Source organism: Xenorhabdus sp. PB62.4 (assembly GCF_014467285.1).
In the GTDB taxonomy this organism is placed as follows: Bacteria; Pseudomonadota; Gammaproteobacteria; order Enterobacterales; family Enterobacteriaceae; genus Xenorhabdus.
In genome coordinates, this window is the sequence record NZ_NKHR01000003.1 from 1 (window position 1) to 115,343 (window position 115,343).

Genomic DNA, 115,343 nt, shown 5'->3' on the forward strand with positions numbered 1-115,343 from the left:
GGGCAGCGTTCAGCAGGTACCCGCCGCCCCAGAGGGGGAGTGGTCAGGCAGTGGCGGATTTACTGACCTGACACTGCAATTTACCACCTGTGCCGTGCGGTTGGCGAAGGGGCATTTGTTACCGCCGGGTGTGGCACCCGAAATGCAGGCAGCACAGAGTGTCTTATGGCAGGCCGTGGTGTTCTGGGCGGCGTTGTTTTACCACCTGCCGTTGTTGCGGCAGCTTGAGGGGGAACTGGAAGACGGGCATGTCTGGCAGCCGGGCATCGGTATCCCCGACAAACCGTTTCGTTTCCGTTTTCGCACACCGGAGAACATACCGTCGGTTCCACAAGAAGTGTTGCTGGCTGCCTGTCTGTTACCGGAAAAAGCCATGGTGTGGCTGGTTTCCGTGCCAGAAGTCTGGCACTGTCTGATGCAGCACCTCAATGGTCGTCCATCCACTGTCCCGCTGATTGATGCGTTGCTTCAGGAAGCCGCCGGACTGGTTCATTCACCCCGGGTGAAACAGGCGGTTTCGCCAACGGCAGCTGAAACGGCCCTGGCTACCGAAGCCGGCGCAAGGCCGGAAACAAAACCGGCTGCTTCCGTCAATAAAATGAAAAGTCCCTCTCAATCTGCGGCGGACGATACCCGGACGTTATTGTCATTATTTCAATCAAATGATGAAGTTTCATTGCTCATTAATGCAAATGAGAACGATAACGATTTGAAAACAGGCAAACGCACAGGCAGGCAGCCAGAAAACGTTGCTCCCGCCGGGGATAAGTCGTCATGATATTAATAATGAAATAATTTCAATTTGTAATTGATTGTTAACGGGATGATTAACGGCTTGCTATAGCGAAAAGCCACTGGGTTGTGTTGTTGATAACAGGAAAAAATGATGCACGGAACAGAAGAAATAATGGGTTGGGAAGCGTTATTAGACGAATACTTTTTTTCACATATCCTGAGACCGGACACCGAGTGGAGTTACCGTAAAGTGACGAAGGGATTTACCCGGTTTATGGGGGAAGCGGTCTCACCGGTGCAGGTCACCCACCGGGATGTGCTGCGGTGGCGGCGTCATCTTCTGCTGGAGAAAAAACAGTCGAGCCACACCTGGAACAATAAGGTGGCTCACATGCGGGCCATCTTTAATTTCGGCATGGAGCAAAAACTGCTGCCGCACACCGAGAACCCGTTTAATGATGCGGCAGTGAAAAAAGAAAAGAAAAAGAAGAAAATCCTGAGTGACTCGCAGATAAACCGCATCAATCTGGTGATGGGGAAATTTGCTGAGGAAGAAAGAACCGGGGCGGCTCCACGGGGAGGGCGTTGTGCCTTGTATCCGGCCGGGTATTGGATGACGGTACTGGCGACATTACGTTTTACGGGGATACGCCAGAACCAGTTGCTGCATCTGCGGCTGCGGGATATCAATCTGGAAAGCAATTATATTGAACTGGGTCTTGAAGGCAGTAAAAACCACTGCGAATGGGAGGTGCCGATTGTCCAGCCACTCAAACCCCGGCTGGCACAATTAATTGAACGAGTAACAGCGGCCGGTGCCGAAGCCGACGATCCGATTTTTGACCTCAGCCGGCTGAATGTGCCGCATCAAAGCCGGCTTTCCCGTTACAAATACGATATCGACAGGGAAAAACAGCAACTTCGTTCTTTCTTCCGAAGGCTGTCCAGAGAATGTGGCTTTGCCGTCTCCCCCCACCGGTTTCGCCATACAGTGGCAACAACGCTGATGAAAGCGCCGGATCGAAATTTGCCGTTGGTGAAAAGATTACTGGGGCATCGTAATGTCGCGACCACGATGGAGTACATTGATCTCGATATGGAAGTGACAGGGAAAACACTGGAGCGGGAACTGGGGCTGTATACCGATCGTTCTGATGAGCCTTCCGGTGAGAAGCAATAAAACGGATTAAAAAGAACAGGGCGGGTTTCAGTCAGGATTGAGGAGGATGGCATTGATTGAACTGCCCTGCATCAACAATGGAGGGTATAAAAAGATAATTGATACCGATCCGGCATCCCGTGAAGTTTATACCTGACTTGACATCAGAATCAATTACTGAAATCATTACCTTAAACGAGAAAAGGGCAACTGATAAAACAGCCACCCTGTCATCTTGTCTTAAATGTTCTTCTCAACTAAACAGTACAAATTGAACTGATTAGGCTTTAACATTTAATTAACGATTGATTCTTTTTCGCGCTTTTGTCAGGAAATTTAACAACCTAGGACAAACCCGCATGGAAACTTGGTGCCCGGAGGCGGAATCGAAAAGCATTATAACTTGTTGAATAATCAAAGTCTATAACCTTGCCTTCCTTTTATGCCCCTTTTAATGCCCCTGAATTTTTTTGCTTACCTTTTCTTTTCTATCTGACTGATTTTGCTTATTTATACCATTAATTGTGTGTTTTTCAATCATCTTAAAGCAAAAAAGCCGTGAGGGTTAAAAATGGTCAAATTGGGCAGCCATTTTACGCTCAGGGCTTGATATAAAAAATATTCATTTTTACGACATCGATCACAAATTACAGCGGGTTATTCCTGTGGTTTACTGCGAACCTTACGTTCAATCAGTTGACCACTAATATCAAAATAACGACTCGGCCAGATTTCTGAAGGGTGGATACCGAGATAATTCGCGATAATCCATTCGCCTTTAGGCCACTGTCTGCTGAGTGCGTTTGCTAATGTTGATGAACTGAGTCCCGCTTCACGAGAAACTGCTGCTAAGGTTGTCCCACGTTTACGTAATGCTGCAATGATATCGGCCTGATGCCAGTCATTTTGAACATTGTTGTTATTCATTCCTGCTACCCCTTCCATTAATTAATATTGATGGTGGTGATTCAAAGCAGGGTTAGCAGACCGGAGTACCCACCGGCGAGGCCGAAGCCTCCCCTGCCTGAACCACCATTGAAAGGGTGATAGCAAGCGCACTGGCAGAAATATTCTACCAGTGTTTGGGTACACAAGGCTGCTAAACCTTGACCACTAGATTTTGCTAATGGCGGGAATACTTTAACTGATTGTTTTATCTGACTCAATAACCGAATCACTAAGTTTAACGGCTATAAACCCGCTCAACATAACGCCCACGACCATCACCATGCCCCAAATCCATTGAAACCAGTGCCCTTGCCTCCTGACGACTAAAACCATTTTGTTGGTAATAATTCAGTGCATCCTGTGCCCATGCATAGCGCAAACTATGGGGAGAATGGCAGCCTGTTAAACCAATCTTTGTGGTATGTGTCCGCCAGTAGTTCATGGCCTGCTTGAGATCGGATTTATCAATCAATCTGCCGCCACGTTGTTCTGCAATAGCAATGGCCTGTTCGACAGCCTCTTTTACCGCTGCGATATCCAGTACGCGGGTTTGCCTTGGCCGGCTTCCTTTTGTACCAAAAACAACATGCAGTTTCGGCTCTGGTTGTTCTAACTGTTTGCGCCAGCTTTTCAATGAAGCACTGCATTGCACCGCTTCCTGAGAACGTAACCCCAACAATCGGGCAAGTGTCAGTGTGACGGCAAATCCGGCATCACGTTCACGTGCCTTCTGATAAACAACCTGAAATGTAGTATCAGGGATCGCTTGTTTCGTTCCGGCTCGGCTGGTTCCGCTTAATCCCAATGCCTGATTGCTCAAACGCGGCGAGGTTTCCAATTTTTCCCGGCCTGCCATACGGAAGATATTACGCAACGCGGACATTTCATTTTGTACTGTTCGTTTGGCAATCCCCTGAGATAAACGAGTATCAACGTACTGCTCTACATGTTTGGCTTTCAAATTCTTAAGGCTTTTCACCTGAATATTCAGGCTCAATAACAACGCGCCCAAGCGTCCAGCAATCCGAATGCGATCATGGCAGGTCTTATGGCTGCCGCCGCCTTGTCGGGCAAAAAATTTTAATTCCTTAATCAATCGACTCATTAGCTTCTCCCGCGACCTATACCTGACACCATGCAATCTCTGGCGCGCGACCATTCTGGCAAAACAGAAAAACCTGCTTTGCCCTTGATCGATATCTGTGCGCCAGAGTGAACGCAGGTTGAGGTATTGCGGGGTATCGGTTGAGTACGCGGTACTGCCGCCTGTATAAACAGGTCATCCCCACCGGCAAAAAAGCCAGCCTCGATATCGTCAAGTTCTCCTTTTGATGCTTTTTCAATCTAAAAATGCAGTGTCAGATTCACTGCGTGGTGAAGCAGGCGTGAGCCTGTCAGGGTTGTGGTACTCTTTGGCTGCGGCGTCACTTTCAGCGCTAACCCGCAAAAAGTGACGCCTTTAAGTTCCGTAAACGGTCAGCAAAAGTTGTACGAGCGTTGAAATGCCAGCAAGAATCGCAAGACACAGCAAAGCTAAGTGTTAAACGGTAGTTATGAGTTAATTATTTGGATACAGAAAAGTTGTCTGCTGAATATTTCAAACAGAGATTGTAAAAGTGTGAATGTGATGTGGTGTAAAGAGCATGATTCAACGTTTAATGCTCTTAGATGACGATATAAAAACACCTTTTGGGCGTATTTTTAGTTTAAGAAACCTTCATTACCAGACAAGGGGTTTATGTCTGACAATATCTGCTTCCAAAGGGGGGCAGATGTACCGCAATGCTTGCTCTCCCTTGCAGGCTACGGGAGTTTTCATTCGCCACCCGAAGGCGATCCTGACAGGCGAGGGATCATTTTTGTAGAGAAAGATATTAACGGTCAGACAGGCGAGAGTCAAACCATTAAGGATTCCTGCCAGACTTATTTTTGCCTGAATTACCGTGCATATTCCGATAATCCCCCTATATTCTGCCAACACCCGCCAAAAACTGGATTTAATTCGTTAATTAATTTGATTGATTAATGTGTAGAATAAATGTGCTTTGCTGTTCAACCACGCATTTTATCTCGCTGAGATTCAGCATGATACCGAAGCCTAATTGATAAAACACAAGTTAAATTCAATGAAAAACAACAAAGAATCGCTTTATCTAAAAGAGCGCGCTTACCTGCGAGAGCTGGCTGAGCACATCGCGAAAGAGTCACCGCATCTGGCTGAATTTCTGGTTTCCTCTCATGACCCTGATATTGCCCGTGTTTTCGAAGCTTTTGCGTTTTTGATTGCCAATCTGCGGGACAAGCTGGAGGATAATTTGCCCGAAATTGTTCACGGCATTCTCTCCCGTATCTGGCCGTTAGCCCTGTCTCCTATTCCACCGACGACAATAGTACAATTTACACCCACGGATAATGAACATCAGGGCACTGCCGAGATCCCGATCAGTACATCGGTGTCTGCCAGCCTTAACGGGCAGTTGATCAACTTTAAAACCTGCCGTCCTTTGCATAGTGAACCGCTGATTGTACAGGCGCGCGCAGTCAGGAAAACGGGCACTCACAGTGAAATCATCCTGACACTATGCCAAACCGGTTCGGCGTCTTCTTTCTGGCAAAGTGGGGCCTTATCTTTTTTCCTTGGCACCGATACGGAGCGCGCCGCCCAGCTCAGCCTGTGGCTGGATCAACATATCTGTGATATCAGCCTGAACACACAGGGTGAGCGGCGAACAATGAAAAGTTTTCCTGATGGCTGGCATGGCTTGCTTGATGAACCGTTGCTGCCCAGCGCCAAAAGTCCCTATTCCGGCTTGCAACCTCTGGTGGAATATTATGCGTTGCCGGCGCTTTATAACTTTGTCACGCTGGATATCAGCAGCAGTTGCGCAAAAGTCCCGCTGAATGACGATGGCACGTTTGAGCTGATTTTGCGTTTCGGGGGGGAATTGCCACTGGAGGATGTCGAGGGGGCATTTTTGTTGGGTTGTGTGCCGGCGATCCATCTGGAAAACCAGACCAGCCCGCCTGTCCGGTTGGAAGCCGGTAATCACTGCTATCCGCTGCCATTGGGCGGTTCGGTGTGCTTGTACCGGTTGCAGGAGGTTCAGGTGGTAGTGCAGCCCGAAGACAGTGAGCAGCGTGGCACGCCTTATCACTGGCTGCCGATTGAGCAGTTTGTTCCCGCCGGGCGTTTTTTCGATGACGATGCGCAGCCCGACACGTTTTACTACCAGCTTCAGACTGAGCAGGATTTTCTGGGCAGGATCCAACATCGGCTGTGTTTTTTTGATTTGACTGGCAATCCGGCAAACAATCTGCCGGAGATTGCTGTCTCGTGCTCTTTCATCGGCTACCATGAGCAGGCATTGACGCTGGAACAAGGCGCAATTACTGTGACGCCGGAAAGTGCACCGTCCCATCTTGATGTGCAGAATATTATTCCGGTGGTGACCGATTATCCACCATTGTTACAGGAAAATAACAGTTGGCCGCTGCTCTCCTGCCTCTCCAGTCCGCCGATGATGTTATTTGCCACCGACAGCCTGAAACAGTTTCTCCGCCTGTTTGACCCGCATAGCGAGACCAACCGTCCGCTGAGCCGCCAGTTCCGCCAACACATTGACGGCATTGTACAGGTGGAAGAGAGTCTGACTGACCGGATGCGGCGGGGGCGCCCCATTCGCGGGCATTTACTCTCACTGACGCTGAACCCTGATTGTTATCGTAATCAGGGAGAAATGTATCGCTTCTGCCGGTTAATTAATCAGGCGCTGGCTTGTTTTATCACCCAATCTTCGTTTGTCATGCTGGAGATTTTCACCCCGGACAGTCACAAAGCGCTATGGCAATTCTGGCACGTCGATGGATTACGCCCGGCCATGTAAGACATGCATGTCATAACCGATAAGGAATAAAAATGAAAAGTGGATTACGTTTTACCTGCCGTATCGCGGGTGTGCCGGAAGACACCTTTGCTGTGGGGGAATTTTCCCTGCAAGAGGGATTATCAGAACTTTTTACCCTCAATCTGACACTGGTCAGAACGGGCAACCCGAATCCGTTTAAACCACAGGCGGAAATTGATTTGACCTCATTGCTGATGCAGGAAGCGGTACTGCAAATCTTTCACGGGGCAACCGAGCAACGCAAAATCACTGGCATCATCTCCCATGCGGACTGGGTGAACACCGATGGTCATAAGACAATCTATTCTGTGACCGTGCGGCCTGCCTGCTGGCGGCTGACGCTCAATCAGGACAGCCGAATTTATCATCAGCAAAATGTGCCGGCCATTTTAAACAGCCTGCTGAAAAAACATCGGGTGAAAGCCGATTCGAAGCTCTACGATGTGCATCAGGAGCGGGAATATGTGACCCAGAAACGGGAATCCGATTATGCATTTTTCAGCCGGTTAGCCGCGGAAGAAGGTATCAGTTTCTGGTTTGAGGATGAAACGCTGTTTTTCAGTGACCGCCATCTGGGCATGACCGCTGGCTTGCCGCTGCAATACCAGCCCCAGCCGGAAACCGCGCACGGGGTAGATACGATTTATCAGGTACGGTTAGGCGTCGGCATGAGTCCGCAACGCAGCCTGCACAAAGATTTCAACCCGGAAAACCCGCGCTATCATCTCTCCCATATGCACAGCAGCGAAGGCTTTCGCGACTTCGGCAGCCAGACCCCCTATACCGTGTTTGAAAGTTACGGACGCTTCCAGAAAGATGCCGCCGCCATTCCGTTTTTAAAATACCGGCAGGAAGCGCTGGATAACCAGAAACAGACTGGCAGCGGTAGCAGTAACTGCATCAAACTGATGCCAGGTAAAATCTTCGAGATAAAAAATCACCCGCATAAGCCGCTGAATGTGCGCTGGCAGGTAGTCGGTATCAGCCATCACGGGCGTTGCCCACAGGCATTGGGAAATGATGCCGGTGAAGGCACCACACTTTCCAACCAGTTCAGTTTTATTTCCGGTCTGGATGATTACCGCCCGCCTTTCCACTACAAACCGCTGGCAGATGGCGATGAAACCGCTATCGTGGTCGGTCCGGAAGGCGAAGAAATCTTCGTCAATAAAGACGGGGCGATTAAAGTCCATTTCCACTGGAACCGCTATGACCAACCCGATGATGGTGCTTCGTGCTGGGTACGCGTGGCTCAGGGCTGGAACGGTAACGGCTTTGGTTTTATGGCGATACCGCGTATCGGGCAGGAGGTGATTATCTCTTACCTGAACGGCGATATCGACCGCCCCATCGTCACCGGCTGTGTTTACAACGGCCTGAACCGTCCGCCGCTGGATTTGCCGGCGCAGAAAACCCGCACTACCTTTAAAACCAAAACCCACAAAGGCAAAGGCTTTAACGAATTGCGTTTCGAGGATGCGAAAGACAGCGAAGAAATCTATTTCCACGGTCAGAAAGACCTGACCGCGCATATCGAAAATGATGCCTACTGGCATATCAAGCATGACCAGAAGAGCCGCATCGATAACAACCGTTACCACGATATCCGCGCTGATGACCATCATCAGGTCGCCGGTTCGCGCAAAATCACCACCGAAGGCGATGTTTCGCACCGGATTGCCGGCAGCCAGCATACCCAGACCGGGGATGCGACTGTCATTGACAGCGGGCAGGAAATCCACCTGAAAAGTGGCGGCAAAGTCGTGCTGGAAGCCGCCGCAGAAATCACCCTGAAAGTGGGCGGCAGTTTTCTGAAAGTCACACCGGGTGGCATTTTGTCTTCAATGATTAATGTCGGGCAGGGTTCAGGCGGTAACGGTCGCGGGATTTCACTGCAATTACCGGAAGGTGTGGAGCCATTGCCAATGGTGGAATTTCCGGTCAAAAAATATTGTGCATTGCAGGCTCAGGAGAATGCTGCCTGGGTGATTAAATCCCCGCAGGGAGGTCAGTCATGACTGATGCCACCCAAAAAACAAGCTGGGCAACCTGGCTGGGCGGATCTGACAAACCGCCAGTTTACCTGATGATCAACCCGCTTTCGGTGCCTAATCCTGTCAACACGCTCTATGTGAACAACTGGGTTGAACAGGCTTTTCCCCTGTATAGCGGTACATCGCTTGCTCACTTGATGGAGCAGGGACCGTGGCTTATCCAGCCGAAAGGGAACTGTCTGTCCACCCTTGCTCGTCTGCTCGACCGCCGCGCATTCAGCGACGGCAGTTGGGGCTGGGCATACCGTAGCGAGGCCGGCTGGCAGGCACAATTGGACCACTGGCAACGTCACCAGCTCGTGACCCTGCGGGATGAACAGGTTGTCTTCCGGCTCATGGATACGCGTATTCTGCGGGTATTGATGCCCGCGATGCAGCCGACAGACTGGACATCTCTGCTTAACCCGGTCACTGAGCTGATGGTGGATATGCCTGAACCGACGGTTTTTCTTCGACCGGTACAATGCCCGTTCAGCCAGATTGAACGCCCTTTTGTACTGGAGCCGCACCTGATTGCAGCGTGGGAGCAATCAGATTTTGCACTGGAAGGACTCGCAAAAACGCTGATGTATGAACTGTGGGAAGCACAGGGCGAACTGGCACTGAAACGGGATACGCCCGAAGGTACTTTGATCCGTGACCTTGAAAAATGGCTGCGTCAGCACCGCCAACAGGGTTCACGTTTACAGGCGCTGACCCTCCATGACTTTCTGGCAGGAAGCGAGATTGATGCACAACGTACTTAATCAATAAAGGATTAATCGAATGAGTGACACAGGAAGATTAGATTGTGTTCCCTGCAATACATTCAAACACTGGCTGGAATTTCAGTTATTGGATAATCAGGGCAAGCCATTAATCGGTATTCCCTATCACCTGAAAAGCCGGGATGGGGTGATCAAGGCCAATGGCGTGACGAATGGTCAGGGAATACTGCGGGAAGAAAATTTATCACCACTTCCTATGACTCTGCATGTGGATGCGCAGAAATTGGCAAACCAATTGGTTGAAAAACCCGCTGTTGCAGCGGTGAAAAATGAACAAGCATCGGGTTCCTCCTCCGCGATTATGCCGGGCGAACTCAGTGATGGACTGCCGAAGATCGAAGGCTGGACAGAAGAAGCCCTGCAAACAAAATATTACACTGACCGCGAATATCCGGGCATCACGGTGATACCCGAACATAACCGTCGGCATGTGATAGTCGTCGAACGTATTGTGAAGCCAGTATTTGCAAAATCCTGCCTGCAACCTTTGGGTTGCACCGATGCGGGCACAGAAACCGAGCCCGCAGCCAATTTTGGTCAATTGCAGGTTTACCTGCCAGCACCCGCAACGGCTTCTGCGGCGCAGAATAAAAACACGCCGCCATGGTATATGGTGCCGATAGGATGGCTGCTTGATCAAGTGGTGCCACCGGCACAAGCCCATCCGCTGGTGTTTCAGGCAATGGAAACGCAGATGGCATTGGGTGCGGCAGTGGGTACGGCGAGTAATAACGATGGATCATGGGAAACCGAAAGTGCTCCGCCACTGATTTCTGAGAAAGAAAAGCTGTTCATGGCCGCCATTGTCTCTTCCACACCGACGGACCGGGCACAGTTAGCCTGGGGGGCTCTGAAACGGGCATTTGGCGCTGACAGTGACACGGCTCAACACCAGCTCGAAAGACTGAAACAACTGGCTGATCAAAAAGGCCGTGCAGAGACCCGTGTTCGCTATCGTTTTGTGGAGGATGAGAAGACCGGAAAAGTGAAGGTGGTTGGTTACCATACCCGCGAAGGAAGTGGTATGGATACGGTTAAAGTGCGTCATGTGAAGCAAACCGCACCGGGAACATACGAATTTCGGGAGGATGGCGCGGATTCGCCTATACTGGTCTGGTACACTAACGCGTCGTCAATGTATAAAACATTATCACCGCAGGAATTACCTCAATATTTTAACCAGCGTGGTACGCCAATCAATGTCAACACTGTACCGCTTGACGATCCGAGCATGACCGGTCAAACACCCGGCCTGGAAATCCCAGAGCAGCCAACGTGGCGGGACGGGATTATGGCCAACCCGCAGCAAGATCCGAATGAAATGGCGGGGAACAAAACAGAAACGCCAATATCGGATGGAACAGACCGCGGGCCAACGAAGACGACCACACCGGTACAGGAGCGTGATTTTCGGGATTATATTCTGGTTTTCCCGATTGAGGGTGTGCCGGCGGTTTATGTTTATTTGAGCGCGTCACTTAAAGGTAAAGATGCTATTGAAGCTGCTAAAAAATTAGGTTATGACCAACGAATTCCAGCACAGAAAGCACCTTTTAACTCTCATGGACAAACTGTGTTTTACAACAAAAAAACAAAAACTTATATCACACCAGATGTAGATGGACACAACATTACTAATGGTTGGAAAATGATGGATAAAAAAGGTAAAAGAATGGGTACTTATGATAGTGAACTAAATAGGATTAAGGATTAAATTATGTTTGATATTATAACAAAAAATTCTGTTATTGAATTTTTCGAAGAGCCAGCTTTACCATCGTCAATCATTATTGATGATTTTAAAGAGGAATTCCATCTACCAATAACCTATTGGAATATACATGATTATAAAAAAAGTTGGTTGAAATCTCTTAAAGAAGGCCTATATAAAAAAGATCATGCTGCATTAGCTGTCTCTATGTATGAACCTAGTAGTGTCAATTTTATTTTTATATGGATAATTTATTTCAAAGAACAAGAGATTTTTATACAAAATCAAACTTTATTTATAGATGATTGCCCCGGTTTTTCTCCTGATAGAATAAATGATTTCATAGAGCCTCGCTATACAGAAACTGAGGATGGGAACAAAATATCTGAATGGAGAACAGATCTAAATAGTATATTGAATTTTTACAAAAAATTAGAAAGAGAACTTGGACTCATATGATAAGTGCAATTTCTGAAAATGCGGTCAGTTAATGTAATAAGCATTTTATTCGCACAATCATTTTGATCGTTCAGATTGACACTGACGCGCTGCGCTTGTCTTCTCCGTGCTACCGGGCTAATACATTAACCCGGCAGCACGGAGAGCTAGAAAAATACCTGCCAGAAAAAATATTTCCTCACCTGCGCCTCATTTTTCTCCTCACTTTTTATTTTCCTTACTGCAAAAACAGGTGAGGAATTAAGATTTTTTTATCCTTAAAAATCAACGTGTTTTGTGCTCCTCACTTTTTCCATATATATGCGAAAAAAGTGAGGAAACGGTGAGCAGTAAAATTCCTTTCCTCACCGTTCCTCACTTTCTGACTCACTTTTTAATCTTTATTGTTCTGGTTAATAATCGTGAGTTCCTGCCCGTGGCGGGTAATCATCCCGTCCTGCTCTAACTTGGTTAACCAGCGGCTGAAATTCTTCACATTTACACCCATCGCTTTTAAATCATCACGGACAAGGGCAATGCTGCAATGCTCTTTTAAGGCGGTACGAGACCGGATGCACTGCCACAATACTGTATGATTATCGGTCTTATTGGAAACATGATCGATTTCTTCCTCCTCAACCGGATCACGCGGACTGTCAACCAGAACCAGTGAGGTAATATCCTCACCGTCTTTATCGGTAAAGAGTTCAACCACACGCATGTCATAGGCTTTGGTTTCCGGTTCTTCGGCATCTTTCATTTTGGTGCAGGTGATAACCAGCGCCCCGCCTTTTTTCCCTTCCCGGTTGATTTTGTATTCAACATCCAGCGCCGCACGAAAGGCACTGGAACCTCTTGCGCCTTTGCTTTCATCCTTGCCGGAATGGTGAACCACGAGAATGCTTGCCCCTGTTTTAGCTTTCAGCTCGTCACAACCCCGGACAAACGCGCCCATATCTTTTGAATCATTTTCATCAGCGCCGCCAAAACAGCGGGCTAAGGTGTCCAGAATAATCAGGCGTACCGGTTCGCCTGTTTCAGATTCAACCTGCTGGGCAGCGACCACCAGTTCATGCACTTCGGCAGGCGAGGCCGGAAAGACAGGCGTATTGATCAGATACATATTTTTAACCGTCTGACCATTAACGATTTCCCATGCTTTGATGCGCCGGGGCACACCAATCCCGCCTTCGCCGACAACGTACAACACAGAACCCTGAGCAACCTTTTTTCCTGCCCATGCTTTACCCGTGGCAATGTGACAACCCCATGCACCCGCCAGAAAACTTTTATATGACCCGCTAGCTCCGTAAATGCTGCATAAGGAATGTGCTGGGATGATGCCTTTAACAACATAGTCCAACTGAGCGTCAAATCCTTCTGAGCCAACGGATAGGGGTAATTTTGTCTTACGCTTTGGATAAAGCGTTTCTACATTGTGATAATTGTGGTTTTCTGTTGCGTGACTGTTCATTGATTTCCCCACTTGATACAAACATTTACTGAATGCCTGCTTTGCTGCCACAATGCCATATTGCTGGCGATAATCATCCCAATCGGCTTTATGCTTTGTAGGCGGTAACGTGACCCAACCATTCACCGCAAGGGCGGCTTTTTCTGCTGAGATCTTGCCGACATTCACTTTGGGTTTCCCGTGCTTATCCAGCTCGTTGGGGCGGTGCCAGTCATTATCTGCGGCAATAATGATTTTGGTGTCCGGCCAGCGTTCCCGGATGGCTTTGGCAACAGAAGATAAATTGCCCTCATCCAGCGCCGCCAGAACAGTACCTTTATAGAGCTGGTTAACCGTGAGTGCCGTGGCGTAACCTTCGGTAATAATTACTGTATCAGGGTACTCTTCCAGCGCTGACACGGGAATAAACGCCCCTTTTTTCTGGCTGCCGGGGAAGAATTTTTTCTCGCCATTGGGTTTAATGATCTGCGCACCGGTGACTTTTTTATCCAGTGCTGTCAGTGTCAGCACTGTCGAATTATCAAACAGTAGCCGCTGATCAAGGTGTGGCAGACTCTTTGCAGTCAGATAGGGCGATTGCCCGGCGACAGTTTGCGCCATCAGTGCCGCCACTCTTTCGGCAATCGGTGGTGTTGGATAATGGGTTTCTTTGGCTGGCTTGGGATCTGGTAAAGGTAGCGCCAGTACATTAGCGACAACTTTTGCCGCCTCAGTAACAGAGATCCCTTTGGTTCTTGCCACTAAATCCAGTCCATCACCATAGTTCGGGGTATCACACTGGCGACAGTGCCAGTTGCCGTGATGGTGATCATCAATAAAGTGAAAACGGTCGGTGCCACCGCAGACAGGGCAGGCGCCATGTTTACCCTTTGCAGGGATATCAATACCACAAGCGGGTAGCAGATTTTGCCAGGAATACATAGCCGAAGTTTTCACGGTCTGGATAAGATCAAGCGGTTTTTGGCTGCCTGATGTTTTTTGGACTGTAAATTTAGGGCGAGTTTGGGTATGCTGTGTATCAGCCATAATTTTTACCTTGCTTAATGGTTGTTGGTGAAACGCCCTGTCAGTGTTTGCGGCACTTCGGGGCGTTGTGTTTTTATGTTACGTGTCTTATGTCATATTCTTTTCTGTGTTATGCCGCCCGTGATTCTGCGATACGCTGGGCGATCCAGTCATCAATCTCAGCTTCAATAAAAGCAACGGAACGCGGGCCAATCTTGACCTGCTGCGGGAATGCACCGTCACTAATCAGTTTGTAGATCCACGCTTTGCTGTAACCCGTTCTGCGCTGTACTTCTGGCAAACGAATCAGGCTTGTTTTCAATGCTGCCACTGTCATGTCACTTCTCCTGTTACCCAGTCCCTGAAATATCATCGTGGACGTTGTTTGATGACAGGCGGATTATTTAAAAAGCAAGACTTAATGAACAGCGTTAATTGTTTTTCTCCCGATGAAAATTAACGGGTTGCAAATTGTACTAACGGTTTTTCCTGTCACGCAGCGGTTTGGCGAAGTCATAGGGTGTGATTGACTTTTCCCGGTTCGCATCCAGATAATCCGCCCACCACTGCACCATCAGCCGCCGTTCGTCCAGATGTTTAGAGGTGTGAATATACGCCGCCCGGACGTTGTTTCGTTCGATATGACTGAGCTGGCGCTCGATGGCATCATCGCTCCACAGGCCGGATTCTCCCATTGCACCACGCGCCATCGTGCGGAATCCATGCCCGCAGACATCGGTTTGAGTGTCGTAGCCCATCGCCCGTAATGCCTTGTTAACCGTGTTTTCACTCATGACTTTCGCGGAATTATGATCGCAGGGGAACATCACGTCGCAATTGCCGCTCAGTTCGCGTAGCGCGTTGATAAGCCGGACAGCCTGACGGCTCAGCGGTACGATGTGATCCGTTTTCATTTTCATGCCGCGTTCAGAGAAGCGAACGCCTTTGATGGGTTTTCGTGTGGCGGGAATTTTCCATACCGCGTTTTCAAGGTCGATTTCCTGCCAGCGGGCGAATCTCAACTCACTGGAACGGACAAACGTCAGCAGCGCCAGCCTTACCGCGATCTTGGTCAGTAAGCGCCCGCGGTAAGCAGACAATCGGTTCAGGAAATCCGGTAAACATTCATGGGGCAGGGCGGGATGGTGACGGGATTTGGTGGTGGTGAGTGCGCCAGCCATATCATTGGCCGGGTTGGTTTCCAGAATATCATTCTGGACGGCATAGCGCATGATGGCGGTGATACGCTGGCGTAGCCGCTGGGCGATATCGTGTTTGCCCTGTTCATCAATGGCCTTGACGGGGGCTAAAAGCTGGCTGGTGCGCAATGTGGTAATATCGCGTGCGCCGATATGCGGGAAAATAGACTGCTCAAGGCTGCGCAGCACTTTTTGACGGTGGCTGTCGCTCCAGCGTTTGTTACTGGCGTGCCATGCACGGGCGACCTGTTCAAAGGTGTTAACTTTGGCGGGTGTTGGTGTGCCTTTTTTCTCTGCTTTGGGGTCGATGCCCTGTGCCATCAGCTTTTTGGCTTCATCGCGCTTAGCACGGGCATCGGCTAATGATACGGCGGGATAGACACCAAATGCCAGACGGTCTTCTTTCTTATCGGTCGGACGGTAATACTTCATGCGCCAGTATTTTGAGCCGCGTGACGAGACTTCTAAATAAAGACCACCACCATCGGCAAGTTTGTAGGTTTTTTCTTTGGGCTTTGCAGTGTCGATTTGCCGGGCGTTGAGTTTCATTATTAAGGGCATCCTTGTAATCGAACGGTAAGTGCCCCGAATTATGCCCTTCGCTGCCTCTTGATTGCAACAGACGAAACTAGACCTAAAAATAAGAAAGGGTGTTGATTTTGCTGGGTTTGAGAGAAATTGTTTGACTGGGCTGGACTTCACTGGAAGTTGAAGTGGTGCCCGGAGGCGGAATCGAACCACCGACACGGGGATTTTCAATCCCCTGCTCTACCGACTGAGCTATCCGGGCTAACGGGGCGCATTAAACCGTATTCAGATAAATCCGTCAAACACTTTCTGCATAATTTTATCTGCATGCTTTTAATTTGCGCAAAAAGCTATAAATCCAAACAAGATGGAGAAACAATCACCTCTCCATCTTTCATTACTTCTTTTCTATCAACTAATTTGCCATCAACTACCTGCGATAACTTTTTTGTGCATTGTTCACTTTTATCAAATAATGGCGTGATTCAGCGGATGGATGTTTATTGGTCAGAGTTTCATAAACATCGCCAGGTGCCATTGAGTTGATGATTTGAGCCGCTTTCTTTCTATCACTGGAAAATACGCGTAATACACTACCTGCACCACCATTATAGGCCGTGATAACAGCATACCGACGTGAGGTTGCATTCTGAATTTCGCCTAAGTAGGCATTCTGCAATATTGATAGATAGGCTGTGCCGGCATCAATGTTGTTCTCTGGATCGAAAAGGTAACTGCGGCTAGGATGGCCTGATTTTCCTTGCATCCTGAAGACATCCTTTCCGGCTGTATGTTGCATTACCTGCATAAGTCCCAAGGCATCAGAACGGCTGACGGCATAAGGGTTAAAGCTGGATTCAGTCTGCATGATGGCAAGGATCAGGGATTCATCGACGCCGTATTTAATAGAGGCTTTGCGAACGAGAGGGAGATATTTATGGGCGCGTTTGTCCAGATGGTTAGGAACCAACTGCATAGTGACCGACCAAATGACATGCAATCCTGATTGGCGTTTTTGTAATTTATTTTCAATCAGGTAATTGGCAAAATGACGTGCACGCCACTCCCAGCGAATGGGTTCGCCGCTGTTATCCAAAACTTGTCCATAAAGGAATGGCTCTTTGCTGATCTGAATATCATTAGCGTCAGAATAAAGATCGATGGATCCAGGATCATCCCCCATCAGCAAAGTAGTGACAATCGCTTTGCGTAAATGTTCTGTGGGTTCAATCGGGGATATCGTTTCAATCGTGATGCTTCCCGACTCAAAGTTAATATGGCTGCGGGTTTGGTATTGATCCGTGTATTTCACGTAGTCTTTCGGGCCTGCGATTAAAACTTCCTGTAGTCCCCAGATATTTTCAATGTCATGGGCAAATTGCCCCATTAAAATATCGAAACCATTCGTATCTTTTACATACTCTTCATTGTATTCAAGGTCTTTTTTGCTAGAGCAGGAAATTAAAAGTGGGGCGAGAAGGATCAGAGCCAGCAGTTTTTTCATTTTACAGTGCCGTTGGATATTGGGATGCCATCAGTATTTAGAGCCATACAAAATGGCTCTTATTATGCCAATATTATTGTTCTGGTGGTGTATAACCATCGATTTGAATGTCATGGCCTTCGAACAGGAATTTCACCATCTCTTGTTCAAGCAATTTGCGATCTTCTGGGTTCATGGTATTTAATTTTTTTTCATTAATGAGCATGGTTTGTTTGCTCATCCATTGTTGCCATGCTTCTTTAGAAATCTCATTGAAAATACGCTTGCCTAGCTCCCCCGGATAGAGCTGAAAATCTTGGCCTTCGGCTTCTCGTTGTAAAAAAGTACAAAAAATAGTTCTGCTCATAATTAATCCTCACTAATCCTTAAAATAAAATGGGCAAATTAACCCAATTGTTGCAAAAGGTACTCAACGGGAGCTGCCAATCCAATTATTGCTGGCTGGCGTAAGTTATACCAAAGTCCTTTGTTTTCATCCATGCAGGAATTAAAAGATAGAATATCGATTTTAATAGGAACGATATCTAAATGAAAATGACTGAATGTATGGCGAAATGCGGTTAGTTGTTCAAGTTTGCTGTGAGATATACCAGAATCTTTCAGCCATTGTTCCAGTGATGATTGATCTGCAAATTGTGGAAAGGCAAACAGGCCACCCCAAATACCAGAAAGCGGGCGCTGTTCCAGCCAAACTGTATCGCCATGCTGCATTAATAAAAAGTAAGCCGTTTTTTCAGGGATGCTCTGTTTCGGTTTTTTCCCCGGGTAATCTGCCCAATTATGATTGGCGTAAGCGATACAGCCTGTATTGAGCGGGCAAATTTCACATTTTGGCTTGCTGCGGGTGCAGACCATTGCCCCCAAATCCATCATAGCTTGGTTGAAATATTCAACACCTTGTTCAGGGGTGACACGCGTACTGATATCCCACAATTGGTTTTCAACCTCTTTTTTCCCCGGCCAGCCATCAACGGCGTAGCAACGAGCTAAAACACGTTTCACATTACCATCAAGAATAGGAAAGTGTTTGCCTTGGGACAGGGAGAGAATAGCACCCGCAGTTGAACGCCCTACGCCGGGCAACGCTACAACATCATCGAAAGTTGTCGGGAATTTACCGTTGTGTAACGCTACGATTTGTTGCGCTGCTTTATGCAAATTACGGGCGCGTGCGTAATACCCTAAGCCTGTCCACAAATGGAGCACTTCATCCAGCGGCGCAGCAGCTAAAGAAGCAACGTCAGGAAAGCGGGAAATAAATTTTTGGAAATAGGGAATAACTGTCGCGACCTGAGTTTGTTGCAGCATCACCTCTGAAAGCCAGACGTGATAGGATGTTTTCTCCAACTGCCATGGCAGAGTCTTGCGACCATAACGGTGATACCATTCAAGCACCACTTGTGAAAATTGCTCAGCTTCCATCATTAGAATAATTGTCTTTATATCGGATAATTGTTTTGTGAACAGGATTGCAACATAGTGTAACCTCGGTGTAAACCCGAACTTTGTTTCGAAGCACTCCGCAAATTGGCATTAAAGTTGTGCTTATGGATACTGAACTTGATAAACTCAGCCATCTTTGCATAATTGCGCTCTCTTTGGGCAATCCTGCGGTACATAAAGTCCCGGACGCCTGAGCAAATGTCTTTAAAACTGACAGAAAGTACCATGATAAATAACGTAATTTCACCGGAATATAATGAAAATGGCAGGGCTTTGCGCCGTGTCCGCAGTTTTGTACGTCGGCAGGGACGGTTAACGAGTCGTCAGCAGCAAGCACTTGATAATGTGTGGCCGAAAATGGGAGTGGATTATCAGGCAGAAGTGTCCAATATGGCAGAGCTTTTTGGCCGTGATGCTCCCGTTGTATTGGAAATAGGTTTCGGTATGGGGGCATCACTGGTTACGATGGCAAGCCAAAATCCAGAGAAAAACTTTTTCGGGATTGAAGTTCATGCGCCGGGAGTGGGAGCATGTCTGGCTTCAGCAGAAGATGAAAACCTCAATAATATGCGTGTCATGTGCCATGATGCCATTGAAGTGCTGAATAATATGATCCCAGATCAGAGTCTGGCGATGGTTCAGCTTTTCTTCCCTGATCCGTGGCATAAGGCACGTCATAATAAGCGTCGGATTGTACAGCCTGAATTTGCTCAACTAATTAAAAGTAAACTGAAAATCGGCGGTGTCTTCCACATGGCAACCGACTGGCAGCCTTATGCTGAACATATGCTTGAGGTAATGAGCGAAGCAGAAGGGTATCGTAACTTATCGGAAAACGGTGATTATGTGCCTCGCCCTGATTCGCGCCCGGTCACAAAGTTTGAGATGCGCGGTCAGCGGTTAGGGCATGGCGTATGGGATCTAATGTTTGAGAGGGTAAAATAATGGCTAAAAACCGTAGTCGTCGTCTGCGTAAAAAAATGCGTATTGATGAGTTTCAGGAATTAGGTTTTTCAGTAAAGTGGAATTTCCCGGCTAATACCTCTGTTGAGGTTGTTGACAGCACGGTTGATGCTTTGATTGAAGAACTGATCGAGCCAAATGGCCTTGCTCTGGATGCCAGTGGTTATTTGCAGTGGGAAGGGATTGTCTGCATGCAAAAAATTGGCAAATGTACTGAGGAACACCGCCAATTGGTTGAGAAGTGGTTGAAAGATCGCGGTATGGAAGAAGTTATCACATCAGAACTTTTTGATGTCTGGTGGGATTGATTCGCTGTTGCATAAAAAATAGCGTCTTACGCAAAAATAGCGCTGTATGCAGGGGCTCCTTGGGGGCCCTTGTTTGTCTGGAGAAAAAGTGGTGAAGGTAAGGTTCTCTAATTCGTTATTGGCAGATATCTTAGATGAAGTACGCCCTTTGATTGGCCAAGGAAAAGTAGCAGATTATATTCCTGCTTTGGCGGAAGTTCCGGTAAATAATTTGGCGATGGCCATTTGCACGGTTGATGGGCAGGTTTTTAAAGCGGGAGATGCAGAAAAGCGTTTCTCCATCCAATCCATGTCTAAAGTGTTGAGCCTGACATTAGCGATGACACGTTATAAGGAAGAGGATATCTGGCGGCGAGTGGGTACAGAACCTTCGGGGCAGCCGTTTAACTCATTAGTACAATTGGAATTGGAAAAGGGAATTCCCCGCAATCCCTTTATTAATGCGGGAGCATTGATTATTTGCGATATGCTGCAATCGCGCTTGAGTGCTCCTAAGCATAGAATGCTGGAATTTGTCCGTAGCCTCACTGGGCAAAAAGATATTTGCTATGATGATGTCGTTGCTCGTTCAGAGATGGAGCATTCCAGCCGAAATGCCGCGATAGCTTACTTGATGAAGTCATTTGGTAATTTTGAGAACGATGTTATTACGGTTCTGCAAACTTACTTCCAATATTGTGCTTTGAAAATGAATTGCGTTGAATTGGCTCAGTGTTTTATTTACTTAGCTAACAAAGGGCGCATGCTGGATTCTGGTCAGCAAATTTTGAGTCTTCGGCAAACCCGGCAGATTAATGCACTGATGTTGACATGTGGAATGTATGACGGTTCTGGGGAGTTTGCTTTCAGGATAGGCATGCCAGGGAAATCGGGGGTTGGTGGCGGAATTGTCTGTGTTGTTCCGGGTGAATTTACCGTTGCGGTGTGGTCGCCTGAACTGGATAAATCAGGTAACTCATTAGCGGGTTGTGCGGCATTGGAAAGATTGGCAGGGCGTATTGGGCGCTCTATTTTTTAACCTTTTCCGGCTGATGCGGGGCCATCAGGCAAAAGAGAGCAGGAGAATATATGTTACGCAGAATTATGATTGCTGCTTCATTATTATTTGTATTTCAGGCACAGGCAGGTTCTGAATGTCAAATGACACTTAAGGATGACATTATTGTCACACCAAACTCTGTCCAAATTATTGGAGCTAATGGCAACCTGAAAATATCACCTGATGGCTCCATAACGCGTGATGGCAAGGCGCTGTCATTGAATGCAGAACAACGAAAGCAAGCCCGGCAATATCAACAGACAATTCGTCAGGATTTGCCATGGGTTAAGAAAAAAGCTCAGGACCGTTTAGTAAGTGCGCGTCAATCATTGGATAAAGTGGTTGCTGATATGATGGGGCAAGACAGTAATGTCCGTAACCGTCTGTCTCAATTGGAATCTGGCCTCAATAAGCAAATTGATAAAGTGATAGAAACCCGCGCTAATGGTTTTGCATTCAATTATCAGGCAGTCAAGCAGGTAGAATCTGAAGGCCAAAAACTTGTTGAACAGAGCCTTGGCGGTATTTTGCAGGATAGCATTAACGAAATGAGCCGCAAGAAGAGTGAGCAAAATGATGGCGGCAACCAGCTATTGATGTCTTTCCTCGGAGGATTGGGTGGGAAGCAAAATAGTTTTGATACCGAATGGAAAAAACAAGAACAAGAGCTGAAACGCTTAAAAGAGGAAGTTTGTGGCAAAGCCAGTAACTTGGAACAGCAGCGCGTCAGTCTTATGAATTCTATTAAGTAAACTACAAGTTATTTATCCAGAAAGAATCAATAATAAATTGGTTCCTTCTGGGTTATTTTTTTTGGGAATTATTTTTTAAGATATTGAGCGTAGCATTAATTCCTGTTTCTAATTTCATCCGAAATTAACCATTATCTTGATAATTGAAAAAACAGTCAGCTTCGTAATTTATAAAATTGACTATTTCATATGAAATCGGATTTTTTAAGGCAAATAATAATCAATATCAAATTCATTCTTATTTGATTGACATATTGGTATCGCCACTTAGAATGCGAGTCACTTCTTATTAATATGCTTAACTCCGGGTGTAACAATGAAAAAAATCCTGCCAATTGTTATTGCATCACTGCTTTCTGTCACCAGCTACTCTGCATTTAGTCAGTCATCAGAATCAATTACATCAAACGCAGTCATCGCTCAGTCTGGTGACTATGTCACAGTAAAACATCTTTCTGGTGAAACTCAGGTTAAAAAAAATCCACAACGAGTCGTTCTGTTCGATTTCGGAACTTATGATTCAATGATGAAGTTGGGGCTTTCTGAGCGAGTGATTGCACTCCCCATCGATAATTTACCTGAATATGTACGTAGTAGTGTTCCTGCCAGTATGCACAATGCCGGGGGAATGAAAGCGCCGAATTTGGAAAAGTTAGCGGAAATAAAACCAGATTTAATTGTCATTACAGGGCGTCAAGGTGCTTTTTACGATCGTTTGTCACAAATAGCGCCGACCATTGATTTAAGTACGGACAATAAAAATTACCTGCTATCCGTTGATGGTAACCTTAAGTTATTGGGAGAGGTATTCAATAAGCAGGATATCGTTAAAGCACAAACGGCTAGTTTGGAAAAAACCATTACAGCCGCCCAGGAAAAAGCGAAAACAGCGAATAAAAAGGTGTTGGTATTACTGCATAATGCGGGTGAATTATACCCTAATAATCAAGCCATTGTTTACAACGTGATTAAGGCTCCCCGTGCAGTATTGCCGGCTAAATCAGACAGCAAAAGCCGGGCTGTGACGGCGGACATGATTGCGCAAGCAAACCCTGATGTGATTTTCATCATCGACCGTAGCGAAGCGATTGGAGCAGGTAAGCTGGAAAAAGCTCAATTTGAAAACGAGCAAGTCAAATCAACCAATGCTTATAAAAACGGTAAGATAGTGTATTTACAATCTGATCTCTGGTATTTGTCTGGCGGTGGTTTGGACAGCATGACGAAACAAGTTAATGCGGTTGCTGATGCGTTGTAATTTCCCAGTTTAATATTTATCTTCCCTGAAATTGCCCCGGAATCTGACTATTCAGATTTCGGGGTAAATTTATCCCACTAGACTCTTATTGTTCCCAAATTGAAACAATCAACCAAAATCATCTTCTGGCCTTGTAGCATGAAAAAACTGCGTTAGGATGTTTCAAAAGGCATCCAATGAGAACACAAGCATGATTATCAGTTTAGCTGACGTAATAAATGCGATTACGCGTTTTATGATTCAGGCCAATATCTTGGCGTCAGCGACGATTACCGGTTATTACCAGCGTTAACTGATTGATTAATAATTCTTCCGTTTCCAGTAAAGGGTATCAATATGAGCAGCAAAAAAATTCAATGGAATAATGGGTTACAGCAGGAAGCGGTAGAGATCCTCTCTAATGATGGTGGAATGATCGTCTGCCCAACCAAAGTGGGTTACATTATCATGACCTCTGATGCACGAGGTTTGGAGCGCAAATTTGAAGCGAAGCAGCGTAATCGCAACAAGCCCGGTGTTGTTTTGTGTGGATCTCTGGAGCAGTTAAAAGAATTGGCTCAGCTTAACGCGGAAATTGAAGAGCTTTATCAAAGACATTGGGATGAAGATGTATTGCTGGGCTGCATACTGCCATGGAAAGAAGAAGCTATCGCCCGTATTCCTGATGATGGCTCCAAAGAATTGATGATGGATCAGCGTGGTACGAGCTGTTTCGTGATTAAATTTGGTAAACCGGGTGAGATTTTGGCGAAAGAGCTGTGGGAAAAATACGGCAAGTTTTCTTTTGCCAGCTCAGCGAACCCATCTGGTAAAGGCAATCGTGGATTGGTTGAATGTATCGGTGAGCGGATCGAGGAACGGGCTGATCTGATTATCTCAGCTAATGACTATGTTAAATCTATCCAGCCAAACGAAACTGAGCAAACCCGTTATGAGCAAGGTGTGATGGTTTCAATGGTAGATGATGAGGGTAAATTAATACCATCGCAAAATGGTCAGCGTGATATTACCCCGTGTCCGATATTGATTCGCAAAGGCCTGGATGTGAATAAGATCATGGTGATAATGGCTGATATCTTCACTACATGGGATTACCGCCATGGTAATTATTATTAATACTGTTTATCGCATTAATACGATAGCTACTATTAATATTTAGATATCTTTTGCGGGTACTGTTGTACCCGCAATGGCTTTTTCTGCTTACGAACTTTTTCTATTTGCTAAATTTTGCTTCAGTTTATTCTGCAAAGAGTAAGCAAACTGTTGTACACGTGAAGATAGCGTGCTCTCTGATTTAAATAATATCCAGGCTTGATAAATATCCATATTCCATTCAGGAAGAAGCCGTATTAATTTTCCTTCTGCCACGGCTTCGTGGGCTACATAGTCCGGCAGATAGGCAATGCCAGCTCCCGCCAGCGCAGAGCTCATCAATGCCACGCTATTATTGATGCGAAATCGGCTGCGTACTTCAATATCCAGCTTGTGCCTCTCTTTGCGGAATGGGAGAGAAATCGTATGTGCAGGGCCACGAAAAAGGAGGTAATCGTAACGAGGAAGATCGTCAGGTTTTTCTATTGAGGAAAATTGGCGTATGTAGTCCGGGGTAGCGTAAAGTCCCCAAGTGATATCAATCAGCGGTGTGGTAAGTGAATGATGTGGCATTTCCCGCCCGATGATAATCGCAATATCGCATTGATCTTTTTCCATATTAATTGTTCTGTCGGTCAGTTCCAGATCAACGCTGATATGAATATTGCCGGCAATAAAACTATTCAGGGCAGGGACAATACATTGACTACCAAAAGATACCGGAGCAATCAGGCGTAAACTTCCCATCGGTTCTTCATGAAAATTGCGGATAAAATGCTCCGCATTTTGCGCTTCGGTAAGAATCCGGTGGCAATATTGGTAATAACTCATCCCGACTTCTGTCACCTGAATTTTACGTGTGGTGCGGTTGAGTAACTGTGTACCTAATCTCACCTCCAGTTGTGCAATCTCCCGGCTGACGGAAGACTTGGATAGCCTCAGTGATTTTGCAGCTTCGGTAAAACTCAGCGTTTCTACTACGCGGGCAAAAACCACCATTGAGGTAAGATTATCAATATTATTCATGAAATAACCTAATGATTTACTCCGGAAATTGCCCTATAACATACCACATATCGTGCAGAGACATGCCAATATTCCTTATTTATCACTGTTCCGTAAGAAAACATGCAGGAGAATAAGTGCCAGATTTAAGGGGGCGGAAATTTCCCATTTTTCGAACGACTGTCTCATCATGGAAACAGTGAGCGATACAATGGTATTTCCCTACGATAAGGCGTAGTAATCTTGTTAGGATTACAATCTATCTAGTCTGTTTTAATCTTTCGGGGGTAATGTGAGATGAGCCAAACTATCACACAAAAAATTCTTGCACGGGCAAGTGGGCGTGAACACGTCACTCCAGGCGAAGTGGTTTGGGCGAAAGTGGATATTCTAATGTCTCACGACCCATGTACACCGGGCGTGGCCAGCGTATTTAAAAAAGAGTTCGGTCAGGATGCGCGAATATGGGATCCCGAACGTTTTATTCTCATCCCTGACCATTTTGTCTATTCGGCAGATTCACAAGCCAATCAGAATATTCGAGTCATGCGTGAATTTGCCGCTGAACAGAACATAAAATATTTTTATGACGTAGGAACTCCCAATTATAAAGGTGTTTGCCATATAGGGCTGGCAGAAGGTGGGCACACTCGCCCCGGAGAAGTGTTATTGGGTACGGATTCTCATACGGTAACCGCCGGTGCTTTTGGTGCATTCGCTATTGGGTTAGGAATTACTGATGCAGCTTATGCGTTAGGTACGGGTGAAATTCCCCTCAAAGTTCCCACGACGATTCGAGTCAATTTTACCGGAAACAAACCCGCCCATGTCTTGGCGAAGGACATGATTTTATCTGTACTGTCAGAATTAACCGTTGATGGTGCGACTTATCAGGCCATAGAATTTGGCGGTAATATCATTGATGAATTATCAGTAGAAGAGCGCATGACGATTTGTAACATGGTCGTTGAGTGTGGAGCGAAAAATGGCATTATGGTTCCCAATCAGGCGACTTTGGATTATCTGGCAGAACGGAATAATGTCCCTTTTGAGATTGTTTATCCTGACGAAGATGCTCAATATAGCCGTGTATTAAATATTGATGTTTCCGCAATGCAGCCAAAAATAGCTAAACCTCATTCTCCAGATAATGTGGTTTCCATTGAACAAGTTGCTAATGTTGCAATTTCTCAAGCTTATATTGGTTCTTGCACTGGCGGAAAATTAGAGGATTTTGTTGCGGCAGCCCGCATTATCAAAGGGCATAAAGTGACAATTCCAACTTACGCCGTGCCTGCAACAAAAGAAGTTTTCCATAAAACAATTACTACGCAAATTGATGGCGTTTCTGTCTATCAGATCTTAAGCGACGCGGGAGTGAAACTTTCCTCAGAATCAGGCTGTGCAGCCTGCTGTGGTGGCCCGCCAGATACCTTTGGGCGAGTCAATGATCCCATATCCGTGATATCGACAACCAATCGCAATTTCGTTGGTAGGATGGGACATAAACGCGCCAATATTTATCTCGCTTCCCCTTATGCTGTTGCTGCGGCAGCGATTACAGGTCAGATTACAAATCCTGAGGAGTTTTTATGAGTGAGTTAAAGGAAAATATCATTCGGGGTGAGGTTTATGTATTGGCCGATAATATTGATACTGACCAGATTCTCTCGGCCGAATATCTCAAGGTAAATCCTTCTACACCTGAAGGATATGCACAACTGGCTTCATTGGCGATGTGTGGATTACCGGAAGGATTTTTGCCTTTTATTGATGAGGATAAGGGTAAAGCGAAATATCCGATTATTGTGGCAGGGCAGAACTTTGGCTGTGGATCTTCGCGTGAACATGCTGTTGCTGCATTGGGGGCTTCTGGTGTGCAAGTCGTCCTTGCCCAATCTTATGCCCGAATATTCTTCCGAAATTGCGTATCAACCGGACAGTTATTGCCTATTGCTGCACAGGAACGTTTGTGTGACAAATTAGTCACGGGAGATAGTATTGAGATTGATGTTGAAAACCAGACAGTGACGTTACTGAAAAAGGGTGAGAAATATAAAACTGATCCTATTGGTGAACTTGCCAATATTGTCTCTGCTGGTGGATTATTTTCTTACGCTCGTGCGACCGGAAGAATTAAATGATATAGAAAAACTGCACCCAATTTTCAGGTGCAGTTTATTCTTAGAGAAATAGCTCCAATAAGGAATTCAGGAATAACTTTCCGTGTTTCGTAATTTGCCAGTGAGTGTCGCTTTCAGTTATATAACCCTTAGCCAGTGCTTCATCAATTTGTGGGCGAATTGCACTTTCAGGTAATCCGGTAAAATCACTGAAATCCTGACGTGGCATGGATTCCAGTAAGCGAAAACGGTTCATAAAAAATTCAAATGGACGATCTGCATTATCCACCTGATTTTGCTGATCCAAATAACGCCCCTGCATATATCCGCGTGGATGTTTGGTTTTCACTGTGCGGAGAATGCGACCATCTTCAAACGAGATTTTACCGTGCGCACCACAGCCAATGCCCAAATAATCACCAAAACGCCAGTAATTGAGGTTATGTTGGCATTGATAGTCTGGTTTGGCATACGCCGAAGTTTCATATTGCTGGTAACCCGCTTCCGTTAGTAATTGATGGCCTTGGGAAAAAATATCCCATAATGCGTCATCATCCGGTAAAACAGGGGGGCGAGAGCCGAAGCTGGTATTGGGTTCAATGGTTAATTGATACCAAGACAAATGCGGCGGAGATAGCTCAATGGCCTGACGCAAATCATTCACTGCTTCGTTGAGAGTCTGGTTGGGTAACCCGTGCATCAAATCCAGATTGAAGCTGCGTAAGCCAAGCCCGTCAGCCAATTTTGCTGCCCGCTTGGCTTCTTCCGGACCGTGAATGCGGCCTAAACGGATCAGCTTATCCGAACCGAAGCTTTGTACCCCGATAGAAATTCGATTAATGCCCGCTTGCTGATAGGCACTGAAACGATCTGCTTCGACTGTTCCGGGATTCGCTTCCATCGTAATTTCTGCGTGTGGGGAGAGGGAGAGTGAGGATCTGACACCATCAAGCAATCGCTGCATACCTTCTGCACTTAGCAGGCTCGGCGTTCCCCCACCAATGAAAATCGTTGATACCTCGCGATCACCAATCATTGGAAGGTCAGCGCGTAGATCTGCCAATAGGTGATCAACATATTCCTGATGCGGTACATCTCCCTTTAAAGCATGCGAATTGAAATCACAATAAGGACACTTTTGCACACACCAGGGAATATGAATATAAAGACTCAGAGGTGGCAACTTAAGCATTACGCATGGCTTCCAGCAACATCTCTAACGCTTTCCCACGGTGGGAAACGGTATGCTTTTGCTCGCGGCTTAATTGGGCAGCGGTACAGCCAAACTCTGGTGCATAAAACACAGGATCATATCCAAAACCGCCTTCTCCGGCTGGTTCATGGGTAATAATGCCTGACCAGCGGCCATGAAACACCAGAGGGGTAGGATCTTCGGCGTGGCGTAAATAGACCAGAACACAGTTGAATTGTGCCTGACGTTGCTCGTCAGGCACATCACGCATGGCCTCCAACAGCTTTTCCAGATTCTCCTGATCGGAAGCATCACTGCCCGCATAGCGGGCGGAGTAAATGCCAGGTGCACCACCTAATACATCAACGGACAGCCCCGAATCATCCGCAATGGCAGGTAAGCCGGTGACTGCTGCTGCATGACGGGCTTTGATGATTGCGTTTTCAATGAAAGTAAGGCCCGTTTCGTCGGCAGAGTCAACGCCTAACTCGGTTTGAGCCACGATATCTAAACCAAAGTCGGCCAATAAATCAGCCATTTCACGTACTTTGCCGGCATTTCCCGTAGCGAGAACAACTTTTTGCATTGCCATTTATTTAATTAACCTATGTATTCAATTAACTGATGTATCTCATTAACTTGCGAGCATTGTAGCCAGCCAACCCATTACGTCATAACGCAGAGTGTTCAGTGCGTAGAGGATGAGGATCACAATCATGGCTGAGAAATCGAGACCACCCATAGAAGGGATGATACGACGGATAGGTGCCATTAATGGTTCGGTCAATTGAATCAGAACATAGTCAACAGGATTGCGGCCTTGGCTGATCCAGCTCAATAATGCACGGGCAATCACCAACCAGAATACGAGTTTTCCGGCAGCGGTCAGCAATTCAATAATCCCAACAGGAAGTAACAGGCTAACAGGAATTAAAAATTGACCTGTAGATAACCAAACCGGTAATTCTATTTTGACCAGAACAAGCAGATAAGCGAACAGAACTGACGCTGTGTCAATGGGGCCAACGGCAGGGATTATTCTGCGCAATGGACGTATCACAGGTTGGGTTATTTTAACGATAAATTGTGAGAATGGATTATAAAAATCACAACGTACCCACTGCATCCAGACTCGTAGCAGTAAAACGGCAATATATAAATCCAGAACTGTGAAAAAGATGAAGTTTAAGAATTGCATGTAGCAGCCCTGATTAAATTAAACCAATTGAATTAAAATAATTTTTCCATTTCCTGCGCTCGGTGGATTGCTCCCTGCATAGCCCGAGACACAATTTCAGGCAGATTGCCTTCATAAAAAATGCGTAATGCTTCCGCCGTCGTACCGCCTTTAGATGTTACCTGCTCGCGCAGGATAGCAAAAGAGAGATCTTTTTGCGTTTCAGCAAGTTTAGCTGAACCCATGGCGACTTGCAGGACAAGTTTTCTGGCAGTTTCGCTATCGAATCCCAGACGTTCTGCTTCTTGTTGCATGGATTCCATGAACAGGAAGAAGTAGGCAGGAGCACTGCCTGCAACGGCGATAATATCGTTAATCCCGTTTTCATTATCTACCCAACAGACTGTACCGACGCTGCTCATCAGCGATGCTGCAAATTCGCGATCGGTCTGAGAAACGTTATCAGGTGCAAATAGCCCACTGACGCCTTGCCCGATAAGAGAAGGGGTATTTGGCATTATACGGATAATATTTAGATTATCCTGCAACAGTGTGTAAAAACGAACAGTTGGAATACCCGCAGCAATAGAAAGGATCAGTTTTCGGCTGAAATCGACTTGCGACCGTAGTGAATGACAAACTTCCGCCATCATCTGGGGTTTCACCGCTAACACAATGACATCGGCTTCCTGTGCGCAACGGATATTATCACTTTGGCTATTAATACCATACTCTTTTGCCAACACATCACGACGGGTTGTGTTTGGAGAACAGGCCGTAATGAGTTCGGCTGGATAACCTTTTTTGACCAATCCGGCGATAATGGCATGAGCCATATTTCCTGCGCCAATAAAGGTGATTTTACGACTTTCCATTAAATAATTTTCCATTAAGCAATTCTCCATTAAACAACCTCGCATATTGATCAGTTAATTTGAGGTATCAAGTTAGGTATTTTTCTCAGCAAAACTTAAGTTAAGACTTGTACTGGCGAGCCCCGAATATTGCGGTTCCAATCCGAACAAGTGTAGAACCACAGGTAATAGCGGCTTCCATATCATCTGTCATGCCCATTGATAGTGTATCGACTTGTGGATATTGCGTTTTCATTTCAATAAGTGCCTGTTCCATCTGGCGAAAAACGGCAATTTGGCGTTCAACGTCGCTTTCTGGTGCAGGGATTGCCATGAGTCCGCGTAATACCAGATTAGGCAAAGCATTGATGATGGCGGCCAATTCCATTAATTCTTTTAGCAAAATACCTGATTTACTGTCTTCACCACTGATATTAACTTGAATCAGTACATTGAGCGGAGCCAGATTTTCAGGACGTTGTTCACTTAACCGCTGGGCGATTTTCAATCTATCAATGGTATGACACCAGTCAAAATTTTCTGCAACCAGACGACTCTTATTGGACTGCAATGGGCCAATAAAGTGCCACACCAAATCATTATGGTTGGAAAAGTGTTGGATCTTCTCAACGCCTTCCTGAACGTAATTTTCGCCGAATTCCCTTTGTCCTTTAGTGATGGCTTCTGCGATGGCATCCGTAGGTTTGGTTTTACTGACTGCAAGTAAAGTAATTTCTTCTGGAGAGCGTCCGCATTTTTGAGCAGCAAGTGTAATGCGGTTCCTGACATCGTGAAGATTTTGTTCGATATTGTTCATAATTGACTCAGGAGATTAAAAAATGAATATGGAAAAATGGGTGGCCCTTAGTGTAAAGCATAATGCTTCAGATCTGCATCTTTGTATCGGGCAAGTGCCGATTTTGCGCGTTAATGGTGTGTTATACCCACAGATGCAACTGGAAGAGATTAAACCCAATGCCCTTGTGGCATGGAGCGAAGAAATCTTATCGGAAATTCAGAAGCAGCAGTTACAAAAGCACGGTCATGTTGATTTTGTCGTGGAAATGCCAAATAAACAGCGGCTAAGAGGCAATTTTTTTTATCAACAATCTCACCTGTCATTGGTATTGCGGCTAATTACGGATCAATGCCCGACCTTGGAACAACTGTATGCCCCCGATATTATCCAACGCCTTACCTTGCAGGAGACAAGTGGCTTGATATTAGTGACAGGGGCGACGGGAAGCGGTAAATCTACAACGCTGTCAGCGATGATTAATGCGTTAAATAGCCATGGCAATAAACATATCATCACGCTGGAAGACCCGATAGAATTCGTTCATCAAAGCCGGAATTGCCTTATACAGCAAAGGCAGGTTGGTAAAGATGTACCAGATTATCATACAGCATTGAAAGGTGCATTACGGCAAGATCCGGATGTGATTTTGTTGGGCGAATTACGTGATAAAGAGACGATTCGGCTGGCTCTGACAGCGGCTGAAACGGGGCACTTGGTTTTATCAACGTTACATACCCGTGGTGCAATTCAAGCAATAGATCGCCTGGTTGATGTTTTTCCCACAGAAGAGAAAAATTGGGTGTGTAGCCAATTAGCCGGCAGTTTAAAAGCGGTTATATCCCAACAACTGATTCCTGCCAGAGAAGGCGGGAGAGTCGCTATTCATGAAGTTCTGGTCGTCAATCAAGCCGTCAGCCATTTGGTTAGGGAAGGTAAGAATCATCAAATAGCGACATTAATGCAGACAGGCGCTGCTTGTGGTATGCAAACTTACGAGCAAAGCCGACAACAGCGCAAATCGTTAGGATTACTGGCAGATGAGGGTGGCTGGTAATAGTGAGGTAGTTATAGCCATTTCTTATAGATAAGTATGGCTATTATGAATATTGTTGCTCAAACCAGCTTTCCAAAATGATAACAGCAGAAGCTGCATCGACCTTACCTTTATTCAGCGCCTTGTAGCCTCCATGATCAAACAGATGAGAACGGGCTTCCACAGTGGTCAATCGTTCATCATGCAGCTCAACCTGAACGCCAAAACGTCCATGCAGGCGATTGGCAAACTTACGGGCTTGTGCGGTGACAGGTTGCTCTGTGCCATCCATATTGAGTGGCAAGCCAACAATAACCAGATCTGGCTGCCACTCTTTAAGCAATTTACCGATAAGCTCCCAATTTGGTGAGCCTTCGTTGGCTTTGAAAGCAGATAGTGCTCTGGCTGTACCCGTGACTTCTTGCCCGATGGCAGCACCAATACTGCGCGTACCAAAATCAAAGGCGATGATAGTGCGGTTTTTCATCAGGCATGTCCTGCTTGTGATGCGAGATTATAAATATTGATCCCTAACAGAGACGCGGCTTCACGCCAGCGATCAACAATAGGGGTATTAAAAATGATAGAAAGTTCTGCACTGACAGTCAGCCAGCTATTTTCCATAATTTCTTTTTCTAATTGGCCTGTTTCCCAACTTGAATATCCGAGAGTCATCAACACATTTTTGGGCTGACGGGGAGTTCCCAGTGCTTCCAGCATATCTTTGGAGGTTGTGATCATGGTTTCATCAGAGATCTGGATACTGGAGCTGAAACCTGATTGTGGTGTATGCAGAATAAAGCCGTGCTCTTCAGATAAAGGCCCGCCAGCCATTACTGGTCTATTGAGATCGATAGTAATGTCTCTGTCTTCGGGGGCGATATCCAACTTCTGTAAGATATTCTGGATAGAAACTTGGGCTATTGGCTTATTGATAATTAATCCCATTGCCCCGTTTTGATCATGTTCGCAGATATAAACTACAGAGCGGTTGAAATAAGGATCAGAGAGCGAAGGCATGGCAATAAGAAAATGGTGCTGTAGATTCATGTGTTTTCTGATAATTATTTTGGCAATGTAAGAGTGATTTGGCCCACCAGTATGTGGGCACTTATTATAAATGGCAAATGTTGCCAGGAAACGAAAGTTGTTCGGACTATTATGCTATCTGTTTTTCCAATCGTTTTTCGATAGCATTCATTAACATGCCAGTAATCGAAATGTCAGGGAATGCAGCCTCTATTTCACGAACGCAAGTCGGGCTGGTGACGTTAATCTCAGTTAAACGATCGCCAATGATATCTAGCCCAACAAAGATTAACCCTTTCTCTTTTAAGACCGGAGCAACTGCACGGGCGATCGCCCAATCACTTTCTGACAATGGGCGGGCTTCTCCACGTCCACCGGCTGCAAGGTTGCCACGAGTCTCTCCCTGAGCTGGAATACGCGCCAGACAATAAGGTACAGGTTCACCATCAACAACCAATACGCGTTTATCACCATCTTTGATGGCTGGCAGGAAGTTTTGAGCCATACAATAACGGCTGCCATGTTCAGTCAAGGTTTCAATAATTACCCCGACGTTGGCATCATCTTGCTTCAGACGAAAAATTGAAGCGCCTCCCATCCCATCTAACGGTTTAAAAATTACATCGCCATGTTTTTGGTGGAATTCGCGTAAATTTTTTGCATTACGAGTTACCAGTGTATCGGGTGTCAACTCTGGGAACCAGGCGGTAAATAGCTTTTCATTGCAGTCGCGCAGGCTTTGAGGCTTATTAACAATCAGGCTGCCTTTAGCTTCAGCTCTTTCAAGAATATAGGTAGCATAAATGTACTCAGTATCAAAAGGCGGATCCTTGCGCATCAGAATGACTTGCAAAGTATCAAGGGCTATCTCTTGTTCACTACCAAACTGGTACCACTGCTGTGGATTTTCTTCTACTGTGAGCAAACGGGTGCGGGCACGGGCTTCTCCTTGGTACAGGTAGAGATCGTTCATTTCCATATAATGGATTTCCCAGCCACGTTTTTGTGCTTCCAACAGCATGGCAAAACTAGTGTCTTTCTTGATTTTGATGGATGAAATTGGATCCATCACTATACCGAGCTTGATCATTTCTTCTCCTTAACCCAGATCACCAAAACGTACTTGCAGTGCGGTAATTGCGGTGAGTGCCGTAGTTTCTGTCCTCAGGACGCGAGGTCCTAACAGGATATCAGTAAATTGATATTTTGCTGTCATTTCAATCTCTTCAGCGGACAATCCTCCTTCAGGCCCAATTAACAGGCGTACTTTTTCCACGGGCAGCGGGAGGGTATTGATGCTTTGGTTCGCACGGGGATGCAGATTTAATTTTAGGCTGTCATCATTTTCCTTGCACCATGCTTCAAGTAACATGACCGGACGGATCTCAGGAATACGATTACGTCCACACTGTTCACAAGCAGAAATGACAATTTTTTTCCATTGTTGTAATTTTTTCTCCAGCCTTTCCGCATCCAGTTTTACACCACAACGTTCAGAAAGTAATGGTGTGATAGTGCTGACACCGAGTTCCACGGATTTTTGGATTGTAAATTCCATTTTCTCACCGCGGGACATGACTTGCCCCAAATGCAGGTTCAGGGGGGATTCATGATCTGATAATTGGCTACTAAGGATACGCACCTGAACTGTTTTTTTACTGGCTTCAGTGATTTCTGCATCAAAAACCTGATTGCTGCCATCAAAGAGTTGTAATGCCTGCCCGTTACTCATTCTGAGTACGCGACCAACATGATTGGCTGCATCATCGCTCAGATAGATTTTAGCCCCTGCTGAGAGCGGTTCAGGGTGATAGATGCGGGGAATTCGCATATTTCTTCTTTCCTTCTTTTTCCGGATGTTTCCGGCATGGCGCAAACAGCCACATGACAAAATTGATTCATCGCCATGATAAATGAGCGCTGTTTGCGTGATCAAGCTATCTCTTACCTTAGGGAATACAAGATATTTTCTTGCGAGTTGGCTCGCATATTTATTTAGTAATTGCTGTTTTAAATAAATATCTGTTGCCAATGATGGGAATAAAAAATTAGTATTCCTCCTGTCCTGATTGATATTGGGAAATATGGAAAGAAGACAGTAACAAGGATGTTATTTACAAAGGAGTGTTTTATAAGGTGGCTTTTCATAAAGAAACTTTTATAAAGTCATAGTATTTACTGGCGTAAAAGGTAATTTGTTATTTTAACTAACTTAGATTGTATAATAATAATGTTCTTCTGTAGCACTTTGCTATTATTATCAGTTATTGATATTAAAACGTATAGTTTGCCGGATGTTATTACACTGCCTTTATTATGGATTGGGCTTTTATTTAATATTGATGCTAATCTGGTTCCAATAGAGAGTGCAATATACGGCGCCATATCAGGGTATCTATTTTTATGGTTTTTGTATTGGTTGTGCCGATATACCTTCAAGAAAGAGGGGATAGGCTATGGAGATCTTAAATTAACCGCAGCCATTGGTGCATGGTTAGGGGTGGAAATGATACCAATACTGATGCTGATGGCTTCATTATCTGGTCTGTTAGGATTTATGCTGGTGGGTTTGAAAAGGAAGTCTTACCCTGAATTTATCGCATTTGGGCCTTATTTATGTTTATCCGCAATCGTGTTGATGGGGTTGTCACTGAGTGATATTGATATTACTTCTGCCTAATATACTTTTAATCTTCCAAGTCAACAGAGAGGCTAACCAAGCAACAATTTGCAAATGAAGAAAGGGGGGACTTTATCACAGCAAGGCTTGAATATTTCTTTTAAAAAGTTCATTCTCTTACTACGTTTATAGAGGAGATGAACTCTATTATGACATTAAAGATAACGGCTTTATTGGAAAATCAGGATAGGTAATTTTTAATATTGGGAGGTGTGTAATTATCAACAATGATAATTTCTTTGAATTGTATTCCATCATCGGTTGTATTGATGTTGATTGTAAACTGAGGGAAATAAAAAGTGGCGGAGAGAAAGGACTTGCACCTATAGTACACATTCTGCCCATGTTGGACGTTAAAAGCATCCAGATGGTTTAGGCTGCTTATTTTGCCCATACTGGATGTTAAAAGCATCCAGATGGTTAGGCAGCTCATCCTGTATACGGCTAGACGTTGGAAGCATCTAGTTGGTTTAGGCCGCTTATCCTGCATGCGCTAGACGTTGGAAGCATCTAGTTGGCTTTAGGCTGCTTACCCTGCATATTCTAGATGTTTGAAGCATCTAGTTAGCTGAGGTTGTTTGCCTGTCTCTCCGCCGACTCCAACAATAAGAAAAATGGGATTTTTATTCAAGCCGATTTATTGCGTTATGGATTATTGATCACAATTTAAGTCTATTAATTATTTCAAATCATCAAAAGGCATTAATTACCACATCAATTAAGGTGAGTTTATGTTTATTCTATAAGTTTTTTATTTGTTGAAAAGGTTATTTTATTGGGTTTTGTATGTAGGGTAATATAAAGTGAAAGGTGGATATTAACACAGGTGTCAATATTTGTTTAAGCTATTTTATTATTTATTTTTCAGCGTCTTTTCGCTTGAGGTGATATTCAGGGAAGGTCACTATGTTGGGAGAATATAATGTCCAATAATTACAGTTGCTTTGGATTGCATTTTTCTCCACCTATATATTATTGGTTTTATATATTTTAATACCCTGGAGTGTAAACTAATTAAATAATTTGATTTAGTATAATTAATATCATTTTAAACCTGTGTCTTGAAGTAGGGAAAGTAAATATGAGGATAGTAAATGGAGTTGACAAAAATAGAATATCCTATTCAAATTTATCTTGCTAATTATTTAACCCATTGTTAACAACATTATTACTCCATGACGTTAACTTTATCACTATTTATCGGGCTATTGTATTTAAAGCCTGATGAAAAATATTGCTTAAATATCTTGATCAATGCTTTATGTATTAGTTGTATTTCTCTCCAATCAAATGAACAAAACGTAAGAAAAATATTTTTGATGATTCTAAAGAATGATCATTTTCAAACAACTAACAGATTCGTTGAGGTGAGGTAATAAATGAAAGATAACATTGCTACAGCGGGAAATATTCTTAATGGTGAAGCGCTTTCTGGGATAAATACTCTTCAATCACTTACACCCAGTGAGCTATTTTGGTATCAGCGTCTTGCCGCTTTGCAACCCATCCAGTTACCTTTCGACATTCCCCATAAGATTGCAGAACCCCGTTGGGCAATAAGCCGTTGGCAGTCCCCGTCTCCCCAAAATGGTCAAGAGGAGCCATGGCGAATATTGTTGCAGGCATTTGTTATCTATCTTGCGCGTCTGACTCAGCAGTCTACATTCCAAATCGGCTGGTGTGTGGCATTAAACGATAAACGGGCAAATCTGGCATCAGTGGTGCCTATGGATATTGAAGTGGCATTGGATAAGCCGTGGCATGGGGTGGCTGGCGCGGTTGATGATGAACTTGTCCGACTGGCGCAACATCAGACATTTAGTTATGACCTCCTTTCCCATTCTCCTTCACTGCATGCCATCCCTGAATTAAGCACTCGCCATCCGTGGCCTATAGCTGTTTCGGTGATACAGGATGGCAGACAGTGTGATCAGAAAGCGTCTGGCGAATTACTGACACTTCAGATAAATGAACAAGGTGGTTTCCGTTGGATCTATGATGAAAATCGCCTGGGTGCGGAAGTGATTGCGCGAATGGATGAACATTTACAGATGTTGCTGTTATCAAAAGGGAGCGGTGATGACATCCCCATCGGGCAGCTTAATTTGTTGCCGGAGGCGGAACGGACGTTGTTGCTGGAAACCTGGAACCCGACTGAAACCCTTTATCCTGAAGTCTTGTGTATCCATCAGTTGTTTGAGCAGCAGGTACAAAAGACTCCACAGGCGATAGCGCTGGAGTATCAGGGGCAAACACTGAGTTACACCGAATTAAATGCTCGTGCTAACCGGCTGGCTCATCAATTGATTGAGCAGGGAATTGAACCGGAGCAACGGATCGCCATTTGCGTGACACGCTCACCGGCCATGGTGGTGTCACTGCTGGCGGTACTGAAAGCGGGTGGTGCTTATGTGCCACTGGATATCACTTATCCGGCAGAGCGTCTGGCGTATATCCTTAACGACAGTGCCCCATCCGTAATATTGGCGGATGATACCGGGCAATCCATATTAGGTGACAAGATACTGTCCGGGTTGACGGTACTGGATCCGACGATGCAGCCGGATCAACCGGACAGCAACCCGCAGCTCTCAGCATTAACACCACAGCACCTGGCCTATGTGATTTACACCTCGGGCTCTACCGGACAACCAAAAGGGGTGATGGTGGAGCATCAGGCGATTTATCAGCGTACTCTGGGAGTGAATGAACTTTATGGCGTGACGGCTCAGGACCGGGTATTGCAGTTTGCGGCTTTTGCTTTTGATGTCTCCGTCGAGGAGTGTTTCTCGTCATTATGTCATGGCGCCACGTTGGTCATTCGCGATGATAGCTGGCTGGAGTCAATGACGGAATTTATAGCCTTAGCCCGGGAAAACCGCATCACGGTGATGTTTCTGCCCACGTTATTCTGGTCTGAATTGGCAGCCAGAGATCCGGGATTATCGCTGCCTGATGAGCTCAGGCTGATCATTATTGGTAGCGAGGCTGTCCAGAAAAAAGCCCTTCAGGACTGGTTTGCACAGGAAAGTCACCGCCCCCGATTATTAAATGCCTATGGCCCGACAGAAAATACCGTTACAGCAACCTGTCAGGAAGTCTTCTCTTCAGACGATGATCGTTCCATCGGCCGGCCACTCAGAAATACCCGCATTTACTTACTGGACAGCAACGGGCAACCCGTACCGCTAGGCTGCGCAGGAGAAATCTATATTGGTGGTGTGGGAGTCGCGCGGGGTTATCTGAACCAGTCAATTTTAAGTGAAGAACGTTTTATCCCCGACTCCTTTAGCCCGCTATCTGACGCCCGGATGTATCGTACCGGGGATGTGGCCCGTTACCTGCCGGACGGTAACCTGGAGTTTCTGGGGCGTAATGATCAGCAGGTGAAAATTCGCGGCTTTCGGGTTGAGTTGGGGGAAATTGAAACCCGCTTGCTGGAGCATCCGGCAGTGAATCAGGCCGCCGTGTTGGCACTGGATAACGGGCAAAGTAAGCGATTGGTGGCCTATATCGTGGCAGAAACTGTGGTGGCAGAAGAGAATCAAGAATGGGTAAACAGCCTGTGTACCCATCTGAGTGCTCTTCTGCCGGATTATATGGTGCCGGCGGCTTTTGTGCGTCTGGATAGCTTCCCACAGACGCCGAATGGCAAACTGGATCGCCGGGCATTACCGGCACCGAACGAAGAAGCGTTTGCCCGGCAGACTTATGAAGCTCCGCAAGGGAGAGAAGAAACAATACTGGCGGCAGTCTGGGGTGAATTGTTGGGCATTAAGCAAATTAGCCGCCATGATAGTTTCTTTGCATTGGGTGGTCATTCTCTGCTCGCGATGCGCATGATTGAGCGCCTGCGTCATCAGGGATTGATGCTGGCGGCGAGTGATCTGTTCCGGTCGCCCGTGTTATCCGATCTGGTGAAAACGTTGGGGCAGCACCGGGCTATTGAAGTCCCACCAAATGTCATTACCCCCGCGACACAGCAACTGACCCCGGCGATGTTGCCGTTGGCGGATTTAACGCAGGCGGATATTGACCACATTGTTGAACAAATACCAGGTGGGGTAACGAATATTCAGGATATTTACGCCTTATCGCCATTGCAGGACGGTATTTTATTCCACCATTTACTGGCACGGGAAGGCGATCCGTATCTGTTGACCAGCCAGATGGCTTTTGCTGATAGGTCCTTATTGGATCATTATCTGTCGGCGATGCAACGTATAGTCGAGCGGCACGATATTTTACGCACAGCATTTATCTGGCAGGGCGTGTCCGTGCCGGTACAGGTCGTCTGTCGTCAGGCTTCCTTGTTAGTGACAGAGCTGGCGCTGAATCCCGCTGATGGCCCGGTCATTGATCAGTTAAACCAGCGTTTTGATCCGCGCTATTATCGTCTTGATCTGAGCCAGCCACCGCTATTGCATTTTGTGATTGCTCAGGAAACGGATGGCCGTTGGTACCTGCTGCAACTATTGCATCATCTGATTGGTGACCACACCACGCTGGACGTAATGCACCGTGAAGTGCAGTCATATCTGGCAGGACAAGAAGAACATTTGTCTGTGCCTGTGCCATTCCGCAATCTGGTGGCGCAGGCCCGGTTGGGCGTGAGTCAGGAATCCCATACCCGTTTCTTTACCGAAATGCTGGCGGAGGTGGAAGAGCCGACCCTGCCGTTTGGTTTGACGGAGGTGCATCATGATGGCTCGCAGGTGGTGGAATTCCACCAGATGCTGGCACCTGAGTTGAATGGCTGCCTGCGCAGTCAGGCACGGCGTTTTGGCGTCAGTCTGGCCGCCTTGTGCCATCTGGCTTGGGCACAGGTGTTGTCGCGCACCAGTGGACAGGAAAAAGTGGTGTTCGGTACTGTGCTGTTCGGGCGTATGGCCGCGGGAGAAGGAGCAGACAGCGGGGTAGGGCTGTTTATCAATACCTTGCCGTTACGGTTGGATATGGATGACACCCCGATACAGGACAGTGTGCAGGCCACCCATCGCCGGTTGGCGGGATTACTGGCCCATGAACACGCTTCACTGGCGCTGGCCCAGAAATGTAGTGGTGTTGACCGTGGCACGCCTCTCTTTAGTGCCCTGTTAAACTATCGGCATAATGCCGTATCGGCCATGTCAGAAGAACTAATAAACGGGATTGAGTTTGTCAGCGAACAGGAGCGAACTAATTACCCCTTTGTGCTGTCAGTGGATGATTTTGGTGAGGCGCTGGGCTTGACGGTTCAGGTTGCTCAGCCAGTTGAACCGGAACGAGTCTACGGCTATATGCAGCAGGCACTGGAAAGTCTGGTGGATGCACTGGAACACACCCCGGATATGCCGGTTCGGGCATTGGATATTCTGCCGGAAGCAGAGCGTACCTTATTGTTAACAACCTGGAACACAACGGAAACGCCTTATCCTGAGTCGTTATGTATTCACCAGTTGTTTGAACAGCAGGTGGAGAAAACCCCGCAGGCGACAGCCCTGATAGCGGGAGATAAAACCCTGAGCTACAGGGAGTTGAATACACGGGCTAATCAGTTGGCCCGCCAGTTAATCGGACAAGGCGTTTGCCCCGGCGATCATATTGTGCTGCTGTTCGAGCGCTCCATGGTGCTGGTGGTAGCTCAACTGGCTGTGCTTAAAGCCGGAGCAGTTTACGTCCCCCTTGATCCCGGTGTACCGGATGAGCGGAAAAATTGGCTGATCAATGACTGTTCCGCCAAATTGTTACTCACCGATACACAGACAGATCTTCCGGCTGATCTGGTTGTCCCTCTGCTTCGCCATTCCGATGAGAACAAGACGGCTGGCGAGCAAAATAACGAGCAAAATAACGAGCAAAATAACGAGCAAAATAGTATTAACCTTGATTTACCGCGTGCCGGCACGGAATTAGCCTATATCATGTACACCTCCGGCTCTACCGGAACACCGAAAGGCGTGCTGGTGCCGCACCGTGCCGTGGTTCGGCTGGTCATCAATAATGGTTATGCAGCCATCGAACCGGATGATCGGGTGGCCTTTACCGCTAATCCGGCTTTTGATGCCAGCACTTTTGAAGTCTGGGCACCGTTGCTTAACGGGGGATCGCTGGTGGTGATTGATCACGCCATGTTATTAACGCCGATAGAATTAGTCCGGGCTTTACAGACCCACCGTATCACGGCTCTGTGGCTGACAATCGGGTTGTTTAACCGGCTGGCTGTAGAGTTGTCCCCGGCGCTGCCGCAGATAAAAATACTGATTTTTGGCGGGGATATCCCCGATTTACCGGTTATTGCTCAGGTTCTGAAACATCGTCCGCCGCAACAACTTTTGCAGGCCTATGGCCCGACAGAAGGCACCACCTTTACGACGATATATCCTATTGAGACGCTGGCACAGGGCATGATCCGGCTCCCCATTGGCCGGCCCATCGCCAATACACGGGTTTATCTGCTGGATAGTCACGGTCAGCCTGTGCCGTTGGGAGCGACTGGTGAGATTTATGTTGGGGGAGATGGGGTGGCCCATGGTTATCTGAACCGTCCTGAGTTAACGGCCGAACGTTTCCTTATTGATCCGTTTAGTGATACCCCAGATGCACGCCTGTACCGTACCGGGGATTTGGCCCGTTACCGGCCGGACGGTAATCTGGAATTTCTGGGCCGTAATGACCAGCAGGTGAAAATCCGTGGCTTCCGTATTGAACCGGGGGAAATTGAAATCCGGCTGGCAGAGCATCCGGCGGTACGTGAAACAGCGGTGCTGGTACTCGGTAATGGGGGGGACAAACGGCTGGTGGCCTATGTTGTGGCAGATGTAGATGGGGAATTGGTCAATAGCCTGCGTACCCATCTGAGTGCGGTTTTGCCGGATTATATGGTGCCGGCGGCCTTTGTGCGTCTGGATGAGTTTCCACTGACGCCGAATGGTAAGTTAGATCGTCGGGCGCTGCCAGCACCGGATAGTGAGGCGTTTGCCCGCCAAACCTATGCGGCTCCGCAGGGGGAAACCGAAATGGCACTGGCGGTGATTTGGAGTGAATTACTGGGCATTGAGCAGGTTAGCCGTCATGACAGCTTCTTTGCGTTGGGTGGTCATTCATTGCTTGCGGTACGCATGATTGAGCGCCTGCGTCAGCAGGGGTTGGCACTGACGGCGCGGGATCTGTTCCGGTCGCCGGTGTTGTCCGATCTGGCACAAACATTGGGACGGCATCAGGCCGTCGAAGTCCCGCCGAATGTAATTACCCCCGAAACGCAGCACCTGACCCCGGAAATGTTGCCGCTGGTGGATTTAACGCAGGCGGATATTGACCACATTGTCAGACAAGTACCGGGTGGGGTGGCGAATATTCAGGATATTTATGCCTTATCGCCATTGCAGGACGGTATTTTATTTCACCATTTACTGGCACACGAAGGGGATCCGTATCTGTTGACCGAGCAGATGGCGTTTGCTGACCGGCCTTTGCTGGATCGTTATCTGGTGGCGATGCAACGGATAGTTGAGCGGCACGATATTTTACGTACAGCCTTTATTTGGCAAGGCGTGTCTGTTCCGGTACAAGTCGTCGGGCGTCAAGCCTCTTTGTCAGTGACGGAACTGACACTGGATCCGGCAGATGGCCCCGTCAGCAGCCAGTTGGCGGAACGTTTTAACGTCAGTCATTATCGTCTTGACCTGAGCGATGCGCCGTTATTGCGCTTTGTGGTGGCGCAGGAAGCGGATGGCCGTTGGATTGTCCTGCAATTACTGCATCATCTGATTGGCGACCATGAAACGGTGGAAGTGATGCACCGTGAAGTGCAGGCCTACCTGACGGGACAGGAGGAAAACCTAGCTGTACCTGTGCCATACCGCAATCTGGTGGCACAGGCCCGGTTGGGCGTGAGTCAGGAAGCCCACACCCGTTTCTTTACCGAACTGTTAGCGGAGGTGGAAGAGCCGACATTGCCATTTGGTTTGACGGAGGTGCATCACGATGGCTCACAGATGACAGAATCTCACCAGATGCTGGCACCTGAATTGAATGACCGCCTGCGTAGTCAGGCACGGCGTTTTGGTGTCAGTCTGGCGGCCTTGTGCCATCTGGCCTGGGCACAGGTGTTGTCGCGCACCAGCGGACAGGAAAAAGTGGTGTTCGGCACCGTGCTGTTTGGGCGTATGGCCGCGGGAGAAGGGGCAGACAGTGGGATGGGATTGTTTATTAATACCTTACCGTTGCGGCTGGATATGGACGACACCCCGGTACAGGACAGCGTACAGACCGCCCATCATCGGCTGGCGGAATTATTAACCCATGAGCACGCTTCACTGGCGCTGGCCCAGCAGTGTAGCGGCGTTGAACGCGGAACGCCCCTCTTTAGTGCTCTGTTGAACTATCGGCATAACGATCAATCGAATCAATTGCATGAAGCACTGGAGGGAATTGAGTTATTAGACGGGCAGGAGCGGACCAACTATCCCTTTGTGCTGTCAGTGGAAGATTTTGGTGAGGCGTTGGGATTGACGGCTCAGGTCGTTCAGCCGTTTGAGCCGGCGCGAATATGCAGCTATATGCAGCAGGCACTGGAAAGTCTGGCGGACGCGCTGGAACAGGCCCCGGAAACACCGATACGGCAGTTAGAGATCCTGCCGGAAGCAGAATGCACGCTGTTGCTAAAAACCTGGAATGCAACGGAAGCAGTCTACCCTGAGGCGTTATGTATTCATCAGTTGTTTGAACAGCAGGTGGAGAAAACACCGCAGGCCATCGCGCTGGTCTATGAAAACCAGACACTCAGTTATGCTGAATTAAATGCCCGTGCTAACCGACTGGCTCATCAGTTAATCGCACTGGGCGTAGAGCCGGAGCAACGAGTCGCCATTTGCGTGTCACGGTCACCGGCAATGGTGGTCGGGCTGCTGGCCGTCTTAAAAACGGGTGGGGCTTATGTACCGCTGGATCCGGCTTATCCGGGAGAGCGTCTGGCATACAATCTGGCGGATGCTGCGCCGGCTATTGTGCTGGCAGATAATATCGGACGGACAGCATTGGGTGAGCAAGCATTAGCAGAACGGAAAGTGCTCGACCCGAATACCTGGTTTGACCGACCGGATAACAACCCGCAGATACCGGTATTGACTTCACGGCATTTGGCCTACGTGATTTATACCTCCGGTTCGACCGGAACGCCGAAAGGGGTGATGGTAGAACATCGTGGATTGGTCAATCTTATTCAGGAGAAAATCACGCAATTCGCTATTTGTGCGGATAGCCGGGTGTTGCAGTTCGCTTCATTGGGCTTTGATGCCAGTGTCTGGGAAATTATGATGTCACTGTGCAGTGGCGCTACGCTGGATATTCCCGCAGACAGTGTTCGTCAGAACCCGATCTATTTATGGCACTATCTGGAAACACAGGCGATAACGCATGCTTGCCTGACACCTGCTTTGCTTCATGACGGGGCAGATGTACCGGCGTTAACGGTAAAACCCACCCTGATATTGGGGGGTGAAGCGCCCAGTACGGCGTTACTCCGGGCATTGTGTGGCCGGGCCACCCTGTTCAATGCTTATGGCCCGACAGAGATAACGGTTTGTGCCACAACCTGGTATTGCCCGTCAGACTATACAGATACTGCGGTGCCTATCGGGCGTCCAACGGCAAATACCCAAGTCTACTTGCTGGATGCTCATCGTCAGCCGGTGCCGCTGGGGGCAGTGGGTGAGCTGTATATTGGTGGGGTGGGTGTGACGCGGGGTTACCTGAACCGTCCTGAATTAACCGCCGAGCGTTTTCTTATCGATCCGTTTAGTAATATTCCGGATGCGCGCTTGTACCGTACCGGAGATTTAGCCCGTTACCGGCCGGATGGCAATCTGGAATTTCTGGGCCGTAATGATCAGCAGGTGAAAATCCGTGGCTTCCGTATTGAACCGGGGGAAATTGAAGCCCGGTTGGCAGAGCACCCGGCGGTGCGTGAATCGGTGGTGCTGGCGCAGGGAGAAGGGCAGGATAAGCGGCTGGTGGCCTATTTGGTCACAGAAACGGCGGTCACAGAAACGAAAGCGGCGGATACGGATGAAGGGCTGGCGAATAGCCTGCGTACCCACCTGAGTGCCCTTTTGCCGGATTATATGGTGCCGGCCGCTTTTGTACGTCTGGATGCGTTTCCATTAACGCCGAACGGTAAATTAGATCGTCGGGCGCTGCCGGCACCGGACAGTAAGGCATTTGCCCGCCAAACCTATGCGGCCCCGCAGGGGGAAACCGAAATAACGCTGGCGGCGATTTGGGGTGAATTACTGGGCATTGAGCAGATCAGCCGCCATGACAGCTTCTTTGCGCTAGGTGGTCATTCATTGCTCGCGGTGCGTATGATTGAGCGCCTGCGTCAGCAGGGGTTGGCACTGACGGCGCGGGATCTGTTCCGGTCGCCGGTGTTGTCCGATCTGGCACAAACATTGGGACAGCATCAGGCCGTCGAAGTCCCGCCGAATGTGATTACTCCCGAAACGCAGCACCTGACCCCGGAAATGTTACCGCTGGTGGATTTAACGCAGGCGGATATTGATCTCATTGTCAGACAAGTACCGGGCGGGGTGACGAATATTCAGGATATCTACGCGTTATCCCCGTTGCAGGACGGGATTTTGTTCCACCACTTACTGGCACGGGAAGGGGATCCGTATTTGTTATCCGATCAGATGGCGTTTGCTGACCGATCTTTGTTGGATCGTTATCTGGTGGCAATACAACGGGTGGTTGACCGCCACGATATTTTACGCACCGCGTTTATCTGGCAAGGGGTATCTGTTCCGGTGCAGGTCGTCTGGCGTCATGCTCCCTTGTCAGTAACGGAACTGACACTGGATCCGGCAGATGGGCCAGTCAGCAGGCAACTGGATGAACGTTTTAATATCAATCAATATCGTCTTGATCTGAGTGACGCGCCGTTATTGCGCTTTGTGGTGGCGCAGGAAGCGGATGGCCGTTGGATTGTTCTGCAATTACAGCATCACCTGATTGGTGACCATGAAACGCTGGAAGTAATGCACCGTGAAGTGCTGGCTTATCTGACGGGGCAAGAAGAGAGCTTGCCCGTGCCTGTACCATTCCGCAATCTGGTGGCGCAGGTTCGGTTGGGCGTGAGTCAGGAAGCCTATACCCGTTTCTTTACCGAGATGCTGTCAGAAGTGGAGGAACCCACGCTGCCGTTCGGGTTGGCGGAGGTCTATCATGATGGAGCTCAGGAAACAGAATCTTACCGGCTGTTGGCGCCTGAGCTGAATAATCGTTTGCGCAATCAGGCCCGGCAGCAGGGAGTGAGTTTGGCGGCCTTGTGCCATCTGGCTTGGGCACAGGTGTTGTCGCGCACCAGCGGACAGGAAAAAGTGGTGTTCGGCACCGTGCTGTTTGGGCGCATGACGGGGGGCGAAGGGACAGAGGGTGGCATGGGGTTGTTTATCAATACCTTGCCGTTACGGCTGGATATGGATGATACCCCGGTACGGGACAGTGTACAGGCCGCCCATCGCCGGCTGGCAGGATTATTAGCCCATGAGCATGCTTCACTGGCGCTGGCCCAGCAGTGTAGCGGCGTTGAACGCGGCACGCCTCTCTTTAGTGCCTTGTTAAACTACCGGCACAATAGCCCTTCAGATCCGCTAGATAATACACTGGACGGTTTTGAATTTTTAGAGGTACAGGAACGAACCAACTACCCCTTTGGGTTGTCGGTGGAGGATGGTGGTGAGACATTAGGATTGACGGCGAATGTGGTGCAGCCATTTGACCCGGAACGGGTATGCGGCTATATGCAGCAGGCGTTGGAAAGTCTGGCAGACGCGCTGGAGCACACCCCGGATATGCCGGTGCGGGCATTGGAAATCCTGCCGGAGGCGGAACGTACCTTATTGTTAAATATCTGGAACGGGACGGAGACCGCCTACCCTGAAGCCTTGTGTATTCATCAGTTATTTGAACAGCAGGTACAAAAAACTCCACAGGCGACAGCGCTTGAGTATCAGGGGCAACGCCTGAGTTATGCCGAACTAAATACCCGCGCTAACCGGCTGGCCCATCAGTTGATTGAACTGGGTGTCGAACCGGATCAACGGGTAGCCATTTGTGTGACACGCTCACCGACTATGGTGGTGTCACTCTTGGCAGTACTGAAAGCCGGTGGTGCTTATGTGCCGCTGGATATCACCTACCCGGCAGAGCGTCTGGCCTATATCCTGAGTGACAGCACCCCGTCCGTGCTAGTGGCAGACGAGGCCGGGCAATCCATATTAGGTGACAAGATACTGTCCGGGTTGACGGTACTGGATCCGACGATGCAGCCGGATCAACCGGACAGCAACCCGCAGCTCTCAGCGTTAACGCCACAGCATCTGGCCTATGTGATTTACACCTCGGGCTCTACCGGACAACCAAAAGGGGTGATGGTGGAGCATCAGGCGATTTATCAACGTACTCTGGGGGTGAATGAACTTTATGGCGTGACGGATCAGGACCGGGTATTGCAGTTTGCGGCGTTTGCCTTTGACGTCTCCGTTGAGGAGTGTTTCTCGTCATTATGTCATGGCGCCACGCTGGTGATCCGTGATGATAGCTGGCTGGCTTCTATACCGGAATTTATTGCCTTAACCCGGGAAAACCGTATTACGGTGATGTTCCTGCCCACGTTATTCTGGTCTGAACTGGCGGCCAGAGACAAAGGATTGCCGCTGCCTGACGAACTCAGACTGATTATTATTGGCAGTGAGGCCGTCCAGAGAAAAGCCCTTCAGGACTGGTTTGCACAGGAAGGTTACCACCCCCGGTTATTAAACGCCTATGGTCCGACGGAAAATACTGTTACGGCCACCTGTCAGGCAGTTTCTTCCCCGGACGAAGATCGTTCCATCGGCCGGCCACTCAAAAATACCCGCATTTACCTGCTGGACAGCAACGGACAACCCGTACCGTTAGGTTGTATGGGGGAAATCTACATTGGTGGCGTAGGGGTTGCACGGGGTTATCTGAACCAGCCAATTTTAAGTAAAGCACGTTTTATCCCCGATCCCTTTAGCCTCGTACCGGATGCCCGGATGTACCGCACGGGGGATCTGGCCCGTTACCTGCCGGACGGTAGTCTGGAATTCCTCGGCCGTAATGATCAGCAGGTGAAAATTCGTGGTTTCCGTATTGAACTGGGGGAAATTGAAACCCGCTTGCTGGAGCATCCGGCAGTGCATGAAGCCGTCGTGCTGGCATTGGATGACGGGCAGGGTAAACGGCTGGTGGCCTATGTCGTGGCGGAAGCGGATGAAGCGCTGGTCAACAACCTGCGTACCCACCTGAGTGCGGTTTTGCCGGATTATATGGTGCCGGCAGCCTTTGTGCGTCTGGACAGCTTCCCGCAGACCCCGAACGGCAAACTGGATCGCCGGGCACTGCCGGCACCGGACGGAGACGCCTTTGCCCGGCAAGCCTATGAAGCCCCGCAGGGAGAAACAGAAATCGCGTTGGCGGCGATTTGGCGGGAAGTCTTAGGGATTGAACTGATCAGCCGGCATGATAATTTCTTTGCGCTGGGCGGACATTCATTACTGGCGGTGCGGGTCATGAACCGGATAGCGGTTTTAGGGGGAGAATTGCCGCTGAGTGAGCTGTTTAATGCCCCTTCTTTGGCTGTCCTTGCTGAAAAACTCCATACCCGGTTTGAGCAACAAAGCAGCACACTGCCCCCCATCATGCCCGTCTCCCGTGAGGGGATACTGCCATTGTCATTCGCTCAACAGCGTTTATGGTTCCTGACTCAGTTTGAAGGCGTCAGTGAAACATATCATATTCCCATTGCGCTACGTTTGTGTGGTCAACTGGATATCGCGGTCTGGCAGCAGGCGCTGAATGCGCTATTTGCCCGTCATGAAGCGCTGCGCTCTGTCTTCATTACCGTTGATGGTCAGCCTCAGGTCCGCCTGCTGGCAGTCGGCCACGGATTGCCATTGGTTCAGCATGACCTGCGTGAGCACCCGGATACCGAAGCAGCACTGAAACGACTGTGCGCTGAAGAAATGTCTGCGCCATTTGAACTCAGCCGTGGCCCGCTTATCCGGGCGGTACTTATCCGGCTGGCGGATAACGAATATCAGTTTTTACTGACCCAGCATCATATTGTTTCCGATGGCTGGTCAGTCAATGTGCTGATAGATGAACTGAATACGCTCTATAGCGCTTTTCTGGCCGGGCAACCGGATCCTTTGCCTGCGCTGGCGATCCAGTATCCTGATTATGCCGTCTGGCAGCGTCAGTGGCTCTCCGCTGAGCGTATTCAGGTGCAATCTGATTATTGGCGTACAACACTGGCTGATGCCCCCGTTTTGCTGGATTTGCCTACAGACCGGCCACGCCCGTCTGAGCAGTCGTTTGCCGGGCAGGTTTTACCCATCAATTTGGATGCGGAATTAACGGCCGCGCTGAAACGTCTAAGCGCGCAGCACGGTATCACCTTATTTATGACGCTGTTATCCGCCTGGGCAGTGGTCTTATCGCGTTTATCCGGTCAAACGGACATCGTGATTGGAACCCCCAGTGCCGGTCGCAGCCGTCAGGAAGTGGAGTCTTTGATTGGCTTCTTTGTCAATACGCTGGCATTGCGTATGGGGGTTTCGGGTGAGCTGACGGTGGCAGAATTACTGGCGCAGGTCCGGCAAACCGCGTTAGCGGCACAGGCGCATCAGGATTTGCCGTTTGAGCAGGTGGTGGAAATTGTACAACTGTCGCGTCGGCTGTCCCATACGCCACTGTTTCAGGTGATGTTTTCCTGGGAAAATAATGAACCTACGGACTGGACACTGCCGGGATTGACAGTATCACCAGCCGATCAAGGTATGGAGATTGTCAAATTTGATCTCGAACTAGATCTGTTTGAAGAGGACGACAGGATCGCGGGTGATTTAAGTTATGCCACTGCCCTGTTTGATCAAACAACCATGGAACGACACATTGGCTATTTGCACACTGTATTGCAGGCCATGGTGGCTAACGTCCAACAGCGGATCGGGAACATTGATATTCTGACACCGGCAGAGCGCAGGTTGTTGCTGGAAACCTGGAATGCGACGGAGACTCCCTATCCTGAGACGTTATGTATTCATCAGTTGTTTGAACAGCAGGTACAAAAAACTCCACAGGCGACAGCGCTTGAGTATCAGGGACAACGCCTGAGTTATGCCGAATTAAATGCCCGTGCTAACCGGCTGGCCCATCAGTTGATTGAGTCGGGAGTAGAGCCGGAGCAACGGGTCGCTATTTGTGTGACACGCTCACCGTCTATGGTGGTGTCATTACTGGCGGTACTGAAAGCGGGTGGTGCTTATGTGCCGCTGGATATCACCTACCCGGCAGAGCGTCTGGCGTATATCCTGAGTGACAGCGCCCCATCCGTAATATTGGCGGATGATACCGGACAGTCCATATTGGGTGACGAGGTACTGGCTGAGTTGACCGTTCTTGACCCGACAATTCAGTTGGATCAGCCGGACAGCAACCCGCAGCTCTCAGCATTAACACCACAACATCTGGCCTATGTGATTTATACCTCGGGCTCTACCGGCCAGCCGAAAGGGGTGATGGTGGAGCATCAGGCGATTTATCAACGTACTCTGGGCGTCAATGAACTTTATGGTGTGACAGCGCAGGATCGGGTATTACAGTTTGCGGCGTTTGCCTTTGATGTCTCGGTCGAGGAGTGTTTCTCGTCATTATGTCATGGCGCCACGCTGGTCATTCGCGATGATAGCTGGCTGGCTTCTATGCCGGAATTTATTGCCTTAGCCCGGGAAAACCGTATTACGGTGATGTTCCTGCCCACGTTATTCTGGTCTGAACTGGCGGGCAGAGACAAAGGATTACCACTGCCTGACGCGCTCAGGCTAGTTATTATTGGCAGCGAGGCCGTCCAGAAAAAAGCCCTTCAGGACTGGTTTGCACAGGAAGGTCACCGCCCCCGGTTATTAAACGCCTATGGTCCGACGGAAAATACCGTTACGGCCACCTGTCAGGTAGTCTCCTCCCCGGACGATGATCGTTCCATCGGCCGGCCACTCAGAAATACCCGCATTTACCTGCTGGACAGCAACGGGCAACCGGTGCCGTTAGGCTGTGTGGGGGAAATCTATATTGGTGGTGTAGGGGTTGCGCGGGGTTATCTGAACCAGCCAGCCTTAAGTGAAGCACGTTTTATCCCCGATCCCTTTAGCCCCGTATCGGGTGCCCGGATGTACCGCACGGGGGATCTTGCCCGTTACCTGCCGGACGGTAGCCTGGAATTCCTTGGCCGTAATGACCAGCAGGTGAAAATTCGCGGTTTCCGTATTGAACCGGAGGAAATTGAAACCCGCTTGCTGGAGCATCCGGCAGTGCATGAAGCCGTCGTGCTGGCATTGGATGACAGGCAGGGTAAACGGCTGGTGGCCTATGTCGTGGCGGAAGCGGATGAAGCGCTGGTCAACAACCTGCGTACTCACCTGAGTGCGGTTTTGCCGGATTATATGGTGCCGGCAGCCTTTGTGCGTCTGGACAGCTTCCCGCAGACCCCGAACGGCAAACTGGATCGCCGGGCACTGCCGACACCGGACGGAGACGCCTTTGCCCGGCAAGCCTATGAAGCCCCGCAGGGAGAAACAGAAATTGCGTTAGCGGCGATTTGGGGTGAATTACTGGGCATTGAGCAGATCAGCCGGCATGATAATTTCTTTGCGCTGGGCGGCCATTCATTGCTGGCAGTGCGGGTCATGAACCGGATAGCGGTTTTAGGAGGGGAATTGCCGCTGAGTACGCTGTTTAACGCCCCTTCTTTGGCTGCACTTGCCGAGGCGGTTCAGGCCCGGTTTGATCAACAAGGCAGCGTATTACCTCCCATCATGCCCGTCTCCCGTGAGGGGATAATGCCATTGTCATTCGCTCAACAGCGTTTGTGGTTCCTGACTCAGTTTGAAGGCGCCAGTGAAACGTATCATATTCCCATTGCGCTACGTTTGCGTGGTCAACTGGATATCACGGTTTGGCAGCAGGCACTGAATGCGTTATTTGCCCGCCATGAGGCGCTGCGCTCTGTCTTCATTGCCGTAGATGGTCAGCCTCAGGTCCGTCTGCTGACGGCAAACCACGGATTGCCATTGGTTCAGTATGACCTGCGTGAACACCCGGATACCGAAGCGGTACTGGAACAACTGTGCGCTGAGGAAATGTCTGCGCCATTTGAACTCAGCCGTGACCCGCTTATCCGGGCGGTGCTGATCCGGCTGGCGGATAACGAATATCAGTTTTTGCTGACCCAACATCATATTGTTTCCGATGGCTGGTCGGTCAATGTACTGATAGATGAACTGAACACGCTCTATAGTGCTTTTCTGGCCGGGCAACCGGACCCTTTGCCCGCGCTGGCGATCCAGTATCCTGATTATGCGGTCTGGCAGCGTCAGTGGCTTTCCGCTGAGCGTATTCAGGTGCAATCTGATTATTGGCGTACAACACTGGCTGACGCCCCTGTTTTGCTGGATTTGCCTACAGACCGGCCACGTCCGTCTGAGCAGTCGTTTGCCGGTCAGATTTTACCCATCAATTTGGATGCGGAACTAACGGCCGCGCTGAAACACCTGAGCGCGCAGCACGGTGTTACCTTATTTATGACACTGTTATCCGCCTGGGCAGTGGTCTTATCGCGTTTATCCGGTCAGGAGGATGTCATTATTGGAACCCCAAGTTCTGGTCGCAGCCGTCAGGAAGTGGAGTCTTTGATTGGCTTCTTTGTCAATACGCTGGCGTTGCGTATGGGGGTTTCGGGTGAGCTGACGGTGGCAGAATTGCTGGCACAGGTCCGGCAAACCGCGTTAGCGGCACAGGCGCATCAGGATTTACCGTTTGAGCAGGTAGTGGAAATTGCACAACCGCTACGTCGGCTGTCCCATACGCCACTGTTTCAGGTGATGTTTTCCTGGGAAAACAATGAACATACCGACTGGACACTGCCGGGATTGACCGTGTCTCCGGCTGATCAAGATATGGAGATTGTCAAATTTGATCTTGAGCTGGGGCTGTTTGAGGAGGGTGACAGGATTGCCGGTGCTTTAAATTATTCTACGGCTCTGTTTGATCAAACAACCATGGAACGACACATTGGTTATTTGCACACTGTGTTGCAGGCCATGGTAGCTAACACCCAACAGCGGATCGGGGACATTGATATCCTGACACCGGCAGAGCGCAGGTTGTTGCTGGAAACCTGGAATTCGACGGAAACTGCTTATCCTGAGACGTTGTGTATTCATCAGTTGTTTGAGCAACAGGTGGAGAAAACCCCTGATGCAATCGCATTGGTGTATGAAGAGCAAACTCTCAGCTATGCTGAATTAAATGCCCGTGCTAATCAACTGGCTCATCGGTTGATTGAGCTGGGTGTTGAACCGGAGCAACGGGTAGCGATTTGTATGTCAAGGTCACCAGAAATGGTGGTTGGGGTATTAGCAATACTGAAAGCGGGCGGTGCCTATGTGCCACTCGATCCCGCTTATCCGGCTGAGCGGCTGGCATATATGCTCGAAGACGCCGTTCCTCTCGTAATGCTGACCCAAACGGAGTGGGTTGACCGATTGGCCAGCACGGTGCCTGCTGTGGTACTTGATACCAAAGCCGCATTCTTGATGTCACACTCCACCGATAACCCAGATACACAGGCGTTGGGACTGACATCACACCATCTGGCCTATGTAATTTACACCTCCGGCTCGACGGGACTGCCTAAAGGTGTGGCAATCACGCACCGTAATGCCGTGAATTTCCTCACCTGGGCTCAACAAAATTTCAGCCCAGAGGAACTGGCGCAGACCCTGTTTGCCACGTCACTGAGTTTTGATTTGGCCGTGTACGAATGTTTGGCTCCTCTACTGGCTGGTGGCACGGTTCATCTGGTCTCCAACGTGTTGTCACTGGTCACCACTGAACACCCCGTTAGCCTGATCAATACAGTCCCTTCGGCCATTGCACAGTTACTTGACGCTAACGCCGTGCCGATGAAGACCCAAACGGTCAATTTGGCGGGTGAAGAATTGAAGTCACACATTGTCGAACGTTTATTTACCCGCACAGCCGTACAACATGTCTGCAACCTGTACGGTCCTTCTGAGACGACCACGTATTCAACGTGGGTACGGATGAGCCGGACAGAGGGTTTTATCCATCATATCGGCCGCCCAATCGCTAACACCCGGATCTATCTCCTCGATCAGCGCAGACAACTCGTCCCTCTTGGCGTGGCAGGCGAAATTTATATCGCCGGAGCTGGCGTGGCCCGCGGTTACCTGAATCGTCCCGAATTGACGGCTGAACGCTTCTTAGCCGACCCGTTCTCCCTTGATGCAGACGCCCGCATGTATAGAACCGGTGATCTTGGTCGTTGGTTGGCTGATGGCAATATTGAATACCTCGGCCGTAATGACCAGCAGGTGAAAATTCGTGGTTTCCGTATAGAACTGGGAGAAATTGAAACCCGGTTGGCAGAGTATCCGGCAGTGCGTGAGGCGGCAGTACTGGCACTGGGTGATGGAACAGATAAATGGCTGGTGGCTTATGTGGTGGCGGAAGAGGATGAGGAGTTGGCGAATAGTCTGCGCACTCATTTGAGCGCAGTTTTACCGGATTATATGGTGCCGGCGGCTTTTGTGCGTTTGGATGCGTTTCCATTAACGCCGAATGGTAAGCTGGATCGCCGGGCACTGCCGGCTCCGGATGGAGAGGCATTTGCCCGCCAAACCTATGCAGCCCCGCAGGGGGAAACCGAAATGGCGCTGGCGGCGATTTGGAACGAATTACTGAGCATTGAGCAGGTCAGCCGCCATGACAGCTTCTTTGCTCTGGGTGGTCATTCATTGCTCGCGGTGCGCATGATTGAGCGCTTACGTCAGTTGGGATTAACACTGATGGTACGGGATTTGTTCCGGTCGCCGGTGTTGTCCGATCTGGCACAAACGTTGGGACGGCATCAGGCCGTCGAAGTCCCGCCGAATGTGATTACCCCCGAAACGCAGCACCTGACCCCGGAAATGTTACCGCTGGTGGATTTAACGCAGGCGGATATTGATCTCATTGTCAGACAAGTACCGGGCGGGGTGACGAATATTCAGGATATCTACGCGTTATCCCCGTTGCAGGACGGGATTTTGTTCCACCACTTACTGGCACGGGAAGGGGATACGTACCTGATGAGCGGGCAGATAGTGTTTGCTGACCGTTTGTTGCTGGATCGTTATCTGGCAGCGATACAATGGGTGGTTGATCGCCACGATATTTTACGTACAGCCTTTATTTGGCAAGGCGTATCTGTTCCGGTGCAGGTCGTCTGGCGCCATGCTCCCTTATCAGTGACGGAGCTGACGCTGGAACCGGCTGACGGCCCGGTTATTGACCAGTTAAGCCGACGTTTTGATCCCAGTCATTATCGTCTTGACCTGAATCAGGCCCCGCTACTGCACTTTGTGGTTGCTCAGGAAACGGATGGACGCTGGTACTTGCTGGAATTGCACCATCATATGATTGGCGACCATGAAACGGCGGAAATGATGCACCGTGAAGTGCAGGCATATCTGATGGGACAAGAGGCAAGCTTGGCTGCTCCTGTGCCGTTCCGTAATCTGGTGGTGCAGGTGCGGTTGGGCGTGAGTCAGGAAGACCACACCCGTTTCTTTACCGAAATGCTGGCAGAAGTGGAGGAACCAACATTGCCGTTCGGGCTGGTGGAGGTCCATCTTGATGGATCTCAGGAAATGGAATCTTACCGACTGCTGCCGCCTGAGCTGAATGAGCGTTTGCGCAATCAGGCCCGGCAGCAGGGGGTGAGTCTGGCGGCCTTGTGTCATCTGGCCTGGGCACAGGTGTTGTCGCGCACCAGTGGACAAGAAAAAGTGGTATTCGGCACTGTGCTGTTTGGGCGCATGGTTGCGGGAGAGGGGGCAGACAGTGGGATGGGGCTGTTTATTAATACCTTGCCGTTGCGATTGGATATGGATGACACTCCGGTACGGGACAGCGTACAGGCCGCCCATCGCCGGCTGGCGGAATTATTAGTCCATGAGCATGCTTCACTGGCGCTGGCCCAGCAATGTAGCGGAGTTGAACGTGGCACCCCTCTTTTTAGCGCCCTGTTAAATTATCGTCACAATACTCTCTCAGAGCCGTCGGATGAAACATTGGAAGGCATTGAATTTTTAGACGGAGAGGAACGAACCAATTACCCCTTTGGGCTATCGGTAGAAGATTTTGGTGATGCCTTGGGATTGACGGCAAGTGCGGTGCTGCCGTTTGACCCGGAACGGTTATGCGGCTATATGCAGCAGGCGTTGGAAAGTCTGGCGGACGCACTGGAACACACCCCGGATATGCCGGTGCGGGCATTGGAAATCCTGCCGGAAGCGGAGCGTACCTTATTGCTGGACATCTGGAACGGGACGGAAACCGCCTACCCTGAGGCCTTGTGTATTCATCAGTTGTTTGAACAGCAGGCACAGAAAACCCCGGAGGCCACGGCACTGGAATATCAGGGACAAACGCTAAGTTATGCCGAATTAAATGCCCGCGCTAACCGGCTGGCCCATCAGTTGATTGAACTGGGTGTCGAACCGGATCAACGGGTAGCCATTTGTGTGACACGCTCACCGTCCATGGTAGTGTCATTGCTGGCGGTACTGAAAGCGGGCGGTGCTTATGTGCCCCTGGATATCACCTACCCGGCAGAGCGTCTGGCCTATATCCTGAGTGACAGTACTCCATCCGTGGTAGTGGCGGATAGGGTTGGGCAGTCCATATTGGGTGACGAGATACTGGCTGAGTTAACTGTTCTTGACCCGACAATTCAGTTGGATCAACTGGACAGTAACCCACAGGTCTCAGTATTAACGCCACAACATCTGGCCTATGTGATTTATACCTCCGGCTCTACCGGGCAGCCGAAAGGAGTGATGGTGGAGCATCAGGCGATTTATCAACGTACTCTGGGCGTCAATGAACTTTATGGTGTGACAGCGCAGGACCGGGTGTTGCAGTTTGCGGCGTTTGCCTTTGATGTTTCTGTTGAGGAGTGTTTCTCGTCATTATGTCATGGCGCCACGCTGGTCATTCGCGATGATAGCTGGCTGGCGTCTATGCCGGAATTTATTGCCTTAGCCCGGGAAAATCGTATCACGGTGATGTTCCTGCCCACATTGTTCTGGTCTGAACTGGCGGGCAGAGACAAAGGATTACCGCTGCCTGACGAACTCAGACTGATTATTATTGGCAGTGAGGCTGTCCAGAGAAAAGCCCTTCAGGACTGGTTTGCACAGGAAGGTCATCGTCCCCGGTTATTAGATGCCTATGGCCCGACGGAAAATACCGTTACGGCCACCTGCCAGGAAATGCTCTCCCCAGATGATGATCGAGCTATCGGCCGGCCACTCAGGAATACCCGCATTTACCTGCTGGACAGTAACGGGCAACCCGTACCGTTAGGCTGTGTGGGGGAAATCTATATTGGTGGTGTGGGGGTTGCAAGGGGTTATCTTAACCAGCCGATCTTAAGTGAAGAACGCTTTATTCCCGACCCCTTTAGTCCGGTATCTGACACCCGCATGTATCGCACGGGGGATCTGGCCCGTTACCAGCCAGACGGCAATCTGGAATTCCTTGGCCGTAACGATCATCAGGTGAAAATTCGTGGTTTCCGTATAGAGCTAGGGGAAATTGAAACCCGCTTGCTGGAACATCCGGCGGTGCATGAGGCAGCCGTACTGGCACTGGATGACGGGCAGGGTAAACGGCTGGTGGCCTATGTCGTGGCGGAAGCGGATGAAGCGCTGGTCAACAACCTGAGTACCCACCTGAGTGCGGTTTTGCCGGATTATATGGTGCCAGCGGCCTTTATGCACCTAGACAGCTTCCCACAAACTCCGAATGGCAAACTGGATCGCCGGGCACTGCCGGCACCGGACGGAGACGCTTTTGCCCGGCAAATCTATGAAGCTCCGCAAGGAGAAATGGAAATCGCGTTAGCGGCGATTTGGCGGGAAGTTCTGGGGACTGAACTGATCAGCCGACATGATAATTTCTTTGCGCTGGGCGGACATTCATTGCTGGCGATGCGGGTCATGAACGGGATAGCCGCTTTAGGAATGGAATTGCCACTGAGTGAACTGTTTAGTTCCCCCTCTTTGGCTGCCCTTGCTGAAAGACTCCATAGCCGGTTTGATCAACAAAGCACGTTTGATCAACAAAGCACATTGCCCCCCATCATGCCCGTCTCCCGTGAAGAGGGATTGCCTTTGTCATTCGTTCAACAGCACTTGTGGTCACTGACTCAATTTGAGGGCGTCAGTGAGCGCTATCATATGCCACTTGTGTTGCATTTGCGTGGTCAACTGGATATCGCAGTCTGGCAGCAGGCATTGAATGTGTTATTTGCCCGCCATGAAGCGCTGCGCTCTGTCTTTGTTTCCGTTGACGGTCAGCCTCAGATCCGACTGCTGGCGGCAGACCGCGGATTGCCGTTGATTCATCATGACCTGCGAGGGTGCCCGGATGCTGAAACAGCGTTGGAACGACTGCGTACTGAGGAGGTGTCTGCACCATTTGATCTCAGCCATGGGCCGCTTGTCCGAACGATGCTTATCCGGCTGGCAGATGACGAATATCAGTTTTTGCTGACCCAGCACCATATTATTTCCGATGGCTGGTCAATGAAGGTACTGATAGATGAACTGAACTCACTCTATACGGCTTTTCTGGCCGGGCAACCGGATCCTTTACCCGCGCTGGCGATCCAGTACCCTGATTATGCCGCCTGGCAGCGTCAGTGGTTTTCCTCTGAACGTATGCAGGCGCAATCTGACTATTGGCGCACGACGTTGGCTGATGCATCGGCTTTGCTGAATTTGCCTACAGACCGGCCACGCCCGTCTGAGCAGTCGTTTGTCGGACAAGTTTTACCCATCAATTTGGATGCGGAATTAATGGCCGCCCTGAAACGCCTGAGTGCTCAGCACAGTGTCACATTATTTATGACACTATTATCTGCCTGGACGGTGGTCTTATCGCGTTTGTCCGGTCAGGAAGATGTCATTATCGGGACCCCCAGTTCTGGTCGCAGCCGTCAGGAAGTGGAGCCTTTAATTGGCTTCTTCGTGAATACACTGGCATTGCGCACGAGAGCCTCGGATGAACTGACCGTGGCGGAGTTATTGGCACAAGTCCGGCAAACCACGTTAGGGGCACAGGCGCATCAGGATTTGCCGTTTGAGCAGGTGGTGGAAATTGTGCAGCCGTCACGCCGGTCAGATCATACACCGTTGTTCCAGGTCATGTTTGCCTGGCAGGATTATGAAGATCCCGACTGGACACTACCGGGGCTGACAGTGTCATCGGTTATTCATGATTTAAATATTATCAATTGTGATCTCGAAATAGAGTTTTTTGAGGAGAATGACATGATTGTCGGGGCGATAAATTATGCTCCGGCCCTGTTTGACCAACCGACCATAGAACGACACATTGACTGTTTGCTCGCTGTGCTACAAGCCATGGTGGCTAACCCTCAGCAGCGGATCGGGGAAATTGATATTCTGTGACATCAGCAGATTTACTCGCCCCACATCGGTAGTCATATAATGACAAACGCCAGTGCTAACGTGCTGGCGTAATTTCGTACCAATTTGTCGTAATAACCGCCGTCATCCCTTGTTGTTCGGTATAATTTCTGAATGCCTGATGGTTTTGCGCGTACTTCGATGCTGTTCAGCAATGGCCGCCGACTGAGTGACAAAACTGTCGGCGGTTCCAGCGTGGCCTCCCTTAATGGCCGTTGATTTCCCCCCGCGCCAGCGCTGCGACGCTGTTACCGTTGGCATCTGTAGCGTGCATGTCGGCTCCTTTGGCCTTGAGTTCTGCCAGCAGCTCGTGGCGCTGGAACAGAGAGGCATACATGGCCGCCGTTTGTCCGGCATTGTTGCGCGTATCCGGATTGCACTTGGCGGCGATCAGCCGACGGGAAATTTTCACCTCTCCCTTGAAAATCGCCCCCATCAGCGCGGTATTGCCCCGCTTATCGCGCACGCAAGGGTCAGCCCCGGCATTAAGCAGGCTCTCCACCGCAGCCGCATGACCGTGGTAGGCGGCAAGGATCACCGCTGTATAACCGTGATCGTCCTGTACATTAAGATTATATTTGGCGGCAATAAAGCTATCGATCACGTCGCCATCTCCTTTCCGCGCAGCATCCCACAAGTAGTTATTTAGCTGTTGTTTAACCTGTAGCTCATTTAGCTCATTGGTGGGGGCCGGTTTCGGTGCGGCAAAAGCGGAGGCGGCCAACAGGCAAAGCAGCAGATAGAGCAATTTCATCGCGTTTTCCTCATCAGCATGTGTGACAGCCCACACCACAGTGCGGGCGCGTATCACTTAAAATTAATCAGAGAGCTTATCTGCCAATTTTTGTACCGTTGCCAAATCCCCTTTCGCCACGTTGGTCAGTCGCGTGCCGTAGTCCTTATCTGCCTTGTAAAAATAGGAAAGCATGATGTGCTTGCTTTTCATATCTGTGTCGGCCAACGATGCGCCTAGGCTGTTCACCAGATCGTCCTGCTCTTTCTTGCTGTAACCGCGGTACAGCTCGCCAGTCTGCTTAAAGTTCTGCTCGCGCTGGATTTTATTTTGCTGCGTGGTGCCTTCCAGTGGCGCTTGGCTGTAGCGTGCGGAAACCAGCTCTTCGCGCGGGTATAGGCGGCTCGGCTGGTAGTTCACGCCCTTATCCTGTGTGTGATTGCTGTTGAGGCTGCCGTCCTGGTTGCCGTTGTTAACCGGGCTGCGTGGTCGGTTAATTGGCAGACTCAACCCGTTTGCACCAATGCGGTAAAACTGCGTATCAGCATATGCGAACAGGCGCCCTTGCAACAGTTTGTCTTCTGAAGGCTCAATTCCAGGAACCAGATTGGAAGGGGCCATAGCTACCTGTTCGATCTCTTGAAACACATTGTCTGGGTTTTTATTCAGCACCATCTGGCCGATTTTTCTTTCCGGCACATCTGGCCAAATTTTAGTGGCATCTAGAGGGTCAAAATCAAATTTCTTCAAATCCTCTGGTTTCAATATTTGGATGTAGAGATCCCATTTTGGATAATCGCCGCGATTGATTGCCGCTACCAAATCGTGCGTCATATGGCTGTAGTCTTTGCCCTGTATCTGTTCAACCTGCAAGGGATCTAGATTTTTTACTCCTTGCAGGGTCTTCCAATGAAACTTCACGTAATGCACTTTTCCTTTGGCGTTTACCAGCTTATAGGCATGAACGCTATTGCCGTCCATATTGCGATAAGAAGCCGGGGTTCCTTCATTGGAATACAGTAACGTCAGTGTGCGGATCGATTCTGGTACATGTGAAAAGAAATCGAAGCGGCGAGCATCGTTATCAAGATTAGTACGAGGGTCTGGCTTAAAAGCATGCACCATATCCGGAAACTTGATGGCATCACGGATAAAAAAGGTGGGAAAGTTGTTGCCGACCAGATCCCAGTTACCTTCTGTTGTATAAAACTTGGTCGCAAAACCGCGCGGGTCGCGCAGTGTTTCCGGCGAGTGGTTGCCGTGTATAACGCTTGAGAATCGGACAAACACAGGGGTTTTGCTGCCGACAGTAAACACTTTCGCAATGGTCAGATTGGAGATATCCGCTGTAGCAGTGAACTCCCCGTGCGCCCCGGTGCCGCGTGCATGCACTACACGCTCAGGGGTGCGCTCGCGATCGAAACGTTGCAGCTTTTGTAGTAACTGTACATCCTGCAACAGCACCGAGCCACCGGAGCCGGCAGTCTGAGAATTCTGATTATCTCCTACCGGAGCACCGTTATCGCGGGTTAAGGTATCTGCCAGCGTCATCGGGCTGATGGCCAACCAAGTTAAAACAATCAGCAGCTTTTTCCGGATCGTTAAGCTGCCGATTATACGGTTATTGCTCATAATGCTATCCTCGTCTGATATTGTGATAAATCTTCCGACGGAAAGGCAGAGGAGGCAGCCGTTTATCGGCCTGCGATTCGCAGGCAATCGGCGAAATCAACTGTGCAAAATACCTTCTGATGTGAAATCACCGAACACGTTCAGCACATTTATTATTTTTTGACATGAATGCCTTATCGGCAGTTTTGCTTAACCGGACTCGTTTTTCCTCACCTGCTCGTTACTGCCACCTTCGCCTTTCTCATCGTTGGGTGATGCAGGCTATCTCACTGAACGTCTACTTTACATGGCATTGTACTTATAGGTGAATACACTACTACCTATCGAATTAATAGGCTGTACCACCGCAGCAGGCGGTTAAGCACCACCACACCGATGGGCTTATCTTGCCCATACCAAATTATCATGCTGTTCAAATTCTCTTCATAAAACGTCAACACGTCTTAGATATTGAATAAATTAACCCTATTAAAAAAATCCGGTATAACTACCGGATTTTTTTAGATGCTTTTTTAATATTGCTGTTTCTCTGGAGGGCGTTGTTGAATATTATTTTTAACTTACTGATTCAACTTACTGAGGCCACTTCATTTCGCCTTTTAATACCTTGGCACTTAGTTCAAGGCTGGATTCATCAGCAAGGTCTGGATAGTGATTTTTCATCGCGGTAATCAACGCATCGGCATCTTTTGCTTTTGGTAATTTTTTTTCCAATGTGGTCAGATAATTTTGCGTGAAGGTTACGGAATCTAACGTCATTGATGAATTCCCCAGATAATGGCCTGGTACAACCGTTTCAGGTTTTAAGCTCTTGATTCGATCCAATGTTTGCATCCAATGTTGACGAGACTCTTTGGTTTGAGTGTCTGCAATCCATACATGAATATTGTCAGAAACCGTGACACCACCGACAACCGCTTTCAGTTTGGGCACCCAAACAAAAGTACGATCAGGAGCCGGACCGTCCAAACCTTCAACAATCAGTTTTTCGCCATCAATGGTGAAAGTATTTCCTTTTAGTGGTTCAGGTACAATGACTTTCTTAGGCGCCTGATCGGCAAGAATTCCACCCCAATAGGCTAATTTACCGTCTTTGGTTTCATTGATCGCTTTGATGGTTTCCGGTGATGCAATGACCTTGGCTTTCGGGAAGGCTTCGGTGATGACATCAAGGCCAAAGTAAAAATCAGGATCGGATTGGCTGATATAGATCGTTGTCAGTTTCTTACCTGTCTGCTGGATCATTTTCACTAATTCTTGAGCATCATTTTTCTTAAACTGGGCATCGATCAGAACAACCTCACGATCGCCACTGATGATTTCAGAAGAAACAGGGAAAATGCCTTTTTCGCCCGGATTGTAGATATCCAGTTTGAGGTCGGCTGCTTGGGCCAGTGATGCCATTCCCAAAGAAAGGGTCGCCGCCAGAGCGATATTTGATGTTGTTTTGCGAGCCATCATCGAATTCCTATATCAAAATACTTATTTGCTTGAATGGCATGTATGATAAGTTGCATTTTTCGATTGAAAAACCACAAAATAAGCAATTATTTGTTGCATATATCGTTCTAATCAGAGCGAGGAATGAGGCGGTTAAAATGGATAGGGTCACAGCAGCACAGGTATTTGTCACGATTGTTGAGCAAGGAAGTTTAATCGCGGCAGCAGAACGTTTGGATATGTCGAGAGCGATGGTATCCCGGTATTTAGCTGAAATGGAAAAATGGGCAGGTATTCGCTTATTACATCGCACAACACGCAAGATTAGCCTGACCTCGGCAGGAGAGAGTGCTTATCAACGTAGTCTAAAGTTGATGGAATTAGCGGAAGCAATGCCGGTACAGCAATCTTTGGAAGCGCAGACGTTGAAAGGATTATTGCGGCTGAGTTGTTCCCAATCATTGAGTATCAGTGCGCTGTCAGTTGCGATACCTGAATTTATGCGGCTATATCCACAGATCGCTGTCAATCTGCAAATGAATAATAAAGCCATCAACTTGATTGAGGAACGGATTGATTTAGCGATCCGTATTACTAATAATCTGGAACCCAACCTGATTGCCCGACCATTATCGACTTGTCATTCTGTTGTTTGTGCCGCCCCTTCTTATTTAGCTGGAAAATCTATTCCCCAAAACCCGGCGGATTTGGCATCACATAATTGCCTGACTTATAACTTTTTTGGCAAAAGTTTATGGCTGTTTGAAAAACAGCACGAGAAATATTCAGTTCCCGTCTGCGGTACGTTAAGTGCTAATGAATCGACAGTATTAATGGAAGCGACTTTGCAGGGAGCGGGGATAGCAATGCAGCCTTACTATTCTGTTTCTTCTCATTTGAAGTCCGGGAAGTTGGTTGAGTTGTTACCTGATTATCAACCACAGGCAATGGGGATCTATGGCATCTATAGCAGCCGCCAGAATATGCCCGCGACTCTTCGGGCGTTGTTGGATTTCCTGGTGGAGTGGTTTACAACATCGCCTCATTGGCAACAGTTAATGCTGAAAAGCGGATGCTAACTTTAAGGGAAACTGAGCGGCTTGTTGTTTTAAATGATGAATAAAGATTTCAACAGGCTCTGAAGAGGGGCGGTGTATGGGTTTAATTAAACTCACTGTAAAGGGAATATCGATACTGAATGGCCGGATGCAGATCCCTGCCTTGTTATCTAAATAATCCAGCGCAGTGAGTGGGTTGACGATCGATAAACCAATACCTTCGTTGATCATGGCACAAATTGAGGCCGCACTATGAGTTTCCATTACCATATTGCGATTGACATGATGCTCAGTAAAGATCGTGTCAATGAGCTGTCGGTAACTGTCTGTGATCGATAAGCTGATAAATTTTTGTCCGTGAAAATCTGCCGGGGTCAATTGTGATTTTTGACAGAGTGGATGATGAATAGGCAAGACACAAACTTCATTTAAGGTGATCAATGTATCTTGCTCAGTACCTGCGGGAGTCTGTAAGTGCTCGGTCAGGCCAATATCATGGCGTTGTGCTGAGAGCCATTCCTCTAAGAGAGGAGATTCTTGTGGAATGATGGTCAATTTTGCTTCTGGATAACATTGGATAAAGCTGCGGCAAGCTTTTGGCAGCAAAGACTGAGAAAACATAGGCAGGCAAGCAATGGACAATTGGGCATGCTCAAACTGGCGAATACTGTCAGCCGCGTTGATTATTCTTTCCAGCCCATAATAAGAGCGCTGTACTTCTTCAAATAACCGCAATCCTTGTGCGGTGGGAAACAAGCGCCCTTTGATGCGATCAAACAATTTGAATTTTAGTAACTGTTCCAGACGGGCGAGTTCACGGCTGACGGTTGGTTGTGACGTTTTCAATAAGACTGCCGCATCAGTCAGGTTTTTAGTGGTCATTACGGCATGAAAAATTTCTATGTGCCGCCATGAGCAGGAACGCATATTATTTACCTCTTGTTACTTATTGATGGAAAAATAGACTAATCGATATCATGAATGAATAGACTATAGCTAAATGGATATTTTTATTCCTGCCTTATTGTTGTCAATAATGAAGCATCTGCTGATTCTGTGAGGCACTTCAATGGCAATCTCAACTTTTCCTAATGGATTAGGGGAAAATTTTACCCCTGAGAATTTACTTCAATTACCTGTTCAATACGGAACACCATTGTGGCTTTATGATGGTGATAACATCATTAAGAAAATCAAAAAATTAAAACAGTTTGATGTTATCCGGTTCGCACAGAAAGCGTGTTCCAATACCCATATCCTGCGTTTAATGAGAGGACAGGGTGTGAAAGTAGATGCGGTTTCATTAGGGGAAATCGAACGTGCGCTTTATGCGGGCTTTCAACCAGGGCGCGATAGATCGGAGATTGTCTTTACTGCCGATGTGATTGATAAGGCAACGTTGCATCGTGTTATTGAGTTGGATATTCCTGTCAATACTGGCTCTATTGATATGTTGGAACAGATTGGGGAACGCCAGTCTGGTCATCCTGTCTGGTTGCGCATCAATCCTGGATTTGGGCATGGACATAGTCAAAAGACTAATACCGGTGGTGAAAATAGCAAACACGGTATTTGGTATCAGGATCTACCTTTGGCGATTGAAAAGATCCATCAGTATGGCTTGAAACTGGTGGGGCTGCATATGCACATCGGTTCAGGCGTGGATTATCAGCATCTCGCTAATGTATGTAATGCGATGGTAGAACAGGTCATATTATGCGGAGAAGATATTCAGTCTATTTCAGCAGGAGGCGGATTATCAATCCCCTATAAAATCGGTGAAGAAGCGGTAGATACCGAACATTATTACAGCTTATGGCATGAAGCCCGTCAGCGTATTGAGCAACATGTGGGGCATCATGTTGAGTTGGAAATTGAACCCGGCCGTTTTCTGGTTGCTGAATCAGGGATCTTAATGGCAGAAGTGCGGGCGGTAAAATCTATGGGCAGCCGTCATTATGTGTTGGCGGATGCCGGTTTCAATGATTTGATGCGCCCGGCTATGTATGGCAGTTATCACCATATTTCTGTTTTGCCAATCAATGGCATTGCTGATGATGCAAATTTACAGGAAACGAATCTGTCTGAAACAAATCTGAGCGAAACACTCGTTGCAGGGCCGCTATGCGAATCAGGTGATGTTTTTACTCAGTTGGAAGGTGGAGAAGTTATCCCGCGCATGCTGCCTCAGGTAAGTGTTGGAGATTATCTGATCTTTCACGATACAGGCGCTTACGGGGCATCGATGTCTTCAAATTATAATAGCCGCCCTTTGATTCCTGAAATCATGTTTACCGGCGGAGAAGCACGTTTGATTCGTCGTCGCCAGACAATAGAAGAGTTGTTATCGTTGGAGTCCGTTTAAAATAAAATACAGGGCATTTGCCCCGTATTTTATTAATCATATTTTCTGGTCAGCATCAGGCTGCTTTAGTTTGACGCTGACTTTCAGGCTTTTTTGCAGGGTTTGGTACAGCAAACGCATCTGGCTCGAACTCATCGACATTGATTGAACGCAGTCGGCTGTTTTCTGCACGTTTCAGGATATCCGCTTCTTCCTGAGTGATCTTATGCTCTGTCAATGCTGTTTCAGCTAATTTATCCAGACGAGTAAAGCTCAGGTTTTTGCCTGCTTCGCGGCTCAAACGTGCGTGGATTGGCTCTGCGGCGATGATATCGTGCAATGCGGCTTCCAATAACCCGTGAGGGTTGTGCTCACTTGGGGTCAGATATTGTCCACGCCCAATCCGGCTGCGGGTTGCGGAAGGCGTTTGTAATATCTGGGCCAGCTTGTGATCCAGTTTATCGGATGGTGCAGTATGTGCACGGCCCAATGGGAAGACAATTACTCGCATTAAACCTGCGACTAAACGGTTAGGGAAATTGCGCAGTAAATCGTTCATAGCCAGTTCTGCTTGGTTCAGGCTATCTTCGACTGCCCATTGTACCAATGGCAAATCTTCTTTCTGGCGGTCTTCGTCTTCATAGCGTTTCAGTGCAGCGGAAGCTAAGAAAATTTGGCTCAGAATGTCTCCCAGACGAGCTGAAATGCGTTCACGGCGTTTCAGGCTGCCACCCAATACTCCCATTGAAACATCAGAGAGCAGGGCAAGGTTGGCACTTAACCGATTGATCTGTTGGTAATAACGGCGAGTTGCATCATTGACTGGCGAACTGCTGGTTCTGCCTTTAGTAATACCAAGCCACAAGCTGCGCAGGGTATTGCTGGCAACATGACCTAAATGACCAAACAGGGCCTTATCAAAGGCTTTAACATTGTTACCTTCTGCTGCTGCGATTTCAGCCAGTACATAAGGATGGCAACGAATTGCACCTTGACCGAAGATGATCATGCTGCGGGTCAGAATGTTTGCACCTTCTACAGTAATAGCAATGGGGGAGCCTTGATAGCTACGGGCAAGGAAGTTGGATGGCCCAAGACAAATGCCTTTACCGCCTGCGATATCCATTGCATCAATCATGGAGCGTTGCCCTCTGTGAGTACAATGGTATTTCACGATAGCAGACAGAACTGCCGGTTTTTCGCCCTGCATGATGCCGCTGGTAATCATGGTCGCAGCCGCATCCATCAGGTAAGAATTACCTGCGATACGTGCCAATGGTTCTTCGATACCTTCCATTTTACCAATAGGCAATTTGAACTGGCGGCGAATATGGGAATAAGCACCAATTGCCATTGCAGCGCTTTTCAATCCCCCGGTCGCATTGGATGGCAGGGTAATGCCACGACCAACGGACAGACATTCAACCAGCATACGCCAGCCCTGGCCTGCCATTTTCGGCCCACCAATGATGTAATCGATAGGAACGAAAATGTCTTTCCCACGAGTTGGCCCATTCTGGAATGGGACGTTCAATGGGAAATGTCGCTGACCAATTTCAACCCCGGGGGTGCTAGTTGGGATCAAAGCACAGGTAATGCCGAGTGATTCGGTATCTCCCAGCAGGTGGTCAGGATCGTACAGTTTGAATGCCAATCCAAGCACTGTCGCGATAGGAGCAAGCGTAATGTAACGTTTATTCCAGTTCAGGCGCATGCCAAGAACTTGTTCACCTTGCCATTCACCCATACAGACCACGCCGGTATCAGGGATAGCGCCGGCATCGGAACCCGCTTCTGGGCTGGTTAAGGCAAAGCAGGGCATTTCTTCGCCACGGGCAAGACCTGGCAGGTAACGTTTTTTCTGTTCATCAGTACCATAGTGTTGCAACAATTCACCCGGCCCCAGAGAGTTAGGGACACCGACAGTAATCGCCAGAATACCGGAGACACCTGCGAGTTTTTGCAATACCTGAGATTGGGCATAAGCGGAAAATTCCAGACCACCGTATTCTTTCTTGATGATCATGGCAAAGAAGCGATGTTCTTTCAGATAAGTCCAAAGTTCTGGCGGTAAGTCAGCCAATTCATGGGTGATTTCGAAATCATTTGCCATGCGGCAGGCTACTTCTACCGGACCATCAATAAATGCTTGTTCTTCAGCGGATAACTGTGGTTTTGGATAGTTATGCAGTTTTTGCCAGTCAGGGCTGCCACGGAATAGATCGCCTTCCCACCAGGTTGTTCCTGCATCAATGGCTTCTTTCTCTGTGGTGGACATGCTTGGCATAACCTTGCGGAAAGCTTTTAAGCCGGGAGCAGAGAAGAGAGAAATACGTATTGGTGTAAAGACAAGAGGGAACAGGATAATTGCGAGTGGTAACAGCAACCAGTAACTCCAAAGGCTGGTGATGCCCATGACCAAAGTATAGGCAACAAGCAATAAGCTACTGAGTGTCAGGCTGACTTTGCGGTAACAAAGCCCGCCAAGCAAGACTAAAAACAAAATAATGCTGAGAGCGGTCATAGTAAAACTCCTGTAAATCTCAGGTTGAGTTGTCAGAGGTCTGACCTGTTGTGATGTCCTTCTTTTTTAGATGAGGAAAAGGCTTTTATCAATATATTTACATCTTAATTACAATCTAGCTCACAAAGTGATTGTAGTTTTACACGTGATAGTTTCATGGAGATGTGATGGCATCTTCTTTCAGGAGGGGGAATCCGTTACACTGAATAACTGATGTTATTAATCCCGCAGACCTTTCAGGAGTATGAGTCCATGTATCAAGATCTGATCCGTAGTGAATTATCTGAAGCCGCAGACACGCTGGCTAAATTCCTTAACGATGATGCGAATATTGACGCTATTCAAAAAGCGGCTGTTTTGCTGGCTGATTCATTCAAGGCAGGAGGAAAAGTGCTGTCCTGTGGCAATGGTGGCTCGCACTGTGATGCCATGCATTTTGCGGAAGAATTGACAGGCCGTTACCGCGAAAACCGCCCGGGATATCCGGCGATTGCCATTTCCGATCCTAGCCATTTATCCTGCGTGAGCAATGATTTTGGTTATGAGTATGTATTTTCCCGTTACTTAGAAGCTGTAGGCCAGAAAGGTGATGTGCTGTTAGGCATTTCCACTTCAGGGAATTCAGGCAATATCATCAAAGCGATTGAAGCCGCCCGTGCTAAGGGAATGAAAGTCATTACACTGACGGGTAAGGATGGCGGCAAAATGGCTGGCTCAGCCGATGTTGAAATTCGTGTACCACATTTTGGTTATGCGGATCGCATTCAGGAAATTCATATCAAAGTGATTCATATCTTGATTCAGTTGATTGAAAAAGAAATGGTAAGAGCCTGATTGCAGTTTGGTAGGGGTAGGCGATGTGTGAATTACTTGGCATGAGTGCCAATGTGCCAACAGACATTGTTTTTAGTCTGAGTGGCTTGATTCAGCGTGGAGGGCATACCGGCCCCCACAAGGATGGCTGGGGGATCACTTTCTATGAGGGATTGGGATACAGGACGTTTAAAGACCACCAATCCAGTTGTCACTCACCGGTGGCCCAATTTGTACAGGGCTACCCGATCAAATCAGAAGTGATTGTGGCTCATATTCGTCAGGCAAACCGAGGTAATGTTTCTCTGGTGAATACCCATCCGTTTACCCGTGAACTATGGGGGAAATATTGGACTTATGCCCACAATGGACAACTGAAGGGATATAGTAAGCTGAAAACGGGGAATTACAGCCCTGTAGGTGAAACAGACAGTGAATGGGCATTTTGCTGGATATTACATCAATTATCCTTGAAATATCCTAAACGTCCTTCCAATTGGCCTGCGGTCTTTAAGTTCATTGCATCTTTGGCTGATCAATTGAGGGCAAAAGGTGTTTTCAATATGCTGTTGTCAGATGGCGAATTTGTCATGGCTTATTGTTCAACCCAATTACATTGGATCACGCGTCGTGCGCCTTTCGGCAAGGCTAAATTACTGGATCAGGATGTTGAAATTGATTTTCAGCAGCATACCCAGCCAGGGGATGTTGTATCCGTGATTGCCACCCAACCTTTAACCGGGAACGAAAATTGGCATCGGATTGAATCCGGAAACTATGCGTTATTTCAGCTTGGAAATCGTATAGTTTGATTCAGTATCCCAGAAGGATGATGGATTTTTAATTTTTGCGTTAACAACATATCGCCCGTCTATTACGCTGATAGTGGCTGGTATGCCTGTGTTGGCAAAATACTCATAGGCGGGCTGTAATTGTTTCCAAAATAGGTAGTTGTTGCTGTTTTTATGCCGTTTCATATTTTGCGACGTCATTCTGAAAGGATAAATATTGATCTTGATTTCATGTTGTCCATGATAAAGTGCCTTTTCCGCGTATTGGTATATTTCTTCTATATAGCGATTGGTCATGGCATAACATCCGATAGATTTGCATTCACCATGAATCATTAAATTATTGCCTGAATAACCTTTGGATTTATCGAACTCATTGGGAAAACCCAGATTAATGGCCCGATAATAGTGGCTATTCGGATTTAACTGTTTAATGCTGATATGGTAAAACCCTTCCGGGCTTTTGAAATCGCCGGTAAGTGTTTTGGGGCCTAATCCGCCAGAGTAATTACAGATAGGGTAGCTTTGGGTTAATTGATAACGGCCATCTCTGTTTTTTGTATAAAGTTCAAGAAGTTTTTCTTCCTTGAATATTTGAATGAAAATTTCGGCACCAATTTGTTTCAATGGCGCCTGTTCGGTTGATGAATTGTCGGTTGATGAATTGAGCCATGATAAACCATTTTGCGCGGCAGCAAAAAGCGGCACATGTAATAACAATAAGCTCAATGAAAGATAAGGAACTGTTTTTTTCATAGCATAACCGTGTAAAAAAGGTAGTGAATTGATGAAATGTTGGGTTTAGGGTTGTCATGTTTTGGCAAAATGTAGAATAAAAGATAGCAGTGATCTCCAGCTTCTGTGAAGTTACTTTTTGGTCAAAAATTCCACTGTTGTAGGTAAAAGTGAGGGTTGAATTCGCCTTTACCGAGTAATTAACTGTTTAGCAGAGAAATTATTCCTATTTGCTTGAGCTAAGTCACTTGATTAATCAGACAGTCAGTGGGGGAGATGTTAGAATTACCGCCGGCGAAACTTAAGAGAAAATTGTAACGATTATCGGAGTGAATAACTTGAGACATATGTCGCTCAAGGTGTTTTTTATTACTGAAGTCGCTGCATTACCCCAAGGAAATACCGCAGGGTAATCTGTAGCATATGATTTAACTGATAAACTTGTGCAAATCTTATGATTAAAATTAAAAAAGGACTCAACCTCCCGATAGCAGGAGCGCCTGCCCAAGTTATAGAAGATGGTCCGACAATTCGCCACGTTGCTTTACTGGGCGAAGAGTATGTTGGAATGCGTCCTTCTATGCTGGTTAAGGAAGGTGAGTATGTCAAAAAAGGTCAAATTCTTTTTGAAGATAAGAAGAATCCAGGGGTTGTTTTCACCAGTCCCGCAAGCGGGAAAGTTGTAACCATCGGGCGTGGTGAGCGTCGTGTTCTGCAATCTGTCGTCATTGAATTGAGTGGTGATGAGAAAGTCGCGTTTGATCGTTATGATCGTACAGAACTGGCTGGTCTGAGCCGTGAACAAGTAGAAAAGAATCTGCTTGCATCCGGGTTGTGGACCGCATTGCGTACACGTCCTTTCAGTCGTTCTCCTGTTCCCGGTTCCACACCAAAGGCAATCTTTGTCACGGCAATGGATACCCAGCCACTGGCTGCTGATCCGTTGGTCGTTATTGCAACACAGGAAGAGGCTTTTGTTGATGGCCTGAATATTCTGTCAAAATTGACAGATGGAAAAATCCACGTTTGTCATAGCGCTGGAAAGATTCCAACAGCAGGAAACAACGCTCAAATTACCTATAACCAGTTTGCAGGCCCGCATCCCGCAGGTCTGGTTGGCACCCATATTCATTTTATTGAACCTGTCAGTGCCCAAAAAATGGTATGGCATCTGGGTTATCAGGATGTCATTGCCATGGGTAAGCTATTTACTACAGGTGAGCTTTACACTGATCGTGTGGTATCTCTGGCAGGGCCACAGGTTAAATCACCCCGTTTGGTGCGCACCCAATTGGGCGCTGATTTGCTGGAATTGACGCAAGATCAGCTAAAAGAGGGTGAAAACCGCATTATTTCTGGTTCTGTATTGTGGGGTACAAAATCAGATGAAGTTCGTCATTATCTTGGTCGTTTCCATACTTTGGTTTCAGTTCTTACTGAAGGCCGTGAAAAAGAGCTGTTCGGTTGGATCGCACCGGGAACCAATAAGTTCTCCATTACCCGTACCACGATTGGTCACTTCCTGAAAAACAAACGTTTCGCTTTTTCAACCACAACAAATGGTGGAGAGCGTTCAATGGTGCCAATTGGCAACTACGAGCGTGTGATGCCACTGGATATTATGGCAACGCACCTGCTGCGTGACTTGCTTGCAGGCGACACTGACAGTGCTCAGGCACTGGGTTGTCTGGAGCTGGATGAGGAAGATTTGGCACTGTGTACCTATGTTTGCCCCGGCAAATATGAGTACGGTCAGGTATTGCGTGACGTGCTGACTAAGATTGAGCTGGAAGGGTAATTCATGGGCCTGAAAAATTTATTTGAAAAGGTAGAACACCACTTTGAGGCCGGTGGCAAACTGGAAAAATATTATCCTCTCTATGAGGCAGTGAGCACCGTTTTCTATACACCGGGGACAGTAACAAAAGGGCGTTCTCACGTCCGTGATGCCATCGATCTCAAACGTATGATGATTTTGGTATGGCTATCTGTCTTTCCTGCCATGTTTTGGGGAATGTACAACGTCGGTAATCAGGCAATTCCGGCCCTGACCCACTTATACAACGGAGATGCCTTACAGCAGGTATTGTCTTCTGATTGGCATTACGTACTTGCTCAGTATCTTGGTGCGTCATTGACACCAGATGCCGGGTGGGGCAGTAAAATGTTATTGGGAGCGACCTATTTCCTGCCAATTTATGCTGTTGTTTTTGCTGTTGGTGGATTTTGGGAAGTTTTATTCGCAATTATCCGTAAACATGAAATCAACGAAGGTTTCTTTGTCAGTTCCATTCTGTTTGCATTGATTGTTCCGCCAACACTGCCATTGTGGCAGGCTGCATTGGGGATTACTTTCGGTGTTGTGGTTGCGAAAGAGATCTTTGGTGGTACAGGTCGTAACTTCCTGAACCCCGCGTTGGCGGGCCGTGCTTTCCTGTTCTTTGCTTATCCAGCTCAGATTTCAGGTGATTTGGTTTGGACTGCGGCTGACGGTTTTTCTGGGGCGACGCCATTGTCTCAGTGGGCAACCGCAGGTAGCCATGGTCTGGTAAATACTATTACCGGTCAACCTGTAACCTGGATGGATGCTTTTATTGGTAATATTCCCGGCTCAATTGGTGAAGTCTCCACTCTGATGATTTTCATCGGCGGTGCCATCATCCTGTTCGCCCGTATTGCTTCATGGCGTATCGTTGCTGGTGTGATGGCCGGTATGATTGCAGCGTCTTACCTGTTTAATGCGATTGGTTCTGATACCAACCCAATGTTCGCTATGCCATGGTACTGGCATATGGTTCTGGGGGGCTTCGCTTTTGGTATGATCTTTATGGCTACTGACCCGGTTTCCGCTGCATTTACGGATAAAGGGAAATGGGCATACGGCATTCTGATTGGTGTTATGTGTATTTTGATCAGAGTGGTAAATCCAGCCTATCCAGAAGGGATGATGTTGGCGATTCTGTTCGCTAACCTGTTCGCGCCACTGTTCGATTATCTGGTCGTGCAGGCCAATATTAAGCGGAGAAAAGCCCGTGGCTAATGATAAACCAAAAAGTAATGACAGCATCGGCAGGACGTTTCTTGTTGTTTTTGTGCTGTGTCTTGTATGTTCGATTGTTGTTGCCGGCTCAGCAGTTGGCTTGAAAGCGCAGCAGCAGGAACAAAAGTTGCTGGATAAACAGCGCAATATTCTGGATGTAGCGGGTTTATTGAAACCCGATATGACGACAGCAGAAATCAAAGAAACCTATACCAGCCGTATTCAACCTGAATTGCTTGATTTGAAAACAGCAACGCTAGAAAAAGGCAATGGTGATTTTGACCTGAACAATGCGCTTCGCAGTGATGAAACCAGCATTGCTTTGTCCCCAGAGCAGGATTTGGCGAAAATCCGTCGTCGCGCCAATATAGCAGAAGTTTATCTGGTCAAGGATGAGCATGGCAAAACCACTGAATTGGTTCTGCCAATATATGGCTCCGGGTTGTGGTCAATGATGTATGCCTTTATTTCCATTGATGTTGATGGCGTAACATCCCACGGCATCACTTACTACTCTCATGGTGAAACTCCGGGTTTGGGTGGTGAAGTTGATAATCCACAATGGCGTAAGCAATGGGTAGGTAAAAAACTCTATAACCCACAGGGTGTTCCTGCGCTTAAGATCGTTCGTGGTGGTGCGGGTGATAACCCTTACGGAGTGGATGGTTTGTCCGGTGCGACCCTGACCTCTAACGGTGTTCAGCATATGTTTGATTTCTGGCTGGGTGATAACGGTTTTGGCCCATTCCTGAAAAAAGTGCGCGAAGGAGCCTTGAAAGATGGCTGATAACAAAGAGATAAAACGCGTCCTTCTTGGGCCGCTGTTTGATAACAACCCAATTGCATTACAGGTCTTGGGGGTTTGTTCAGCGCTGGCTGTGACTACCAAACTGGAAACTGCATTGGTTATGACGATCGCTGTAACACTGGTAACAGCATTTTCTAACTTTTTCATTTCATTGATTCGTAACTATATCCCCGGCAGCGTGCGAATCATTGTACAGATGGCGATCATTGCGTCGCTGGTTATCGTGGTAGACCAGATTTTACGGGCGTATGCCTACGAAATTTCCAAACAGTTATCGGTGTTTGTTGGCCTTATCATCACGAACTGTATCGTTATGGGACGTGCTGAAGCCTACGCCATGAAGTCACCGCCAGTGGAAAGCTTCATGGATGGTATCGGTAACGGTTTAGGCTATGGTGTTATCCTGGTATTGGTCGGCTTTTTGCGTGAACTATTTGGTTCAGGAAAACTGTTCGGTATTACGGTGCTGGAATCTGTCAAAAATGGCGGCTGGTATCAGCCAAATGGCCTGTTCCTGCTGGCGCCGAGTGCATTCTTCATTATTGGTATGCTGATTTGGGGTCTGCGGACGCTGAAACCTGCGCAGGTTGAGAAGGAGTAACAAACAAAATGGAACATTATATTAGTTTGTTTGTCCGCGCAGTCTTTATCGAGAATATGGCGTTATCTTTCTTTCTCGGTATGTGTACGTTTCTGGCGGTATCAAAGAATGTGAAGACGGCTTTTGGCCTGGGTGTTGCTGTTACTGTTGTGCTGGGAATTTCTGTTCCTGCCAATAACCTTGTCTATAATCTGGTACTCCGCGACGGAGCCTTGATGGATGGGGTTGACCTGAGCTTCCTGAACTTCATTACCTTTATCGGGGTGATTGCTGCACTGGTACAGATCCTGGAAATGATCTTAGACCGTTATGTACCGGCTCTTTACAATGCGCTGGGGATTTTCCTGCCGTTGATTACAGTTAACTGTGCAATTTTCGGTGGTGTTTCTTTCATGGCACAGCGTGACTATAACTTTGGTGAATCCATCGTATATGGTTTCGGTTCAGGTATGGGCTGGATGCTGGCGATTGTTCTGATGGCTGCTATCCGCGAAAAAATGAAATATGCGGATGTTCCGGCTGGTCTGAAAGGATTGGGGATCACCTTTGTCACCACCGGTTTGATGGCATTGGGCTTTATGTCCTTCTCCGGTGTGCAGCTCTAAAGGCGGGAAGAATTCATGGATATAATCATTCTAGGCGTAGTAATGTTTACCCTGATTGTGTTGGTGCTGACGGCAATGATTTTGTTCGCAAAATCCAAGTTAGTGAACACCGGGGATATTAAAGTTGAAGTCAACGGCGATGAGGATAAAAGTTTCTCAGCTCCTGCTGGTGACAAGTTGTTGAATATGCTTTCCAATCAGGGGATTTTTGTGTCCTCTGCTTGTGGTGGTGGTGGCTCTTGTGGTCAGTGCCGTGTGAAAATCAAGGAAGGCGGTGGTGATATCCTGCCAACCGAGCTTTCTCACATCAATAAGCGTGAAGCGAAAGAAGGCTGCCGTTTGGCATGTCAGGTTAACGTTAAGCAAGACCTGAAAATCGAGTTGCCAGAGGAAATCTTCGGCGTTAAGAAATGGGAATGTGAAGTTATCTCCAACGATAACAAAGCAACTTTCATTAAGGAATTGAAGCTGAAAATTCCTGATGGGGAAGTCGTTCCATTCCGTGCAGGGGGTTACATTCAGATTGAATGTCCTCCACACGTTGCCCGTTATTCTGATTTTGATGTGCCGCAGGAATATCGTGAAGATTGGGATAAATTCAATCTGTTCCGTTATGTTTCTGAAGTCAGCGAGCCGACGGTTCGTGCTTACTCAATGGCTAACTACCCAGAAGAACACGGCATTATCATGCTGAACGTGCGTATCGCTACGCCACCACCAAGAAACCCGGATGTTACTCCAGGTATCATGTCTTCTTATATCTGGTCACTGAAAGCGGGTGATAAGGTAACAATTTCCGGCCCATTCGGTGAATTCTTTGCGAAAGATACTGATGCTGAAATGATCTTCATCGGTGGTGGTGCGGGTATGGCACCAATGCGTTCTCACATTTTCGATCAGCTCAACCGTTTGAACTCCAAGCGTAAGATCTCTTTCTGGTATGGTGCCCGTTCCAAGCGTGAAATGTTCTATACCGAAGATTTTGACCAACTGGCGGCAGAAAATGAGAACTTCACATGGAATGTGGCATTATCTGATGCTCTGCCGGAAGATAACTGGGATGGTTACACAGGCTTTATCCATAACGTCCTGTATGAAAACTATCTGAAAGATCATCCGGCACCAGAAGATTGTGAGTTCTACATGTGCGGGCCTCCGGTTATGAACGCAGCGGTCATCAAAATGTTGAAAGACCTCGGCGTAGAAGATGAAAACATCCTGTTGGATGATTTCGGCGGCTGATGGCAACCCAACAGATTTCGAATTGTCGCATAACCAACAAAGCGGCGACTTGGAATAAGAAGGGTATAGTCACATTTTGATTTAACGACAAGCGCCCACACATAGTGGGCGCTGACGATTCAGAAAGAGTGAATTATGCTGAGTAAAAAAATTATCCACTGGGGTGTATTGTTGTTTTCTGTTGTGCTGCTGGCGGCATGTGGTGGCCCTGAACAACAAAACTTGAATGGGCAAACAATGGGGACATATTACTCCGTTAAATATGTTGCTGATTCGTCTTCACCTGCTCCTGAAAACCTGCAAAAAGAGATTGACAGGTTGTTGGAAGAAGTGAACGACCAGATGTCCACTTATCGGCCAAATTCTGAATTGAGTCGTTTTAATCAAAGCCGCGAAGTGAATAAACCTTTTCCGGTTTCTGCCGCTACAGCGAAAGTTGTCAAAGAAGCGATCCGAATCAATCAACTGACAGATGGCGCATTGGATGTCACTGTTGGCCCATTGGTGAATTTGTGGGGATTCGGGCCGGAAGGACGAATTACTAAAGCGCCGACGGATGAAGAATTAGCAACCCGTCGTGCCTGGACAGGCATCAATAACTTGTCTGTTGAAGGAAATAATCTGATTAAATCTATTCCTGAACTTTATGTTGATCTTTCTTCCATTGCCAAAGGTTATGGCGTTGATGTTGTCGCTGAGTATCTGGAATCCCAGAATATCAAAGACTACATGGTGGATATTGGGGGGGAAGTTCGTACATTGGGTAACAATGGCAAAGGGAATCCGTGGCGGATAGCGATTGAAAAACCATCGGATAGTGGTATGGCGCAGAGTGCGCAAGAGATTATTGAGCCGGGTAATATGTCCGTAGCAACATCAGGTGATTACCGTAACTATTTTGAACAGAATGGCGTTCGTTACTCTCACACCATTAATCCTAAAACCGGCAGGCCGATCACGCATAATCTGGTTTCAATCACTGTGATTGCTCAGACCTGTATGAGTGCTGATGGCTTTTCTACCGGCTTAGATGTGTTAGGGCCGGAAAAGGGCATGGAAGTGGCTGAAAAACTGAATATCCCGGTCTTTATGATTGTTAAAATCAAAGACGGTTTTGAAGAGCGTTATAGCCCGGCTTTTAAGGCATACTTACAGAAGAAATAAGAGAGGGGGAAGGTTATGGAAGTCTTTATTGCCGCATTTATCTTTTTCCTGCTGGCCTTTGCAGGAATGGCACTGGGCTACATCTTTAAGCGTAAGAGCATACAGGGAAGTTGTGGTGGTTTGGGAAGCATTGGTGTGGAAAAAGTTTGCGATTGCCCTGAACCCTGTGATGCCCGCAAAAAACGCATGGCAAGGGAAGCTAACCGTCTTGCACAGTTGGAGAAGAATCGTATTCTTTGATGCGATGATGCCGTTAAAAGATTTTACGATTAAAAAAGTAACCCGCTGCCAGATAAACAGCGGGTTTTTGCTGCCCGTTCAGTGAGGTTGTCAGATGTTTGCCTATCATCATTCAAAGCGTGTTGAAAGGATGGCATTTTCTATGGGCCTGATGTAAGTAGTTCTTTACTGAACTGGTTGAGATATCTAAATCTTTCGCGACTTCTTTGTAACACCTGCCTTGCAGTTGCGTGAGCAAAAAAGCCTGCCGCACTTTTGCCGGAAGCTCATCAAGTGTTTTATCTATCTTTTCTAGCTGTTCTAACAATACGAGTTGATGCTCAGAAGAGTTTGATGAAATTTCAGGCAGTGTATTGATATGTGCCAGATAGTTGTCTTCGAGCTTTTTTCTACGATAGTAATTGGAAAGGGTTCTGCGTGCTATCGTCATTAAAAAAGCTCTTGGCTGGCGGATATTTTCCAGATCTGGAGATAGCATCAGTTTGATGAAAATCTCATGGGTGAGATCTTCGGCATGGTTTGGGCAAGCACTGTTTTGTCTGATCCAGCTGCATAACCAATGGTGGTAATCGGAATAGAGTTTCTGGGCGATTTTATTGTGCCCAAATGTGCTTTTTTGCACCGCCATGATGTTATTGCCTGATGGGATAGAATGAGTTTGATAATAATAATTATTATTTGTATTTGGCTAGAGGAAGTCAACGCAGCATTCCAGACATCACCCTCTTAAAAATTAAGAGGGTGAGAAATTAAGTGGCTAAATGTCAGTTAAAATTGTTGTGAAATACTAAACTTGTAATTACGGCCAATACCCGAAATCGCATCCCCTGTATCCCCTAAATATGGATAATAATTGCGGTTGAACAGGTTATCGACAGTGATTCGGGCTTCAAAGCCTTCCATAAAAGTAGGGCGCCAGCTTGCGAATAAGCCATGCAGGGCGTAGCCTTTACTCTTTTTGAATGCCCAGGAATCCACCATTGGATCACCATCAGCGGGCGAGCGGTCTTGTTTACGGATAAAGTCACCTTTCCATCCCATTACCATTTGCCATTGTGGGATCTTGAACCCTAACATGGCATGGGCAGAAGTTGGCGGTATTTCCGCAATCCAGGACTTATACCCTGACCATGGATCGCGCATAGAAGTATCACGCTGACCACGCATAGCAGAAAGCGAGAATTTTCCGAATAATGAGCGGCTATTATAGAAGGTTTCTACCTCCAGCCCCTCAATAGTATATCCCGGTAGGTTGCGATAGTTTGCTTGTGGTTTTTCACAGTCGTAGTACGGTACTAAACCATCGGCTTGGGCTTTACAATAAACCCCACGTCTTTTAAAGATTTCATCTTTGCCACGGTTACGGAATAAGGTGGTACGGATTTGCAAGCTGTCATCTTCAAGCATCATATTATTGAAGTCGAGAATTGCACCGAGGCGTATCCCTGTCATTCTTTCAACATCAAGATTACGGCTGGAGCCTTTAAGGCTACCGGTCCCTTGTACCTCATATTGTTCATCAACTATTGGTGCACGCCATGTATGGCTGATATCTGCAAACAACGAAAGGTTTTTATTTGCTTGCCACATAATGCCTAAATGAGGTGACCAACCAGTATAGGTTACACTGCTATAGTCATGATTGACTTCTGGTGATTTATCGTTATATATGGATGCGTTATTTTCTTTGCCCATATTTTTAACATGATCATAGCGAACACCCGGTGTGACGGTGACGCTACCTATTTTCAGGGAATCCTGCATATAGAAGCTGTAAGTGAGTTGATCACCAGCAGGCATATAGCCTGGTTGATAATAACCATAGTTGTATTGTTTATTCTTTATTCTGCCTTTATCAAATATCAATACATTACGTTCGTTTTTATGCCAACGGGTTCCCATCAGTAATTCATGTTCAATGATACCTGTTGAGAATACGCTTTTATTGTTGATATCAACCAGATTATCGGTGTAATCAACCCAGCTTTTATTTCCCATTAACCCACTGAAATAAACGGAAGAATTGTCTGGACGGCTATCATCTTGTTTGGTTTTGGAATAGGCATAGAGCATCGTCAGGTTTAGCCATGGGTTATTTTCCGGTGCGATATTCCATTTGGCAGTGTAGTTCTGATCGATTTGATCACGAAAGACCAGTTTTCTTTTCCAGGCGCCATCCCAACCGTATTGGTTTACATCCTGGACTGATGGAACGGTCATCTCATCACGTTTGGCCGCCCAAGGCTGCCAGCCGTCCGATTCAGATCGCATAGCGGACAGGCTCACAGTATGGGCGTCACTGGGATAAACGTTGGTTTTCAATAAATAAGATGTTTGGTTGTTTTGTGAAAACTCAAAACGTGTGCCATCAGGGCGTTTAATATTATGCCCATCGCGCTTGCTTACATAGAGCAACCCATCAGCAAAGCCATTGGGATCTCTGCCGTATATTGCGCCGCTACTGATCCACTGCCTGTCATTTGTGTGGTAGCTCTGTTTAATAAAGCCTCCCCAATCTTCATCAGGGCGCAGCAAATCGTTCGCATCTTTTGTCACAAGTTTGACAGAGCCACCAAACCCGCCATTACCGTTGAGTAAATTGTGTGGCCCTTTATCAACCTCTACACGTTTGATTAACTCAGGTTCAATAAAGACGGAACCCTGACGATACTTCTCGAACCCTTTTGGTGCATCATCCAGTGTAATTTTGATATCTTCTTGGTCTCCCATTCCCCAGATATTCAGCGTTTGCCCGCCGGGGCGCGGCGAACCTGACATTGAAACACCGGGAAGCTGATCGAGCAACTGGGCAACGTTATCAGCCTGAGTGCGGTCAATATCTTCCTTTTTAAGCGCTGAACTGCCCGCACTGGTGCTGTTGTGTAAACTTCCTACAACGGAAAGTGAGGGTAATTTTATTACCTCACTTTTCTTTTCAGATTTCTGTTCCGTTGGATTTTCTATCGCGTAAGCAGAGCCGGAGAAGGCAGAACTCAACACAAGTGTCCCTGATACTGTGCCTCTTAAAATGTGTTGGATCACGCTTGTAATTGGGCGTTTTTCTAATTTTTGACTATTATTTGCCATAAATTTCCTGAAATATGATCAAGTAAAATATTTTCATTGTTATAAGTCACCTAAGAAATTAAATCGGGTAAATAAAAATGAGAATTATTTTTGTTAGTGAGTCGAACTGAAGAGTATATAGCCTTTATTCATTGCAGTTGATTGAAATAATTGTTTATTTCGTTACGCCTTCTCAGATGCTGACTAGTGTTGGCGATGAGATCAAAGTGCTTATGGGATGTTGTGGCACAGAATAGCCAGAACACTCATTGGCGAGGTCATTTCCGTAAGTGCAAGGGGTTAGTCAATGAAGAAAAAGATACTTAGTTCTCTTATCTTGGCAGGTATCGTGGTACTGATTGCTGGTTGTGATGATGCTTCTAAAAAGACAGAAGATGTTGCACAGCAAGCCGAAGATAAGGCCGCACAAATGAAAACCGATACTGAACAGAAATCCACAGAGATATTGGACAGTGCGAAAGAGAAACCACAGGGGTTAAAGGAAAAAGCCCCGAGTGAGAGTCATGGTATGGTGGATAAATCTAAGGAATTGCAAAACCAGGTTACTCATTCTGTCAATGATATCACTGAGCAAATGAAGTCTAAGGCAGCAGATGTCCAGAATCAGGCGGCCAAGACAGCAAATGATATGATAGATAGAATGAAATCGAAAACGGAGGATATACAACATCAGGCCACCGACAAGATTAATCAGCTTTCAGATGGAATAAAATCTAAAACGGAAGAAATAAAACCTGAAACCGATAAAAAAACGGATGATTTAATCAATAGCCCTAAAGACAAAAGTGGTAAAAAAGAAGAAAAATAATTTATCGGTTGAATAAGCTGTAGAGTGAAATAAATAATACCAGAAGGGTGATCTGTAAATGATCACCCTTATTTTTTTACATGATTTCAGCTAAATAATTTTTATCTCTTTCTGGCTTGACTTAATTATCTGTTTAAAAGTAGTTTATAGAAATCTGAAAAACAGACTCAGGATACAATAATGAAAATAAAACACAGCATAGGAAGACAGGATTCCGTGTTGATAGAACAAGCCTTTTCTATTCGCCAACAGGTATTTACGGATGAGCAGGGATTTGACGCCGAAATTGATATTGACGAATATGATGATATTGCCTTACATGTGGTGATATTTGATGATGAAAAGCCAATAGGTGTATTACGGGCGATCCTGCAAGATGATAATATGCTTAAGGTTGGGCGGGTCGCGGTATTGAAAGATTACCGTGGACAGGGAATTGGTCGTGATGTTATGAAGTTTATTGAGGACTATGGGCGAAAAAATAAAGTGACAACCATTGGATTATCGTCACAATGTCATGCTCAGCCATTTTATGAAAGCCTTGGTTACCAGGTCCAGGGGGAAATTTATTTGGAGGAAGGCGCAGAGCATATTTTTATGATATTAGATTTGACATGATTATTTTTCCTGATGAGTCCCGAAAGAATTAATATCGGAAAGCGATAATTATTTCTATTTTGAGTATTAATACGGGAAAAATGAATGTGCAAACAATACCATATAAACCTGCTGCATAATTCTCTCAATTTCCCGTATTAGAGTTTTATTCCATATCGCGAAAAGAAATTTATTAGTTATTTTTTACTGACTGGCGAACCGGGGCACCATTAGCAACATAATATTTCACCTGACTACGTGGCAGGGGAGAGATCCCACGAATGTTATCGGCAATTTTTTCTGCCATCATAATCGTCGTGGCATTCAAATTACCCGTTATGATTTCCGGCATAATGGAAGCATCAATAACACGCAAGTTTTCAACGCCATGCACACGTCCCTGACCATCCACGACAGCCATTTCATCTGTTCCCATTTTGCAACTGCATGATGGGTGAAATGCTGTTTCGGCATGTTCGCGAATAAAGGCATCTAACTGTTCATCTGTCTGGATTGCAGCGCCGGGGCTGATTTCACGTCCACAATACGGAGCCAATGCGGGCTGCGCCATAATTTCTCGTGTAATGCGAATAGCATCGCGAAATTCCTGCCAATCTTGCTCCGTTGACATATAGTTGAACAAAATGCTCGGATGTTGACGCGGGTCTCGTGACTTAATTTTCACTCTCCCACGACTTGGGGAACGCATAGAACCCACGTGAGCCTGAAAGCCATGTTGATTGACAGCATTGCTGCCGTTGTAATTAATGGCAACGGGTAGGAAGTGAAACTGAATATTTGGCCAGGCAAATTTCCCATTGGTACGAATAAACCCACCAGCTTCAAATTGATTGCTGGCACCAATGCCGGTTCCTTTGAATAGCCATTCAGCGCCAATTTGAGGCTGGTTATACCATTTCAATGCGGGATAAAGAGAGACAGGCTTGAGGCATTCATACTGCAAGTACATCTCAAGATGATCTTGTAGATTTTGCCCGACGCCCGGCAATATTTGCACCGCAGGAATGCCGAACTCGTTTAATACGTCTTCAGGGCCAATGCCTGATCGTTGCAAAATTTGTGGGGAAGCAATCGCACCGGCACAAAGTAACACCTCTTTACGTGCCTTTGCTTGTGTTAACGTCGAGCTATTGCCTCGGTAAAAATTGACGCCAACAGCCGTTTTTCCTGCAAATTCGAGGGTATCAGTCAACGCATGGGTAATGATAGTGAGATTGTCACGTGATCGCGCTTGATCCAGATAACCACGGGCTGTGCTGGCACGACGTCCATGAGGGGTAACGGTACGATCCATTGGCCCGAAGCCTTCTTGCTGATAACCATTCAGATCGTCAGTACGTGGGTATCCGGCCTGGATGCCGGCTTCAACCATGGCGTGAAAGAGTTCGTTGTTTCCCGCCTTGGGGGTCGTGACACTGACAGGGCCATCACTGCCGTGATAGTCATTTTCACCAATATCCCGTGATTCAGCTTTGCGAAAGTAGGGCAGACAATCAAGATAAGTCCAGTCTTCCAGACCTGACTGTGTTGCCCAGTTATCAAAATCCATCGCATTGCCACGAATGTAACACATGCCATTGATGAGTGAAGATCCACCCAGTCCTTTTCCACGCCCACACTCCATGCGACGATTGTTCATATGGGGTTCAGGATCGGTTTCATATGCCCAGTTATAACGGGTTCCCTGCAAAGGATATGCCAGCGCTGCCGGCATTTGGGTACGGAAGTCGAATCGGTAATCTGGTCCTCCTGCTTCCAGCAGCAGGACAGTGACATTGGGATCTTCCGTCAAGCGGGTTGCAAGCACGTTACCCGCTGAACCAGCGCCGATAATAATGTAATCAAATACCATTGTTATCTCCTCTGTTTCAGTCATGGATTAAAATAGGGATTCAAAATTGCCCAGTTCCACCTGTATTGATTTGATTTGTGTGTAATGTTGCAGTGTGACCAACCCATTTTCGCGGCCAACACCAGAATGTTTATAACCGCCAACAGGCATAGCCGCAGGAGACTCTCCCCATGTATTGATCCAGCAGATCCCGGCTTCCAGTTGGTGGATCACGCGGTGCGCACGGGAAAGATCTTTCGTTACCAATCCCGCCCCTAGCCCGTATTTTGTGTTATTGGCTCGCGCGATGACTTCATCTTCCGTCTCATAAGTCAGGATGCACATCACGGGGCCAAAGATTTCTTCCTGTGTAACCAGCATGTCATCAGTACAATCACTGAATACCGTTGGTGCAACAAATGCGCCTTTCGCCAAATCGCCTTCCAGCAGGCGGTTGCCACCACAGAGCAAGCGGGCATTGGCATTTTTGCCACTGTCGATATAGCGCAAAACAGATTCCATGTGTGGGAAACTCACCAGAGGACCAAAGTTGGTGTTGGGATCGAGAGGTGAACCAATGCGAATACGTCCAACCCGCTCCAGAATTTTAGCTTCAAATTGTGAAAGCAGGGTTTTGGGAACAAAAACGCGTGTCCCATTGGTGCAAACTTGGCCTGAGCTGAAAAAGTTTGCCATCATGGCAATATCAGCAGCACGATCCAGATCGGCATCATCAAAGATGATGAGCGGAGACTTACCACCCAGTTCCATCGTGACTTCTTTTAATGTTGTCCCTGAAGCATCCGCCATGACTTTTTTGCCAGTGGCAATGCCACCCGTAAAAGATATTTTGGCGATTTTTGGGTGAATGGCCAAATAATGTCCCACTTCGTGACCTGCACCAGTCAGGACGTTGAATACACCATCAGGCAAACCCGCTTCGGTATAAATTTCAGCTAATTTCAGGGCGGTGAGGGAAGTGACTTCGCTGGGTTTGAAAATCATGGCATTGCCGGCAGCCAGCGCTGGTGCTGATTTCCAGAGCGCAATTTGAATGGGATAGTTCCATGCGCCGATACCTGCGACGACGCCCAGTGGTTCACGGCGCGTATACACGAAAGAAGATTCACGCAGGGGAATTTGCTGGCCTTCGAGGGCAGGGATCAAGCCTGCATAATATTCCAGAACATCAGCTCCCGTGACAATATCAACCTGTTGGGTTTCAGAGAGGGGTTTTCCTGTGTCCAGTGTTTCCAGTTCAGCCAGTTCATCATTGCGTTCACGCAATATATTCACTGCCTTGTGTAAGATCCGTGAACGTTCTACAGCCGTCATGGCCGCCCAGATTTTCTGCCCCTTATGGGCACTTTCGACAGCCAGATCAACATCCTGCTCAGTTGCAGATTGAAATTGGGCAATAACCTCACCATTGGCAGGATTGATTGCATCAAAAGTTGCGTTGCCGGAAGTGGTTTTACTGGAATTGGTACTATCAACATAAGCACCGTGGATATAAAGTTTCTGTGAGCCGAAATGGGTCATAGATTCTCCTTAAGAGCGGTTATAAACCAGAACTCAGGTCCTATCAGATACGTCTATTTTTGTCTGATATAGTCTGCTCGATGTAATTGATGGTGATTTTTAACGCCTCATCCAGGTTAAAAGGCTTACTGCTTAATGCACTTCGCAGCCAAATGCCGTCAATCAATGCAGCAAGCCCTTGTGCCGCGAGCCGTGCTTCTGTTTTTGGCAGAGTGCGTTTGAATTCGACGCAGATATTGGAATACAAACGGCGTTCATTGATTTGTTGTAACCGATAAAGTTTGGGTTGGTGCATACTGCTTGCCCAAAATGCCAACCAGGTTTTCATTGCAGCGCCGTTGATTTGGCTGGGATCAAAATTCCCTTCGACAATGGCTTTTAACCTTTGAGTGGGCGTTGCGTTGTCCAGCAGGCGTAACCGACGTGCTACAGCCATTCTCAGTTGATGCAATAAGTAACGCATGGTGGCTTCCAGTAACCCGTTTTTGTCCTTGAAGTAGTGGCTGATAATGCCGTTGGAAACACCTGCTTTTCGGGCTATTTGCGCAATACTCGCTTCCTGCATACCAACTTCATTGACGACGATTAATGTTGCATCAATGAGTTGTTGTTTTCTTATCGACTGCATTCCAATTTTTGGCATGATTTTATGCTCAGAAAACCAATCATTCGGCGGTTATTAAACTTTTTTTTGATTGAATGTTCAATCAAAATTAAATATGTTTTATTACAATATTTTCACAATCTGCAATTAAAATTATTCAATATGGTTTAAATTTTGTTTTTAATTCAATCTGTTATATCAATTATTCTTTTTTGTTTCTCTACGCCAAATAATTTCAGGAACTGCCTATGAACATACAAGACAGTCCAAAAAACATTCAGAAGGACACGCTGAACTCTGTCGTTTTTTTCACCTCTGCCGGACTAATTATTATTTTTTCGCTATTCACGATTTTTTTTACAGATGCAACGAGTGCCTGGATAAAAAATACTCTGGGTTGGGTCTCTAAAACTTTTGGTTGGTACTACTTACTCGCTGCTACGCTTTACATTGTGTTTGTTATTTTTGTTGCTGCCTCCCGTTTTGGCTCCATCAAATTAGGGCCGGAGCAATCCAAGCCAGAGTTCAGTCTACTCAGTTGGGCTGCAATGCTGTTTGCTGCTGGAATAGGCATTGATTTGATGTTTTTCTCGGTGGCTGAACCTGTGACGCAATATATGCGGCCCCCAACGGGTCAGGGGGAAACGATTGAAGCAGCTCGTCAGGCGATGGTATGGACATTGTTCCACTATGGCCTGACGGGCTGGTCTATGTATGCTTTGATGGGAATTGCATTAGGGTATTTTAGTTATCGTTATAACCTCCCTCTGACCATTCGTTCGGCGCTTTATCCCATCTTCGGTAACCGAATAAAAGGCGCAATCGGTCATGCTGTGGATATTGCCGCAGTGATAGGGACAATTTTCGGGATTGCAACCACACTGGGAATTGGGGTGGTACAACTGAATTATGGCCTGAAAGTACTTTTTGGATTACCCCAGGGCTTGGGAGTACAGGGAGGCTTGATACTATTATCTGTGGTGATGGCCATTGTTTCTGTGACTTCTGGTGTAAACAAGGGGATTAGATTTTTATCTGAGTTGAATGTGCTATTGGCTCTTGGATTGGTTCTGTTTGTCTTGTTTGTGGGGGATACTGAATTCTTGCTTAACGGGTTAGTACAGAATGTCGGGGATTATATTAGCCGTTTCATGGGCATGACGCTGAATAGCTTTGCCTTTGAGCGCCCGAATGAATGGATGAATAGCTGGACGCTATTTTTCTGGGCATGGTGGGTAGCTTGGTCGCCGTTTGTTGGCTTGTTTTTGGCGCGTATTTCCCGTGGCAGAACCATTCGTCAGTTTGTCATGGGAACATTAGTCATTCCATTTGTTTTTACACTGTTATGGTTATCGATTTTTGGTAACAGTGTGTTGTATGAAATCCTTCATGGTAATCGTCAATTGGCCGAAACAGTGCTGCAACACCCAGAACAAGGTTTTTATGGTTTGTTGGCACTTTATCCGGCCTTCACATTCAGCGCATCTGTAGCCACGATTACGGGATTGCTGTTTTATGTGACATCCGCGGATTCTGGATCGTTGGTTTTAGGGAATTTCACATCTCATCTGAATGATATCAATAACGATGCCCCTAATTGGCTGCGAATTTTCTGGTCTGTAGCAATTGGAGTATTAACATTAGGTATTCTAATGACAGATGGTATCTCTGCTTTGCAGAATACAACGGTCATCATGGGGTTGCCTTTTAGTTTTGTGATCTTCTTTGTGATGGCGGGATTGTATAAATCTTTGCGTGTAGAAGATTTCCGTAAAGCCAGTTCATTGCAAAATACCTCCCCGACTCTTGTGCATGATAATGGATCATTGAATTGGAAGCAGCGCTTAAGCCGTATGATGCATTTTCCTGGTACGAAAAATACTCAACGGATGCTGGATATGGTATGTCGTCCCGCCATGTTGGAAGTTGCGAAAGAGTTAGTCGTGCGTGGCGCGAAAGTTCAGTTCCATGCCTTGCCTTCGCAAGAGGACAGGCGATTAAATCCATTGGAGTTGGTTGTTGATTTGGGTGATGAGCAAAATTTTATCTATCAGATTTGGCCACAACGTTATTCCGTACCCGGATTTACCTATCGGGCTAGATCTGGCAAGTCTTACTATTACCGTTTGGAAACGTTTCTGATGGAAGGAACGCAGGGTAATGATTTGATGGATTACACAAAAGAGCAAATTATCAGCGACATTCTTGATCACTATGAAAAGCATCTGAACTTTATTCACCTTAATCGCGAAGCACCGGGGCAGACATTGATTTTTCCAAGCGGAGGATAAGATTAAATGATGAAAAACGCCTGCACTGTATGAATCGCAGGCGTTCTTTTGTCTATCTGAGATAATTAACCGTTTACCATTAATGATTAATTTTTTTATCCATTTTCTGAATGGTAAGCTTTAGGATAAATTTTACTATAATAGCTATCCAACTCAGACTCCGACATTTTTGATATTTCAATATACTTTGGTGAAAACAGAACCAAAAACGACACTAATCCCATTAAAGCAGAAAAGACGAGTAATAAAATTCTTATATCATAGCCTTCTACAATATATGTCGCGGATATCATTCCCAACGGTATTGATACAATGCAGATAGCGAGAAATTTGGATTCCATTGTATTACGATGAGTTTCTGGTGTTGCAAGGCATCGAATTGAGGTGGTATTGATGTTATAAATGACCACCCCTATTCCACTAATTAACATATAAACACATAGTCCGGTTAATGATGTTGCTGTAGAGATCCCGGCTATACATACAGAGATTGTTAACGCTGCAACAAAGGCACCATGAGCCTTACAGAATAACTTATTCATATATTTAATAATAATGACACTTCCAATCATCATGCCTAATCCAAATGTGGCTTCGGCAATTCCTACTTGTAAGGCGCTCAGTTTAAATTCGTTTATAATAATAAGTGGAGTGATATAGGTAACTAATGGAACTATGGTGAAATTAAAAAAGGAGGAAACAATGACTAAACTTGCCTCTGTCGGGTTTTTAGTAATGATTCTAATGTTTCCTATCTTACTTTTATGATTTTTTTGGGGTTTTTCGGTTTGTTTACCCTTGATAAAGTAAAACCCAATAATGGATGAAATAGCCATTGATGAAATAAAAATTAAAGCGCCATCAATTTTTAAATAGTGGATTACGATCCCAGATATGGCAGGGCCAAGAATAATATTAACGGAATTAACAATTCCTCGATATTTAAATGCAGATTCTAATTTATTTTTATCACTGATTTCTGGAAGGATACTTGTACCAATCGGTTGAATGAGTATGGCTGAGATAGAAGCGAAAATATAAATAATACCTAAAGGAAGGTATAGGTTTTTATCTATAAAATTAGAAAGAATAAAAAGCAAGGCTGTTGGGATGATACAACATAATAGTATATTTTTTTTATTGAATCTGTCGCCAAGATCACTCATAAAAACCAGAAATAAGACTTGTAATAACCATGACGAAAAGATAAACCATCCAAGCTGAAAGTCGAGATTCAGCACTTCAATCATCCACCATGAAAATAGCATGCCAAATGCCCTTGTGGAGGATGTAAATAAAATATCAGATATTTGATATAGGAAAAATGACATATTATTTTTCATTACTACCCTTATTATTTTTAATAAAGTATATCTACTTGATCAACTTAGCTAATGTTACATATGAAATTCATTCATGTCACTGTTGTACTAAAACTAATTGATATATTCAATTGGCGTTTTGTGATATTGATAGAATATTAATCTAAAGTTAAGTAAATCTCAGGTTTTTTATATTGCCTAATTTAGTAAGGCTGTTCAACTCAATATTTTTTGCTGTTATTCATCTTTTTTACTGCTATTCAACCGATTTATTTAATATTTTGGTTTTAATTCAACCACTCATGATGCTTTGCGGTGGCTGCAAGTCAATCAAAAAAATTGATGAGTTATGTTTACATTCAAGGGGATGAGCCTGTTGAAATTGCGCTAAAAAATTAGCTAGAGTTTCATAATTCATTTATGTATATTTATACAGTGTTTTGGCATGGAGAGATCAGATGCGCAAAATTATTCATATTGATATGGACTGCTTTTTTGCTGCCATTGAAATGAGGGATAATCCATCACTTCGCAATATTCCTATTGCAGTGGGGGGAAGTGCTGATCGAAGAGGTGTAATCAGTACGGCGAATTATCACGCCCGGCGTTTTGGGGTTCATAGTGCGATGTCCACTGCGATGGCATTAAAACTCTGCCCTCAATTGAAAGTCATTCCTGGTCGAATGGCGATTTATAAAGAAGTGTCTCAACATATCCGCCAAATTTTTTCCCGTTACACAGAGTTGATTGAACCCCTCTCTTTGGATGAGGCTTATCTGGATGTAACAGACTGCCGCTATTGCCACGGTTCCGCTACCTTAATTGCCCAAGAAATTCGTCAGGTCATTTTTGATGAATTGCAATTAACGGCCTCTGCTGGTGTTGCGCCTGTCCGGTTTTTAGCCAAAATAGCGTCTGATATCAATAAACCGAATGGTCAATATATTATTTCTCCTGAACAGGTAGAAATTTTTGTTAATTCGTTGCCATTACGCAAAATTCCCGGCGTCGGAAAAGTGACAGCCAAGCGTCTGTCAGACATGGGCTTGGAAACCTGCTCTGATGTTCGGCACTACGATAAGCTGGCGTTAATAAAAAGCTTGGGCAAATTTGGTTTATCACTTTGGGAACGCTGCCACGGTATTGACGAACGGCAGATTACACCAGAGCGTTTGCGTAAATCTGTCGGGGTGGAAAAAACGTTGGCGCAGGATATTCATGAATGGCACGAGTGTGTGGAGTTGATTGCAAAACTTTATCCTGAGTTGGAAAAACGATTAGAAAAAGTAAAACCGGATCTGCGCATTGCTCGTCAGGGGATCAAATTAAAGTTTGATGATTTTCAATTGACAACACAGGAGCATACTCACCCTTTATTGGATAAATCCGATTTGATTCAGATTGCAAAACAAGCCTGGGAAACTCGTAGAGAAGGGAGAGGGGTTAGGTTAGTTGGGTTGCATGTCACCCTGCAAGATCCACAATTGGAACGCCAGCTTTTATTAGAGTGGTAAAGTTGAAGTGATAAAGATGCAGTCAATAAACAAACAGAATCTGGAAACTGAATCTCCCCTACGACAAATCGCAGGGGAAAGATGATATAGTTTTTGGTTACTTTTTATTGCTCTTCTTACTCTTTAACCGGAATAGATTTCAGAATCGCGGTGAGTAACTGCCAATATTGACCAACGCTCTTAATGTGAACTTTTTCATCAGGAGAATGAGCACCACGAATGGTTGGGCCGATGGAAACCATGTCCATGTCAGGATATGGCTTTTTGAACAGGCCACATTCCAGACCAGCGTGGATCACCATAATATTTGGTGTCTTGTCGAAAAGTTGCTGGTAAGTTTCGCGAACTAAATACATCACTGGGGAATTGGCATCAGGCTGCCAACCCGGATAACTGCCACTGGCTACTGTTTTCGCACCAGACAGTTTTGCCAGAGAATGCAGCATCTCAACAACATAAGATTTGCCAGTTTCGATCAGCGAACGAATCAGGCAAATAATTTCGACTTTTTCCTCATCCATTGTCACAACGCCGACGTTCAGCGAAGTTTCTACAACACCTTCGGCGACATCACTCATACGGATAACACCGTTAGGCATGGTATTGAGCATGGAAAGGAAACGAATCTGGCAATCTTCCGTAAACGCCTGCGATGATGTTTCGGTTTCATTCAGTAAGAGGGTAAGGTTAGCTTCAACGACCGCATATTCGTTTTTCAGTGTTTCCAGATAGCTATCTTTCAGTTGATGCAGTTTTTCAAGTTTATCGGCTGGAACTGCAATGACACTGGAACCTTCACGAGGAATGGCATTGCGCAGGGTTCCCCCTTGCAGGTGAATTAATTTCAAGTCTAATTCATCTGCATGTGCTGACAGAAAGCGAGCCAATAATTTGTTGGCGTTGCCAAGCCCCAGATGGATATCACCACCAGAGTGACCCCCTTTCAATCCTTTAATAGTGAGTTCCAGAGTCTTGTAGCCAGTTGGCAGAGCTTCACGGGACAATGGCAAGGTTGTGACAAAATCAATGCCCCCGGCACAGCCCATGTAAATTTCGCCTTCTTCTTCTGAATCGGTATTGATCAGAATATCAGCCTGTAACCAGCCGGATTTCAGGCCAAATGCGCCGTCCATGCCTGCTTCTTCAGTCATGGTCAATAGCACTTCCAATGGGCCGTGTTTGACTGATTCATCCGCTAACACTGCCAGAGCGGAAGCCATGCCGATACCGTTATCAGAGCCCAGGGTTGTACCATCGGCTGTCACCCAATCTCCATCAATATAAGGGCGGATAGGATCTTTTGTGAAATCGTGTTGGGTATCATTGTTTTTCTGTGGAACCATATCAAGGTGCGCCTGAAGAACGACGGCCTTGCGATTTTCCATCCCTTTTGAAGCAGGTTTTCTGATCAAAATATTGCCGGCTTCATCCCGCTCGACATGAAAATCTTTGCCTTTTGCCCATTCAATGATGTGGGATGCCAGTGCTTCTTCATGATAGGACGGGTGCGGAATGGAACAAATTTGGGCAAAAATATCCCATAGCGGCTGAGGTGATAAGGTTGATAATTCGGACACGGCAAATCTCCTGTAACTACATTTTGGTGAGAAAATATATCTTGGTGAGAAAATGGTAATGTTTGATACATTAGGGCGCTTTTGTCATCTTGCGTTATCCCAATGCCCATGCCATGCTTGAGGATACCATTTTATTATCTGCAATGCGCAGTCAGAATGAGGCCTTACCTTGTTTTTACTGGTTTTTGTCTGCTCAAATCTCTATAATCTCGCGCAACCTTTTTTCCGCAAAAAAACGCTTTTCTGAAATATTCTTTAGTTTCCAGGATCAAATTTTATGAGTGAAAAATATGTTGTAACGTGGGATATGTTGCAAATACATGCCCGTCAATTGGCACAACGTTTACTTCCCGTCGAACAGTGGAAAGGTATTATTGCTGTCAGCCGCGGTGGTCTTGTACCGGGAGCATTACTGGCACGTGAATTGGGAATTCGTCATGTCGATACTGTCTGTATTTCCAGCTATGATCACGATAATCAGCGTGAGTTGCATGTATTGAAAAAAGCGGAAGGAGACGGTGAAGGTTTTATCGTTGTTGATGATTTGGTTGATAGCGGAGGAACTGCAAAGGCCATTCGCGCGATGTATCCGAAAGCCCATTTTGTAACAATTTTTGCAAAGCCTGCCGGTCGTCCTCTTGTGGATGATTATGTTGTTGATATTCCCCAAAACACATGGATTGAGCAGCCATGGGATATGGGAGTCATGTTTGTTCCACCTATTTGTGATAAGCAGTAAGATTTTTCTTTTGTCATGACTAAACAAAACCTTTCAGAGTCGCTGTTTAAGCCCCGGTTTAAGCATCCAGAAACCTCTACACTGGTAAAATACACTCGCCCACAGTCTATAAATGCCAGTGATAGCGCGCTTGGCGAGGAGCGTTGGTATCGAATGATTAATTGGCTTGCCTGGATCTGGAGGGGAATAAATCCGCTTGAAATTCAAGATGTTCTAAGCCGGATTGCCGTAACAGATGCCGAACGCAGTACTGATCATTTATTGGATACTGTGATCGGCTATCGTAAAGGAAATTGGGTATTTGAGTGGTCGCAGCAGGCGATGCACTGGCAACAGGAAGCATTGCGTGCTGAAGAGGCTGAGAAAGCAGGAACATGTTGGTTAAAAGCTGCAACGCTCTACAGTATTGCTGCTTATCCTCATTTGCGTGGTGATGAATTGGCCGATCAAGCCAGTGTGTTGGCTAATAAAGCCTATGAAAATGCTGCGCGCTTTTCTGATTATGAGCTGAAAAAACTGGAATTTCATTTGGAGGAAGGCAAAAATGTTACTGGACTATTGCATCTTCCTTCCCATGTTCAGGGGCCTTGCCCAACGATCTTAGTCTGTGCCAGCCTTGATAATGTACAGAGCGATTGTTGGCGGTTATTCCGCGAGCATTTTGCGCCTCTCGGTTTTGCCATGTTGACGGTGGATATGCCTTCTGTTGGTTATTCAGCCAAATTTACATTGACACAGGATACCTGCACGCTTCATCAACAAATTCTGCAACAACTGAATACCATACCGTGGATTGATCATACCTGTATCGGTGTGTTTGGTTTTCGTTTTGGTGCAAATATTGCTGTTCGTCTTGCTTATCTGGAGCCAAAACTTATTAAAGGGGTTGCGGTGGTAGGCCCGATTGTTCATGAATTACTGCATGATAAGAAATTACAGCAGAAAATTCCGTCAATGTATATTGATGTGCTGGCTAGCCGATTGGGCATTTACCACGTTGATGAAGAGAGACTGCGTTCAGAGCTGAGTTGTTATTCCTTGAAAAATCAAGGATTGTTGGGACGACGCTGTACTGTTCCAATGTTTTCAGTGTATTGGGAAGACGATATTTTCAGCCCAAGAAAAGACTCAAAATTGATTGCCATGTCATCAATGGATGGCTCATTACGGGCTATTCCTGCTACATCCGTTTATAGTGGTTTCAATAAGGCTTTACACGAAATAAGTGTATGGTTAAAAGATAAAGTTGTATAAAACAAAATTTATTACTTGATATTTTTTAATCATTTGATACAAAGGTGTTCTGTATATAAGGAGACCTTTGTATGACTTTGCCCGCAAGTTATTCTAAAAATAAGTTGTTAAAGAGTTTTTCTGCATTAGGGCCGTATGTACGTGAATTAAAATGCCAAAACGGTTATTTTTTCTTTGACTGTCTGGCGGTTTGTGTCAGTGCAAAAGCGGCGCCAGAAAAACGTGAATTCTGGGGATGGTGGTTGGAATTAGAGGCACAGGAGCAAGGTTTTATTTATAACTATCAGATAGGCTTATTTGATAAAAATGGTGAATGGTGTGCCATGAATATCAAAAAAAAGGCTGATCTGGAGCATCTTGAGTCGACCTTGCAGACGTTTCATAAACGTCTGGCTGATTCTTTTGAAACGCTCAATCTTACGTTAATCCCATCCGATAATACGATCACTCTTCAGACGCAAGTGATAGCATAAGTCTGTTTTAAGCCCGCTTTTTTTAAATTTTGCGTTATGTCAGTTGGCATAACGCTTCTCTCCTGTTAAAACTAAATATTGTTTTTTAAGTGCGTGGTTTTCTTAAGCATATTGCTTTTTCAAATTGTTTTTTCAAATAACTGTAATGGCAGAAATATGATGAATGGCAGCCAAACATTGGTTGTGAAACTGGGGACGAGTGTATTGACTGGTGGCTCTCGTCGTTTGAATCGTGCTCACATTGTAGAGCTGGTTCGCCAATGTGCTCAACAGCATGAAAAAGGCCACCGCATTATTATTGTGACTTCCGGCGCGATTGCGGCCGGACGTGAGCATTTAGGATATCCTGATCTTCCCGCTACAATCGCGTCAAAACAGTTGCTGGCAGCAGTCGGGCAAAGCCGTCTGATTCAATTATGGGAGCAGCTTTTCTCGATTTATGGTATCCATGTCGGGCAAATGTTGCTAACCCGTGCGGACTTGGAAGATCGTGAACGCTTCTTGAACGCAAGAGATACACTTCAGGCACTGCTTGATAACCACATTGTTCCCATTATTAATGAAAATGATGCCGTTGCGACAGCGGAGATTAAAGTGGGTGATAATGATAACCTTTCTGCGTTAGCGGCTATTTTGGGCAGTGCAGATAAATTATTGCTCCTGACAGATATCGAAGGACTTTATACTGCGGATCCTCGCAACAATCCTGATGCGGAATTGATCTCTGAAGTACATGACATCAGCGATGAATTGAAAATGATGGCCGGAGACAGTGTTTCAGGTTTGGGCACAGGGGGAATGGCGACAAAACTTCAGGCCGCTGGTGTTGCCGGGCGTGCAGGAATCGATGTCATCATCGCGGCTGGCAATAAACCAGACGTTATTGCCGATGTCATTCAAGGAAAACTAGTAGGTACACGTTTTCATGGTCAAGCCAGCCCGATGGAAAATCGTAAGCGCTGGATCTTTGGCGCACCTCCTGCCGGAGAAATCATTGTCGATCATGGTGCAGAAGCCGCCATTCTTGAAAAAGGCAGTTCATTGTTACCCAAAGGGATAAAAAACGTTAAAGGTGATTTTTCCCGTGGTGAAGTCATTCGTATTCTTAGCTTATCCGGTAAGGATTTGGCTCATGGTGTTTGCCGCTACAACAGTGACGCCTTACGTTTGATTGCAGGTCATCATTCACAGCAAATCAGCCAGATACTGGGATATGAATATGGCGCTGTTGCGGTTCACCGTGACGATTTGATCGTAAGTTAATTGATCATAATTGATAGATCTTAATTGATCGTGAGTAAAGGATTCCACCATGCTAGAGCAGATGGGAAAAGCAGCCAAAACAGCATCATGGCAATTGGCTCAGTTAAGTACCAGCCAGAAAAATCAGGCATTGAATCACATTGCTGATTTATTAGAGACTGAAAGTGAGGTTATTCTTGCTGCCAACCAGCAAGACATGAACCAAGCCCGTGAACAGGGTATGAATGACGCATTGCTCGATAGGTTATTGCTGACATCTGAGCGCTTGAATGCTATCGCTAATGATGTGCGTCAGGTCTGTCGTTTGGCCGATCCTGTCGGGCAAGTGATGGATGGGCAATTATTGGATAATGGATTGCAATTGAGCCGTCGCCGTGTTCCTCTGGGAGTCATTGGCGTAATTTATGAAGCCCGTCCGAATGTCACTATTGATGTCGCATCATTGTGTCTGAAAACCGGCAATGCGGTAATATTGCGCGGTGGTAAAGAAACTCATCATACTAATCAGGCCATGGTTAAAGTGATTCAGCAAGCACTGGAACAAAGCGGGTTACCTGCGGCTGCGGTTCAGGCTATCAGTAAACCGGATCGTGAGTTGGTGGCTGAATTGCTGAAAATGGATCGCTATGTTGATATGTTGATCCCTCGCGGTGGCGCTGGACTGCATAAACTGTGTCGTGAACAATCTACCATTCCGGTGATTACCGGGGGAATTGGTGTTTGTCACACATTTGTAGATGAAAACATCAATATCGAAAAAGCATTGGAAGTTATCACTAATGCGAAAGTGCAACGTCCAAGCGCCTGTAATTCATTGGAAACCTTGTTGGTGCATGAGAAAATTGCGGCTGATTTCCTGCCAATCTTAAGTGTAAAAATGAAAGAGCAGGGAGTGACATTACATGCCGGTGAATCCGCAATGACATTGCTGAAAAACGGCCCTGCAACCGTTGTCGGGGTGGTAGAGGAAGATTACTGTGATGAATGGCTGTCACTGGATATGAATGTGGAGATTGTCAGCAATATTGATCAAGCGATTGACCATATCCGCACTTATGGTACGGCTCATTCTGACGCGATATTGACTGAGTCTTTGCAACAGGCTGACTATTTTGTACATCGGGTAGATTCAGCCGCTGTATATGTAAATGCAAGTACCCGTTTTACTGATGGTGGTCAATTTGGTTTAGGGGCTGAAGTAGCTGTCAGTACGCAAAAATTACACTCCAGAGGCCCAATGGGGCTCGATGCACTGACAACATATAAATGGATTGGTTATGGCGATTATTTACCTCGCCGCTGATAAGTTCTGTTTTAGTTAAAACTCATTGGATTATGTAGTCACACTTAGGATTAAGTGTGACTTTTTGTTCAATAAAAAATACTTTTTACACTGGTGTAAATATTTAGTTACTATACTCCATGTTTAGACTTAATTTCACATATCCTTCAGGAAAACAGCAAAATGAAACAAACTCTATTCATCGTAGGTGCACGAGGTGCAGGGAAGACGACAATAGGTAAGTTGTTAGCTGAAGCATTGTCGTATAAATTTGTTGACACTGATGAGAGTGTCCAGAGCTCCAGTCAAATGAGTATTGCTGATCTTGTTGAACAAAATGGTTGGGAATATTTCAGAAAACTGGAAGGCCAGATACTGAAAACGGTGAGTCAACGTGAACATGTCATTTCCACGGGTGGGGGAATGGTTCTGGCACCAGAAAATCGCCTTTATATGCAGCAGAATGGCACGGTGATTTATTTGCAGACGTCCGCAGAAGTGTTAGCCAGGCGGTTATCCCTCAATCCAGAAAACTCACAGCGCCCCAGCCTGACAGGAAAATCCATCACAGAAGAAATAGAAGCGGTATTGGTTGAAAGGGAGCCGCTATATCATGAGTGTGCAGACTTCATTGTTGATGCCAGCCTTACAACAGAAGATATCGTCTTTAGTGTTAAATCTTACATTTTGAACCAGAAAAAATAAAATTATCTGATATATCGAGGTCTTTTAGGTTTATTTCTCATATGGCAGGTAAATCCTATATGTCAGATTGCTTATACAACTTATAGTATCATTCTACTTACTCACTTTAATTTTATTTAATTATATTGAGATATGGATATGCTCTTAAATTTTATACGGTTACTTATTCGTGTGCTTTTTCGTGTCACAGTAGAAGGCGATGATAAGCAGTTTAAACATCCAAAATGTATTATTACACCCAATCACGTTTCATTTCTGGATGGTCTTTTAATTGGGTTGTTCTTGCCAGTAAAACCAGTATTCGCTATCTATTCTAATATCGCGACCCGTGGTTTTCTCAAATTCATCAAATCCTATGCGGATGTTGTACCTCTGGATCCAACCAATCCGATGGCTGTCAGGACATTAGTTAATGAAGTGGAGAAAGGGCGTCCGATTGTGATTTTTCCGGAAGGAAGGATCACTGTGACCGGCTCCCTTATGAAAATCTATGATGGTGCTGCGTTTATTGCAGCTAAATCAGGTGCAAAGGTGGTTCCGATTCGTATTGATGGCGCGGAACAAACCATTTTTGGGCGATTGAAAGGAATAATGAAACTGCATTGGTTCCCGAAAATCACCATTAAAATTTTACCGGCCGTTGATCTGCCGATGCCGGATGCACCTGACTCTACAACACGCCGCCGTTTAGCTGGAGAGCATCTTCATGCCATCATGATGGATGTGAGAATGCAGACACGTCCAAAAGAAACGTTGTTTAGTGCTTACCTGGCTGCACAAAAACGCTTTGGTCGTTTTAAACCTTGTATTGAGGATGTGAATCTCAAGGAAGACAGCTATCACTCATTATTGAAAAAAATATTAGGCGTCAGCCGGATTTTAGAACGCTTTACAAAAGAAGGTGAACGGGTTGGTTTGCTGCTGCCGAATGCAACTGTGATGGCGGCTGCCATTTATGGTGCTTCGTTGAAAGGGCGGATACCTGCGCTGTTGAACTATACGGCAGGAAGCAGCGGCATTAAAAATGCCATGCAGGCAGCAACCATTAAAACCATCGTAACCTCTCGCCAATTTCTGGAAAAAGGGCAATTGACTCACTTGCCAGAACAGGTGACAGAAGCGAATTGGGTATATCTTGAGGATTTAAAAGACAGCATCACTCGGGATGATAAACTATGGATACTGTGGCACCTGATTTTCCCTTCCAAAGCCATCATGACTTCGCAAAAGCCGGAAGATGATGCTTTGATCCTGTTTACGTCAGGTTCAGAAGGAGCGCCAAAGGGGGTTGTTCATAGCCACACTAGCTTACTGGCTAACGTTGAGCAGATAAAAACAATTGCTGATTTTACTCCTCAAGACCGTTTTATGTCCTGCTTACCACTGTTTCATGCCTTTGGTCTGACAGTCGGTTTACTTACTCCGTTAATGACAGGCAGCCGGGTATTCCTTTATCCAAGCCCACTGCATTACCGTGTTGTACCTGAGTTGATTTATGATCGCAACTGCACCGTGTTGTTCGGAACTTCGACTTTTTTGGGTAATTACGCCCGCTTTGCACATCCTTATGATTTTGCCCGGTTGCGCTATGTGGTGGCTGGCGCAGAAAAACTGTCAGAAAATACTAAACGTGTTTGGCAGGATAAATTCGGTATTCGTATTTTGGAAGGCTATGGTGTGACAGAGTGTGCACCTGTTGTTGCGATCAACGTACCAATGGCAGCAAAAATGGGAAGCGTCGGTCGGATTTTACCGGGAATAGAGGCACGTTTACTGCCTGTACAGGGTATCGAAGACGGAGGACGCTTACAGTTACGTGGGCCGAATGTCATGAAAGGTTATTTGCGTGTCGAAGCACCTGAGCGTTTGGAGCCACCATCGGCAGAAGATGCTGTAGGGAATAACCAAATCGGTTGGTATGACACTGGAGATATCGTTTCGATTGACGAAGAAGGCTTCTGTACGATTAAAGGGCGTGTGAAGCGCTTTGCTAAATTGGCGGGAGAAATGGTTTCTCTTGAAGCGGTAGAGCAAATCGCATCAAGGGTTTCCATTGATGCGCTACATGCAGCAACCGCCAAGAGTGATCAAAGTAAAGGTGAAGCGCTGGTCCTGTTCACAACAGATACCAATTTGAATAGAAATGCAATGCTGGGAATAGCCCGTGAAATGGGAATGCCTGAGTTGGCGGTTCCACGAGACATTCGTTATATCAAGCAACTTCCTTTGCTTGGTAGTGGCAAGCCAGATTTTGTCACATTAAACAAAATGGCCGAACAGGAGTAAGGAAACATGGGAGTAAGGAAATGAATGGTACTGTGGAAACACAACCACTGTTAAATCGGGGTATGAAAGCAGTATTATTATCGCAATTTCTCTCTGCTTTTGCTGACAATGCGCTATTCTTTGCCATCCTGGCTCAATTAAAGGCTGAGGCTTACCCAGAATGGAGTCTGCCTGCCCTGCAAATTGTCTTCGTACTGACCTATATTGTACTTGCCCCCTTTGTGGGGCAAATTGCTGATCGGTTTTCAAAAGGGCGCGTCATGCTCTTTTCCAATAGCGTTAAATTGCTTGGAGCCATCAGTATCTGCATCGATATGAATCCGTTTCTGGGATATGCCTTAGTGGGAATTGGTGCGGCGGCTTATTCTCCTGCTAAGTATGGGATCTTGGGTGAATTGACAAATGGCGGACGTTTGGTAAAAGCCAATGGGATGATGGAAGCATCGACCATAGCTGCTATTTTGATTGGCTCAGTTGCTGGCGGATTCCTTTCTGACGCTGGCCTGATATGGGCATTAGGGCTTTGTGCATCGTTGTATGCTGCTGCAGTTGTGGCGAATTTCTATATTCCCCGTTTGGATGCCGCCCGCCAAGGAAAAGGCTGGAATCCCAAAAAAATGCTGGTGGATTTTATCTCGGTTTGTGCTTCACTTTGGCGTAATCAGGACACGAGATTTTCATTGGTTGGCACCAGTTTATTTTGGGGGGCAGGTGTCACACTGCGATTCCTGTTGGTTGCCTGGGTTCCCGTTGTTCTGGGAATAGAGGGAAATACTACACCTACATTGATGAATGCTGTAGTCGCTATTGGTATCATTGTTGGTGCTGGTCTGGCTGCACAGTTTATTACATTGAAAACTGTGCGCCGTTGTATGCCAGCAGGCATTCTGATTGGCATTATGGTTATTCTTTTTGTCACTCAGCAATCAATAGGGTTTTCCTACCTGATTTTGATAGCCCTCGGCACATTTGGTGGACTATTTGTTGTTCCATTAAATGCGTTATTGCAAGAACATGGAAAACATTCTATGGGAGCAGGTAAAGCCGTTGCTGTACAAAACCTTGGTGAAAATAGTGCCATGCTGGTTATGCTGGGGCTGTATTTGATTTCCATTAGCTTTGGTGCCTCAGCCGTTGCGGTTGGCATTGGTTTTGGGATCTTGCTCTCCTTGGCAATAGGGGGACTATGGATTTGGGATCTGTTTCGGAAAAATTAATTTCTTATAGCATTGAAGGCCTGTTATGGATGAAAAAATCCTGTATCAGCTTAGTATTGAACTGGGAAAGAGATTAACACAGAGAAAATTATCCGTGACCTGTGCAGAATCCTGCACAGGGGGCTGGATTGCCAAAGTGATCACAGATATTGCAGGAAGTTCAGCCTATTTTAATCGCGGTTTCGTGACATACGGTAATAATGCTAAACATGAAATGCTGGGTGTTTCACTGGCGTCACTCGAACAGTTTGGTGCAGTCAGCGAACGGGTCGTAAAAGAGATGGCCGAAGGGGCACTAAAAGCTGCTAAAGCGGATTTTGCTGTTTCTGTCAGTGGTATTGCCGGGCCAGATGGTGGCAGTGAAGAAAAACCGCCAGGCACAGTTTGGTTCGGCTTTGCTTTTCATGTAAATGGAAGCATACAGACTGTAGTACATCATCAACATTTTGTGGGTGATCGCAATGCAGTGCGTCTACAGGCTGTTATTTTTTCTTTAACAACATTGTTGGAAGAAATCGTAAAAAATTAGCTTGATGCTGTATGATTATACAGTATAATCATATGGCACTTTGGTATCAGAAACAGTTTATCAGCAGTGGGGCAGCCCCTTCATTGCTTGCGAAGGAGTAAACATGGCTAACGATGAAAACAAACAAAAAGCACTAGCAGCAGCGCTGGGTCAAATTGAGAAACAATTTGGTAAAGGTTCCATCATGCGTTTGGGTGAAAACCGCTCAATGGATGTTGAAACCATTTCTACAGGCTCTTTGTCACTGGATATTGCATTGGGTGCGGGTGGTTTGCCAATGGGCCGTATCGTTGAAATATACGGGCCTGAATCTTCCGGTAAAACAACGCTGACATTACAAGTAATTGCTGCAGCCCAACGCGAAGGCAGAACTTGTGCTTTTATTGATGCCGAACATGCCCTTGATCCAGTTTATGCCAAAAAACTGGGTGTAGATATTGATAACCTGTTGTGCTCTCAGCCTGATACAGGTGAACAAGCACTGGAAATTTGTGATGCTTTATCACGTTCTGGCGCTGTTGATGTCATTATCGTTGACTCCGTTGCTGCATTGACACCAAAAGCAGAAATTGAAGGTGAAATTGGTGACTCCCATATGGGGTTGGCAGCACGTATGATGAGTCAGGCCATGCGTAAGCTGGCGGGTAATTTGAAAAACTCAAATACCCTGCTGATCTTCATCAACCAGATCCGCATGAAAATTGGCGTGATGTTTGGTAACCCAGAAACCACAACTGGCGGTAATGCACTGAAATTCTACGCATCCGTTCGCTTGGATATTCGTCGTACCGGTTCTGTGAAAAATGGTGATGAGGTTGTTGGCAGCGAAACTCGTGTGAAAGTAGTCAAGAACAAAGTTGCAGCGCCATTTAAGCAAGCTGAATTCCAAATTCTTTATGGTGAAGGTATTAACACACTCGGTGAATTAATCGATTTGGGTGTTAAACACAAAATGGTGGAAAAAGCAGGTGCGTGGTATAGCTATAATGGCGACAAAATTGGGCAAGGTAAAGCCAATGCCACTATTTATCTGAAAGAACATCCAGAAACTGCGGCTGAATTAGATAAGAAACTGCGCGAACTGTTGCTGAATAATACCGGAGACTTTAGCAGCGCGGCTTCCGATTATGTAACAGATTATGAAGATAACGGTGAAGAAGTAAATAACGAAGAGTTCTAATTACGCTTTATTCTGCCGTAATGCACAGAAATAACCTGGCTTTTTCAAAACCACATCCATCTAGGGTGTGGTTTTTTTATAGGAAATGAACATCCTTGAAACAGGTGTATCGAAACTGGCCTAACGAACGGACTTTCAGAAAATGCCCAGACGAATTACAATGCTGAAAAGCGAATGGATTTATATGGGATTTTACTTCTAATGGAAGACATTCTATCTTAACCCCACTTTAATTTATTCGTGAGTGGAAATGGTAATGTGATATACCATCTCAACCATTCATAAATCTGTTTTTTCAGCTTGATTTCGGGACAATTATGAGCAAAAGCACCGCTGAGATCCGTCAAGCGTTTCTTGACTTTTTTCATACTAAAGGGCACCAGATAGTACCAAGTAGTTCGTTGGTGCCAAACAATGATCCAACATTGTTGTTCACTAACGCAGGGATGAACCAGTTCAAAGATGTTTTTCTTGGATTGGATAAAAGGCCTTATTCCAGAGCAACAACGGCTCAGCGCTGCGTTCGTGCTGGTGGTAAACATAACGATTTAGAAAATGTGGGATATACAGCACGTCACCATACTTTCTTCGAAATGTTGGGTAACTTCAGTTTTGGCGATTATTTTAAACAAGATGCCATCAAATACGCATGGGAGCTATTGACCGGCGAAGAATGGTTTAATCTGCCAAAAGAAAAACTGTGGGTTACTGTCTATGAGACAGACGATGAAGCCTATGATATTTGGCATAAAGAAGTCGGTGTTCCAACAGAAAGAATTATTCGCATTGGCGATAACAAAGGTGCCCCTTATGCGTCAGATAACTTCTGGCAAATGGGTGACACCGGCCCTTGTGGCCCCTGTACAGAAATTTTCTATGACCATGGTGACCACATTTGGGGAGGCCCTCCAGGTAGCCCAGAAGAAGACGGTGACAGATATATTGAAATCTGGAACATTGTCTTCATGCAATTCAATCGCCATGCTGATGGTACAATGGAACCACTGCCAAAACCTTCAGTTGATACCGGTATGGGGCTGGAGCGTATCGCCGCAGTATTGCAGCACGTCAACTCTAACTACGAAATTGACTTATTCCAGAATCTAATTGCTTCAGTTGCAGAAGTGACGGGAGCGACAGATCTCACTAATAAATCTCTGCGCGTTGTTGCAGATCATATCCGGGCATGTGCGTTCTTGATTTGTGATGGTGTTATTCCATCCAATGAGAACCGTGGATACGTACTTCGCCGCATTATTCGTCGTGCTGTCCGTCATGGCAATATGCTCGGTGCAAAAGATACTTTCTTCTATAAATTAGTTGCTCCATTGATTAAGGTGATGGGCGCTGCTGGTGAAGAGCTGAAAAAACAGCAGTCTTTGGTTGAGCAGGTATTGAAAACTGAAGAAGAACAATTCGCCCGTACCTTGGATCGTGGTTTACAGTTACTGGATGAAGAATTGGCGAAATTGTCCGGCGATACCCTGGACGGTGCAACTGCTTTCCGTTTGTATGATACCTATGGTTTTCCGGTTGATTTGACTGCGGATGTTTGCCGTGAAAGAAATATCAAAGTTGATGAAGCTGGTTTTGATGTAGCGATGGAAAACCAACGTCGTCGTGCTCGTGAATCCAGTGGTTTTGGTACAGACTACAATGAATTGATCAAAGTTGACGGTCGAAGTGATTTTTGTGGTTATGAACATAATTCACAGCAGGCTGCTATTACCGCTATCTTCCGTAATGGCGAATCTGTTGAACAAATTCATGCAGGCGAAGAGGCGATCGTTATACTTGATAAAACGGCTTTCTATGCTGAATCAGGCGGGCAGGTTGGAGATACAGGACAGTTGCTGAATGGCAATGGTATCTTCGAAGTTACTGATACTCAGAAATATGCTCAGGCAATCGGCCACATTGGTAAATTGACAAGTGGTAGTTTGAGCGTTAAATATACAGTCAATGCTGAAATTGATGTGGTACGCAGAAATGCAATCCGTTTGAACCATTCTGCAACCCATTTGCTGCATGCAGCATTGCGTAAGATTCTGGGAGAGCATGTTTCTCAGAAAGGTTCTTTAGTCAATGATAAATACCTGCGCTTTGACTTCTCTCACTTTGAAGCAATGAAGCCAGAGCAGATTCGTCAGGTAGAAAATCTGGTGAACGAAGAAATTCGCAAAAATTCATCAGTTGTTACAGAATTAATGGAGCTGGAAGAAGCAAAAGCTAAAGGTGCCATGGCACTGTTTGGCGAGAAGTATGATGAAAAAGTTCGTGTACTGAGCATGGGGGGCTTTTCTACCGAATTATGTGGTGGTACTCATGCAAGTCGCACAGGTGATATTGGGTTGTTCCGTATATCCAGTGAATCAGGTACAGCAGCAGGAATTCGCCGTATTGAAGCCATTACGGGGCAAACTGCACTGAACTCAATTTATCAGCAAACTGATTTACTGCAAGACATTGCTCATCTGGTGAAAGGTGATATTAGTAGCCTGAATGAGAAAGTGAAAACGACACTGGACAGAACGAAACAGTTGGAAAAAGAGTTGCAACAACTGAAATCTCAGCAAGCAGCTCAGGAAAGCTCTTCTTTGGCTAATCAGGCTAAAGAGATCCAAGGTGTTCGTTTACTGGTGACACAATTAGGTGATGTTGAACCTAAAATGCTCAGAACAATGGTTGATGATCTGAAAAATCAGTTGGGATCGGCAATTATTGTGCTTTCTACAGTGACTGGTGATAAAGTCAGCCTAATTGTTGGTATAACAAAGGATTTGACTGCTAGAATAAAAGCAGGTGATTTAATCTCTTTCGTTGCCCAACAAGTTGGAGGTAAAGGAGGAGGCCGTCCTGATCTGGCTCAGGCTGGCGGGACAGATGTAACTGCTCTTCCTTCGGCATTGGCTAGTGTAGAAGAGTGGGTAACATTGCGGTTATAGTTGGTATCGCCGTGACAGTAACGGCATCATGAAAGTGCTTTTTTTATGATGCCGATGTTTTTTGTTGTGAAATTGTTGAAATGTTGGGCACATACTTATATTTTAGCTATCCTATAGATATAGGAAATGTGTTCAAAACTGCTTATACTTTAAGTAGATATCATTGCTTTACGTTTTCACGGTGTTTGATGGATAATAGCGGGGAAACCTAGAGACCCGACTCTTTTAAATTTTCAAGGAGCAAAGAATGCTTATTCTGACTCGTCGAGTTGGTGAAACACTCATGATAGGCGATGAGGTAACAGTCACAGTACTGGGAGTTAAAGGCAACCAAGTTCGCATTGGTGTAAACGCACCCAAGGAAGTTTCTGTTCACCGTGAAGAAATTTATCAACGGATTCAGGCAGAGAAATCTCAGCCTACAACTTTTTAATTCAAGAATGGCGTCCACGCTTTTTTAAGACTTGGGCGCTACTCTACTTCCCTGTTTTGTGAACCTGATCAGGTTACCTTTTCTTGTTACCATTCCTGTTACTACCTTAATTCTATTCTCTCACGTCTTTTTATTTTCTATCTGTTGAAAAAGCCTCGTTCATGAGGCCATAGCGATGAATAATCATTTTTATAAATTTTAATGGTGCTTAGAGGATTTTGCTGTTGATAAAATAGCTCTTTAGATGCTAAACCAAGCGTTTTGCGCGCTAAGTATTCAAACGGAAAAAAGTTTCGAAAAATTGTTTGACTTATCAGGCAGGGAAAGTAATATGTGCGCCATCGCAGCGACGAAGAGCTTAGAAAGAAGCTTCTGAGCAGTAAGCAGAAGAAGATATACTAAGAACTACGAAGTGAAAACTTCAGGTCGCAAGTTTTAAAGCGTTTTAGTTTTAAAAATATGGTGAGGTGGCCGAGAGGCTGAAGGCGCTCCCCTGCTAAGGGAGTATGTGGTTAAGAGCTGCATCGAGGGTTCGAATCCCTCCCTCACCGCCATTTAAGCAACGCATCCGTAGCTCAGCTGGATAGAGTACTCGGCTACGAACCGAGCGGTCGGAGGTTCGAATCCTCCCGGATGCGCCACTTTAAACACCGCGATTTTTAGGTATCTCAATTCTGTCAAGTCGGGCAATCAGCAGCGCCTGAACAGGAATAGTAAACCGACAATGCATCCATAGCTCAGCTGGATAGAGTACTCGGCTACGAACCGAGCGGTCGGAGGTTCGAATCCTCCTGGATGCACCATTTTAAACACCGTGAGTTTTAGGTGTATCAATTCTGAGAAGTTAGGCAATCAGCAGCGCCTGACCAGAAATAGAAAACTGACAACGCATCCATAGCTCAGCTGGATAGAGTACTCGGCTACGAACCGAGCGGTCGGAGGTTCGAATCCTCCTGGATGCACCATATTCAACATTGTGATTCCATCATGGTGTTAATGTTCTGAGAATAAGACAGTCTATGATGTCTGATCAGAAATAGAAAACCTGACAATGCATCCGTAGCTCAGCTGGATAGAGTACTCGGCTACGAACCGAGCGGTCGGAGGTTCGAATCCTCCCGGATGCACCATTTTAAAACCCTGCCTTGATACGGTAGGGTTTTTTTGTTTCTATTTGAAACATAATATTTCCTTCATCATTATTTGATCGTAATTTGACCTTTGATAAGTCATCACCTCTATGTAATCAGCGACAACTTGGCTTGTTTCATATAAAGTAAACTCTTAGTAATAATCTTTTCAAAACTCCACGGAGGTCAAATTGATCCCGGACGTATCAAAAGCATTGTCATGGCTAGAGGCAAACCCTACTGTGTTAGATGGTATTTGTCGCGGCATTGAACGTGAAACATTGCGTGTTACTCCAGAAGGTCATTTAGCTAAGACGGCGCATCCAAAATCACTTGGTGCTTCTTTAACGCATAAATGGATTACAACTGATTTTGCTGAATCTCTATTGGAGTTCATTACCCCTGTTGATAACAACATAGATAGAACCATTGATTTCCTTAACGATTTACATCGTTATACCGCGAGAAATTTGGGCGATGAAAAAATGTGGCCTTTGAGTATGCCATGTTTCATTGACGATGAGGAAAACATCACTCTGGCACAATATGGTACGTCTAATGTGGGGCGTTTTAAAACGTTGTATCGTGAGGGATTAAAAAATCGTTACGGTGCACTGATGCAGACGATTTCAGGGGTGCATTATAATTTTTCTCTTCCACTAAGTTTCTGGCAGGCACGGTTAGGTATTAAAGATGCAGAAACGGGAAAAGAGCAGATTTCAGAGGGATACCTTCGTCTGATCCGTAATTATTACCGCTTTGGTTGGGTAATCCCCTATTTATTTGGTGCATCACCGGCCATTTGCCCCTCATTTTTACGTGGTCGGAATACAGCGTTATCCTTTGAGAAAACTGAAAAAGGGACTTATTACCTACCTTATGCGACTTCTCTGAGGATGAGTGACCTAGGGTATACCAACAAGTCGCAAAGTGATCTGAATATCACTTTTAATAATCTTCATACGTACATAGAAGGTCTTAAGAAAGCGATCCATAAACCATCTGCCGATTTTGCGGCCATTGGCGTCAAAAAAGGGGATAAGTACCTCCAACTTAATACTAATGTCCTTCAAATTGAAAATGAGCTGTACGCACCAATACGCCCTAAACGGGTAACTCTGGAGGGGGAATCGCCTTCTGATGCGTTATTAAGAGGCGGTATAGAATACATTGAAGTACGCTCTTTAGATATTAACCCTTTCTCCCCGATTGGCGTTGATGAAACTCAGATTCGTTTTCTTGACCTATTCTTGATATGGTGTGCTTTAGCTGATGCGCCTGAAATGGGAAGTAAAGAGCTTGAGTGTTGTCGTGGTAACTGGAATAAAGTGATTTTGGAAGGGCGTAAGCCAGAGTTACATATCGGTATTGGTGGTGGTATTGAACAACAACCCCTTAAATCTGTCGGGCAAGAACTATTCCGGGATTTAGAGCGGGTTGCTGAAGTTTTGGATGCTTGTTCAGGAACTCAGTATCAGTCAGTGTGTAAAGAACTGGTTATTATGTTTGAAGATCCATCATTAACGTTTTCAGCGCGTGTATTAGGCAAGATGAAAACGCAGGGGATAGTTGGTTTTGGATTGGAACTGGCAAAAAAATACAGTCAGGAATTGATTGAAGAGCCCTACTCAATTTTGAATAATGATGAAAGTTTTTCTGCTGAACGTGATGCTTCTGTATTGAGGCAGCACAATCTTGAGCAACAAGACAGCATGAGTTTTGATGACTATCTAAAACTTCATGCTGGGAGTTAAAAAAGAAAATGGCCACCAAGTGGTGGCCGAATAAAATCTCTTAAAGAATAGGGATGATAACAATTTGCGCGTCTTCATATCTTATGACCAGACGCAAATAAAAAGGTTTCATCTATCTGGAAAAATTTTCGTAAAAAATCTGATGCCCTAGGAGGTAATTTTATGCCTTTATTGGATAGTTTTACAGTTGACCATACTCGTATGGCTGCTCCAGCAGTTAGAGTTGCCAAAATGATGAAAACGCCTCATGGCGATACTATCACCGTATTTGATTTACGTTTTTGTGTTCCTAATAAAGCCGTGATGCCAGAAAAGGGTATTCATACTCTTGAGCATCTGTTTGCGGGTTTTATGCGTAATCATTTGAACGGTGACGGTGTTGATATTATCGATATCTCCCCGATGGGATGCCGTACTGGTTTTTATATGAGCTTGATCGGTGCCCCGACAGAGTTAAGAGTAGCTGAGTCTTGGAAAGCTGCGATGGCCGATGTATTGAAAGTTCAAAATCAGAACCAGATCCCAGAACTAAACATTTATCAGTGCGGTACTTATGAAATGCACTCATTAAAAGAAGCTCAAGATATTGCTCAGAGTATTCTTGATTCGGGTGTTCGCGTTAATCTGAACGAAGAGTTAGCATTGCCTGAAGAAAAGCTTGTAGAGCTTCGAGTTTAGTCTGTTTGTTAGATCGATAAGCGATAAAATATCTTGGTTACCATTCTATATTCTGGCTGTGAAACTCTTGTTAAGCAGCCAGATCTACTTTAGGTTAACAGGGTTAGCTTATTTTTTGCCAGCCTTGTGTTGCTATTTTCCCTTTTAAAGAGTATCTGCTTGATACGCTTGTTTTTTGGGTACAGATAAGTTTTCTATTGAATAGTAATACTCAAGGTATTTTAACATTTGTAATATTTTATAATATTATGAATGTTATGAATTTTATTAAGAACAATTTTGATTAAAATATTGTATTTGTTTTTGGCATGAATTCAGTGAAGCAGAATACCTTAAGCATTTAAAATGCTCCTGCCTGAGTGCAAAGAATAGAAGCAATAATATATTGTGTGAATCCACCATATATTATTGCTCTTAAACCACCCTGGAACATACAGTGAGATAGCATTTGGGTGGTCTTTATCCTGAGTGAATGTGAATAATGGCTAAATTATTCACTGGGGTTTATATCTTGTTCCGTTCTTTTGTTCATTGGTGTTACACGCACCTGCTTAATAACATTATCGTGCACGGAAAGAACTTCAAAATTATATTTGTTAATTTGTACTTGAACATTCAATTCAGGAAGTTCACCTAATTCTTCCAGAATCATTCCATTCATTGTTCTTGGGCCATCTTCGGGGAGCGCCCAATTGAAGGCTTTGTTTAGTTCGCGAATATTAGCTGTACCGTCCACTAGAACGGTGCCATCACTTTGTGGAAGAACTTCTTCGGCCAAAGTCGGAGACATGGACGTGGTAAAATCGCCAACAATTTCTTCCAAGATATCTTCGACAGTAACGAGCCCTTGAATATCTCCATATTCGTCCACGATCAAACCGACTTTCTGCTTGTTGCGTTGGAAGTTAACGAGCTGGGTATTCAGCGGAGTACTGACGGGGATAAAGTAGATTTTATCTGCTGCTTTAATTAAATTTCTTTTTGTGAACTCTTTTTTCTCCATCATCAATCGGTAGGCTTCACGTACCCGTAGCATACCAATGGCATCATCAAGGGAATCCCGATAAAGCACAATTCGCCCATGCGGTGAATGTGTTAATTGCCTGATGACAGATTTCCAATCATTGTTAATGTCAATGCCAACAATCTCATTACGAGGCACCATTATGTCGCCAACGGTGACTTTCTCAAGATCCAGTATTGAGATCAGCATGTCTTGATTGCGGCGCGATAGATTGGTATTTGATTCATTTACGATTGTTCTCAATTCGTCCTTGCTGACCGCATCATTGCGAATATTAGAAACTTTGATGCCCAGACAACGCATAAACAGCAAACTGATTTTATTAAATGCCCAAACGAGAGGCAGCATGATTTTTTCCAGTGGGCGCAGCAGGAAACTACTTGGAAATGCTATTCTTTCTGGGTAAAGAGCCGCAATGGTTTTTGGCATCACTTCGGAGAAAATAAGGATCACGAAAGTGAGTATGCCTGTAGCAATGGCAACACCTGCATCACCATAAAGGCGCATGCCAACAATAGTAGCGAGAGAAGACGCCAGAATATTGATGAGATTGTTACCAATAAGAATAAGACTGATGAGCCTATCTGGATGGCGCAGCAGAGATTCTACCCTACGTGCGGAGCTGCTCCCCTGTTTAGCTAAATGACGTAAGCGATAGCGGTTGATTGTCATCATGCTGGTTTC

Annotated in this window: 83 protein-coding genes and 6 tRNA genes (1 of these 89 running past the window's edge); 54 read left to right on the plus strand and 35 right to left on the minus strand. The window is 46.3% G+C overall.

Annotated features, from left to right (window positions below; all coding sequences use genetic code 11):
* Together Xenpb_RS03340 and Xenpb_RS03345 are read left to right on the plus strand one after the other, a co-directional pair.
* A partial coding sequence (locus tag Xenpb_RS03340; protein WP_187653095.1) for a TraI domain-containing protein occupies positions 1-778 on the plus strand: 778 nt, incomplete at its 5' end.
* 108 nt (positions 779-886) lie between these two features.
* Positions 887-1,915 carry a site-specific integrase gene (locus tag Xenpb_RS03345; protein ID WP_187653305.1) on the plus strand — a complete coding sequence of 343 codons (1,029 nt, stop codon included), beginning with the start codon at positions 887-889 and terminating at the stop codon, positions 1,913-1,915.
* Positions 1,916-2,551: 636 nt separating this feature from the next.
* Here the strand turns inward: Xenpb_RS03345 and Xenpb_RS03350 are convergent.
* From Xenpb_RS03350 to Xenpb_RS03355, 3 genes are read right to left on the minus strand one after another with little or no spacing between them, the layout of a single operon-like run.
* Positions 2,552-2,821 (minus strand): helix-turn-helix transcriptional regulator, encoded by a 270-nt coding sequence (locus Xenpb_RS03350; RefSeq protein ID WP_187653096.1) that lies wholly within the window; start codon positions 2,819-2,821, stop codon positions 2,552-2,554.
* Positions 2,822-2,862: 41 nt separating this feature from the next.
* On the minus strand, positions 2,863-3,060 hold the full coding sequence (locus tag Xenpb_RS19635) for a hypothetical protein (RefSeq protein WP_222942861.1): 198 nt from the start codon (positions 3,058-3,060) through the stop codon (positions 2,863-2,865).
* A gap of 17 nt (positions 3,061-3,077) precedes the next feature.
* Positions 3,078-3,947 carry an integrase domain-containing protein gene (locus Xenpb_RS03355; protein ID WP_187653097.1) on the minus strand — a complete coding sequence of 290 codons (870 nt, stop codon included), beginning with the start codon at positions 3,945-3,947 and terminating at the stop codon, positions 3,078-3,080.
* A 633-nt stretch (positions 3,948-4,580) separates the two neighbouring features.
* Between Xenpb_RS03355 and Xenpb_RS03360 the strand changes: the two genes are divergently transcribed.
* The 6 genes from Xenpb_RS03360 (at position 4,581) to Xenpb_RS03385 (ending at position 11,738) form a co-directional block, all read left to right on the plus strand.
* Positions 4,581-4,868: a hypothetical protein gene (locus Xenpb_RS03360; RefSeq protein ID WP_187653098.1), complete on the plus strand. Its 288-nt coding sequence runs from the start codon at positions 4,581-4,583 to the stop codon at positions 4,866-4,868.
* Positions 4,869-4,968: 100 nt separating this feature from the next.
* A complete protein-coding gene (locus Xenpb_RS03365) occupies positions 4,969-6,726 on the plus strand; it encodes a type VI secretion system baseplate subunit TssF (RefSeq protein ID WP_187653099.1) in 1,758 nt (585 codons plus the stop codon).
* A 32-nt stretch (positions 6,727-6,758) separates the two neighbouring features.
* Positions 6,759-8,765 (plus strand): type VI secretion system Vgr family protein, encoded by a 2,007-nt coding sequence (locus Xenpb_RS03370; protein ID WP_187653100.1) that lies wholly within the window; start codon positions 6,759-6,761, stop codon positions 8,763-8,765.
* Complete coding sequence (locus Xenpb_RS03375) at positions 8,762-9,547, plus strand: DUF4123 domain-containing protein (protein ID WP_187653101.1); 786 nt, start codon at positions 8,762-8,764, stop codon at positions 9,545-9,547. Before Xenpb_RS03370 ends, Xenpb_RS03375 begins: the two co-directional genes overlap by 4 nt.
* Before the next feature lie 19 nt (positions 9,548-9,566).
* Positions 9,567-11,282 carry an S-type pyocin domain-containing protein gene (locus tag Xenpb_RS19640; protein WP_222942862.1) on the plus strand — a complete coding sequence of 572 codons (1,716 nt, stop codon included), beginning with the start codon at positions 9,567-9,569 and terminating at the stop codon, positions 11,280-11,282.
* A 3-nt stretch (positions 11,283-11,285) separates the two neighbouring features.
* Positions 11,286-11,738, plus strand: coding sequence for a hypothetical protein (locus Xenpb_RS03385; protein WP_187653102.1), 453 nt, complete (start codon positions 11,286-11,288; stop codon positions 11,736-11,738).
* A 373-nt stretch (positions 11,739-12,111) separates the two neighbouring features.
* Here the strand turns inward: Xenpb_RS03385 and Xenpb_RS03390 are convergent, their stop codons facing one another.
* From Xenpb_RS03390 to mutY, 7 genes are all read right to left on the minus strand, one after another.
* Entirely contained in the window at positions 12,112-14,217 is a 2,106-nt protein-coding gene (locus tag Xenpb_RS03390; RefSeq protein ID WP_187653103.1) for an AAA family ATPase, read from the minus strand.
* A gap of 109 nt (positions 14,218-14,326) precedes the next feature.
* A complete protein-coding gene (locus tag Xenpb_RS03395) occupies positions 14,327-14,533 on the minus strand; it encodes an AlpA family transcriptional regulator (protein WP_074025128.1) in 207 nt (68 codons plus the stop codon).
* Between the two features lie 139 nt (positions 14,534-14,672).
* Positions 14,673-15,944: an integrase arm-type DNA-binding domain-containing protein gene (locus tag Xenpb_RS03400; protein WP_187653104.1), complete on the minus strand. Its 1,272-nt coding sequence runs from the start codon at positions 15,942-15,944 to the stop codon at positions 14,673-14,675.
* A 165-nt stretch (positions 15,945-16,109) separates the two neighbouring features.
* Positions 16,110-16,185, minus strand: a tRNA-Phe gene (locus Xenpb_RS03405).
* Positions 16,186-16,353: 168 nt separating this feature from the next.
* On the minus strand, positions 16,354-17,427 hold the full coding sequence (gene mltC, locus Xenpb_RS03410; protein WP_187653105.1) for a membrane-bound lytic murein transglycosylase MltC: 1,074 nt from the start codon (positions 17,425-17,427) through the stop codon (positions 16,354-16,356).
* A gap of 73 nt (positions 17,428-17,500) precedes the next feature.
* Complete coding sequence (locus Xenpb_RS03415; protein WP_099143128.1) at positions 17,501-17,773, minus strand: oxidative damage protection protein; 273 nt, start codon at positions 17,771-17,773, stop codon at positions 17,501-17,503.
* Between the two features lie 38 nt (positions 17,774-17,811).
* Positions 17,812-18,852 (minus strand): A/G-specific adenine glycosylase, encoded by a 1,041-nt coding sequence (gene mutY / locus Xenpb_RS03420; RefSeq protein ID WP_187653106.1) that lies wholly within the window; start codon positions 18,850-18,852, stop codon positions 17,812-17,814.
* A gap of 243 nt (positions 18,853-19,095) precedes the next feature.
* Between mutY and trmB the strand changes: the two genes are divergently transcribed.
* The 6 genes from trmB to Xenpb_RS03450 all read left to right on the plus strand — a co-directional run bounded on the left by trmB (position 19,096) and on the right by Xenpb_RS03450 (position 24,306).
* Positions 19,096-19,815: a tRNA (guanosine(46)-N7)-methyltransferase TrmB gene (gene trmB, locus Xenpb_RS03425; RefSeq protein WP_187653107.1), complete on the plus strand. Its 720-nt coding sequence runs from the start codon at positions 19,096-19,098 to the stop codon at positions 19,813-19,815.
* Positions 19,815-20,141, plus strand: a complete 327-nt coding sequence (locus Xenpb_RS03430; RefSeq protein WP_187653108.1) for a YggL family protein — start codon at positions 19,815-19,817, stop codon at positions 20,139-20,141. The genes trmB and Xenpb_RS03430 overlap by 1 nt, the downstream gene beginning before the upstream one ends.
* A 46-nt stretch (positions 20,142-20,187) precedes the next feature.
* Positions 20,188-21,159, plus strand: coding sequence for a glutaminase B (gene glsB, locus Xenpb_RS03435; RefSeq protein ID WP_187653109.1), 972 nt, complete (start codon positions 20,188-20,190; stop codon positions 21,157-21,159).
* Between the two features lie 50 nt (positions 21,160-21,209).
* The gene (locus Xenpb_RS03440) at positions 21,210-21,932 is read left to right on the plus strand and encodes a DUF2884 family protein (RefSeq protein WP_187653110.1); all 723 of its coding nucleotides are present in this window, start codon (positions 21,210-21,212) and stop codon (positions 21,930-21,932) included.
* A gap of 316 nt (positions 21,933-22,248) precedes the next feature.
* Entirely contained in the window at positions 22,249-23,190 is a 942-nt protein-coding gene (locus tag Xenpb_RS03445; RefSeq protein ID WP_187653111.1) for a siderophore ABC transporter substrate-binding protein, read from the plus strand.
* A gap of 336 nt (positions 23,191-23,526) precedes the next feature.
* A complete protein-coding gene (locus Xenpb_RS03450) occupies positions 23,527-24,306 on the plus strand; it encodes an L-threonylcarbamoyladenylate synthase (protein ID WP_187653112.1) in 780 nt (259 codons plus the stop codon).
* A gap of 87 nt (positions 24,307-24,393) precedes the next feature.
* Here Xenpb_RS03450 and Xenpb_RS03455 read toward each other — a convergent pair whose 3' ends face one another.
* Positions 24,394-25,311: a LysR family transcriptional regulator gene (locus Xenpb_RS03455; protein ID WP_187653113.1), complete on the minus strand. Its 918-nt coding sequence runs from the start codon at positions 25,309-25,311 to the stop codon at positions 24,394-24,396.
* Between the two features lie 276 nt (positions 25,312-25,587).
* Between Xenpb_RS03455 and Xenpb_RS03460 the strand changes: the two genes are divergently transcribed.
* Both Xenpb_RS03460 and Xenpb_RS03465 read left to right on the plus strand, forming a co-directional pair.
* Complete coding sequence (locus Xenpb_RS03460) at positions 25,588-26,886, plus strand: aconitase/3-isopropylmalate dehydratase large subunit family protein (RefSeq protein ID WP_187653114.1); 1,299 nt, start codon at positions 25,588-25,590, stop codon at positions 26,884-26,886.
* Entirely contained in the window at positions 26,883-27,434 is a 552-nt protein-coding gene (locus Xenpb_RS03465; protein WP_187653115.1) for a 3-isopropylmalate dehydratase, read from the plus strand. The genes Xenpb_RS03460 and Xenpb_RS03465 overlap by 4 nt, the downstream gene beginning before the upstream one ends.
* Positions 27,435-27,474: 40 nt before the next feature.
* Here the strand turns inward: Xenpb_RS03465 and hemW are convergent, their stop codons facing one another.
* The 5 genes from hemW to Xenpb_RS03490 all read right to left on the minus strand — a co-directional run bounded on the left by hemW (position 27,475) and on the right by Xenpb_RS03490 (position 31,453).
* Positions 27,475-28,605 (minus strand): radical SAM family heme chaperone HemW, encoded by a 1,131-nt coding sequence (gene hemW, locus Xenpb_RS03470; RefSeq protein ID WP_187653116.1) that lies wholly within the window; start codon positions 28,603-28,605, stop codon positions 27,475-27,477.
* Positions 28,598-29,191 carry an XTP/dITP diphosphatase gene (locus Xenpb_RS03475; RefSeq protein ID WP_187653307.1) on the minus strand — a complete coding sequence of 198 codons (594 nt, stop codon included), beginning with the start codon at positions 29,189-29,191 and terminating at the stop codon, positions 28,598-28,600. Before Xenpb_RS03475 ends, hemW begins: the two co-directional genes overlap by 8 nt.
* A 48-nt stretch (positions 29,192-29,239) precedes the next feature.
* The gene (locus tag Xenpb_RS03480; protein WP_187653117.1) at positions 29,240-29,803 is read right to left on the minus strand and encodes a YggT family protein; all 564 of its coding nucleotides are present in this window, start codon (positions 29,801-29,803) and stop codon (positions 29,240-29,242) included.
* 32 nt (positions 29,804-29,835) lie between these two features.
* Positions 29,836-30,657, minus strand: a complete 822-nt coding sequence (gene proC, locus Xenpb_RS03485; RefSeq protein ID WP_187653308.1) for a pyrroline-5-carboxylate reductase — start codon at positions 30,655-30,657, stop codon at positions 29,836-29,838.
* 100 nt (positions 30,658-30,757) lie between these two features.
* Entirely contained in the window at positions 30,758-31,453 is a 696-nt protein-coding gene (locus tag Xenpb_RS03490; RefSeq protein WP_187653118.1) for a YggS family pyridoxal phosphate-dependent enzyme, read from the minus strand.
* Positions 31,454-31,475: 22 nt separating this feature from the next.
* Here Xenpb_RS03490 and Xenpb_RS03495 point away from each other — a divergent pair, with 22 nt between their 5' ends.
* On the plus strand, positions 31,476-32,489 hold the full coding sequence (locus Xenpb_RS03495) for a type IV pilus twitching motility protein PilT (protein ID WP_187653119.1): 1,014 nt from the start codon (positions 31,476-31,478) through the stop codon (positions 32,487-32,489).
* A gap of 43 nt (positions 32,490-32,532) precedes the next feature.
* On the opposite strand, the gene ruvX is transcribed toward Xenpb_RS03495, so the two are convergent.
* The 4 genes from ruvX to rsmE form a co-directional block, all read right to left on the minus strand.
* Entirely contained in the window at positions 32,533-32,955 is a 423-nt protein-coding gene (ruvX, locus tag Xenpb_RS03500) for a Holliday junction resolvase RuvX (protein WP_099115042.1), read from the minus strand.
* On the minus strand, positions 32,955-33,518 hold the full coding sequence (locus Xenpb_RS03505; protein ID WP_187653120.1) for a YqgE/AlgH family protein: 564 nt from the start codon (positions 33,516-33,518) through the stop codon (positions 32,955-32,957). The genes ruvX and Xenpb_RS03505 overlap by 1 nt, the downstream gene beginning before the upstream one ends.
* A 109-nt stretch (positions 33,519-33,627) precedes the next feature.
* Positions 33,628-34,587: a glutathione synthase gene (gshB, locus tag Xenpb_RS03510; protein WP_187653121.1), complete on the minus strand. Its 960-nt coding sequence runs from the start codon at positions 34,585-34,587 to the stop codon at positions 33,628-33,630.
* A gap of 9 nt (positions 34,588-34,596) precedes the next feature.
* A complete protein-coding gene (gene rsmE, locus Xenpb_RS03515; protein WP_187653122.1) occupies positions 34,597-35,328 on the minus strand; it encodes a 16S rRNA (uracil(1498)-N(3))-methyltransferase in 732 nt (243 codons plus the stop codon).
* Between the two features lie 399 nt (positions 35,329-35,727).
* Between rsmE and Xenpb_RS03520 the strand changes: the two genes are divergently transcribed.
* On the plus strand, positions 35,728-36,177 hold the full coding sequence (locus Xenpb_RS03520) for an A24 family peptidase (protein WP_187653123.1): 450 nt from the start codon (positions 35,728-35,730) through the stop codon (positions 36,175-36,177).
* 1,379 nt (positions 36,178-37,556) lie between these two features.
* On the plus strand, positions 37,557-60,785 hold the full coding sequence (locus Xenpb_RS03525; protein WP_187653124.1) for a non-ribosomal peptide synthase/polyketide synthase: 23,229 nt from the start codon (positions 37,557-37,559) through the stop codon (positions 60,783-60,785).
* A gap of 32 nt (positions 60,786-60,817) precedes the next feature.
* Here Xenpb_RS03525 and Xenpb_RS03530 read toward each other — a convergent pair whose 3' ends face one another.
* From Xenpb_RS03530 to Xenpb_RS03545, 4 genes are all read right to left on the minus strand, one after another.
* Positions 60,818-60,979 carry a hypothetical protein gene (locus tag Xenpb_RS03530; protein ID WP_187653319.1) on the minus strand — a complete coding sequence of 54 codons (162 nt, stop codon included), beginning with the start codon at positions 60,977-60,979 and terminating at the stop codon, positions 60,818-60,820.
* Positions 60,980-61,008: 29 nt separating this feature from the next.
* Entirely contained in the window at positions 61,009-61,557 is a 549-nt protein-coding gene (locus Xenpb_RS03535; protein WP_187653125.1) for an ankyrin repeat domain-containing protein, read from the minus strand.
* A 63-nt stretch (positions 61,558-61,620) separates the two neighbouring features.
* Entirely contained in the window at positions 61,621-63,087 is a 1,467-nt protein-coding gene (katB, locus tag Xenpb_RS03540) for a catalase KatB (RefSeq protein ID WP_222942865.1), read from the minus strand.
* Between the two features lie 654 nt (positions 63,088-63,741).
* Entirely contained in the window at positions 63,742-64,626 is an 885-nt protein-coding gene (locus tag Xenpb_RS03545) for an MBL fold metallo-hydrolase (protein ID WP_187653309.1), read from the minus strand.
* Between the two features lie 140 nt (positions 64,627-64,766).
* On the opposite strand from Xenpb_RS03545, the gene Xenpb_RS03550 reads away from it, so the two are divergent.
* The gene (locus Xenpb_RS03550; RefSeq protein ID WP_187653127.1) at positions 64,767-65,687 is read left to right on the plus strand and encodes a LysR family transcriptional regulator; all 921 of its coding nucleotides are present in this window, start codon (positions 64,767-64,769) and stop codon (positions 65,685-65,687) included.
* Here Xenpb_RS03550 and Xenpb_RS03555 read toward each other — a convergent pair.
* The gene (locus Xenpb_RS03555) at positions 65,664-66,593 is read right to left on the minus strand and encodes a LysR family transcriptional regulator (RefSeq protein WP_187653128.1); all 930 of its coding nucleotides are present in this window, start codon (positions 66,591-66,593) and stop codon (positions 65,664-65,666) included. The genes Xenpb_RS03550 and Xenpb_RS03555 overlap by 24 nt on opposite strands.
* 142 nt (positions 66,594-66,735) lie before the next feature.
* Here Xenpb_RS03555 and lysA point away from each other — a divergent pair, with 142 nt between their 5' ends.
* A complete protein-coding gene (lysA, locus tag Xenpb_RS03560; RefSeq protein WP_187653129.1) occupies positions 66,736-68,031 on the plus strand; it encodes a diaminopimelate decarboxylase in 1,296 nt (431 codons plus the stop codon).
* A gap of 55 nt (positions 68,032-68,086) precedes the next feature.
* On the opposite strand, the gene fadE is transcribed toward lysA, so the two are convergent.
* Positions 68,087-70,534, minus strand: coding sequence for an acyl-CoA dehydrogenase FadE (gene fadE, locus Xenpb_RS03565; protein ID WP_187653130.1), 2,448 nt, complete (start codon positions 70,532-70,534; stop codon positions 68,087-68,089).
* 252 nt (positions 70,535-70,786) lie between these two features.
* On the opposite strand from fadE, the gene lpcA reads away from it, so the two are divergent.
* Both lpcA and Xenpb_RS03575 read left to right on the plus strand, forming a co-directional pair.
* On the plus strand, positions 70,787-71,368 hold the full coding sequence (gene lpcA, locus Xenpb_RS03570; RefSeq protein WP_187653131.1) for a D-sedoheptulose 7-phosphate isomerase: 582 nt from the start codon (positions 70,787-70,789) through the stop codon (positions 71,366-71,368).
* Positions 71,369-71,391: 23 nt separating this feature from the next.
* A complete protein-coding gene (locus Xenpb_RS03575; protein ID WP_187653132.1) occupies positions 71,392-72,159 on the plus strand; it encodes a class II glutamine amidotransferase in 768 nt (255 codons plus the stop codon).
* Here the strand turns inward: Xenpb_RS03575 and Xenpb_RS03580 are convergent.
* Positions 72,130-72,894 (minus strand): murein L,D-transpeptidase family protein, encoded by a 765-nt coding sequence (locus tag Xenpb_RS03580; RefSeq protein ID WP_187653133.1) that lies wholly within the window; start codon positions 72,892-72,894, stop codon positions 72,130-72,132. The two genes, Xenpb_RS03575 and Xenpb_RS03580, sit on opposite strands and share 30 nt — an antisense overlap.
* A 433-nt stretch (positions 72,895-73,327) precedes the next feature.
* Between Xenpb_RS03580 and Xenpb_RS03585 the strand changes: the two genes are divergently transcribed.
* From Xenpb_RS03585 to nqrM, 8 genes are all read left to right on the plus strand, one after another.
* On the plus strand, positions 73,328-74,671 hold the full coding sequence (locus tag Xenpb_RS03585; protein WP_187653134.1) for a Na(+)-translocating NADH-quinone reductase subunit A: 1,344 nt from the start codon (positions 73,328-73,330) through the stop codon (positions 74,669-74,671).
* Between the two features lie 3 nt (positions 74,672-74,674).
* Positions 74,675-75,913 (plus strand): NADH:ubiquinone reductase (Na(+)-transporting) subunit B, encoded by a 1,239-nt coding sequence (locus Xenpb_RS03590; protein ID WP_187653135.1) that lies wholly within the window; start codon positions 74,675-74,677, stop codon positions 75,911-75,913.
* Entirely contained in the window at positions 75,906-76,700 is a 795-nt protein-coding gene (locus tag Xenpb_RS03595) for a Na(+)-translocating NADH-quinone reductase subunit C (RefSeq protein WP_187653136.1), read from the plus strand. The genes Xenpb_RS03590 and Xenpb_RS03595 overlap by 8 nt, the downstream gene beginning before the upstream one ends.
* Positions 76,693-77,322: an NADH:ubiquinone reductase (Na(+)-transporting) subunit D gene (locus Xenpb_RS03600; protein ID WP_187653137.1), complete on the plus strand. Its 630-nt coding sequence runs from the start codon at positions 76,693-76,695 to the stop codon at positions 77,320-77,322. The genes Xenpb_RS03595 and Xenpb_RS03600 overlap by 8 nt, the downstream gene beginning before the upstream one ends.
* Positions 77,323-77,330: 8 nt before the next feature.
* Entirely contained in the window at positions 77,331-77,927 is a 597-nt protein-coding gene (gene nqrE / locus Xenpb_RS03605; RefSeq protein ID WP_086107962.1) for an NADH:ubiquinone reductase (Na(+)-transporting) subunit E, read from the plus strand.
* A 15-nt stretch (positions 77,928-77,942) separates the two neighbouring features.
* Positions 77,943-79,169, plus strand: coding sequence for an NADH:ubiquinone reductase (Na(+)-transporting) subunit F (gene nqrF, locus Xenpb_RS03610; RefSeq protein ID WP_187653138.1), 1,227 nt, complete (start codon positions 77,943-77,945; stop codon positions 79,167-79,169).
* A 135-nt stretch (positions 79,170-79,304) separates the two neighbouring features.
* Entirely contained in the window at positions 79,305-80,333 is a 1,029-nt protein-coding gene (locus Xenpb_RS03615) for an FAD:protein FMN transferase (RefSeq protein WP_187653139.1), read from the plus strand.
* A 15-nt stretch (positions 80,334-80,348) separates the two neighbouring features.
* Positions 80,349-80,573, plus strand: a complete 225-nt coding sequence (gene nqrM, locus Xenpb_RS03620) for a (Na+)-NQR maturation NqrM (RefSeq protein WP_099114732.1) — start codon at positions 80,349-80,351, stop codon at positions 80,571-80,573.
* Positions 80,574-80,685: 112 nt separating this feature from the next.
* Here the strand turns inward: nqrM and Xenpb_RS03625 are convergent, their stop codons facing one another.
* Together Xenpb_RS03625 and Xenpb_RS03630 are read right to left on the minus strand one after the other, a co-directional pair.
* Positions 80,686-81,201: a sigma-70 family RNA polymerase sigma factor gene (locus tag Xenpb_RS03625; RefSeq protein ID WP_187653140.1), complete on the minus strand. Its 516-nt coding sequence runs from the start codon at positions 81,199-81,201 to the stop codon at positions 80,686-80,688.
* A 140-nt stretch (positions 81,202-81,341) separates the two neighbouring features.
* On the minus strand, positions 81,342-83,660 hold the full coding sequence (locus tag Xenpb_RS03630) for a TonB-dependent hemoglobin/transferrin/lactoferrin family receptor (protein WP_187653141.1): 2,319 nt from the start codon (positions 83,658-83,660) through the stop codon (positions 81,342-81,344).
* Between the two features lie 286 nt (positions 83,661-83,946).
* Between Xenpb_RS03630 and Xenpb_RS03635 the strand changes: the two genes are divergently transcribed.
* Both Xenpb_RS03635 and Xenpb_RS03640 read left to right on the plus strand, forming a co-directional pair.
* On the plus strand, positions 83,947-84,468 hold the full coding sequence (locus tag Xenpb_RS03635; RefSeq protein WP_187653142.1) for a YtxH domain-containing protein: 522 nt from the start codon (positions 83,947-83,949) through the stop codon (positions 84,466-84,468).
* Positions 84,469-84,648: 180 nt separating this feature from the next.
* Complete coding sequence (locus tag Xenpb_RS03640) at positions 84,649-85,086, plus strand: GNAT family N-acetyltransferase (protein ID WP_187653143.1); 438 nt, start codon at positions 84,649-84,651, stop codon at positions 85,084-85,086.
* 172 nt (positions 85,087-85,258) lie between these two features.
* On the opposite strand, the gene betA is transcribed toward Xenpb_RS03640, so the two are convergent.
* From betA to betI, 3 genes are read right to left on the minus strand one after another with little or no spacing between them, the layout of a single operon-like run.
* Positions 85,259-86,938 (minus strand): choline dehydrogenase, encoded by a 1,680-nt coding sequence (betA, locus tag Xenpb_RS03645; protein ID WP_187653144.1) that lies wholly within the window; start codon positions 86,936-86,938, stop codon positions 85,259-85,261.
* Positions 86,939-86,965: 27 nt separating this feature from the next.
* Positions 86,966-88,459: a betaine-aldehyde dehydrogenase gene (gene betB, locus Xenpb_RS03650; RefSeq protein ID WP_187653145.1), complete on the minus strand. Its 1,494-nt coding sequence runs from the start codon at positions 88,457-88,459 to the stop codon at positions 86,966-86,968.
* A gap of 43 nt (positions 88,460-88,502) precedes the next feature.
* The gene (gene betI, locus Xenpb_RS03655) at positions 88,503-89,102 is read right to left on the minus strand and encodes a transcriptional regulator BetI (protein WP_187653146.1); all 600 of its coding nucleotides are present in this window, start codon (positions 89,100-89,102) and stop codon (positions 88,503-88,505) included.
* Positions 89,103-89,311: 209 nt separating this feature from the next.
* On the opposite strand from betI, the gene Xenpb_RS03660 reads away from it, so the two are divergent.
* On the plus strand, positions 89,312-91,354 hold the full coding sequence (locus Xenpb_RS03660) for a choline transporter (protein ID WP_187653147.1): 2,043 nt from the start codon (positions 89,312-89,314) through the stop codon (positions 91,352-91,354).
* A 95-nt stretch (positions 91,355-91,449) separates the two neighbouring features.
* Here Xenpb_RS03660 and Xenpb_RS03665 read toward each other — a convergent pair whose 3' ends face one another.
* On the minus strand, positions 91,450-92,712 hold the full coding sequence (locus Xenpb_RS03665) for an MFS transporter (RefSeq protein ID WP_368666795.1): 1,263 nt from the start codon (positions 92,710-92,712) through the stop codon (positions 91,450-91,452).
* Positions 92,713-93,134: 422 nt separating this feature from the next.
* Between Xenpb_RS03665 and dinB the strand changes: the two genes are divergently transcribed.
* The gene (gene dinB, locus Xenpb_RS03670) at positions 93,135-94,190 is read left to right on the plus strand and encodes a DNA polymerase IV (protein WP_187653149.1); all 1,056 of its coding nucleotides are present in this window, start codon (positions 93,135-93,137) and stop codon (positions 94,188-94,190) included.
* A 116-nt stretch (positions 94,191-94,306) separates the two neighbouring features.
* Here dinB and pepD read toward each other — a convergent pair whose 3' ends face one another.
* Entirely contained in the window at positions 94,307-95,767 is a 1,461-nt protein-coding gene (gene pepD / locus Xenpb_RS03675) for a beta-Ala-His dipeptidase (RefSeq protein ID WP_187653150.1), read from the minus strand.
* Between the two features lie 277 nt (positions 95,768-96,044).
* On the opposite strand from pepD, the gene gpt reads away from it, so the two are divergent.
* The 19 genes from gpt (at position 96,045) to luxS (ending at position 113,635) form a co-directional block, all read left to right on the plus strand.
* Positions 96,045-96,506: a xanthine phosphoribosyltransferase gene (gpt, locus tag Xenpb_RS03680; RefSeq protein WP_187653151.1), complete on the plus strand. Its 462-nt coding sequence runs from the start codon at positions 96,045-96,047 to the stop codon at positions 96,504-96,506.
* A gap of 15 nt (positions 96,507-96,521) precedes the next feature.
* A complete protein-coding gene (gene frsA, locus Xenpb_RS03685) occupies positions 96,522-97,760 on the plus strand; it encodes an esterase FrsA (RefSeq protein ID WP_187653152.1) in 1,239 nt (412 codons plus the stop codon).
* A 71-nt stretch (positions 97,761-97,831) separates the two neighbouring features.
* Positions 97,832-98,233, plus strand: a complete 402-nt coding sequence (gene crl / locus Xenpb_RS03690; RefSeq protein WP_187653153.1) for a sigma factor-binding protein Crl — start codon at positions 97,832-97,834, stop codon at positions 98,231-98,233.
* Positions 98,234-98,392: 159 nt separating this feature from the next.
* Positions 98,393-99,496, plus strand: a complete 1,104-nt coding sequence (gene proB, locus Xenpb_RS03695) for a glutamate 5-kinase (RefSeq protein WP_187653310.1) — start codon at positions 98,393-98,395, stop codon at positions 99,494-99,496.
* A gap of 49 nt (positions 99,497-99,545) precedes the next feature.
* Complete coding sequence (gene proA, locus Xenpb_RS03700; RefSeq protein WP_187653154.1) at positions 99,546-100,799, plus strand: glutamate-5-semialdehyde dehydrogenase; 1,254 nt, start codon at positions 99,546-99,548, stop codon at positions 100,797-100,799.
* A gap of 162 nt (positions 100,800-100,961) precedes the next feature.
* Positions 100,962-101,483, plus strand: a complete 522-nt coding sequence (gene aroL, locus Xenpb_RS03705; RefSeq protein WP_187653155.1) for a shikimate kinase AroL — start codon at positions 100,962-100,964, stop codon at positions 101,481-101,483.
* A 138-nt stretch (positions 101,484-101,621) separates the two neighbouring features.
* Positions 101,622-103,769 carry a bifunctional acyl-ACP--phospholipid O-acyltransferase/long-chain-fatty-acid--ACP ligase gene (gene aas / locus Xenpb_RS03710; RefSeq protein WP_187653156.1) on the plus strand — a complete coding sequence of 716 codons (2,148 nt, stop codon included), beginning with the start codon at positions 101,622-101,624 and terminating at the stop codon, positions 103,767-103,769.
* 20 nt (positions 103,770-103,789) lie between these two features.
* A complete protein-coding gene (gene lplT, locus Xenpb_RS03715) occupies positions 103,790-104,986 on the plus strand; it encodes a lysophospholipid transporter LplT (protein WP_187653157.1) in 1,197 nt (398 codons plus the stop codon).
* A gap of 25 nt (positions 104,987-105,011) precedes the next feature.
* Positions 105,012-105,515 carry a nicotinamide-nucleotide amidase gene (pncC, locus tag Xenpb_RS03720; RefSeq protein WP_187653158.1) on the plus strand — a complete coding sequence of 168 codons (504 nt, stop codon included), beginning with the start codon at positions 105,012-105,014 and terminating at the stop codon, positions 105,513-105,515.
* 103 nt (positions 105,516-105,618) lie between these two features.
* Entirely contained in the window at positions 105,619-106,695 is a 1,077-nt protein-coding gene (recA, locus tag Xenpb_RS03725; protein WP_099114712.1) for a recombinase RecA, read from the plus strand.
* A gap of 317 nt (positions 106,696-107,012) precedes the next feature.
* Positions 107,013-109,640 carry an alanine--tRNA ligase gene (alaS, locus tag Xenpb_RS03730; protein ID WP_187653159.1) on the plus strand — a complete coding sequence of 876 codons (2,628 nt, stop codon included), beginning with the start codon at positions 107,013-107,015 and terminating at the stop codon, positions 109,638-109,640.
* A gap of 247 nt (positions 109,641-109,887) precedes the next feature.
* Positions 109,888-110,073 (plus strand): carbon storage regulator CsrA, encoded by a 186-nt coding sequence (gene csrA, locus Xenpb_RS03735; protein ID WP_010845367.1) that lies wholly within the window; start codon positions 109,888-109,890, stop codon positions 110,071-110,073.
* Positions 110,074-110,534: 461 nt separating this feature from the next.
* Positions 110,535-110,627, plus strand: a tRNA-Ser gene (locus Xenpb_RS03740).
* A 10-nt stretch (positions 110,628-110,637) separates the two neighbouring features.
* Positions 110,638-110,714: transfer RNA gene (locus Xenpb_RS03745), tRNA-Arg, on the plus strand.
* Between the two features lie 85 nt (positions 110,715-110,799).
* Positions 110,800-110,876 (plus strand) — tRNA-Arg (locus Xenpb_RS03750).
* Positions 110,877-110,961: 85 nt separating this feature from the next.
* A tRNA-Arg gene (locus Xenpb_RS03755) sits at positions 110,962-111,038 on the plus strand.
* Positions 111,039-111,126: 88 nt separating this feature from the next.
* Positions 111,127-111,203, plus strand: a tRNA-Arg gene (locus Xenpb_RS03760).
* 191 nt (positions 111,204-111,394) lie between these two features.
* Positions 111,395-112,957, plus strand: coding sequence for a glutamate--cysteine ligase (gshA, locus tag Xenpb_RS03765; RefSeq protein WP_187653160.1), 1,563 nt, complete (start codon positions 111,395-111,397; stop codon positions 112,955-112,957).
* Between the two features lie 162 nt (positions 112,958-113,119).
* The gene (gene luxS, locus Xenpb_RS03770) at positions 113,120-113,635 is read left to right on the plus strand and encodes an S-ribosylhomocysteine lyase (RefSeq protein WP_187653161.1); all 516 of its coding nucleotides are present in this window, start codon (positions 113,120-113,122) and stop codon (positions 113,633-113,635) included.
* A 490-nt stretch (positions 113,636-114,125) separates the two neighbouring features.
* On the opposite strand, the gene Xenpb_RS03775 is transcribed toward luxS, so the two are convergent.
* Positions 114,126-115,343, minus strand: the 3' portion of a protein-coding gene (locus Xenpb_RS03775) for an HlyC/CorC family transporter (protein ID WP_187653162.1). Its footprint extends 78 nt past the window's final position; the window shows 1,218 of its 1,296 coding nt (coding positions 79-1,296); the start codon falls outside the window, past its right edge; it ends in the stop codon at positions 114,126-114,128.

Coding starts and splice junctions, on each gene's coding strand:
- aroL (WP_187653155.1), top strand. CDS start 100,962: ATGAAACAAACTCTATTCATCGTAGGTGCACGAGGTGCAGGGAAGACG.
- betB (WP_187653145.1), bottom strand. CDS start 88,459: ATGACCCATTTCGGCTCACAGAAACTTTATATCCACGGTGCTTATGTT.
- glsB (WP_187653109.1), top strand. CDS start 20,188: ATGCAGGGGCTCCTTGGGGGCCCTTGTTTGTCTGGAGAAAAAGTGGTG.
- betA (WP_187653144.1), bottom strand. CDS start 86,938: ATGGTATTTGATTACATTATTATCGGCGCTGGTTCAGCGGGTAACGTG.
- trmB (WP_187653107.1), top strand. CDS start 19,096: ATGATAAATAACGTAATTTCACCGGAATATAATGAAAATGGCAGGGCT.
- Xenpb_RS03640 (WP_187653143.1), top strand. CDS start 84,649: ATGAAAATAAAACACAGCATAGGAAGACAGGATTCCGTGTTGATAGAA.
- dinB (WP_187653149.1), top strand. CDS start 93,135: ATGCGCAAAATTATTCATATTGATATGGACTGCTTTTTTGCTGCCATT.
- mltC (WP_187653105.1), bottom strand. CDS start 17,427: ATGAAAAAACTGCTGGCTCTGATCCTTCTCGCCCCACTTTTAATTTCC.
- pncC (WP_187653158.1), top strand. CDS start 105,012: ATGGATGAAAAAATCCTGTATCAGCTTAGTATTGAACTGGGAAAGAGA.
- Xenpb_RS03350 (WP_187653096.1), bottom strand. CDS start 2,821: ATGAATAACAACAATGTTCAAAATGACTGGCATCAGGCCGATATCATT.
- Xenpb_RS03615 (WP_187653139.1), top strand. CDS start 79,305: ATGCTGAGTAAAAAAATTATCCACTGGGGTGTATTGTTGTTTTCTGTT.
- Xenpb_RS03430 (WP_187653108.1), top strand. CDS start 19,815: ATGGCTAAAAACCGTAGTCGTCGTCTGCGTAAAAAAATGCGTATTGAT.
- Xenpb_RS03440 (WP_187653110.1), top strand. CDS start 21,210: ATGTTACGCAGAATTATGATTGCTGCTTCATTATTATTTGTATTTCAG.
- Xenpb_RS19640 (WP_222942862.1), top strand. CDS start 9,567: ATGAGTGACACAGGAAGATTAGATTGTGTTCCCTGCAATACATTCAAA.
- Xenpb_RS03550 (WP_187653127.1), top strand. CDS start 64,767: ATGGATAGGGTCACAGCAGCACAGGTATTTGTCACGATTGTTGAGCAA.
- recA (WP_099114712.1), top strand. CDS start 105,619: ATGGCTAACGATGAAAACAAACAAAAAGCACTAGCAGCAGCGCTGGGT.
- proB (WP_187653310.1), top strand. CDS start 98,393: ATGAATGGCAGCCAAACATTGGTTGTGAAACTGGGGACGAGTGTATTG.
- Xenpb_RS03345 (WP_187653305.1), top strand. CDS start 887: ATGCACGGAACAGAAGAAATAATGGGTTGGGAAGCGTTATTAGACGAA.
- Xenpb_RS03580 (WP_187653133.1), bottom strand. CDS start 72,894: ATGAAAAAAACAGTTCCTTATCTTTCATTGAGCTTATTGTTATTACAT.
- Xenpb_RS03660 (WP_187653147.1), top strand. CDS start 89,312: ATGAACATACAAGACAGTCCAAAAAACATTCAGAAGGACACGCTGAAC.
- alaS (WP_187653159.1), top strand. CDS start 107,013: ATGAGCAAAAGCACCGCTGAGATCCGTCAAGCGTTTCTTGACTTTTTT.
- luxS (WP_187653161.1), top strand. CDS start 113,120: ATGCCTTTATTGGATAGTTTTACAGTTGACCATACTCGTATGGCTGCT.
- Xenpb_RS03545 (WP_187653309.1), bottom strand. CDS start 64,626: ATGGCTCGCAAAACAACATCAAATATCGCTCTGGCGGCGACCCTTTCT.
- Xenpb_RS03415 (WP_099143128.1), bottom strand. CDS start 17,773: ATGAGCAGAACTATTTTTTGTACTTTTTTACAACGAGAAGCCGAAGGC.
- lysA (WP_187653129.1), top strand. CDS start 66,736: ATGGCAATCTCAACTTTTCCTAATGGATTAGGGGAAAATTTTACCCCT.
- Xenpb_RS03475 (WP_187653307.1), bottom strand. CDS start 29,191: ATGCAAAAAGTTGTTCTCGCTACGGGAAATGCCGGCAAAGTACGTGAA.
- lpcA (WP_187653131.1), top strand. CDS start 70,787: ATGTATCAAGATCTGATCCGTAGTGAATTATCTGAAGCCGCAGACACG.
- Xenpb_RS03585 (WP_187653134.1), top strand. CDS start 73,328: ATGATTAAAATTAAAAAAGGACTCAACCTCCCGATAGCAGGAGCGCCT.
- Xenpb_RS03625 (WP_187653140.1), bottom strand. CDS start 81,201: ATGGCGGTGCAAAAAAGCACATTTGGGCACAATAAAATCGCCCAGAAA.
- Xenpb_RS03385 (WP_187653102.1), top strand. CDS start 11,286: ATGTTTGATATTATAACAAAAAATTCTGTTATTGAATTTTTCGAAGAG.
- Xenpb_RS03525 (WP_187653124.1), top strand. CDS start 37,557: ATGAAAGATAACATTGCTACAGCGGGAAATATTCTTAATGGTGAAGCG.
- Xenpb_RS03375 (WP_187653101.1), top strand. CDS start 8,762: ATGACTGATGCCACCCAAAAAACAAGCTGGGCAACCTGGCTGGGCGGA.
- Xenpb_RS03480 (WP_187653117.1), bottom strand. CDS start 29,803: ATGCAATTCTTAAACTTCATCTTTTTCACAGTTCTGGATTTATATATT.
- Xenpb_RS03455 (WP_187653113.1), bottom strand. CDS start 25,311: ATGAATAATATTGATAATCTTACCTCAATGGTGGTTTTTGCCCGCGTA.
- frsA (WP_187653152.1), top strand. CDS start 96,522: ATGACTAAACAAAACCTTTCAGAGTCGCTGTTTAAGCCCCGGTTTAAG.
- Xenpb_RS03520 (WP_187653123.1), top strand. CDS start 35,728: ATGTTCTTCTGTAGCACTTTGCTATTATTATCAGTTATTGATATTAAA.
- hemW (WP_187653116.1), bottom strand. CDS start 28,605: ATGCTTAAGTTGCCACCTCTGAGTCTTTATATTCATATTCCCTGGTGT.
- betI (WP_187653146.1), bottom strand. CDS start 89,102: ATGCCAAAAATTGGAATGCAGTCGATAAGAAAACAACAACTCATTGAT.
- Xenpb_RS03370 (WP_187653100.1), top strand. CDS start 6,759: ATGAAAAGTGGATTACGTTTTACCTGCCGTATCGCGGGTGTGCCGGAA.
- nqrF (WP_187653138.1), top strand. CDS start 77,943: ATGGATATAATCATTCTAGGCGTAGTAATGTTTACCCTGATTGTGTTG.
- katB (WP_222942865.1), bottom strand. CDS start 63,087: ATGACGCTGGCAGATACCTTAACCCGCGATAACGGTGCTCCGGTAGGA.
- Xenpb_RS03445 (WP_187653111.1), top strand. CDS start 22,249: ATGAAAAAAATCCTGCCAATTGTTATTGCATCACTGCTTTCTGTCACC.
- rsmE (WP_187653122.1), bottom strand. CDS start 35,328: ATGCGAATTCCCCGCATCTATCACCCTGAACCGCTCTCAGCAGGGGCT.
- Xenpb_RS03575 (WP_187653132.1), top strand. CDS start 71,392: ATGTGTGAATTACTTGGCATGAGTGCCAATGTGCCAACAGACATTGTT.
- Xenpb_RS03600 (WP_187653137.1), top strand. CDS start 76,693: ATGGCTGATAACAAAGAGATAAAACGCGTCCTTCTTGGGCCGCTGTTT.
- Xenpb_RS03465 (WP_187653115.1), top strand. CDS start 26,883: ATGAGTGAGTTAAAGGAAAATATCATTCGGGGTGAGGTTTATGTATTG.
- Xenpb_RS03400 (WP_187653104.1), bottom strand. CDS start 15,944: ATGAAACTCAACGCCCGGCAAATCGACACTGCAAAGCCCAAAGAAAAA.
- Xenpb_RS03390 (WP_187653103.1), bottom strand. CDS start 14,217: ATGGCTGATACACAGCATACCCAAACTCGCCCTAAATTTACAGTCCAA.
- proA (WP_187653154.1), top strand. CDS start 99,546: ATGCTAGAGCAGATGGGAAAAGCAGCCAAAACAGCATCATGGCAATTG.
- aas (WP_187653156.1), top strand. CDS start 101,622: ATGCTCTTAAATTTTATACGGTTACTTATTCGTGTGCTTTTTCGTGTC.
- Xenpb_RS03365 (WP_187653099.1), top strand. CDS start 4,969: ATGAAAAACAACAAAGAATCGCTTTATCTAAAAGAGCGCGCTTACCTG.
- Xenpb_RS03495 (WP_187653119.1), top strand. CDS start 31,476: ATGAATATGGAAAAATGGGTGGCCCTTAGTGTAAAGCATAATGCTTCA.
- Xenpb_RS03505 (WP_187653120.1), bottom strand. CDS start 33,518: ATGAATCTACAGCACCATTTTCTTATTGCCATGCCTTCGCTCTCTGAT.
- Xenpb_RS03635 (WP_187653142.1), top strand. CDS start 83,947: ATGAAGAAAAAGATACTTAGTTCTCTTATCTTGGCAGGTATCGTGGTA.
- crl (WP_187653153.1), top strand. CDS start 97,832: ATGACTTTGCCCGCAAGTTATTCTAAAAATAAGTTGTTAAAGAGTTTT.
- gshB (WP_187653121.1), bottom strand. CDS start 34,587: ATGATCAAGCTCGGTATAGTGATGGATCCAATTTCATCCATCAAAATC.
- Xenpb_RS03395 (WP_074025128.1), bottom strand. CDS start 14,533: ATGACAGTGGCAGCATTGAAAACAAGCCTGATTCGTTTGCCAGAAGTA.
- Xenpb_RS03360 (WP_187653098.1), top strand. CDS start 4,581: ATGTCTGACAATATCTGCTTCCAAAGGGGGGCAGATGTACCGCAATGC.
- nqrM (WP_099114732.1), top strand. CDS start 80,349: ATGGAAGTCTTTATTGCCGCATTTATCTTTTTCCTGCTGGCCTTTGCA.
- Xenpb_RS03535 (WP_187653125.1), bottom strand. CDS start 61,557: ATGAAATTGCTCTATCTGCTGCTTTGCCTGTTGGCCGCCTCCGCTTTT.
- fadE (WP_187653130.1), bottom strand. CDS start 70,534: ATGACCGCTCTCAGCATTATTTTGTTTTTAGTCTTGCTTGGCGGGCTT.
- csrA (WP_010845367.1), top strand. CDS start 109,888: ATGCTTATTCTGACTCGTCGAGTTGGTGAAACACTCATGATAGGCGAT.
- Xenpb_RS03590 (WP_187653135.1), top strand. CDS start 74,675: ATGGGCCTGAAAAATTTATTTGAAAAGGTAGAACACCACTTTGAGGCC.
- ruvX (WP_099115042.1), bottom strand. CDS start 32,955: ATGAAAAACCGCACTATCATCGCCTTTGATTTTGGTACGCGCAGTATT.
- proC (WP_187653308.1), bottom strand. CDS start 30,657: ATGGAAAGTCGTAAAATCACCTTTATTGGCGCAGGAAATATGGCTCAT.
- lplT (WP_187653157.1), top strand. CDS start 103,790: ATGAATGGTACTGTGGAAACACAACCACTGTTAAATCGGGGTATGAAA.
- mutY (WP_187653106.1), bottom strand. CDS start 18,852: ATGATGGAAGCTGAGCAATTTTCACAAGTGGTGCTTGAATGGTATCAC.
- Xenpb_RS03490 (WP_187653118.1), bottom strand. CDS start 31,453: ATGAACAATATCGAACAAAATCTTCACGATGTCAGGAACCGCATTACA.
- Xenpb_RS03460 (WP_187653114.1), top strand. CDS start 25,588: ATGAGCCAAACTATCACACAAAAAATTCTTGCACGGGCAAGTGGGCGT.
- Xenpb_RS03355 (WP_187653097.1), bottom strand. CDS start 3,947: ATGAGTCGATTGATTAAGGAATTAAAATTTTTTGCCCGACAAGGCGGC.
- Xenpb_RS03555 (WP_187653128.1), bottom strand. CDS start 66,593: ATGCGTTCCTGCTCATGGCGGCACATAGAAATTTTTCATGCCGTAATG.
- gpt (WP_187653151.1), top strand. CDS start 96,045: ATGAGTGAAAAATATGTTGTAACGTGGGATATGTTGCAAATACATGCC.
- nqrE (WP_086107962.1), top strand. CDS start 77,331: ATGGAACATTATATTAGTTTGTTTGTCCGCGCAGTCTTTATCGAGAAT.
- Xenpb_RS03630 (WP_187653141.1), bottom strand. CDS start 83,660: ATGGCAAATAATAGTCAAAAATTAGAAAAACGCCCAATTACAAGCGTG.
- Xenpb_RS03450 (WP_187653112.1), top strand. CDS start 23,527: ATGAGCAGCAAAAAAATTCAATGGAATAATGGGTTACAGCAGGAAGCG.